This is a genomic window from Ferrigenium kumadai, assembly GCF_018324385.1.
Taxonomy (GTDB): domain Bacteria; phylum Pseudomonadota; class Gammaproteobacteria; order Burkholderiales; family Gallionellaceae; genus Gallionella; species Gallionella kumadai.
This window is the reverse complement of record NZ_AP019536.1, coordinates 229,126-343,120: the sequence shown is the minus strand read 5'-3', so window position 1 is coordinate 343,120 and position 113,995 is coordinate 229,126. Positions and strand designations below refer to the sequence as shown.

Below are 113,995 nucleotides of genomic sequence, written 5' to 3'. Positions count from 1 at the left end.
GTTACGACACCATCATCGGCGAGTTGCGTGCCGAGCTGGCCAAGGTCAAGGCGTAACATCATGCGCGCCCAGTCATCCGTGTTGCTGTTAGCCGCTATTACGCTGGTTGGTTGCGACCGGATCACTGGCGCCGCCGACCAGAAGATCTACGATGCCGAGGCGATCGGCTATGCCTGCCGCCTTTCGTACAAGCCGCCCGAGGACTGCATGAAGGAGAACGAGTCGCAAAGCCCGACTTCTATCCTGAGCGGTTGGAAGGCCGCGGACAAGGCCATCAAGGAAGGGATCGTCGACCCCGCCATGGGAAGGCACCAGGCTGCACCACAACCTGTTGCGCCGGCCGTTGCGGCGCAAAGCGAAGTCAAACCCGCCGAGCCCGCAGCCGCATCGAAGGTTGAATCAGCATCTGCGCCGAAAGCGGCCCCCGAGGCGAAAAAAACGGCAGTTGCACCCAACGGTACCAAGGCACCCCGCTAGAGCTCATGCCGCAACTCTTTCACCCGCCCCTGAGCGTGCGCGCCATCGTCATCGACCTCGACGGCACGTTGCTGCACACCGCACCCGAACTGGCCGAGGCAGCCAACCGCATGCTGCGCGACATGGGCCGTGCGCCCGTTTCGCAGGAACTGCTGATGAGCTACATTGGCAACGGCATATCCTGGCTGGTGAAGCGCGCGCTGACCGGCGACATGCACGCCGAACCGGAAACCGCACTGTTCGACAAGGCGCTGCCGATCTTCGAAAAGCACTACACCGAGCTGCTGCTGCAGAGCAAACCGTTCGGCGGCGTGCTGCAAGGCCTGGATGCGATGAAGGCCGCGGGTTTCAAACTCGGCTGTATCACCAACAAGATCGCGCGCTACACCGAACCGCTGCTGAAAGGCATCGGTCTGGCGAAGTATTTCGAGATCGTGCTGTCCGGCGACACACTGCCGGAGAAGAAGCCGCATCCGATGCCGCTGCTGCATGCCGCGCAGTTCTTCGGCGTGCCCATCGAGCAGCTGCTGCTGATCGGCGATTCGCTCAACGACACGGTCGCGGCGCGCGCCGCAGGTTGTCCTGTGTTCTGCGTCCCTTACGGTTACAATCACGGCGAACCGGTGGATGGACTGGACCTCGATGCGGTCATCGCAGACCTGCCCGCCGCCTTGCCATTGATAAAGCGCACGATGCAATGAAGAACGACTACCTCCCGCAAACGATCAGCTGGCGATGGTGAGCCCGGCCTCACCGGACGCCATGCGTCCACACATCGTCTGCAAAATCACCCGGAGGTTTTATGTTGCATCCCATCACTGAACAAGAATTCAACGCACTCGCCGAACAAGGCTATAACCGCATCCCGCTGGTCGCCGAGACCTTTGCCGATCTCGACACGCCGCTGTCGCTGTACATCAAGCTCGCCAACAAGCCCTTTTCCTATCTGCTGGAATCGGTGCAGGGCGGCGAACGCTTCGGGCGCTATTCCTTCATCGGCCTGCCCGCCGACACGCGCATCACGGTGCGCGGCAAGCAGGTGACGCTCAGCCACGGCGACAACGCCACCACGCACACCGTCGACAACCCGCTGGATTTCATCAGCGAATACCAGTCGCGCTTCAAGGTGGCGCCCCTGCCGAACCTGCCGCGCTTTACCGGCGGCCTCGCGGGCTATTTCGGCTACGACACGGTGCGCTACATCGAGCCGCGCCTGGCGAAGACGCAAAAGCCCGACACGCTGGGCACGCCCGACATCCTGCTGATGCTCACCGAGCAGCTCGCGGTGATCGACAACCTGTCCGGCAAGCTGACTTTCATCGTGTATGCCGACCCGGCACAAGATGACGCTTACCCGCTGGCACGCGAGCGCCTGCGCGAGCTCGTCGGCCTGCTGCGCCGTCCGATAGACATACCATTCGCATCGGCCGTCCCGCACCAGGAAGCGCAATCCGAGTTCGGCGAGGCCGCGTTCAAGGCCGCGGTGGAGAAGTCCAAGCAGTACATCTTCGACGGCGACATCATGCAGGTGGTGCTGTCGCAGCGCATGGCGCAGCCCTTCCCGGCGCAGCCCCTGTCGCTGTATCGCGCGCTGCGCAGCATCAACCCCTCGCCCTACATGTTCTATTACGACATGGGCGACCATCATGTGGTCGGCTCTTCGCCCGAGATCCTGGCGCGACTGGAAGGCAACACCGTCACCGTGCGCCCCATCGCCGGCACCCGTCCGCGCGGCAAGACGCCGCAGCAGGATGCCGAACTGGCGACAGAACTGCTGGCCGACCCGAAGGAACTGGCCGAACACCTGATGCTGATCGACCTGGGTCGCAACGACATCGGGCGCGTGGCGCAGAACGGCACGGTGAAGCTCACCGACAAGATGGTGATCGAACGTTATTCGCACGTGATGCACATCGTCTCCAACGTCGAGGCACAACTCAAACCGGGACTCACTGCGATGGACGTGCTCAAGGCTACTTTCCCTGCCGGCACGGTGTCAGGCGCGGCCAAGGTGCGAGCGATGGAGATCATCGACGAACTCGAGCCATCCAAGCGCGGCATCTATGCGGGCGCGGTGGGCTACCTTGGCTTCAACGGCGACATGGATGTCGCCATCGCGCTGCGCACCGCCGTGGTGAAGGACAACATGCTGTACGTGCAGGCGGGCGCGGGCATCGTCGCAGACTCGGTGCCGGACAGCGAATGGATGGAGACGCAGAACAAGGCGCGCGCCGTGCTGCGCGCCGCGGAGATGGTGCTGGACGGACTCGACGCGCAAGCGCATCGCTAGCATGTTGCGACTGACCGAAATCAAACTGCCCATCGAGCATCCCGAGGGCGAAATCAAAGCTGCCATCCTCGAGCGCCTGAACATCGCCGAGAGCGACCTGCTCCGCTATGAGGTGTTCAAGCGTGGCGTCGATGCGCGCAAGAAGAACAGCATCCTGTTCACCTACACGCTGGACGTTGAGCTGCGTAACGAGGCCGCCGTGCTCGCACGCTTCAGGAAAGACCCGCATGTCGGCATCACGCCCGACACCGGCTACCACTTCGTCGCGCAGGCACCTCGGAACCTCAACGAACGCCCGGTGGTGATCGGCATGGGACCTGCCGGCCTGTTCGCGGGACTTATCCTCGCGCAGATGGGCTTCCGCCCGATTATCCTCGAACGCGGCAAGGCCGTGCGAGAACGCACCAAGGACACTTGGGGGCTGTGGCGCCAGGGCAAACTCGATCCGGAATCCAACGTGCAGTTCGGCGAGGGCGGCGCGGGCACCTTCTCCGACGGCAAGCTGTACAGCCAGATCAAAGACCCGCGCTACCTCGGCCGCAAGGTGCTGGCCGAGTTCGTCAAGGCGGGCGCACCGGAAGAGATCATGTACGTGAGCCATCCGCACATCGGCACCTTCCGACTGGTCGGTATGGTCGAAAAGATGCGCGAGACCATACAGTCGCTGGGCGGCGAGATCCGTTTCCAGAGCCGCGTCGACGACGTCGAGATCGACAATGGCCAAGTGCGAGCGGTGGTGCTGAGCAGTGGCGAACGCATGGCGACGAACCACCTGGTGCTGGCGATAGGCCACAGCGCGCGCGACACCTTCGAGATGCTCTACCGCCGCGGCGTTTACATCGAGGCCAAGCCGTTCTCCATCGGCTTCCGCATCGAGCATCCTCAATCGCTGATCGACCGCGCGCGCTATGGCAGCAACGCGGGCAACCCGCTGCTGGGCGCGGCGGACTACAAGCTGGTGCATCATGCCGCCAACGGCCGCTCGGTGTACAGCTTCTGCATGTGCCCCGGCGGCACGGTGGTTGCCGCGACCTCGGAACCGGGTCGCGTGGTCACCAACGGCATGAGCCAGTATTCGCGCAACGAGCGCAACGCGAACAGCGGCATCGTCGTCGGCATCACGCCCGAGGATTACCCCCCCGTTCCGGACGATCCGAAGAGCCCGCTCGCCGGTGTTGAATTCCAGCGCCGCTGGGAGTCGCGCGCGTTCGAACTGGGCGGTGGCACCTACCAGGCACCCGGCCAGCTGGTCGGCGACTTCCTCGCGGGCAAGCCTTCCCGCAACTTTGGCGAGGTTCAGCCGTCTTATACACCGGGGGTGCATCTCACCGACCTGTCCACGGCGCTACCGGATTACGCCATCGCCGCGATCCGCGAAGCGCTTCCCGCCTTCGCAAAACAGATACGCGGGTTCGACCTCGCAGATGCGGTACTCACCGGCGTGGAGACGCGCACCTCGTCGCCCGTGCGCATCAAGCGCAACGACGATGACCTGCAGAGCCTTAACACGCGCGGCCTGTATCCGACCGGCGAAGGCGCGGGCTATGCGGGCGGCATCCTGTCCGCGGCAGTGGACGGCATCAAGGTTGCCGAAGCGGTGGCGTTGAGTATGATGCAGGCAAAGAATTGAGGATTGGAGCAAACATGCTTTTGATGATCGATAACTATGACTCCTTCACCTACAACCTGGTGCAGTATTTCGCCGAGCTCGGCGCGGACGTGGAAGTGCGCCGCAACGACGAGATCACGGTGGAGCAGATCGAAAAACTGAATCCGCAACAGATCGTCATCTCGCCCGGCCCCTGCACACCGAACGAGGCTGGCGTGTCGGTCGCCGCGATCAAGCACTTCGCCGGCAAGGTGCCGCTGCTGGGCGTCTGTCTCGGCCACCAGAGCATCGGCCAGGCCTTCGGCGGCAGGATCATCCACGCCAAGACGCTGATGCACGGCAAGACATCCCTGATCCACCACAACAGCAACAGCGTGTTCACCGGCCTGCCCAACCCGTTCACCGCAACGCGCTACCATTCTCTGGTGATCGAGCGCGAGACGCTGCCGGACTGCCTGGAGATCACCGCATGGACCGACGACGGCGAGATCATGGGTGTGCGCCACAAGACGTTGCCCATCCACGGCGTGCAGTTCCACCCCGAGTCCATCCTCACCGAGCACGGGCACGACATGCTGAAGAACTTCCTGGAAGGGGCAAAGTGATGAACTACGCCCAGACCCTGACCCGCCTACTCGAAGGCCGCGACCTGCCGTTTGCCGACATGCGCGAACTGATGCAGCAGATCATGGGGGGCCAGCTCACCCCGGCGCAGATCGCCGCGGTGCTGGTCATCCTGCGCGCAAAGGGCGAGACGGTAGATGAGATCGCCGCAGCGGCTGCGGTGATGCGCGAGCTGTCGACCAAGGTGAGCGTGCACAACACCGAACACCTGATCGACACTTGCGGTACCGGCGGCGACGGCGCGCAGACCTTCAACATCTCCACCGCGAGCGCGCTGGTCGCAGCCGCGGCAGGAGCCCGCGTCGCCAAGCACGGCGGGCGCTCGGTCTCCAGCACCTGCGGTAGCGCGGACGTGTTGGAGAAGCTCGGCGTGAACGTGAGCCTCAAGCCCGACCAGGTCGCGCATTGCGTGGACAGCATCGGCGTCGGCTTCATGTTCGCCCCCAACCACCACAGCGCGATGAAGCATGCCGCGCCCGTGCGCCGCGAACTCGGCGTGCGCACCCTGTTCAACCTGCTGGGACCGCTGACCAATCCAGCCGGCGCACAGAACCAGGTGCTCGGCGTGTTCCACCAGTCGCTCACCGCCAAGCTCGCGCAGGTGCTCGGCGAGCTCGGTAGCCGCCACGTGCTGGTGGTGCACGGCGCGGACGGCATGGACGAGATCTCGATCAGCGAAGGCACTTACGTCGCCGAACTGAAGGACGGCAAGGTGCGCGAATACACCGTGCACCCGAGCGACTTCGGCCTGCCCAGCGCTCCGGTCGACCTGCTGCGCGTCGCCAACATCGACGAGGCCTGCGAAAAACTGCTGGGCGTGCTGGACAACGAGGCCGGCGCGCCGCGCGACATCGTGCAGCTCAACGCAGGCGCGGCGATCTACGTGGCGGGACTCGCATCCTCGCTCAAGGAGGGTGTCGCGAAGGCCGACCATGCCATCGCCAGCGGCGCGGCCAGGGAAAAACTGGGCCAACTGATCCGTATCAGCAACGATTGACCTGCACAGCGAGCCCGCCATGAGTAACCCCTCCGGAAATTCGATCTCGCTCCCGGTGAAATGGTTGCTTGCGATCCTTGCGGCGCTGTTCCTCGCGGTCTGGCTGGCACCGCCGCAACACGCATTCGAAGGCATCTCGAAATACCAGAGCGTCCACCTGCCCGTCGAGACGCTCTCCATCGTTGTCTCCATGCTGGTATTCGGCGTGGCGTGGAACGCATACAGCAGCGAACGCGCCGCAAACATTATCATCCTCGCCTGCGCCTCGCTTGCCGTGGGACTCATCGATTTCGCCCACATGCTGTCGTTCGCCGGCATGCCGGACTGGGTCACGCCAGCCGGCCCGGAAAAGGCGATCAACTTCTGGCTCGCCGCGCGCTTCCTGTTTGCGGTAGCGCTGCTGGCTGTCGCGCTACGGCCATGGACGCCGCTGTCCCGCCCGAATACCCGTTATGGACTGATGGTCGCAGCGCTCGGCATCAGCGCGCTGGTGTACTGGATCGGCCTGTACCATCAGGACAGCCTGCCACGCACCTTCATCGCGGGCCAGGGGCTTACCCCACTCAAGGTTGGTGCCGAATACTTCATCGTTGGCATCCTCGCCATTGCCGCCCTGATCTTCTGGCGGCAGGCGCAACGCGGCGAATCTCGCGAGGCGGCCGGACTGTTCAGTGCCGCCGTCATCACCACGCTCAGCGAACTGAGCTTCACGCTCTATTCCGACGTGACCGATGTGTTCAACCTGCTCGGCCATGTCTACAAGATCGCCGCCTACATCCTCATCTATCGCACCATCTTCGTCGGCAGCGTGCATGAACCTTTCCGCCGCGTAGTGCAGGCGGAAGCCTCGCTGCGGCACGCGAACCGCGCGCTCAAAACGCTGAGCGCCTGCAACCACACGCTGGTGCATTCGGACAGCGAAGCGCAGCTGCTGCAGAACATGTGCCGCGTCATCGTGGAAGAGGGAGGCTATCCGCTGGCTTGGGTCGGCGAAGCGCAGCAGGATGAGGCGAAGACCGTGCGCCCGGTGGCGCAATTCCCTGCAGATAGCGATTACCTCAGGACGATCCATGTCAGCTGGTCGGAAGAAAAGGCGGAAGGCCGCGGGCCGACCGGAACGGCGATACGCACCGGCCAGACTCAGGTGATTCAGGACTTCGCCGGCGACGAGCGCATGACCCCGTGGCGCAAGCCCGCCCTGACCTACGGCTACCGCGCCAGCATCGCATTACCCCTGCAACACGACACTACCAGCCTCGGCGCCCTCACCATCTATGCGGACGAAGCGAATGCCTTCGACAGCGTGGAAATCGCGCTGCTGGAGGAGATGGCGATGGACATCGCTTTCGGCATCGTCAATCTACGGACACGAGGAGAGCTCGAACGGCAGCGCCTCAATCGCCAGCACGAGCTCGAGCTGACACGCGACAGCCTGCACGACACGGTGCAGGCGATCGCCGCCACGGTCGAGATGCGCGATCCCTACACCGCCGGCCACCAGCGGCGCGTAGCCGACCTCGCCGCCGGCATCGCCGGCGAGATGGAACTGACGCACGAACAGATCTACGCGATCCATCTCGCCGGCATCGTGCACGACCTCGGCAAGATATCCATCCCTGCGGAAATCCTGAGCAAACCGGGACAGTTGAGCGCCATCGAATACACGCTGGTCAAGCAGCACCCGCAGGCCGGCTACGACATCCTCAAGGGGATCGAATTCCCCTGGCCGCTCGCGCAATTCGTGCTGCAGCATCACGAACGCATGGACGGCTCGGGCTACCCGCAGGGACTGAAGGGTGACGAGATCCTGCTGGAGGCGCGCATCCTCGCGGTGGCCGACGTAATCGAGGCGATGGCCTCGCACCGCCCCTACCGTGCCGGCCTGGGCCTCCAGTCCGCATTCGAGGAAGTCAGCACGCACCGCGGCACGCGCTACGACCCCGCCGTGGTGGATGCCGCGCTCCGCCTGTTCCGGGAAAAGAACTACCAGCTCAAATCGTAAAGCGGTCTTGCAGCGAGGCTGCGCATACCGCCGGATAACGCAGCCTCACTTTCAGCTCCATCTTCATCCTCTCGTTGCCCAGCCGCCGCGATTCGTTCGTGAACGACAGCAGCGATTCCGGCAGCACCCGTTGGGCCTCGGCACGTCCGACGCGCGGCACGCGCGGCAAGCCATACGCATCCGCCACCGCATCGAAGTAGTCGCCCATCTTCATCCCGCTATCGTCGCTGGCGTGGCATACGCGGTTCGGCTTGGCGTATCGCAGGGCGCTCACCGCGATGCGCGCCAGGTCATCGGCGTGGATGTGGTTGGTGTAGCCGTCCTCTTCCGCCGCGATGGCCGGTGTCCCCTGCCGGATGCGCTCCAGCGGCAGGCGGTCCGCCGCATAGATGCCGGGCACGCGCAGGATGGCCGCACAGACAAGGTTGCGCTTCGCCCAGGCGCGGATCTGCCGCTCGGCATCCACGCGCCGTTGCGCGCGCGGAGACTGCGGCTTGGGCGGCCGCGTCTCGTTCACCCGCGCACCGCCGCAATCGCCGTACACGCCGCTGGTGCTGATGTAGACCAGCCGCTTTGGCTGCGTATCCTGCGACAAGGCGGCGAGCAGGTTGCGCGTGCGCGTGTCGCGTGCGCCTGTGGCTGGGGGCGGCGCGAAATGCAGCACGGCATGTGCGAGTCCGGCGATGCGCGAGAGGCTGGTGCGATCGTCCAGGTCGCCGACTATGGGCGTCACGCCGAGCGCGCGCAGCTTTTCGCGCTGCGCCGGATTGCGCACCAAGGCATATACGCGATAGCGCCGCACCAGCGAGGGGATGACGCGCAGCGCGATGTCGCCGCAGCCGATGATAAGCAGTCGTTTCACTTTTTCATTATGCGTTAAAATCCGTGCTTTTCCGAAATCCGATATTCGTATTGCCATGACTTTCAAGACGACCATCCTGCCGAGCAACCATTCCTTCCCCATCGAGGCCGACGAGACCATCTTGGACGCGGGGTTGAAGCACGGCTACACACTGCCCTACAGTTGCCGGAACGGCGCCTGCGGCGCGTGCAAAGGCAAGGTGCTGCAAGGCTCGGTAGATCACGGCAAGTCGCAGGCGCATGCGCTGACCGACGCGGAAAAGGCGCAAGGCATGACGCTGTTCTGCTGCGCCAAGCCGCTGTCCGATATCACCATCGAATGCCACGAGGTCAGCACGGTAAAGGACATCCAGGTCAAGACCATGCCGTGCCGCGTGGAGAAGATGGAAAAGGTCACCGATGACGTGATGGTGCTCAAGCTCCGTCTGCCCGCGAACGAGCGCCTGCAGTTCCTCGCCGGGCAGTACATCGACATCCTGCTGAAGGACCAGAAGCCGCGCAGCTTCTCGCTGGCCAACGCACCGCACGACGATGAACTGCTCGAACTGCACGTGCGCAACATCGCGGGCGGCGCGTTCACCACCCACGTGTTCAACGAGATGAAAGAACGCGACATCCTGCGCATCAAGGGGCCGCTCGGTACCTTCTTCCTGCGCGAAGATTCGGACAAGCCCATCATCTTCGTCGCCAGTGGTACCGGCTTCGCGCCGGTAAAGGCCATCATCGAACACGCGCTGCACATCGGCGTGAAACGCCCGATGCATTTCTACTGGGGCGTGCGCAAACAGGCCGACCTGTACATGCTGGACAAGATCAAAGAGTGGGAAGCTCTGGGCATCAAGTCCACGCCGGTGGTATCGGATGAGCCATGGTCGGGGCGCAGCGGCTTCGTGCACCAGGCGGTCATGGAGGACTTCAGCGACCTGTCAGGCTACGACGTCTATGCCTGCGGCGCACCGGTGGTGGTGGAAGCGGCGTTCCGTGAGTTCACCACGCAGCGCGGCCTGCCCAACGAATCGTTCTTCTCAGACGCATTCACCTTCGCGCCGAAGATCTAGGGCGCATTAACGCTGGTTCTGTAGCGATAGGCGCATCTCGCCACCGTCCTGCTCGATCCTGAATTTCTGCAGGACGTTCATGCCAAGCAGGGGTTGAGTCAGGTTCGGCGCGATCATCACCGGCACATCCCTGATCTGGAACGGCCCGAACCTGAGCTTCGCGGCGATGCTGGCGCAGCCGCTGGCAGAGCCGCCTGCCGTCTGCATCAGCACCTGGTCCTTGCAGTAAACGCCCGCCGCCAACGCCACCGACCTCGGCAAAACAACGCTCGACGCACCGGTATCGACGACGAAGTTTAGCGGTTTGTCGTTGATCGAACCGTTAACAGAATAGTGACCATTGCCTTGCGGGATGACGAGCTTGCAATTGGCAGCCGACGCTAAAGCACCATCGGCCGATTGTTGCTCTCCGGATGACGCGAAGGATGGCGCAGACCATGACTTGAGCGATTGGGCATCCTGCTTGCAGGGCGCTTCCTGGTAAACCAGGTCGCCCTGAGGATTCCGGCATTTGTAGACCGTGCCGGCCCATGCAACGTCGGCAAACAACGCGAGTACTGCAAATATGAAGAACTTGCTGGGCATAACCACCTCCATGCCGATCAGTCGCAATGACTACAAAAAATCACAACTCCCCAAGGTCGGTCGGTGCAGCAGTTCCAGCGCCAGGCTACTTCAACGCGGCCGCTCGCTGGAAATACTTCCCCGCCTCTTGCGGCTTGCCCAGGCGCTCCGCCAGCTGCCCCAGCGCGGTATACGCCGCGGGACTGGGTGCGACGCTGATGCTGGCGTCAAGGTAGCTCTGCGCCTTGCCCCACAGCCCCTGATGCAGGCACAGCTTGCCGAGCGCGAGCAGCAGGCCCGCATCATCGCGGTGCTGGTTGAGCCACTTCTCGGCCTGCTCGATCTGCCTCAGCACGTCTCCACTCGCGCCATCTGCGGGACGACAATCGCCATACAGCGCGACCAGTTCGCTGTCCCATTGCGCGTTCAGGCTGTCGGAAAGCAGTTGCTGCGCAAGAGGACTGCCGCCGTGCTGGATCAGCGCGCGAGCCGCGGTGGCCGCCACCTTGCTGCGCCGCTTGAAGTCGGCAGGAACCGCTTTCAGGCAGGCGGCCAGGCCATCCAGATCTTCCTGCTGGCGGATCTTTTCCAGCCAGGCCTGCTGGCGTATCTGCGCCGCCACCGTGACGTCGATGGCGGCACGCTTTTCCAGCTGGTCGAGCACGTTCAGCACTTCGTCCCAGTCGCCCGCCAGCTGCCTTGCTTTCAGCTCCAGTGACATCGCGCCTGTATGTCCCTTGACACCGCTGTCGCGCAATTCCTTCAGGGCATGCAGTGCGGCCTGCGGGTCGCGCTGGTCGAGCATGAACTTGGTGGTCGCCATCAGGCGCATGGTGGCGTCCCCCACCGACTTGCCCTCGGAGGCGGCAAGGTAGGCGTCGCGCTTCTCGAATTCGTGAAGTTCATGAGCGGCACGCGCCGCGATGATCGAATGAAGCGCGGAGGCGTCGCCCAGTTCCATCGCTTGCGCAGAAGCTTTTTCCGCCGCGGCATAGCGGCCTTCAAAGAAGGCGCCGAGCGATTCATCCATCAGCTTGCGCGCCTTGGCCTGCGAGCGCTCGATGCGGAACCTGCGCACATATTCCGGCAGACGCACCGCGGCGGACAGCAGGCGCACCAGGCCGTAACCGAAGATGAAGGCAAGCAGGAGCAGGACCACGAACAGGGTCAGCGACAGCTCGATGCGGTAGGGCGGGTAAACCAGCAGCACATAGGCCGGGTTATGCGCCGCGGTGACCAGCACGACCGCGGCGGCGAACAGCAGCAGCGTCCAGATCAGGTATTTCATCGCGCCGCCTTGTCGTGCGTCAGGCGGTAGTTGCGCACCGCCTGCAGACTGGCGCTGACATCAGGCAATTCGATGATGATGCTCGATGCCGACAGTTTTTTCAGGCCGGACAGCATACGCGCGCCCTCGTTCGACTTGGCGTCGAAATAGCGCGCAGTCCATGCCTGTGCGGTGTTCAACTCCTGCCTGAAACTTCCCTCGTCGCGCGTCAGCAGCGCCAGGCGCGCCGACAGCAGGCGCAGCTTGAGGTTCTCGCGCAGAAAGAACTCCTGCTGGGGCGGCAGCAGCGGGATCTCGGCCTTGCCGGTGTTCTCGATGCGCACCAGCTGCTTCGCCTCCTGCCATATCTCGCGCAGCAGCTTCTGCCAGCCTGTCTCGCCCTGCGGAGCCGCCGCCTGCGCGACCGCCGCCTGCGCGGCACGCTGCTGGTAGACCAGCGGCAGTGCATCCACCGCCGCCATGAGGTTGTCGAGCTGGAAATTGATGCCGGTGATATCCACGTCGGGCAGAGCGCGCAGCTTGTCCATATCCTGGCTGATCGCCTTGCGCAGCACATTGAACGCCGGACGGTTCATGCGCTGGAGGCGCGCATCCGCGCTCTGCATGGCGATCAGCGCGGCCTTCACGTTGGCCGACAGCTGCAGCTGCTGGCCGGCGATCAGCAGCATCTGCTCGACTTCCGCCAGAGCGGTCTCGTCGCGGCTGATCGACAGGTCGTTGTACAGCGCCTCCAGCGCGGCGCGCTGGTTCTGCGCCTCGGCATAGTGCGCCTCAAGTGCCGCCACCTTGTCCGACAGCTCGCGCACTTGGCCTTGGCTCTGCGCCAGCAGCATCTGGTTGGCCTTGCTGGTGCCGTCCATCTCGGCGATCTTCTCCGCCAGCTGCTGGCGCATCTCGCCGATGGCGCGGTGGCCGTCCAGCCACTGCCACAGGAAGATAACGACCAGCACCGCGAGTGTCATCTGCGTGATGCTGATGCGATCGAACAGGTCGGCGACCGAAATCTTGTGTGGCTTGGGCGCGGAAGCTTCCGCTGGGGCGTTTTCTTGTGTTGGGATTTGCTCGCTCATCTTGAACCTTTCGTTTCCGCCCATGCTACCAAACCGGCCAGCAGCCCGTCATCCCCGGATGCGGTCGGCAATACCTGCTGCCAGCCCTGCTGATGCGCCAGTTCGGCGATGCGCGCATGCGGCACGAACAGCGGCGTGTCGCGCAAGACCGAGCGCGCCTGTTCATCCAGCATCTGCCACAGGTAACCCAGCGCCTCGCTGCTGGTGACGGTGATCGCATCCGGTGCAGCCGCCAGCAATGCCGCGCCATCCTGCGCAGGCTTGCTCCGCCTGTAGCATTCGACGTATTCCACTTCCGCGCCGCGCGCCGCGAGCGTATCGCCCAACAGCTCGCGCCCGCCGTTGCCGCGGAAAATCATCACGCGCCGGCCGGCAACGTCCTGCAAGTCGGGCAAGGCCAGCAGCCCTTCGCTATCGAAACGTTCGGTCGGTGCGATGATGTCCGCGATACCCAGCTCGCGTAACGCCCTCGCGCTGCCTTGGCCGACGGTGGCGATCTTCAATGCTGATGGAAATGGGACGCCCGCGGCGCGCAGGGCCGCCATGCCGTACTGCACCGCATTCGGGCTGATGAAGATGGCGAGGTCGGACTGCGAGAGGCGGGAGAGCTGCTCGCTCAAAGTCGGGGTAATTTCCGCAGCCTCGATTTCCAGCAGGGGGAACAGCAGAGGTACGCCGCCGGACTGTTCGATATGTTGCGCCAACTGCACGGCCTGGTCGCTCGGCCGCGTGACGGCGATCTTCAGTCCGGCAAGCGGCCGATCAGCCATTCAAGGCGGCGAGAATCTCGCCTGCGCCTTGCGCCAGCAGCGCATCGGCGATCTTGTTGCCTAAGGCTTCCGGATCGGCGATGTCGCCGGTGAATTCCGCGCGCAGCATGCGCTTGCCGTCTGGCGTCGCGACGAAGCCGCGCATGCGCAGCTTGTCGCCCTGGACTTCGGCAAAGCCGCCCAGCGGAACCTGACAACTGCCGGCGAGCCTGCGGCTCATGGCGCGTTCCGCCAGCACGCAGGCTGCGGTCGGCGCATGGTGCAGCGGCTGCAGCGCGGCGATGACATCGGCACGGTCGGCGCGGCATTCGATGCCCAGCGCGCCTTGGCCCACGGCGGGCAGGCTGTCTTCGCTGGAGATGATGCCGCGGATGCGCTCGCCCAGGCCGAGGCGTTTCAGGCCTGCGGCGGCGAGGATGATGGCGGCGTACTGGCCTTCGTCCAGTTTGCGCAATCGGGTCTGCACGTTGCCGCGCAGCGGCTCGATCTTCAGGTGCGGGAAGCGCGCGCGCAGCTGGCTTTCGCGGCGCAGGCTGGAAGTGCCCACCACGCTGCCCGGCGGCAACTCGGACAAGTTCGCATACTGGTTCGAGACGAAGGCGTCGTGCGGGTCTTCGCGCTCGCCGATGGCGGCGAGGACGAAACCTTCCGGCAGCACCATCGGCACGTCCTTCAGGGAATGCACGGCGAGGTCGGCGCGACCGTCTTCCAGTGCGGTCTCCAGTTCCTTCACGAACAGGCCCTTGCCGCCGATCTTGGACAGCGTGACATTGAGGATCTGGTCGCCCTGGGTAGTCATGCCCAATATGCTGACCTCGGTTTGCGGGTATAATGCGCGCAGTCTGTCCCGGATGTGTTCCGCTTGCCACATGGCCAACGCGCTTTCGCGCGAAGCGATCACTAAACGAGAAGGGGAAGTTGGTGACGCCTGACTCATCGGATTTCCTAAATTTTTGAAGTTAATGCGCGGCGCATTCTAGCATAGGGTGCGCCGCGCTTTTGCGCCGACGTTGTTGAGATGAATGTGATGAACCTGATTTCCGCACCCGCCGATATTTCCAGTAAAGACCTCCCGCTGCGCGAAGACGTGCGTCTGCTCGGCCGCATCCTCGGCGACACCCTGCGCGAACAGGAGGGCGAGGAGACGTTCCAGCTGGTCGAGAGCGTGCGCCGCGCCGCGGTACGCTTCCGCAAGACCCAGGACGACCGCGACGGCGAAGCGCTGGAGCAGATGCTCGACGCGCTGTCGCCCAGCGAGACACTGTCCGTGGTGCGCGCCTTCAGCTACTTCTCGCAACTGTCCAACATCGCCGAAGACCTGCACCACAACCGCCGCCACCGCGCCCACCTCAAGGCGGGCAGCGCGCCCAAGGACGGCAGCCTGCTGCTGGCGCTTGACCGCATCGAGGGCAAGAAGGTCGACAAGAAGACCCTGCAAGCATTCCTGAACAGCGCGCTGGTCTCGCCGGTGCTGACCGCACACCCCACCGAGGTGCAGCGCAAGAGCATCCTCGACAACCAGCTCATCATCTCCAGCCTGCTGTCCAACCGCGACCGCGTGGACATGACGCCGGACGACCTGGCCGACAATGAAGAGGCCCTGCGCCGCTTCGTGCTGATCCTGTGGCAGACCCGCATGCTGCGCACCGCCAAGCTGACCGTGCGCGACGAGATCAAGAACGGCCTGGAGTACTACCGCTACACGTTCCTGAGCGAGATCCCCAAGCTCTACGCCAATCTGGAAAAGCAGCTTGAAGCGCGCTTCGACAAGGACATCAACGTGCCGCCGCTGCTGCGCGTCGGCAGCTGGATCGGCGGCGACCGCGACGGCAATCCCTTCGTCACCCATGACGTGATGATGGACGCCGTGCAGCAGCATTCCGCGCTGGCGCTCGAATACTACCTGAACGAGACCCACATCCTCGGCACGCGCCTGAGCCTGACCGACCGCCTCGTGGAAGTCACGCCCGAGTTGCGAGCCCTTTCCGACGCCTCGCCGGACAAGGCCACGCAGCGAGACGACGAACCCTACCGCCGTGCGCTGATTCTGGTCTACTCGCGTCTGTCGGCCACGGCCATCAAGCTCGGCCACGAGATCTCTCACCTGCCGCCGGTGGACAAGCATGCGCATCCTTACGCGAACCCGCAGGAGTTCATGGCGGACCTCGACGTGCTGATCGACTCGCTGTTCAAGCACGGTGCGGTGTATCTGGCCCGCGGCCGCCTGGCCAACCTACGCCGCGCCGTCGAGGTGTTCGGTTTCTATCTGGCGCCGCTGGACATGCGCCAGCACAGCGCGATCATCGAGCAGACCGTGGGCGAACTGTTCTCGCACAGCTCCGGCAAGGCCGGCTATGCCGACCTCGACGAAGCGACGAAACGAAGCGTGCTGCTCGAAGCCCTGCAGGCCGGCAAGCTCCTGCTCGCCGACATCAAGAAGTATTCCGACGTTCCGCAGAGCGAACTGCGCATCATGCAGGCCGCCGCGGAGATTCATAAGCGCTTCGGTCACGGCGCGCTGCCCAACCACATCATCTCCAAGACCGATGCGGTGAGCGACATGCTGGAAGTCGCGCTGATGCTGCAACAGGTCGGCCTGCTGGAAGGCAGCGACAAGCTGCACGTCAACATCATCCCGCTGTTCGAGACCATCGAAGACCTGCGCGGCGGCGGCAAGATCATGGACGAGCTGTTCTCCATCCCCTGGTACCGCAAGTTGCTGGAAAGCCGCGGCAACACTCAGGAAGTGATGCTGGGCTACTCCGACAGCAACAAGGACGGCGGCTACCTCACCGCGAACTGGGAACTGTACAAGGCCGAACTCGAACTGGTGCAGGTGTTCGAGAAGCACGGCATCGAGCTGCGCCTGTTCCACGGCCGCGGCGGCACCGTGGGCCGCGGCGGCGGCCCGAGCTACGACGCGATCCTGGCGCAACCGCCGGGCAGCGTGAACGGACAGATCCGCATCACCGAGCAAGGCGAAGTGATCGCCAGCAAGTATTCCAACCCGGAGATCGGCCGCCGCAACCTGGAAACGCTGATCGCCGCGACACTGGAAGCCACGCTGCTGCACCACCACGGCGCGGACAGCACCATGCCGGAATACCACCGCATCATGGAAGCGCTGAGCCTCGACGCCTTCGCCGCGTATCGCAAGCTGGTGTACGAAACACCGGGCTTCACCGAATATTTCTTCACCGCGACACCGATCCGCGAGATCGCCGAGCTGAACATCGGCAGCCGCCCGTCGTCACGCAAGGCGTCCGACAAGATCGAAGACCTGCGCGCCATCCCATGGGTATTCAGCTGGGGCTTGAACCGCGTGATGCTGCCGGGCTGGCTCGGCTTCGGCAGCGCGGTGAAGCAATTCATCGAACGCGAAGGCGAGGCCGGCCTCAAGCAACTGCAATCGATGTACAAGAACTGGGCATTCTTCCGCGGCCTGATGTCCAACATGGACATGGTGCTGTCCAAGACCGACATGGGCATCGCCTCGCGCTATGCCGAGCTGGTCGAGGACGTCGAACTGCGCGACCGCATCTTCGGCGCGATCAACAGCGAATGGGAGACCACGGTCGAGATGCTGTTCGCCGTCACCGGCAACAGCACCCTGCTGCAGGACAACCCCGCGTTCGCACGCAGCCTGCTGACCCGCTCGCCGTACATCGATCCGCTAAATCACCTGCAGGTCGCCCTGTTGCAGCGCCACCGCGCCGGGGACAACGACGAGCTGGTGAAACGCGCGATCCACCTGACCATCAACGGCATCGCGACGGGGCTGCGCAACAGCGGTTAGGAACTTCCGTGCGCATGGGGAGTCTTTGCTTCCTTTCGCCCCTTTCGGCAAGCCGCCCCGTGCGGCACCGGGTGGTTCAGGATGAACGGTTTCGGTTTTCGGCGTTGATTACGGCAACCATGCGCAAACTCGCACTCTCTCTACTCGCGATCCTGCTGCTCACCTCATGCAGCAGCCGGTCCACGCGCGGCATCGTTTCGGTCGCCACCAGCGGCACCGCGCGCACCGTCGCCCAGATCGCCACAAGCGGCAGCCCGGAAGCCGCCGCGCGCGCAATCATCCAGCGCAAGAAACTCACCTACATGCGCAACCCGCTGCAGCTCGCCAGCGACCTGAAGGGCGTCCAGCGCGACTTTCAGAAACTGATGGACATGCTGAGCGGCAACGCGGGCAAGAAGTGGGGCAAGAAGGACGCGCGCGTGCCCGACCGCACCCATTACGTGAAGTACACCCAGGGCTACCTCTCCCGCGCCATCGTCGACTTCGACCTCGGCGAGATCACCGTCGAGACGCTGGACGACAAGAATCCCGAGGGCAGCCTGTCCAACGCCATCGTCGCCACGCTGCTCACACCGGACGACCCGCGCGCCGTCGACCTGTTCTCGGACAAGGCCATCCGCCTCTCCAGCGAGCGCGATCCCTATCTGCTGGGGCTGGTGCTGGACGACGGTGGCCGCGCCATTTCCACGCCGCAACAGGCCGAACATTTCGCCAGTGGTTTGGTGGGCACCGCCCAGACCCGCAGCGTCGCCACCGACGCCGGGCGCAAGCAGGCGCGCTACGTGAAGTTCAATATGGTCAGCAACTTCGCCAACAAGCAGGCAGAGAAATACCGCCCGCTGGTCGAGCGTTACGCCAAGACCTACGGCATCAGCCCCAGCCTCGTGTTCGCCATCATGCGCACCGAGAGCAACTTCAACCCCTTCGCAGTCAGCTCCGCCCCCGCCTACGGCCTGATGCAGCTCGTCCCAACCAGCGGCGGACGCGACGCCTACAGGCGCGCCAAGGGCGCGAACCAGGTGCCGAGCAAGCAATACCTGTTCGACCCCGAGAACAACATCGAACTGGGCGCGGCCTACCTCAACGTACTCGCCTTCGACGAACTGGACGAAGTCGCCGACCTGGTCTCGCGCGAATACTGCGTCATCTCCGCCTACAACACCGGCCCCGGCAACGTCCTGCGCACCTTCGGCGGCTCCTCGAAGAACCGCGACCTCGCGCTCGACCAGATCAACAGCATGAGCGCCCCCGCCGTCTACGACAAACTGCGCTCCAACCTCCCCTACGCCGAAACGCGCCAGTACCTGCAAAAGGTCGTCGGCTTCCGCAAGCAGTTCATCGCTCTCAACTGAGCATTCCGGCCTCGCCGGAAATTATCTAGATAATTCGGCATATTGATTCTATAAGGGGGCTCGGGTAGGGTGCGCGACTGTCAAAATCGCCCATTTCGCATTGCATTGCGCCAATTGGGATGGCTACTTACGTTGGATATCACAAATAAGGAGGAGTATGGCAGCAAGAAAAAGCAAGAAGCTGGGGCGGCGCAGCTACAGAGATATATTTCTCGATAAGCTGCGAGAGCTAGTCGGCGATGAACAAAAGCTTATAAGCAATAACGCCGTTAAAGAAGCACTGGATTGGGATGACGAGCAATACAAGCGAATCAAAGGCCAGCTTCTAGATGAAAACCTAATCGTAGTTGGCCGCGGTTATGGCGGCAGTGTTGGCTTGGCAAACGCTCCTGGAGCAAAGGCCCTAACGTTGTTTATCTCGTACTCGCATGCCGACGAAGCATTAAAGAACGAGCTGCTAAAACATCTCGCTCCGCTTAAAAGATTGAAACTTATTGAAGCGTGGCATGACAGAAAACTGAAAGCAGGAGACGACCTAGATCATGAGATTTCGGCCAATTTGGAAAAGTCAGATATCGCGGTATTCCTGCTGAGCGTAGATTTCATCAACTCGCAGTACTGCTATGACGTAGAGTTGGAGAAAGCTCTGGAACTCCATGCAAAGGGACTTCTCGTTGTGGTTCCGGTGGTGCTTCGTAGCTGTCTTTGGCAACATACCCCATTGGCTAAATTGCTCGCTTTGCCACGAGACGGGAAGGCAGTAACTGCGTGGGCGGACAGGGACGAGGCACTTACTGATGTAGCAGAAGGCTTGCGGTTAAAGGCTCTCGATGTACTTGAGAACAAGTGATGTCTAACCTACAGATAAAAAAGTCAGCTTCGCATTTATCTTGCACACTCACGAAGAAGGAATGGTGGGCGCAGCCCGCCATGCGACTTTCCGGTTTTGGATTTTGATTTTTTCTCCCCTGTGCGCCGCCGAGTAGCGCAGGCTGGTCAGGGGAAGTCGGCGAGGACTGTTTGAGCACGTGGCCGCGCAGCGGATCGTGCGAGTTCCGCAGCCGCCTGACCAGTCGAGCAACGCAGGGTACCCACGAAGTGGGCGGCAAACCGGGGGCGACTTCTTTGGGTTACCTTTCTTGGCAAGACAAGAAAGGTAACTTGCTGCCGGGCAACCCCCGGCGGTTTTGTTTTTTCAGTCCTGCGGGCTTCGCCCATCCTTCGATACGGCTACGCCTACTCAGGACGAACGGCCTTTGATGTTGGGTATCGCCATGCTCAACCCATCCTACAAGCTCATCGTGCGTATGGGCGGGTTGGCGTTGCATAGCCAATCGACTAAGCCGCAAAGCGGCAAGTCGTTGGTTAAAACCCGCCCATACAACCTCAACCGAACTCCTTCACGATATGCTGCTGCCTCCGGCTGATCGCCAGCAACTCATCCAGCCCTTTCAGCTTCACCATCCACCCGCTGCCCTCACCCTCTTCCCCGCCCCCCTTCTCGAAACCCTCGATGGCATCCTTCGCCACCAGGCAATTGCGGTGGATGCGCACGAAGCGCGCGGCGAATTCCTTTTCCATCGCGGTGAGCGATTCTTCGAGCAGGTATTCGCGCTCGGCGGTACGCACCGTGACATATTTCAGTTCGGCGCGCAGGAACAACACCTGCTCGATGGGTACCAGATGGATCTTGCCGCGCTCGTGGATGGAGAGGTGCTTGCGCGGCTCGGGCAGGAGGTCGCGCAGCACCTCGGTCTGCACAGGCACGGCCTGGCGCGCGCGGGTGAGCGCCTCGAACAGGCGCCCCAATCGGATGGGCTTGAGCAGGTAGTCGATGGCGCGCAGCTCGAACGCATTGATCGCGTAGGAATCGTAGGCGGTGGTGAAAATGACCACCGGCGGCTTGGGCAGTTTTTGCAGGTGTTGCGCGAGTTCGATGCCGTCCATCTGCGGCATGCGGATGTCCAGCAGCACCACGTCGGCGGGCGTCTCCATCAGCTTGTCCAGCGCTTCCTGGCCGTTTCCTGCCTCGCCAACGACCTCCAGCGGCAACTGTTCGCTGCAGTCGTGAAGCAGATCGCGCAGGCGGTTGCGCGCGGGCGGTTCGTCGTCCACGATGAAGACGCGCAGGGCAAGTTCGATGGTGCTCATGCTGTTCCCTCCCTCACATAAGGCAGCGATATCTCGACGCGATAGAAGTCCTTGCCGTGCTCGACATGGTAGCGCGCCTCGACGTCGAACATCAGCTCCAGCCGCTCGCGGATATTCTGCAGCGCCATGCGGTTGCCGGTATGCAGCACGGCCTCGCGCACCGCGCAGGGGTTCTCCACCTTGATCAGCAGCTCATCGCCGCTGTGGCGCAGTTCGACACGGATGCTGCCGCCCTCCGGCAGCGACTCGATGCCGTGATAAACGGCGTTCTCCAGCAGGGGTTGCAGCAGCAGCGGCGGGATCAGCGCGTCGTCCTGTGCGTCGACCTGCCACTCCACCTGCAGGCGCTCGCCCATGCGCAATTGTTCGAGGGCGATGTATTGCCTGCCCAACAGGATCTCCTGCCGCAGCGGCACGAGGTCCTGCGGCTCGGCCATCGCCATGCGGAACAGGTCGGACATGTCCTCCAGCGCGGTCTCCGCCTGTTTGGGCTGTGCGCGCACGATGCTGAGCACAGCGTTGATGGTGTTGAACAGGAAATGCGGGCGGATGCGCGCGCGCAGCACATGCAGGCGCGCATCGTGCAGTGCATGCGACAGCACCTGGCTGCGCCAGCGGAAATACATCAGCAGGACGGCGCATACGACGATGCTGAGCAGCACGTAGCGAGCCGCATCGAAATAACTGCTATCGCGCCCGATCGGGTGGTACAGGTCGCCGCCGTAGTAGTAAGTGATCAGCGTTAGCATCACAGCGAGCGTATTCACTGCCAGCACACCCTTCAGGTAGGGTAAACGCGCCAGCCACGGTTGCGCCGCCCACAACATCAGCAGAGTGGTCAGCAGGACGGGGGAGAGCAGCGCGGCGATCTGTATCAGGTGCAGCGGCACCTCGCCCCAGGCATTGGCCAGCAGCAACGCCTCCAGCACCGCCAGTCCGTTGCAGATCAGCAGGATGCGCAGGGTCACGCCGAGGTTGCGGAAGTTGGGCAACGCGTCGGGCCGTGCGTTTTGTTTTATACTGCGCGCCTTATTCATGGCATGGAACTATCTGGTTTTATGCCGCAATTCTGGACGAGAGATGGCTAGCATACAAGATAAAGATACCTGGTCGGGACGTTTCAACGAGCCCGTGGCGGAACTAGTGAAGCGCTACACGGCGTCGGTGGACTTCGACCGCAAGCTGGCACTGTTCGACATCCGCGGCTCGCTGGCGCACGCGCAGATGTTGACCAGCTGCGGCATCATCGCCGCACAGGACCTGAGCGACATCCAGCGCGGCCTCGCGCAGATCGAGAACGAGATCATCGCCGGCGAATTCGAGTGGTCGCTGGACCTCGAGGACGTGCACCTCAATATCGAGAAGCGCCTCACCACGCTGGTGGGCGACGCGGGCAAGCGTTTGCACACCGGCCGTTCGCGCAACGACCAGGTGGCGACCGACGTGCGCCTGTACCTGCGCAGCGCCATCGACGACCTGCTCGAACTCATCAAGTCGCTGCAAAGCGCGCTGCTCGACCTCGCACAGCACCACACCCACACCATCATGCCCGGCTTCACCCACCTGCAGGTGGCGCAGCCGATCAGCTTCGCGCATCACCTGATGGCGTATTTCGAGATGCTCAAGCGCGACGCGGAACGCCTGCACGATGCCCGCCACCGAGTGAACCGCCTGCCCTTGGGCGCGGCAGCACTGGCCGGCACCAGCTATCCGATCAAGCGCGAGATGGTCGCCGAACTGCTGGGCTTCGAGGGGGTGTGCGAGAACTCGCTGGATGCGGTGTCAGACCGTGACTTCGCCATCGAATTCACCGCCTGCGCGTCGCTGATCATGACCCACCTGTCGCGCTTCTCCGAGGAACTGATCCTGTGGATGAGCCCGCGCGTGGGCTTCATCGACATCGCCGACCGCTTCTGCACCGGCTCTTCCATCATGCCGCAGAAGAAGAACCCGGACGTGCCGGAACTGGTGCGCGGCAAGACCGGGCGCGTGAACGGCCATCTGGTAGCACTCTTGACCCTGATGAAGGGGCAGCCGTTGGCCTACAACAAGGACAACCAGGAAGACAAGGAACCGCTGTTCGACACGGTGGAGACGCTGACCCAGACCCTGCGCATCTACGCCGACATGGTGGGCGGCATCAAGGTCAAGCCGGAAGCGATGCGTAGCGCCGCGTTGCAGGGCTACGCCACGGCGACCGACTTGGCCGATTACCTGGTGAAGAAAGGTGTGCCGTTCCGCGACGCGCACGAGGCGGTGGCATTGGCGGTGCGTTTTGCTGAACAGAAGGGCTGCGACCTCGCCGACATCGAACTGGCCGAGTTGCAGCAGTTCTCCGCGCACATCGCCGACGACGTGTATCAGGTGCTGTCGCTGGAAGGCTCGCTCGCCAGCCGTAACCACATCGGCGGCACAGCACCGAACCAGGTGGAAGCCGCCATCGCGCGGGCGCGCACTTATCTCGCATCGTAGGGGCGGGTTTCAAACCCGCCCTCCTCCAACAAGCAGGCAAAAAAACGGGCGACCTTGCGATCGCCCTAATAGGAGGAGAGTATGAAAAGTCGAGTTGTTGCCAACCACGAACCCTAACACTCGGAGCGGACTATATCTCCCTGCCTCCCAAATTCCTATATGCCAAAATACCTATATATTTCGGCCTAGTCACTTAGTGATTCCCCAGTAATTGCTTGAGTTCCCCGCTCTGGTACATCTCGGTCATGATGTCCGATCCGCCGATGAATTCGCCCTTGATATACAGCTGAGGGATAGTCGGCCAGTTGGCGTAGTCCTTGATGCCCTGGCGAATATCCGTATCCTGCAACACGTTCACGCTGAAGAAGTCTTTCACGCCGAGGGCGTGAAGGATGCGCACCGCGTTGGCTGAAAAGCCGCATTGCGGAAACGTCGGATTGCCTTTCATGTACAGCACCACGGGATGGGTGGTCACTTGCTCGTGGATGATCTTCTGGATGTCTGTGCTCATGGCGTCGTCATTACCCGAATCAAATAGTCGGGAATTCTAGGGGCGCGAATGCGCCGGCGTCAAGCACCCATTCAGCATCGCCGCATACGCGCCCAGGCACTCAAGCCGGAGCTCCACGAATTCTGCGAACACCCCGGCGAGGTGGTCCGCATCATATCTTCGACGGGCTTTTGTCCCCTCCCCGAGATTACTTCAACTTCTCGATACCCAGCATCTTCATGACGCTGCTTTCATAGAACGGATCGGAAGTACCCTTTTTCATTTTGCGGATGAAGTACTTCTCGAACGCGACCTTGGCGAGATGCACCCACTTGCCTTCGGAGAACCAGTTCACGTTGCGCGGGGGTATCTGCGGAATCGCCACAAAAGCCACACCGGTCTCGCCGAAATCGGCCAGGCACACCGCATTCCAGGTCGCCTCCTTGTCCGCCGTCTCGCCCACCAGGTCAGCATGGATGTTGTGCACCGTGGCGGTCACCATGGACTCGATCATGTAGCCGGTCTTGGGCGTGCCGACCGGAATGGGCGTGTGCTCTACCGGCGGGATGGCGACGCATACGCCGACCGCGAAGATGTTCTTGTACTTCTGGTTGCGCTGGTGCTTGTCCACGGTGATAAAGCCGCGCGGATTGGTCAGTCCTTCGATGCCAAACACCGCATCCACCCCCTTGAAAGCGGGCAGCATCATGCTGTAGCTGAACGGCAGCTCGTGCTTCTTCTTTTCCTCGCCCATGTCGTCGTGTTCGGTGACGTACATCTTGCCGTCTTCGATCTTAGTCACCTTGGCGTTGCAAATCCACTTGATGTGCTTGTCGCGCATGGCGGATTCGAGAATACCCTTGGAATCGCCCACACCGCCCAAGCCAAGGTGGCCGATGTAAGGCTCGGAGGTGACGAAGGTCATCGGCACCTTGTTGCGGATCTTGCGCTTGCGCAGGTCGGTTTCCATGATGAAGGCATACTCATAGGCAGGACCGAAGCAGGATGCACCCTGCACCGCGCCGACCACGATGGGGCCGGGGTGCTTGCAGAAGTCCTCCCACTCGTCATGCGACTTCATCGCATGGTCGATGTGGCACACCGAATAGGTGTGGCCGTGCGGCCCCAGCCCTTCGACTTCCTCGAAGGCCAGCTTCGGGCCGGTGGCGATCACGAGGTAATCGTAATTGACGGTCTGGCCATCGTTGAGCTCGAGCTGATTCTGGTCGGGATGCACACGCTTCACGCCGGTCGAGATGAACTCGATGCCCTTGCGCTCCAGATAGCTGCGCACCGGGAATTCGATATGCTTGCGATCGCGCCACTTCACACCCACCCAGGGGTTGGACGGCACGAAATGGAAGTTCTCGCCATTGTTGATAACGGTGACACGGTGCTGCTTGTCCAGCTTGTCGCGCATTTCGTATGCCGCCGGCATACCGCCGATCCCCGCGCCCATGATTACGATGTGTGCCATGTTCTCCCCCTCGCTGCCTGGTTGATAAACGTTGCCATGATTGTGCCACGAAAATACGACAGATAAGAGAACCTTCCTCCCGACACCCGCTTCGCTTACCATGTCGCGCGCGGTCACGGCATCGATAGGGAGCGCGACGGACTAAGGAACAACGAATCGAACAGGTTTCAATCAACGAGAAAGTTTTATGGATCAGAATCTGTACCAGGCTACCATCGGCGCCTTCGACAAGGCGAACGCGGAAGACCCGAACAAGGAGATGGCCGACGGCAAGGAATTTCCCAAGGAACTGCTCTACGCCCGGCGCATGACCGAGATGCAGGAACGCTACGCGCCCGAAGCCTCCGAGGCGGTGAAGCTCGCGGTGCGTGCGCAGCACATCCAGCGCTGGAAGATCCCTCGTAGCGACTACGCCATGGACAAGCCGGGCTACATGCTGTGGCGCACCACGCTGTACAAGTTCCATGCGGAAACCGCGGGCAACCTGATGAAGGAAGCAGGCTACGACGACGGGATGATCGCACGCGTAAAAAACATCGTCAGCAAGAAGGAACTCAAGACCGATCCGGAGACGCAACTGATGGAAGACATCGTCGATCTGGTGTTCATCGAGCACTACATGCTCGCCTTCGCCGGGCAACACGCCGACTACGACGAGGCCAAGTGGATCGTCATCATCAAGAAGACCTGGAACAAGATGTCCGCGCGCGCGCACGAGTTCGCACTCGCGGGCAAGATCAAGCTGCCGGAGGCGCTGGTGCCGCTGATCCTGAAGGCCGTCCAATAGCATGGATTTCCTGCCGGTCTTTCATAACGTCAAAGGCAAACTATGCCTCGTGGTGGGCGGCGGCCAGGTCGCCACGCGCAAGGCGGGCGTGCTGCTGGAGGCGGGCGCGAAGGTACGGGTGGTCGCGCCGGAGATCGAGAACGCACTTGCAGCAGAGGAAGGTATCGAGGTCGTCGTTGCGCACTTCGAACCGCAGCATCTCAACGGCGCGACGCTGGTCATCGCCGCGACCAATGACCACGATGTGAACAAAAAAGTCTCCGAGCTGGCACAGGCGCGCAACATCCCCGTGAACGTGGTGGATGATCCCGAGCTATGCAGCTTCATCATGCCCGCAATCCTCGACCGTTCACCGCTGATGGTCGCTTTTTCCAGCGGCGGCGCTTCGCCCGTGCTGACACGCATGATGCGCGGCAAGCTGGAGACCGTCATTCCGCAGAACTACAGCCGCCTCGCCGCTTTCGCCGAGCGCTTCCGCGAACAGGTCAAGCAGCGCGTCACCGATCCGGCCAAGCGCCGCATCTTCTGGGAGAACGTGTTCGAGGGCGTAGTCGCCGAGAAGGTGCTGACCGGCGACGAGGCCAGCGCCGAAGCGATGCTGCAGCAGATGCTGGCGAGCGAGGACAACGTCCGGCGCGGCGAGGTGTACCTCGTCGGCGCGGGCCCTGGCGACCCCGACCTGCTGACCTTCCGCGCGCTGCGCCTGATGCAGAAAGCCGACGTGGTGGTATACGACAACCTCGTGTCCAAGCCCATCGTCGAGATGACACGGCGCGACGCAGAGCGCATCTTCGTCGGCAAGAAGCGCGCCGACCACACGCTGCGTCAGGAAGAGATCAACGAGCTGCTGGTGCGCCTCGCCAAGGAAGGCAAGCGCGTGCTGCGCCTCAAGGGCGGCGACCCGTTCATCTTCGGGCGCGGCGGCGAGGAGATCGAGACACTGGCCGCCGAGGGCATTGCGTTCCAGGTCGTGCCCGGCATCACCGCGGCTTCCGGCGTGGCATCCTACGCGGGCATCCCGCTGACCCACCGCGACCACGCACAGTCCTGCATGTTCGTCACCGGCCACTTGAAGGACGGCACGATGAATCTCGACTGGGAGCAACTCGCGCGCCCGAAGCAAACCGTGGTGGTGTATATGGGACTGCACGGGCTCGATACCCTGTGCGCGAAGCTCATCGAACACGGCCTGCCCGATACGACACCCATCGCCATCGTGCAGCAGGGCACTACACCGAACCAGCGCGTCATCACCGGCACATTGTCGACGCTGCCTGCCATCGCCGAACGGGAGCAGCCGCAGCCGCCCACACTCATCATCGTCGGCGGCGTGGTCACGCTGCGCGACAAGCTCGCGTGGTTTCATCCGCAGCCGCTCGATGCAAAGCCGTAGAATGGGCGAGTGCACTCTGGTTTACAATTCGTCACAAACTATCACCCCAGGAGCAGATCATGAGTTTTAGCGAAGTCGACGTGCAGAGCGCGTTGAAGAATCTGGTCGACCCCAACACCAGGAAGGATTTTGTCAGCGGCAAGTCCGTGAAGAACGTCAAGGTTAGCGGCAATAACGTGACGCTCGACATCCTGCTGGGCTATCCGGCGAAGAGCGTGTGGGACGAGATCCGCGCGATGGTCGAGGCGCACCTGAAAAACGCATTGCCCGGCGCTGGCAGGATCGGCGTCAATGTCAGCAGCAAGGTCGTGCCGCACGCGGTGCAGCGCGGCGTAAAGCTGGTCGAGGGCGTGAAGAACATCATCGCGGTGGCGAGCGGCAAGGGCGGCGTGGGCAAGAGCACCACGGCGGTGAACCTCGCGCTGGCGCTGGCCGCCGAAGGCGCGCGCGTCGGCGTGCTGGATGCCGACATCTACGGTCCGTCGCAACCCACCATGCTGGGCATCTCCGGACAGCCGGAATCCGCCGACGGCAAGACCATGCAGCCGATGATGAGCCACGGCCTGCAGGCGATGTCCATCGGCTTCCTCATCGATGCGAACGACACGCCGATGATCTGGCGCGGCCCGATGGTGACGCAGGCGCTGGACCAGCTGTTGCACCAGACCAAGTGGGACAACCTCGACTACCTCGTCGTGGACCTGCCGCCCGGCACCGGCGACGTGCAGCTCACGCTGGCGCAGAAGGTGCCCGTGACCGGCGCGGTGATCGTCACCACGCCTCAGGACATCGCGCTGATGGACGCGCGCAAGGGGCTCAAGATGTTCGAGAAGGTCGGCATCAAGATTGTCGGCATCGTCGAGAACATGAGCACGCACATCTGCTCGAAGTGCGGCCATGAGGAACACATCTTCGGCGCGGGCGGGGGCGAGAAGATGTGCGCTGACTACAACGTGGAATTCCTCGGCGGCCTGCCGCTCGACATCCGCATCCGCGAACAGGCCGACTCCGGCGAACCGACCGTGGTGGCCGATCCCGACGGCAGCATCGCACGGGTGTACAAGCAGATCGCGCGCCGCATCGCGGTGAAGGTCGCAGAGATGGCGCAGGACCACAGCGCAGCGTTCCCGAAGATAGTCGTGCAAAATACCTGACAGGATGCCGATAAACTGCTGCGCACCGCCTCGCTGAAATTCATGCAGACCGCGATGTCGCGCCAGTATGCGGTATTTCCCTTATTGCACAGACCTGATTGGCGGTGCATATTCGGACTCAAACGCGCAGCAGTCGCCGCATTCCGCCCCGCGCATGCGCAACCGTAAAAACTGACCACCCATAAAAACATGAGCAATTTACCCGTCGACGAACTCGAACTGCTGGGTTCCGGTGTCGCCGCTTCCGACCGCATCTCCGCCATGCTGGAGAATGCGCACATGTTCCGCGATTTCGAGTGGGCACAGATCCAGACGCTGTCCAACTACATCCAGCTGTACCGTGCCCATCCGAACACCGTGCTGTTCCGCGAAGGTGAGAAGGGCGACTTCATGTGTGTCGTGCTGGAAGGCAAGCTGGATGTCGTCAAGGAGAGCCAGGAAGGCATCGAGAAGATCGTCGCCACGGTGACGCCGGGGCGTAGCCTGGGCGAGATGGCGATGGTGGATGGAGAACCGCGCTCGGCCACCGCAGTGGTCATGGCGCCGACGGTGCTGGCCGTGCTGACGCAGGAGAACTTCGCGACGATGCTGCGAGACAAGCCCGCGCTCGCCGCCAAGATGCTGCATAAGATCGCGCAACTGCTCAGCCAGCGGCTGCGCCAGACCAGCGGAATGTTGGTCGATTATCTCGAAAGCTAAGAGTTCCTATAGGGGAAGGCGCCCGCCGCTCACCCGCTCTATCCCCGCCAGATCACGCGCCGAGAACACCTCGGCGAATCCGGCTTCAATAAGCAGCCCGCGCACCCGTTCGGCCTGGTCGTAGCCGTGCTCGAACATCAGCCAGCCGCCTGCTGTGAGATGCTCCTTCGCGTCCGCGATGATGCGGCGGATATCGTCCAGCCCGTCCGCGCCGGAAGCCAGCGCGGTGTGCGGCTCGAAGCGCAGGTCGCCTTGTTCCAGATGCGCATCGGCGTCGGCGATGTAAGGCGGGTTGGAAACGATGAGGTCGAAACACTCGCCCGCCAGTGCGGAGAACCAGTCGCTCTGTGCGAAATGCGTGTTGCCGATGTTCAAGCGCAGCGCATTGTCGCGCGCAACTTCCAGTGCATCGTTGGAGAAGTCTGCCGCCGTCACCTCCGCATCGGGACGTGAGTGGGCGATGGAGAGCGCGATCGCGCCGCTGCCCGTACCGAGGTCCAGCACACGCCCGCCTTGCGGCATGCGCTGCAACGCCAGTTCCACCAGCAACTCGGTATCGGGACGCGGGATCAGCGTCGCGGGCGTGACCCTGAAATCCAGACCGAAGAATTCGCGCTCGCCGAGGATGTAGGCGAGCGGCTCGCCCGCCATGCGGCGATTCAACAGCGCACGGTACGCAGACGCCTGCGCCTCGTCCAGCACCTGCTCGGGATGCGCCAGCAGGTACGCGCGCGAAACGCCGAGGACATGCTGCAACAGCATCTGCACCTCGATGCGCGCCGTGCCGGGATCCAGAGACAGTGCGGATTCCAGCGCGGCTTTGTCTTGCGTCAGAAGGAATTGGATGGAGGGCGGCATGGCCCGTACAGCCCTTAGATGCTTTCTTCCGCCATCGCGGCGAGCTGTTCGGCCTGATGCTCGGCCATCAGCGCGCCGGTCAGTTCGCTGATGTCGCCGTCCATGATCTGGTCCATCTTGTACAGCGTGAGGTTGATGCGATGGTCGGTGACGCGGCCTTGAGGGTAGTTGTAGGTGCGGATGCGCTCGGAGCGGTCGCCGCTGCCGACCAGGCTCTTGCGCGTCGCGGCGATCTGGGCCTGCTGCTCGCGTACCTGCGCATCCATGATGCGCGCGGCCAGCACGCGCATCGCCTGCGCTTTGTTCTGGTGCTGGGAGCGACCGTCCTGGCACTCGACCACCACGCCGGTCGGCAGGTGGGTGATGCGCACCGCGGAGTCGGTCTTGTTGATGTGCTGGCCGCCCGCGCCGCTGGCGCGGAAGGTGTCGATGCGCAGGTCGGCGGGATTCAGCACCACGTCGCTCACCTCGTCCACTTCGGGCATCACCGCGACGGTGCAGGCGGAGGTATGCACGCGGCCCTGCGTCTCGGTGGCGGGCACGCGCTGCACGCGGTGCGCGCCTGATTCGAACTTCAGCACCGAGTAGGCGCCCTGTCCCGCGATCTTGGCGATGATCTCCTTGTAGCCGCCCATTTCACCGGGGCTCTCGGAGATGATCTCGACCTGCCAGCGGCGGCGCTCGGCGAAGCGCGAGTACATGCGAAACAGGTCGCCCGCGAACAGCGCAGCCTCGTCGCCGCCGGTGCCGGCGCGGACTTCGAGGAACACACCGCGCTCATCGTTGGGGTCCTTGGGCAGCAGCTGCACTTCCAGTTCGCGGTCGAGCTGCGCCAGGCGCTCCTCGCCCTGCTTGATCTCGGCCTCGGCGAACTCCTTCATGTCCGGATCGTCCGCCATCTCCTTCGCGGTCGCGATGTCGGCCTCGCAGGTCCTGTAGGCGTGGTACAGCGAAACCACCGGCTCCAGCTCGGCGCGCTCGCGGCTGAGCTTGCGGAACGTGTCCATGTCCCTGGTGGCTTCTTCGGTGCTCAGCAGCTGGTCGACTTCGAGCAGGCGCTCGCTCAGTTGAGCGAGCTTGGCGGCAATATTGGCTTTCATTCTTCCGACTGGAGGTGGTACAGGCGATGGATGACTTCGAGGAACGCCTCGCGGTCGTCGCCGTGAACCTGGTTCAGCGCGTGGGTGGGCGCGTGCAGGAATTTGTTGGTCAGGCCGCTGCTCATCGCGTCCAGCACCCGCTCGGGATCTTCGCCTTTCGCCAGTAGGCGCAAGGCCTTCTCCAACTCGTGGCGGCGGTTGCGCTCGGCCTGGTCGCGCAGTGCACGGATGGTCGGCACCACTTCGCGCGATTCCATCCAGTGGATGAAGTCGGATACGCCGGAATCGATGATGACCTCGGCTTCCTTCACCGCGCTCTGGCGCGCGTCGAGGCCGTCCTTCACCACCTCGGCGATGTCGTCCACGGTGTACAGGAACACATCGCTCAACTCGGACACTTCCGCCTCCACGTCGCGCGGCACGGCCAGGTCGACGATGAACAGCGGGCGGTGCTTGCGCGCCTTGAGCGCGCGCTCGACCATGCCCTTGCCGAGGATGGGCAATTGGCTGGCGGTACAGGTGACGATGATGTCGTGCTGCGCGAGCTGCTCCGGCAGGTCGGTCAGCGTGATCGCCGTACCGTTGATGCGCCGCGCCAGGGTCTGCGCGCGCTCCAGCGTGCGGTTGGCGACAGTGATGTGTTTGGGTGCGCGTGCGGCGAAGTGCACCGCGTTGAGTTCGATCATCTCGCCCGCGCCGATGAACAGCACGCTTTGCTCGGAGATGCTCGGGAAGATGCGTTCGGCCAGCTTGACCGCGGCCGCGGCCATGGACACCAGGTTCGCGCCGATCTCGGTCTGGGTGCGCACGTCCTTCGCCACCGAGAAGGTGCGCTGGAACAACTTGTGCAGCAGGAAGCCCAGCGTGCCGGCCTGCTCGGCCTGGCGCACCGCCTGCTTCATCTGGCCGAGGATCTGGGGCTCGCCCAGCACCATCGAGTCCAGCCCGCTGGCGACGCGGAACGAGTGCTTCACCGCCTGCTCGCGCGGCAGGGTGTAGAGATAGGGGTCGATGTCCTTGCGCGGCAGGTGGTGGTACTGCGCCAGCCAGTCGATGGCCTGCTCGGGCTTGGCGGCGTTGCAGTACAACTCGGTGCGGTTGCAGGTGGAGAGGATCGCCGCTTCCTTCGCCGCGCCGTTCTCCACGAGGTCGCGCAGCGCGTTCTCCATCCCTTCGACGTTAAACGCGACCTGTTCGCGCACGGAGAGCGGCGCGGTCTGATGGTTAATGCCAAAAGCGAACAGTTGCATCTTGGTAACGGCTGACGTCAAAGCTTAAAGGGAGGCGAATTATAGTCGCAACGGCGTGGCAATGCCATCCGCCGCGCCCATGGCTTAGAATGGCGCATGCGCACTAAATTCACTCCCTGCCCCTGCGGCTCCCCGGACTACGCCGCCTGCTGCGGCCGCTACCACGGCGGCACGCCAGCGCCGGACGCCGAAGCATTGATGCGCTCCCGCTACAGCGCCTACGTCCTGAAACTGGAGCCCTACCTGCTCGCCACCTGGCACCCAAGCACCCGCCCCGCCGCGCTCGACCTCGCAGCCGACGACGCCAAATGGCTGGGGCTGGAAGTGAATAACCACTCACCCCAGGACGCCGAGCACGCCACGGTCGAATTCGTGGCGCGCTACAAGATCGGCGGCCGCGCCCACCGCCTGCACGAGATCAGCCGTTTCGTGCGGGAGGTTGGGCGCTGGTACTACGTGGATGGAACATTTCCCTCATAACGCTAGCAGGCTGTTGAAAAACGTAGCGAGGATGACCTGCTGCAAGGCGCACGGAACGGAGCGACGAGACATACCCATTGGGTAGGCGAGGAAGCGAGTACCGCGCAACGCCGCAGATGATCACCGCATAACCAGCGACTTGGCCGTTGTATTTTAACGGCCTAGTCGAATGGCTAGTTATTTCACCAGTAGTTTTGCAACAGCCTGCTCCCACTGGTCACCCCAGCGGTGCAACCCCAGGCCGAGCAGGATGCTGGCCGTACCCAGCCACACCTGCGGCAACACCGCCTCGTCGTTCAGCCCATGCCCCAGCAATAGCGCCAGCACCGGGGTGATCAGCGTGATCAGCGCGATGCGTCCCGCCTCCATGTGCTTGATCATGTAGTAGTACAGCGCGAAACCGAGCACCGAGCCGACCGCCCCCAGATACACCGTCGCCGCCACAGCGCGCTCGGGCAGGTCTTCCGGCAGATGACCATCCGACAGCCACCACGAGGCGAAGAACAGGGGCAGCGCCACCACCAGGCTGCCCAGCGTCGTCGCCAGCGGCGGACTGTCGTCGCCGATGCGCTTCAGCCACACCAGCCCGAGCGACTGCAACAGCACTGCAAACAGCAGCGCCGCCAGCCCGAGTCCGGCCTCTGCTCCTATGTCGAGCCCTCCGCGAAACACCAGCAGCAGGCCGATCACGCCAAGCACCATCCCCGCCAGCTTGCTGTTCGTCAGCGACTCTTCCTTCAGCCACAGCGCCGCCCCCAGGCTGGTCATCAGCGGCGACAGTCCGAACAACACGGAGATCATGCCGGAGCTGACGAACTTCGATGACCAGTACGTCAGCGCCATCGCGCCGAACATGGAGATGCCGCTGACGAGATAAGCCTGCCGCGCCCTACGGTGCAGCGGGATGCGCACGCGCAGCAGCGCCAGCAACGCGACGCACAGCAGCGCGCCGATCGCCATACGCGAGAACACCGCGAAGCTGGGGCCGACGCCCAGCGCGCTCCATTTGATGGCGAGCGGCGTGGTGGACCAGATCAGGATCACCGAAACGAATGCAGCCGGAAGCGACATGATTTTCTCCAAGGCTCTACTCATGTCGCCGCTCGCCCCGAGCCTGTCGAAGGGGAACGGCCAAAAACGAAAAGGCCACAGAGGTTGTCTGTGGCCTTTTCGGGAAGCTGCTTGCTGCGAAAACTAAGTGCTAACTCTCCGGACCACCATGCGCGAACGGCCACATCGCGCGCAGATGCGCGACCGGCAGGGCTCGTACTTTGCAAATGATGGCTGTCAGGGAATTCATGGCGGGGATTATCAGGGGCGGATTCGGCGGTGTCAATCGGATGCGGGTGTAGAATGCGCGCCTTCAGCTTGAAGTTCAGTATCGCCAGAAATCGTCATGAGCGCTCCGAATGCAAGGAGCCGCGCAACGAAGGACGAGAAAATCGACGATTTCGGTGGAGACTAACCTTCAGGTTAGGTCGAAGCCACATACCGTAATGGTAGGCGAGGACTGAGCGACAACGAAGTTGCGGTGAAGACTAACCTTCAGGTTAGGTCGAAACCAACACGCGACGCCGCAGTCGGCGCGCGCAATAGATTTATGGTGATACGCATGGCAATTCAGTGGTTTCCGGGACACATGGTCGCGGCACGCAAGAAAGCGACCGAGACGATGGAACGCGCCGATGTGGTCATCGAGGTGCTGGATGCGCGCGTGCCCGAGGCGGGCAGCAACCCGATGATCAAGGAGCTGCGCGTGCATCGCCAGCGCCCCTGCCTGAAGATACTCAACAAGACCGACCTCGCCGATCCCGTCGTCACCAAGGCCTGGCTCGACTACTACAACAGCCAGAAGGGCGTGAAGGCCGTCGCGCTGTCGTGCAAGAAGCCGGGCGACGTCGCGAAGGTGCCGGGACTGTGCCTGCAGCTCGCGCCGCATCGCGGCACGCCGCTGAAGGCATTGCGGATGATGATCATGGGCATCCCCAACGTCGGCAAGTCCACACTGATGAACGCACTGCTGAAGCGCCGCGTCGCCAATGTCGGCGACGAGCCAGCGGTCACCAAGAGCCAGCAGAGTCTCGCGCTGAACGATCACATGACGCTGATCGATACGCCCGGCATGATGTGGCCTAAGATCGAGCACGACAGCGACGGCCTGATGCTCGCGGCCAGCCATGCGATCGGCCGCAACGCCGTGATCGACGAAGAGGTCGCGACCTTCCTCGGCGACCTGCTGCTGGAACGCTACCCGGCACTGATCGCCGCCCGCTACAAGTTCGACGTGACCGGCCTCGACGGGGCATCGCTGATCGAGGCCATCGCCAAGCGGCGCGGCTACCGCCTCAAGGGCGGCGACTACGATCTGGAGAAGGCCGCGCTGACGCTGCTGCAGGACTACCGAGACGGCACGCTGGGACGCATCAGCCTGGAAACCCCGGAAACCCGCGAAGAGATGCTGAAACAATCCAACCTGACGAAGGCCGAAGCAGAAACTGCGGAGCCTCAAGTGAACGAATGAATCCAATCACATTGAACGGCGGCGAACACGCGATCCTGTTGCTGCATGGCCTGCAAAGCAGCCCTGCCGAACTGCTACCCGTAGCCAAACGGCTCAATCAGGCAGGTTATACCGTGCATATGCCGCACATCCAGGGATACGGCTTCATGCACGGCGACACTCCGCGCTCGGTCACTCATTGGCAGGACTGGCATGCAAAAGCACTGGCCGAGTTCCGCGAGCTCAAACAGAAACACGCCAGCGTGGCGGTCGGCGGCCTGTGTATCGGAGCCACACTTTCCCTGAGCATCGCCGCCGAACTGGGCGACGAAGTGAGCGCACTGGTTTTGATGGCGACGACGCTGTGGTACGACGGATGGAGCATGCCCTGGTATCGCTTCATGCGCTATGTCGGCTATTACTCGCCATTCCGCTACATCTACAGCTACCGCGAACGCGAGCCTTTCGGGTTGAAAAACGAGCAACTGCGCAAATGGATCGCGCGCGAGATGAGTCACAAGGATTCGTCCATCGTCGGCGCCAGCAAATTGAATCTGCCCGCAATCCAGGAAGCCGAGCGGATGATCCAGGTAGTCAAGCCGTTGCTGCCCAGGGTTATTGCCCCGGCGATCATCATCCACGCCGAGGAGGATGATGTCTCGTCACCGCGCAATGCGCGCTACGTTGCCGAACATATCGGCTCCAAAGCGGCAGAAACCATCCTGCTGCATAACAGCTACCACATGATCACCGTGGACAATGACCGTGAACTGGTCGCCAGCGAATCCATACGTTTTCTCAATGCGCATCTCCGCAATTAGCCACCCCCTGTGTCAACCGGATGTTCGATGAGCGCGTTATTGGCACGACACTGTTGTGTCGCTCAATCAAACAAATAAGGAGATCGTCATGAACAAATTGCTGTCTGCACTGATCGCTGCAACATTCGCAACCGTTTCCTTCTCCGCCGTTGCGGCCGATGCCGCACCAGCCTCGGCCGCCCCTAAGGCGGAAGCCGCCGCGCCCGCAAAAGCGAAAGCCGCAGCACCTGCTGCCAAGAAGCAAAAGCACGCCAGGAAGTCCCGCGCAAAACACAAAGCTGCGACAAAGTAAGTCGGCAACAAGGGCAGTGCAGAAGCAGGGGATTCCCCCTGCTTTTTTTCGCCCGGCGCAGGCTGGCTCCACTTGGTATAATGCGCCGTCAAAATACCTTACCCCAAGGCAACATGAGCTCTCTTCCAACCATACAGCAAATGATGGTCAAGCAGTTCGACCTGCAGATCGAAAACCTCACACCGGACGCCACGCTGGAAAGCCTGGGACTGGACTCCCTGTCGGTGATCGAGTTCATGTTCAATCTTGAGGACGAACTCAAGATCAAGTTGCCGGATGAGCGCGTCGAGATCAAAACACTGCAGGACGTAGTCAATCTGGTGGACAAGTTGCTTGCCGAACAAAAAGGCCCCGCTCAGTAACTTTCATGACACGCCGCGTCGTCATCACAGGATTGGGGATCATCTCCCCGGTCGGGCATTCCCCCGAACAGTTCTTTGGCAACCTGCTGGCCGGATGCTCCGGCATCAAGCGCCTGCAGAACGACTTCGTCGACCAGCTCTCCATCCGCATAGGTGCGCCGGTGGAGGATTTCAACCCGTCGGATCACTTCAGCAAGATTCAGCTCACCGGCATCGAGCGGTTCAGCCAATTCGCGCTGGTAGCGGCGGAACAGGCCGTACAGGATGCCCAGTTGGCCCTGGACGAGTCCGAACAGCAGCGTGCCGGCGTGTATATGGGATCTTGCCTGGGCGGCGCAAGCACGCTGGAAGACGGCTACGTAGAGATCTTCAAGCGCGACAATCCGCGCATCAAACCGCTTAGCGTGCTGCTCAGCATGAACAATGCAGCGGCTTCCCACCTGTCCATCAAATACCGCCTGCAGGGCCCCAACATCACCTACGCGACCGCCTGCTCATCGTCCGCGATCGCGATCGGGGAAGCCTACCGCCAGATCAAGCACGGTTATGCCGACGTGATGCTGGCCGGGGGTTCGGAAGCCATGCTGACACTCGGCGCGATGAAGGCATGGGAGGCCTTGCGGACGCTGGCGCACGAGGATCCTGACGATGCCGCCGCATCCTGCAAGCCGTTCTCGAAAAACCGCAGCGGCCTGGTATTGGGAGAAGGCGCTGCCGTGCTGGTGCTGGAAAGCGCCGAGCGCGCCATCCGGCGCGGGGCGAAGATCTATGGGGAACTGGCGGGCTACGACTGCTCGTCCGACTCCAGCCACATCACCAAGCCGGATGCCGCCGGGCAGACCCGCACCATCCTGAATGCACTGCGCGATGCGCAATTGCGGCCGCAGGACATCCACTACGTCAATGCCCACGGCACCGCCACCCTGGCCGGCGACATCGAGGAAACCAAGGCGATCAAGCAAGTGTTCGGCGACCATGCGCACAGCATCCCGGTCAGCTCGACCAAATCCATGCACGGCCACCTGATGGGGGCGACCGGCGCTGTGGAATTCATGGCTGCGGTGCTGGCCCTGCAGCATCAAGCCATTCCGCCCACCATCAACCTGCTGCAACCCGATCCCGAATGCGACCTGGATTATGTGCCGAACCAGGGCAGGACCGGAGTGCATATCGATGCGGCGATGTCCAACTCGTTCGCCTTCGGCGGCAGCAATGCCGTATTGATCGCCAAGCGTTTTGTAGCGTAAACGCAACCGCCCGCCCCGGCCATGCACCCGAAGGAATTCAACCTTTCCGCCTGGGCACTCAAATACCAGGCCGTGGTTTTCTACGCGCTGTGCACCTTGCTGCTGGCCGGCATCTTTTCCTACACGCAGCTGGCACAAAAAGAAGATCCCGACTTCGCCTTCAGAATCATGACCATCCAGTTGCAGTGGCCGGGAGCCAGCGCGCGCGAGATCGAGCAGCAGGTCACCGACCGGGTCGAAAGGAAACTGCAGGAGACTCCGTGGCTGGATAACGTAAGCAGTTACTCCAGGGCGGGCGAAGCGGTGGTTTTCGTCACGCTCAAGGACGCCATGCCGCCTGCCGAGCTGGAGCATTCGTGGAACCTTGTGCGCAAAGAGCTTTCCGACCTGCGTAAATCCCTTCCCGAAGGCGTACCCGATCCAGTCATCAACGACAACTTCGGCGAGACATACGGTTCGATCTATGCGCTGACCTCCAATACGCTCAGCAATGCCGAGCTTGCACAACAGGCCGGCAATATCCGCGACGAGTTGCTCCAGATAAAGGACGTCAGCAAGGTCCACCTGATCGGCGTCCAGCGCGAGAAGATCTATATCGAGTTTTCGAGCAGCAAGATGGCTGCGCTCGGCATCGATCCCCTCCAGGTCGCCTCCGCACTGAAAGCGCAAAACGAGATGGAGCCCGCGGGCGAGATCGTTTCCCGTTACGACATCTCGCGCTTGCGCGTGAGCGGCGATTTCAAGTCGCTGCAAAGCATCCAGGACATCGGCATCAAGTCCCGCGGGAAGATATACCGCCTCGGCGACGTGTGCCATGTCTATCGCTCGTACGCCGATCCAGCCTCGTTCAAGATGCACACGATGGGCAAAGAGGCCATCGGGCTGGCCATTTCGATGTCCGACCAGGGCAATGTCACCAAGCTGGGCAAACTCCTCGACCGCGAATTTGCGCTCATCACACAGAAGCTTCCTGCCGGCGTCGAGATATACCGGGTCAGCAACCAGCCTGCGGTGGTGGAAAAATCCATCGGCGATTTCATGCAGGCGCTGCTGGAGGCCCTCGTCATCGTGCTCGCGGTCAGCTTCCTGAGCCTCGGCCTGCGCGCCGGGCTGGTCGTCGGCCTTTCCATTCCGCTGGTACTGGCGGGAACCTTCCTGTTGATGCATCTGTTCGGCATCGATCTGCAGCGCGTCTCGCTGGGTGCGCTGATCATCGCCCTCGGCCTGCTGGTGGATGACGCGATGATCGCGGTGGAAATGATGCAGGTGAAGCTGGAGCAAGGCTGGGGCAAGCTGCGCGCCGCCACCTTTGCCTATACCAGCACGGCCTTCCCGATGCTGACCGGCACGCTCATCACGGCAGCGGCTTTCCTGCCGGTCGGGCTGGCGAAATCGTCCGCCGGCGAATACACCTTCTCCATCTGCGCCGTCGTGACCATCGCCCTGCTGGTTTCCTGGCTGGTCGCCGTGATCTTCACCCCGTTCATCGGCTATCGCCTGCTGCATGACCGCCAACAGAAGACGCCAGACGTTGATCACTATCGCGAAGGATTCTATGCGCGCTTCCGCACAATCGTGGAGTGGTGCCTGGACCACAGGAAGAGCGTGATTGCCCTCACGGTCGTCGCGTTCGTATCCGCCCTACTGGGATTCAGCAAGGTCGAGCAGGAGTTCTTTCCGCCGTCGGAGCGCCCGGAATTATTGATGGACATCTGGTTGCCGGAGGGCATGACCTTTGCCGCGACCGAAGCTTTGACCGAAGAGCTGGAAGGAAAACTGAAAGCCGATCCCGGCATCGTCAACTACACCAGCTATATCGGCGGCAGCACGCCGAGATTCTATCTGCCGCTGGACCTGCAACTTCCCAGCATCAATTTCGCACAGATGGTCATCACCACACGCGACACCGAGGCGCGCGAAGCCGTGCTGAAGCGCGTCCGCAAGATGCTCGACAAGGACTACGCGGACGCGGGCATACGCATCGCTCGACTGGAGAACGGCCCACCCGTGGGTTATCCGGTGCAATTCAGGGTGCTGGGCGACGACCCGGAAAAACTGCGTTCGATCGCGGACGAGATCGCCGGCGCCGTCAGGAAGAACAAGAACACCAAGAACGTCAGCGTCGATTCGAATGAAAAGATCCGCATCGTCAACATCGAGGTCAACCAGGATCAGGCACGGCAGTTCGGCCTATCCTCCCAAGCCATCTCGCGGAACCTGCAGGCATTGCTCTCCGGCCTGAAGATCACCAACCTGCGTGAAGGCACCCATCATATCGAGGTCATCGCGCGCACCGAGCAGGAGGAGCGCGCCAATCCGGAATACCTGAGGCGGATGAACATCTATACCGAGGACGGCAAATTCGTCCCGCTCAGCCAGATCGCCAAGGTCGGCGAAGCCACTGAAGACGGCATCATCTGGCGCAAGAACCGCCTGCCCGTGGTTACCGTGCGCGCGGATGTGCCGGACGAGGTACGTGCGCCGGATGTGAGCATGGAGATTGACCGGCGACTCGCATCCATCCGCGCGAAACTGCCGCAGGGTTACCGCATCGAAGTGGGCGGCGCCATGGAAGACAGCGGCAATGCGCAGGATTCGATCATCGAGATATTGCCGCTGATGTGCCTCATCATCGTGACCCTGCTGATACTGCAATTGAAGCGCTTCAAGCCTGTCGTGCTGGCCCTGCTGACCGCGCCGCTGGGCATCATCGGCGTGGCTGCCGCATTGCTCGCGTTCCATGTGCCGTTCGGATTCGTGGCGATGCTGGGGACGATTTCCCTCGCGGGCATGATCATGCGCAACTCGGTCATTCTGCTGGATCAGATCGCCCAGGACACCGCGGCAGGGATGCATCGCTGGGATGCCATCGTCGAATCCACCGTGCGCCGCTTCCGCCCCATCATGCTGACGGCCGCCGCCGCCATACTGGCGATGATCCCGCTGACGCGCAGCGTGTTCTGGGGCCCGATGGCGATCGTCATCATGGGCGGCCTGCTGGTCGCGACCCTGCTTACCCTCTTCTACCTTCCGGCCCTGTATGCGATCTGGTTCAAGGTCGAGCGGCCGCAAGCGGTTGACCCAAACACTACCCGATGAGCAAACTACCCCTGCCCCGCATCCTCCAATCGCAAGGCTTCGGCACCCGCAAATGGTGCCAGGAGTTGATCGCCGACGGCGAAGTCGCGATCGGCGGCGAGACCGTCGCCGACCATCGCGCAGCGTTCGAAACCGACGGTCTTGAATTCACCGTGTACGGCGAGCCCTGGCGCTACCGCGAACACATCTACATCGCGCTGAACAAACCCGCGGACTACGAATGCTCGCGCAAGCCCAGCCATCACCCCGGCGTACTGACCCTGCTGCCGGAACAGTTCCGCTTGCGCGACGTGCAGCCCGTGGGCCGCCTCGACCACGACACCACCGGCCTGTTGCTGATGTCGGACGACGGCGCGTTCATCCATGCGCAGTCCTCGCCCAAGCGCCACGTGCCCAAACTCTATGTCGCCACCACCCACGACCCGGTGACGCCGGAACTGATCGCGCAGTTGCTCGCGGGCGTGAAGCTGCACGACGAGCCCGCGCCGCTCGCGGCGGTGACCTGCCGCATGATAGACACGCACCGGATCGAGATCGTGCTGGAACAGGGAAAGTACCATCAGGTGAAACGCATGCTGGCCGCCGCAGGCAACCACTGCACGGCACTGCGCCGAACACAGATCGGCGGACTGAAACTCGACTTGCTGGATCTGGCGGAAGGCGAATGGTGCTATCTGGATGAGGCGCAGCTGGCCTTGCTGACGCCCGACAGCGGATCGAATTAACTCGTTCGAGTGACGCGCGGCAGCGGCGCCAGCGCCGACTCGACAGCCATGGGCAGCGGCGAAAGTTGCCCGCAGGCCATCGCGGCGATCGCCTCTCCCGCCAGTCCTCCGGTGAGCAGACCGCGCGTGCCGTGCGCCAGACTGCAATACAGCCCGCGCTGCACCTCACCCACCAGCGGCATCGCACCGGGCGCGGAACAGCGCACCGAAGCCCTGCCTCCCAAGCTCCCGACATCGACCTCGCCCAGCGCCTCACGCAAGGCCGGCGCGAACGATTCCAGCTTCACCAGGTTGTCCGTGTGGTCCGCGGCTCGCAACTCGAGCGACTCGTCGTTGAAGGCGTGCGTCGCGCCGGTCACATGCACTCCCTCCACCGCCGGGGCGCAGTAACCGTCGCCGCACACCACCGCATGCAGCGAGCTGCTCGACGCCGTTTTCGGCAGCAGACTGACCTGCCCGCGCACAGGCGTCAGCGGAAAGTGCGCGAACTGATCCAACGCCAGCGCCGAGTGCGCGCAGCACACCACCACCGCCGCCGCCTCGACCGCCCAGCCGGCTCCCGCTACACGCCAGCCCGCATCGGTCTGTGCCAGCGTCTCCACTGCATGATCGAAACGGCGTTCGATGCGCGCATCGTCCGCCAGGTGCGAACACAGTGCGGGCGGCACGACCCAACCGGCCCCGGGGAACCACAGTCCGCCGTGCGCCATCTCGACACCCGCGAGTTGCGATGCCTCTGCGGCATTGACGAAGCGCAGCAGGTGCGCGGGCCACTCGAGTCCGGAAAGCTTTGCGATGCGCTTCTGTTCGGCCTCGTTGCACGCCAGTTGCAGCAGGCCGCACTCGGCGCGCAGTTCACCGTCCGCCGGCAGCGCCTCGTCGAACAGCGCGAGCGCATGGCCGTAGGAAGCCAGCACGAAGCGGTGCAACTCGCTCATGCCCGCGCCGAAGCGCGCATGCAGGATGCCGCGCGGATTACCCGAGGCCGCGCTGGCCAGTTGCGGCGCGCGCTCCAGCAGCGTCACCTGCACGCCGCGCTGCGCCAAAGCATGCGCCGCCGCGCAGCCCGCGATGCCGCCGCCGATGACGATGGCGCTCTGCGGTGCACGCCCTCTTGCCTCTTCGGAAGAAGAACATGCAATTCGGCCGCACACCATCTCGCGCTTGCGTCCGAAGCCCGGCACGCGTTCCACTTCGAACCCGGCCTGCTGCAGACCGCGACGCACCCAACCCGCGCTGGTGTAGGTCGCCAGCGTCGCGCCGGCACGCGACGCGCGCTCCAGTTGCGCCAGCACCGGCCCGCTCCACATCTCGGGGTTCTTCGCGGGGGAGAAACCGTCGAGGAACCACGCATCCACCTCGCCATCCTTCAGTTGCGGCAGCACCTCGGCGACATCGCCGATCGCCAGCGTCAGGCGCACACGCCCGAACGACCAGCGGTTCCAGCCCGGCACGCGCCGCCTCCAGCGCGCCAGCAGCGTGTCCGCGAACGGCTTCATTTGCGGCCACAGCCCCAATGCGGCGCGCAGCTCGTCATCGTCCAGCGGAAATTTTTCGAAGCTGAAGAAATCCAGGCTAGTACCCGACGGTGCGACCTGCTCGAACAACTGCCACGCGCACAGGAAATTCAGTCCGGTGCCGAAGCCCGTCTCGCCGATGGTGAAGCTTTCTCCATCGCGCAATGCGGCGAAACGCTCCGCCAAGTTGTTGCCTTGCAGAAACACGTGGTTCGTCTCCTCGAGGCCGGAGTCGGCGGAGAAGTACACATCGCCGAAGTGCGATGAGAAAGGCAGGCCGTCTTGCCAGGCTAGCGTCATGGGTTAATGCGGGAGTATCAAAAAATGAGCGGCGAAGTCTAGCAGACCGGCCGATATGAGGCACGACGAGCCATTTCCTGACACAATGCGAGCTGGCCGTTTCCGGCATGACGAGTAAAGCGCCGATGTGCGCGCCGTCATGCTTTCCGCATCCACTCTTACAACCGCCCTGACATGCAACCGTACGGCTACACCCTGACCATTTTTCCATTGGCGCGCTTGCAGCGATGAGCGACTACCCTGTCATTCACTGGAATGAAAAGGGCGAAGAAAAAACCGCCCGCTGGCGCTCGGAAAGCGGCACGCCGCCGCCCAAACGCGTAATGATCGCCGACGACCGTATGACCGCCGATGCCGCCTACCGCCTGGCTTGCGAGGGCACCGCGCTGCTGTGGCGCGGCGACTTCCACAACGCGCGCCAGTTGCTGCAGGCCATGGCGCGGCGCGCTGCCGAAAAGCCGCGCAAGCAAAAAGCCAAGAAGACTCCTGCCACGCCCGCCCAGGCCTTCCACCTGCACCGCATGGCGCAATCGCAACGGGCACGCACGCTGGGCATGTTGCTGCTGCCGTTCGATGCGGACCACAGCATTCCCTTGCGCCGCGCGCCCGATGTAAGCCAGGCATGCACCGACGCCTACGGAGGCGCAACGGAACCCTACGTGGCATCGCTGCGCGAACTGCAGGGACTGATAGGCGCCTACGAGTGGCGCAAGAACGGCGTGGAGATTCCCGCGCTGGGCGCGCGCATCCATCCACATTACGGCGTGTTCGCACCGACGCGTGGCGAGTATGTCGACCTGGTGAACGAGGCGCCCTTGCCCGCGCTGACCGCGACCCGCTCGATAGCCTTCGACATCGGCACGGGCACCGGCGTGCTATCCGCGGTGCTGGCGCGCCGCGGCATCCAGCGCATCATCGCCACCGACCAGGACCGACGCGCCCTGGACTGCGCGCGCGAGAACCTGGCGCGGCTGGGACTCACCGCTCAGGTCGAGGTGGTGCAGGCCGACCTCTTCCCTGAAGGGCGCGCCGCGCTGGTCGTATGCAATCCGCCGTGGGTCCCCGCGCGCCCAAGTTCGCCGCTCGAACACGCCGTGTTCGATCCGGACAGCCGCATGCTGCTGGGATTCCTGAACGGGCTGGCCGCGCACCTGGAGCCGGGGGGCGAAGGCTGGCTGATCATCTCCGACCTGGCCGAGCATCTGGGGCTGCGCACGCGCGCCGAGTTGCTTGCCGCCATCGATGCGGCGGGACTGGAGGTCGCGGGCAGGCTGGACGTGAAACCGCACCATCCCCGCGTCTCCGACACCAGCGACCCGCTGCACGCAGCCCGTGCGGCGGAGATCACCTCGTTGTGGCGACTGACGGCAAAACGGGACTGATTCGGAGACCGCGTCTCAACTCTTGAAGCTAACCACTCGATTGCGGCCATTCTCCTTCGCGGCATAGAGCGCGGCGTCCGCCTCCATGATGAGGTCTTTCAGATCCTTCACGCTATGAGCCGGGCAATGCGCGACCCCGATGCTTACCGTGACCTGAAGCTCCCCGTGTTCGATGGCGACCGGCCTGTAAGCGACGACTTCCCGCAAGGACTCGGCCAGCGTCAGCGCGCCCTCGGTGTCGGAATCCAGCGCAATCACGCAGAATTCCTCGCCGCCGTAACGCCCCAGCATGTCGCAATGACGCAACCGCCCCGCCAGCAGCCGGGCCACCTGGCGCAGTACCGTGTCGCCCGCCATGTGTCCATGGGTATCGTTGATGAGCTTGAAGTGATCCACGTCGATCATCAGCAACGCCAGGGGCGAACCGTCGCGCCGGGCCACCACGTGCTCAGCCATTTCCATCAACGCGCGCCGGTTGGGCACGCCGGTGAGGCTATCGGTCATCGCCAGCTGCATGATTTCGCGATCCGTGCGCTCCTTGACCATCAGCACGAAACCGATGGAGCCCAGCAGCGCCGTCGCCATGATGGCGATGTAGGAAACGATCTGCACCGGATGCGGCGCAATGGCATTCTGCGGCTGCGCGAACTCTCCCCAGCCCGACAGCGCGGCCGCAGCGCGCAGCCCCAGCACCAGGAGGATGGCGGCGATGCCGCCGAACAACAGCCGCCAGGCCCGCCCTGTGCGGGTCTCGGCATCCGTCAGCAGGATGCGGGCGATCAGCACGACCTGGAAGCCGAAGATCAGGCCGCCCCAAATGAAGCGGCTGCGTATGTCGTCCGCGAACACCGCCGCCATCAGCAGTGCCAGCGCGACCGGCACGACATACTGCCAACGCGGCACCGAGCGCCGCTGGAATTCGCAGACGGCCGCCAGGATCAACGCATGCGCGCCGGCCTTGAGCCCGTTGGCGGCGATGAGGGAAAGCGCATCGGGGATAAGTCCGCGTCCCGCGACAAGCAGCCAGGTCAGGGTCTCGAGCACCATCGCCAGCGCCCAGAGCCCCAAGCCGTCCCGCCGCTTGCCGTTGCCGCTGGCAGCGACGAACAGGCACAACACCGTCAGGGCGTTGGCCAGGATCAGGGAAAACAGTAGGGTACGAGGGTCAAGGTTCATGGCGTCACGGGATATGCGGGGGGCCGTCACGGGACGGCATCAAAAAGCTCGATGGGAGCGTAGCTCCATGCGCCATTGTCACCCGACAGGCGGCGATGCCCGCCGGGCGCAACAGACAGGGTTACTTGACGGCCGTGGCGTCAGCTTCGCATTTCTTCACGAAGCTGTTCTTCGCCGCGCCGGCGAGCTTCTTCTCGGCGGCCTTGGCATCGCACGATGCGGAGCCTGCCGCAGCCTTGGCATCTGCTTCACACTTCTTCAGGAAGCTGTTCTTCGCGGCGCCCGCGAGCTTCTTCTCTGCCGCCTTGGCATCGCAGGAAGGCGCTTCCGCAGCCGGAGCAGCAGCCTTGGCATCCGCCTCGCATTTCTTTACGAAGCTGTTTTTCGCAGCCCCCGCCAGTTTCTTCTCGGCAGCCTTGGCTTCGCAGCCAGCCTCGGCAAATGCCACGTTGGCTGAAAAAAGCGCAATGAGAGCGGCGATGATCAGTTTATGCACAGAAGTTCTCCTTAATTTGGTGGTTAAAAAAACAAACTACTGCTTCTTCAAGTCGTGCCTCAGTGTTCCCGCCGCCATATCAGCGCACCGTCTTTCCACACTTCCTTGACGCGGTGGTAAGGCACGCTGTGCACTATACCTTCTTCGTCCGTCACCTCGAAGCAGGAATGGCTGCCCGCTTCCGGGCGCATCTCATGGAGCGACACATACACCAGCCCGTCGCGCAGGTGGTCGAGGTAACCGATCCTGAATTCGCCGCGTCCGAACTCCGGGTCCCAGTAGATGCGGCTCAGCAACTCGTGCAGTGGAATCATGGGGACTCCTCGCATTCGACAGACGCATCATGCGTCGGAGCGAAGCGAACAATCAATACAGCCGAAACCGGAGGCGCCTCAACCGATCCCGCGCCCCCCAATCACGGCTCTAAACTTTTGCGAGCTCCTGCAACACCGCCTTGAGCAACTGCCAGCAGCGCGCGACCGACTCGATCTCCACCTTCTCGCCGGGCGCATGCGCGCCGCGGATGTCGGGGCCGAAGGAGATCATGTCCAGATGCGGATGGCTCGCGGCGAGCAGGCCGCATTCCAGCCCCGCGTGGATCACCTGCAATCCAGCAGGCTGGCCGAACTGCGCCGTGTACACGCGCTGGCACAGCGCCAGTAACCGGGAAGAAGGGTTCGGCGTCCAGCCCGGATATGCCCCGTCCTTCCATGCCTGTAATCCATAGGATGCAGCATGCGCGGCCAGCTTATCGGCCAGCGCATCGGCGCGCGCATCGTGCAGCGAGCGCACCTTGAACGTCGCTTTGAATGCACCCTTTTCAAAGGCGACCACGCCGAGGTTGCTGGAGGTGTCCGTCACGCCCGGGAAGTCCTCACTGACGCGCGAGACACCGCTCGCGGCAGTGTCGAGAAAGGCGAGCAGGCGTTCCTGCTCTGTGGGCGAAACGGACATGCCGGGCGGCGTGTCGTCATGCCGGCAGACGAACGACACGTTCGCGTCGGACCCCGCATAGCGTTGCTTCCATGACTCATGCCGATGCTGCACCCACTCATCGAGGCTCGCAGCAATGACGGCAGGCAGCGCGCACACCGCATACGCCTCGCGCGGGATCGCATTGCGCGCCGTCCCGCCCTTCATTTCGACCAGGCGCAGGTCGGTGTGCGAGGACAGGTCGTGCAGTGCCTCCGCCAGCAGCTTGATCGCATTGCCGCGCACGAGATGGATGTCGATGCCGGAGTGGCCGCCGCGCAGACCGGAGACTTCGAAGCGCACCAGCGCATAGTCCGCCGGCACGTTATCCCGTGCGCAATCGTGGCGCACCTCCACATCCACGCCGCCCGCGCAGCCCAGATAGAAATGACCCCATTCCTCGGTGTCGAGGTTGATCAGCGTCTTGCCCTGCAAGGTGCCGGGGGCCAGGCCGCGCGCGCCGTCCATGCCGGACTCCTCGTTGACGGTGAGCAGCACCTCCAGCGGCGGATGGGCCAGGCCAGGCTCTTCCAGCACGGCCAGCGCGAGCGCGACGCCGATGCCATTGTCCGCGCCCAGCGTGGTGCCCTCCGCCACCACCCAGCCGTCTCGCACCACCGCATCGATAGCGTCGCGCTCGAAGTCATGCACGGTTCCCGCGTTGGCCTGGCACACCATGTCGAGATGTCCCTGCAGGACCACGCCTGGCATGGACTCGCCGCCCGGGCTGGCCGGCTTCTTCAGGATCAGGTTGCCCGCGCCGTCGATGAATGACTCGATGCCGTGAGCATTGGCCCAGGCGATCAGGTGTTCGATCAGCGCGGCCTCGTGATACGAAGGACGCGGGATAGCGCACAGCGTGGCGAAATGCGCCCAGACGGAGGATGGTTGGAGATTGTTCAGATCAGTGTTTGTTGTCATCGAAGTGTTCTTGCAGTGATAGCGCTCGGCGCGATTCTATCCCACCGTCAGGAATGCAACTCCATCAGGTGTTCCCTGTATTTCTCCCGACCATTGCCGCCGGTATGATGAGCCTTGCAGTTTGGTATTGCTCCTCCCATCACACACCAAGGAGAGACATTGTGAACCCAGGCTCTTACCGCATGCATATCCTCGCCGCAGTGGCTTTCGGCACCTTCCTCTCGTGCTTTGCCGGCCTGGCCGCCGCCGCGACTCCCGAAGAGAAGAGAGCAGACATACAGAGGATGCGCAGCGACACGCTGACGAAGCTGTACGAGATACACCCGCTGGCCAAGAGTGCCATCCAGCAGTCGGTCGGTTATGCCGTATTCAGCAACGTCGGCGTCAACGTGCTCTTCATTTCGGTGGCGGGCGGCTCCGGAATCGCGCATGACAACCACACCGGCAAGGACACTTACATGAACATGATCTCGGGCGGATTGGGGCTCGGGCTGGGCGTGAAGGACTTCCGCGGCGTCTTCGTGTTCACGACCGAGAAAGCCTTCCGGCAATTCGTCGAGAGCGGATGGGATGCCGATGTGCAGGCGGATGCCGCCGCCAAGGCGGGCACCAAGGGCGGGGCCTTTGCGGGCGCGATCACCGTCGCACCCGGCGTGGAGCTCTATCAGCTCACCGAGACCGGGCTCGCGCTGCAGGCCACGATCCAGGGCACCAAGTATTTCAAGGACAAAGAGCTGAATACCAAGTGATGCCGGTCATCAGCCAAGGCCGGACTTGATCTTCCGAATACACATCGGGCCAGCCCCTTCAACTGCCCCCGGAATCTCATCAAAGGAGGATGCCGTGAAACACAACAGTGCATTACCGGGCATGTCCTTAAGCAGCATCGATCAGAATGCGGTCCCGGTGCTCAAGACGGTGGGCTGGACCATTGCTCTCTGGTTCACCGCCGCGTTCACCGGCGGCTTGATGGATGCTTTCAACCAACCCGACGTGCCGCCTGCCCCCTTGGGATTTTTTCTGCTCGTTCCGACCGGAGGTTTCATCATCGCCTATGCGGTGAGCCCGCGTCTGCGGCAAGCCCTCGGTCAGATCCCGCTCTGGCTGATCACCATCGCCCACGTATGGCGCCTTGTCGGTCTTGGCTTCGTGATGGGAACGATCATGCACATCTTGCCGCCCCAGTTCGGCTATCCGGAAGGCCTGGGCGATTTCATCGCCGCGGTTCTCTGTGTACCGTTGGCATTGGCGCTGCGCAGGAACCGTCACTCGCCCAGACTGCGCGCGGCATTCGTGGCATGGAACGTGTTCGGACTCATCGATCTGGTGTCGGCAATCACGATGGGCATCCTGTACTCCAACGGCCCCCTTGGCGTATTGAGGAGCGATATTTCCACCGCACCGATGGTCACGTTTCCAGTACACCTCATCCCCACGTTCTTCGTGCCGCTCTTCATCCTGTTGCACCTGCTGTCATTAAAGAGGAGCAGGGAGCTGACGAACGCATGAGCTGAAGCGCCCCGAAAAAGGAAAGGCGTCGGTCCGATTGTTCTGCTAGATGCTTGGCGATGCCCTGTCGCTGTTATCAATCAGGCGGGCGATCTTCCAGGCGCCATGCTCACGCCTGACGATGAAGACAGCCTTCCCCTCTTCCTCTCGCGGCGCTCCTCCGGCCTTCGGCGTCGCAGTCTGCGCGTAGGTACACCAGAAATATCCCAGGTCGCCGGATACCTCGACATCCATCACCGTGGGTTCGCTCTTGATGGCGTATTCCTTGAACATCGACTGATAAAGCGGGCGAATGGCGTCCTTGCCAAACACCGTCGGCTGGCCCCAGGGCATCAGCACCGGCTCATCCGCATACAGGGCAAGGAGAGCGTCGGCATCCCCCGCAATCCATCCGGAACGCCAATCTTCCGCGAGCTGCTTGATCTCATCTATGTCCCCGTTTTGCCCGCTCATAGTGAAATCCAATGTATCTAGCTCCATCGACTCCACCCCTTCGGTTATTTCCGATGCGCATCGGTGAAGGTGATCACGAACTTCCACTGCGTCAGCGGCGATGTCCGGTATATCGCCTTCTTCGTGGCATTGTCGAACTCGTAGGTCGTCTCTCCCTCCGGATTCGACAGCATCTCGTTCGCAGCCTTCTTGAGCGTCTCGCTTCCCAGCTCGCGGGGATCCACAAAGCGGCGATCAGTCTGCTTATGCAGGGTGCTCCGGCCGTTCGGGGCCAGCGAGAAAAAGGCCGCATCCGGGCGGAGAGCAAGGGCGCTGTCGACCTGTTCGGAGAGCTTATCCAGGAAAAGCGATGCGCCGATCGCGCCGATTATCTTCCCGTTCTTCTCCATGGGAATCGCGATCACCGCGGAACGCTGGCCAGTGCTCTTGCTGATGACCAGAGCCCCCATGATCTTCTGGCCCGACATGAGGGCCGGGAAATAGTCCCGGTCGCTCAGTGTCACGTCCATGGGTCCCTTGTCCACGGTGGAATAGGTTCCGTCGGGGCGGACGAACCAGACGATGAGTCCGGCATCCGATCTCTGATAGCTGCTCAGCAGCGGCTTCATGTTCTCCCACTTCGCCGATCTCGCCTCGGTGGTGGAGGCCAGGGTCTCGAGGCTCTGCTGCACGCCCTTCATGCGCAGGTCCGTGTAGGAGACGAAGGCGGAGAGCAGGCTTTGCGCATCCGCCTCGTGTTGGGACTGTGCAACGGAAGAACTGGCGACAGGAGATTTGGCGATGGAGGATGGGGAAATAGGCGCCTGTGCAAGACCGTATCCGGTAACAAACATCATGACCAATGCGAAAAATCTCAAGAAAGATCTCTCAAACATTTCTCTCTCCTTTCCCGAAGTGAGCTCGAGTGCCGGCCAACATGCCGGCCCACAAGGCGACATACTGCTCGCCGACTCAGGAGTACGCTATTCGGTCAAGAACGTAGTGGCGGCTACGGTGGCCCATGGCCGCAAGGAAGCCGGGCAAAAAAATCGCCCTTGCGGGCGACGTTGAAAACTATTGCGATGCAGCCCCTTTAATTCTGGGGCCGCTCGCCATCGACCTGCTTCAACAATTGCGACATGTCCTGCGATGCGCCCGCCTTGGGTTGCGGTCCCTGAAGCCAGTCCACAACCGCCCCGGAACCCAACGACACCATAGAGGCCAGCACGAGAACCAGCAGGCTGCGCGTCATGCCCTTGGGTATGCCTTGCTCGTCGAGCAGCCGTCTGAAGTACCACACAGCGACAAAGAATACGACGGTGGATACGACGATGTTCCACATGGATGGGATTTCAAACATGTCAGCCGAGTGCCGGAAACAGGCCCCGCATTCCACCGGCGATGAACTCCACAGCGATAGCGGCGAGTATCAGCCCCATCAGGCGGGTGAACACATTGATGCCGATCTTGCCCAGCCGTTGCGCCACCCAGGGCGCGATCAGGAAGGTCAGCCAGACGGTGATGCTGAGCAGGATGATCTCCAGACCCATAATCAGGTAATGCTGGATGCCGTCTGCCTTGTGAGCCTCCACGATCACCGCGCTGATCGAGCCGGGCCCCGCCAACAATGGCGTGGACAAAGGCACAATCGCATTCGCCGAAACCGCCTCGCGGTCGATATGGGCATTCCTGCTGGAGCCGTTTCCGTAAAAACTGCCGAGCAGCATCTTGATCGCCATCAGCAGCAGCAAGATGCCGCCAGCCACACGGAACGAACTGATGCTGATACCGAAGAACGCCAGCAGCGGCTGCCCGATCAGCAATGCCGCCAGCAGGATGGCGCACACCGCCAGCGACGCGAGACGTCCGACCTGGGCGCGCTTGGGTACCGTCATCTCCGCGGTGAACAGGATGATGATGGGAATGATCCCGATCGGATCGAGGATCGCGAACAGGCTGATGAAGATCTTGGTGTATTCGGTGAAGTCCAGCATGGCGCTCAAATGGGAACATCAGAAAATGGTGAGGCAAGGTACACCGTTAGATGGCACGAGGCAATTCCGGAAAACCAGAGATTCTCTTATATCCCCTTGAGACAAGTGACTATTGTGATGCCCCCCCTAGGTTCGTGTAACATTACCGGGACAGCATAACCATCGCATCGAATCATGGATAACCTGATCGAGGTCAACGACCTTCATTTTTCTTATGGCCCGCACAAGGTGCTGAAGGGCATCAACCTCACGATTCCGCGCGGCAAGATCGTCGGGATCATGGGGGCCAGCGGATGCGGCAAATCCACGTTACTGAGCCACTTCGGCGGCCAGTTGCGCCCGTCGCGTGGCAGCGTGAACTTCATGGGGCAAGTGATCCACGAACTCAGCAACGACGAGTTGTACAAGGTACGTCTGAAAATGGGCATGATGTTCCAGATGAGCGGCCTGTTCACCGACATGACGGTTTACGACAATATGGCCTTCCCGCTGCGGGAACACACAGATTTGCCGGAAGAGCTCATCCATGACCTGGTGTTGATGAAGTTGCATGCCGTCGGTTTGCGTAATGCCAGGGACCTGATGCCGGGCGATCTGTCGGGCGGCATGGAGCGCCGCGTGGCGCTGGCACGGGCGACCGTCACCGATCCCGCGCTGATCATCTACGACGAACCTTTCGCCGGACTCGACCCGATCTCGCTCAACACCATCGCCAATCTGATCCGGAAGTTGAACGATGCCCTCGGCGTGTCCTCCGTCGTGGTGACCTACGATCTGGCGGAGTCGCTCAAGATCGTCGATTACATCTATTTCATCCACGACGGCATCGTGGTTGCACAAGGCGACGTGAGCGAAATGGTCAACTCGCAAGACTCATTCGTCAGGCAGTTCCTCCACGCCGAGCCTGACGGCCCGATCGCCTTTCAATATCCCAGCCAACCCTACCCGAATGATTTGAACATCAAAGCCTGACGTGCTGTTGTGGTGTGGTGTGGTGTGGTGTGGTCAGAATTGCGAAGCTGCCCCCACTAACTCTCACGCCGCCTTCACCTGGTCGCGCCCCGATTCCTTGGCGGCGTACAGCGCCGCGTCGGCCTCGACCAGCAAGCGCTCCTCCTCGAAACCGCTAGCGACGCCCGCGCTGATGGTGATGTTCAGCGTTTCGCCGTCGAGCTGGAGCGGCGCATTACGCACGGCATCGCAGATCTTCCCGGCGATCTGCAAGCCTTGTTCGCGGCTGCAATCCTTGATCACCATCAGGAATTCCTCGCCGCCCCAGCGGCACACGATGTCCGACTGGCGCAGCGTGGAACGGATGATGGTGGCGACATGCTGGATGACCTTGTCGCCCACCAGGTGGCCGTAACGGTCGTTGCATTGCTTGAAGTGGTCGATGTCCATCAGCAAGGCAGCTACCGGCTTCTTGCTGCGCTCCGCCTCCGGCAGCATCTGCCCGATCAGTATCTCGAACGCCTGCCGGTTGGCCAGGCCGGTGAGCTTGTCCGTGGTCGCCATCACCTCGAGGCGGCCCTGGTAGCGGCTGATGGTCAGGCTGGTCAGCAGCAGGACGATCAACGTGACGATGAAAGCGAGCGCGAGGTTGGTGTACAGGGTGTGGCGTATGCCGGCCAGCATCGCATCTTCGTTCTTCTCGGCGAACAGGTACCAGTTAAGCTCCGGGATGTAGCGGACGTTCAGCAAGTGGCTGCTTCCTTCGGCCTCATACTGGAACGAGCCGCCCTCCTTCTGCAGCATGCGGCCGGCCAGCGCCCCGATGCCGGGCAGCGAACGGATGTCCTTGCCCTGCAAGCCGGAGCTGCTCCCCGTCATCACCACCTTGCCCTGCGGGTCGACGAAATAGATGGTGCGCGCGTAGCGCTGCTGGTACTTGTTGAGCAGGATGTTCACGGCATCCACCGTCAGCCCGACGCCCGCCGCGCCGATGAATTTCCCCTGGTAATCCAGCACGCGGTAATTGATGAAGATGGTCAGCGCATCCTTGTTCGCCAGGTCCGGATCGACGTTGATCTCGTAGGGCGTGTCCATGCCGCGCACCCGGTAATACCACTTGTCGCGCGGCTCGTCCCGGCTCACCGTCTTCAGCACGCCGTCGGCATGGTAGTAAGCCGAAGTGCGGTCGGACACGAAGAAACCGGTGAAGGTGTGATAGCGCTCCATGACCTCGTGCAGGTACTTGGTCATGCGCCCCACATCCTTTTCGCCCGAGATCACCCAGTCGCGCAGGAAAGTGTCGCTGGCCATCATGGAAGAAATGAACACGGGCCGGATGAGGTCCTTCTGCAACTCCGAGTAGATGTTGTCGGAGGTCAGCGGCAACTCGTTCGCGACGATGGATTCGCGGATGGCCGCCTTGGACACGTGGTAATTGACCAGCGCGATGACTGCAAAGCCCACGCTCAACAACAACGACAGGATGACGATGAGCTTGCGCTTGTCGCCGGCAAGCGGCCTCGCCTTGCCGGCGTCGGGAGCAGTATTCATTTCGCTTTCTTTCTCCATCTCAGGTTCAGTTCATTCGCGCATCAAGCGCATCCGGCATCGCCGGAGTCTTGTGGACTGCGGCTAGGCCACCGCGCGATTCCGCCCGTTCTCTTTCGCCCGGTACAGCGCCTGATCGGCGCGCAGCAACCAGTGGTCCGCATCTTCACCCTGTTCGAGCTGGGCGACACCGAAGGAGGCGGTCACAGTGATCTCTTCGGGCTGGAACACCAGGGGACTGCCGGCCATGGCGCTGCGGATGCGCTCGGCGAGATGCAGCGCCGCATTCAGGTCGGTCATCGGCAGCACCAGCACGAACTCCTCGCCGCCGTAGCGACCGAGCGCATCTCCCTGCCGCAACAGCGTCTCGACGCGGCGGCTGAAAGCCACAAGGACGTCGTCGCCCACCGCATGGCCGTAGCGGTCGTTAATCTGCTTGAAGTGGTCGATATCGAACAGCACGATGCTGCAGATGTTGCCGTGGCGCGCGAACAGCTCGCGCTGCCGCTCGATCTGGTCCACCATGAAATGGCGGTTGTACAGCCCGGTGAGCTGGTCGTGGATGGCGATGACGCGGAGCTTCTGGTTGAGCTCGCCGAGTTCGATGTTGCGCAGTTCCAGCTGCTTGCGAATCTTCTGGTTCAGCACCAGTTGATGCACGCCACCGGCGAACTGGCGGTAAGCGTCCCAGCCGAACTGCAACTCGACCAGCAGCAGCAGGCCCAGGGCGACCGCGATCTTGATGTGGATCACATCGCCCAGCCAGACGGAATAGAGGATGGGGACGAGCAGCGTGGATATGCAGAAGCCCGCCACGGTGCGGAACGAGGGTGCCATGCTGACCACGTTGGTCGCGGTGACTGCAGCCAGCACGGCGAGAATGGCTATGTCGTTGAACGCGGTGGGATCGTCCGGGATGTGGAAGACCACCACCGCGGAGCCCCAGCACAATCCCTGCAGGATGCGCAGGACGACCTGCCAGTTGTGCCAGTAGGCAATGCGCCCGGCCGGCGGAGGGTTTCTCAGCAGGCGCGAGGTCAGCACGAACGTAAGCGCATCCGGCAGTGTGTTGACGATCATCCAGCCGAGCGCGAGTGGCAGGCCGGCCGTGGCATACACGACCCAGAAGATGAACAGGGTTCCCAGCGGTGCGAGCTGCGTCGCCTGACGCGCACGCTCGAACAGGGTCCTCACGCAATGCGCATCTACTTCGCCCCTGTTTTCGGGAATGATCTGGTCATACAACTCTGCGGACATCGCTTGAACACGGAAAAAAAGAATGGTTGGAATCGTCGCTGCGCCGGAGGCATCGGAACACCGCCGCCCGCCATTTTACCCGCTGAGCGTGCAGGGCCACACACCCTTTAGTGGACAGATGAATTCACCGATGGGGCAGTTGCGGAACCTCGCTCCATCCTGCCGCCCTGGCTCCTGTCGTCCGGTGGCTTGGCCCGGGGACGGAAACATCGCTAAATCGTTTCATTGAACGAAAGGGGCAGGCATTCGAACTCCTGCTGTGGCATTGGCCTTCCATAAAGATATCCCTGTGCGATCTCGCAACCATGCGTTTTCAGGAATGCCGCCTGTTCCTCCGTCTCCACCCCTTCGGCCACCACCTGGTATTCCAGGCAATGCGCGATGGTCACGATCGCCTTCACCAGTTCGGCACTGTAGCGATCGGTAGTGACGTTGCGTATGAATGATTGATCGATCTTCAGCGTATCGATCGGGAACCGGGCCAGGTAGCTCAGGGCGGAATAACCGGTACCGAAATCATCGATGGCGATCGAGATGCCCAGCGACCTGAACGCCTTGAGCATTTCCAGCACTTCGCTTTCTTCATCCAGCAGCAGGCTCTCGGTGATTTCCAGTTCGATCCATTCCGGATAACAGCCTGTCGCCTCCAGCACCCCGCGCAGGGTTCTGACCAGATCGCCCGTCTGGAACTGCCGTGCCGACAGGTTGATCGCCACTTTATGCAATGGCTTGCCTGCGCCATTCCATGCGCAAGCGACCCGGCAAGCCTCATGCAACACCCATTCGCCGATCTCGACGATCAGGCCGCTATCCTCGGCGATGCCGATGAATTTGTCCGGCGACACCACGCCGCGCTGCCGATGCTTCCAGCGAAGCAACGCTTCTGAACCGATGAGCGCGCCGTCCTCCAGCCGCACTTTGGGCTGGTAATACAGCTCCAGTTCCTTGCGCTCGATGGCGCGGCGCAATTCGGATTCCAGCATCAGGCGTTCGTTGGCGCTCTCAGTCAATTGCCTAGAATAGAAACAGAACTTGTTGCGACCGGAACGCTTGGCGGAATACAGCGCCGAATCTGCGAATTTCAGCAGGTCATCGGACTCGGTGCTGTCGGCCGGATACAGTGTGATGCCGATGCTGCACGAAACGAACACCTCCTTGTCGCCCAGCACGAAAGGTCGGTTGATCGCATCAAGCATCTTCGCGGCCAGCCGCCCCAGGTCATCGCCGGAACGGATCTCCGGCAACAGGATGGCGAATTCGTCCCCGCCCAACCGCGCCACCGTATCATATGAACGAACGCAGCTGCTCAACCGTGAAGCGGTTTCGCGCAGCAACTCATCGCCGGCCGGATGACCCATCGTATCGTTCACCGTCTTGAAACGGTCCAGGTCGAGCATCATCACGCCGGCCAGTTGTCCGTGCCAGGAAGCCTCGGCGAGTATCTGGCGCAGCCGGTCGCCGAATAGCGCGCGGTTCGGCAGCGAGGTCAGCGCATCGTAGAACGCCATCTGGTGTATCTTCAGGCGCGAGGCACTCAGTTCCGTGATGTCGCGCCCCACCGCCAGAACGCTCGCCACCTCGCCGTCCTTGCCGAACTCGGGGGTCAGGCGGAGCAGGATGCAAACCTCCTGACCATCCCTGTTCGCCCATTTCAGCTCGAACTCGGTCTCGTTCCCGCTGGCGAACACCTCGTCGATCCTGGCTTCGTATTCGGCGGCATTGGCGTATACCGGGCATTCGGTCGGCATTTTGCCCAGCAGGACGTCGGCGGAGCTATCGACCTGCGCGGCATAAGCCGGATTGACATACAGGCGACGGTGGTCACGTCCATAACGCGCAATGGTGTCCGGCGAATTCTCCGCCAGGGTGCGGAACTCGCGCTCGCGGGCGGCGAGCTTGTCTTCCATGCGCTTGCGCTCGGTGATGTCGCGCGCCATAGTCAGGGCGAATCTTCTGCTGTCCTGTTCAAAGATGACGGCTGTCAACTCGACTGGAAAGATGCGGCCATCCTTGGCGCGATGCCTGCTTTCAAAACGTCCGGGCTCGGCCGTCGCCGCATGCAGCATGTCCAGGCACGCTTCGAGAGTGATGTCGGGATCGATATCCGGCGGGGTCTTCCCCAGCAGTTCTTCCCGGCTGAAGCCGAGCGAACGGCAGGCCGCCTCGTTGACGTAGACGAAACGCACATTCTCGTCCATCAGGAAGACGCCGTCCGACGTCAGATTGACGGCATGCTCCAGCAGTTCCAGTTGGCTCTTCTGCCGCCTGCGCCCGGTGATATCGCGCACGAAAGCCACGTTCACCATCTGCCCCTGGTATTCGAACAGAGTCCCCTGCATTTCCACCGGGAACGTGCTTCCGTCGTGCCGCCGGTGGCGGGTCTCGATCGTTACGCTGCCCCGCTCCGCCAACTGCGCGCGAATCCAGCGGCCAAGTTCCGGAGTGATGTCGGGGTCGATATCCTCGGGCGTTTTTCCAAGCAATTCTTCCCGCGCGTACCCCAAGGAATGGCAAGCCTCGTCGTTGACGTAGACGAAACGCCGATCGGAACCGATCAGATAGACCGCTTCGCGGGCGTTGTCGAGTATGAATTCCTTCAGGTGGAGTTCGTGCATGGGCGAGCCGCGCCGGATTGCGCCGACTTCGGCTGACATCTCGGCAACCTCCCCTTGCTTCTCCGCAGCCGGTTTGACTGCTGCAATCCCGGATTCTTCCGGATAACACTCGCTGCTCATGCCATCACCATGACTACATCATGGGCATGAAGTGTAATACAGACGACCACTCACGTCATGGCTCCGTTTGCTGATCGGCCATGACCGACGCAGGTGCCAACAACAGGTTTATCCCCGTCGAACGAGGATGGGCTCGGTCAATTCCGACAGCGAGACCCGTTGCATTCCTGCGTTATCGAAATTGTCCGGGGATAGCCATTTCTGAAATGCCTCATCCAGGGCGGGCCATTCGCCGTCTATTGCCGCATACCATGCCGTGTCGCGGTTGCGTCCCTTGTTGACCGCAGCCTGGCGGAAGACGCCTTCGAACGACAGGCCGAGGCGTTGCGCCGCGGAACGCGACGGCTGGTTCAGCGCGTTGCATTTCCACTCGTAGCGCCGGTATCCCAGCAAGAACGCCTCCCGCATCATGAGCCACATAGCCTCGGTCGCGATGGGTGTCTTCTGCATCAACGGCGAGAAATTGAGATGGCCGACCTCGATGGAGCCGTTCGCCGGGTCGATGCGCAGATAGCTGGCGACACCGACCGTCTTCCCCGTCTCATTGCTGATAATGGCAAAGAACAGCGGATCGGAAGTGGAAGAGGACTGCTCCACCCAACTGCGATAGGATGGAAGCGAATCGAAGGGGCCGTAAGGGAGATAGGTCCAGTTCCTGCCCTCGACATCCAGCGCGTTGGCCGCGAAGAGGTCCGAGGCGTGGGCCGCGGCATCGAGCGGCTCAAGGCGGCAGAACCGCCCCGTCAATACTTTATGTGCCGGGCGTACCGCCGGCTTCCAGTCCGCAACGTCGAAGCCAATGGGCTGACCTAACGAATTCTTGTCGCTGCGCATCATCCCCTCGTTCATTATGTCTTCATTAACTTTTGGGGTATCTCACTTCCGCTTGTCCTTCTTCAGCACCGTCTTCACCATCTTGCCGAAAGCCTTGTCCTTCTTGCGCTTGTCCACGTACGACATCTCGTTGAAATCGGATTCGGCCTTGAGCTTCAGGTAGCTCTGGTAATGCTCCGGGTTCAGCTCGCCGCTTTCGATCGCCTTGCGGATTGCGCAGCCCGGCTCGTTGTTGTGGCTGCAATCGGCGAAGCGGCATCTTGCAACAAGCGACTTGATGTCGGCGAAGCTGTCGTCCAGTCCTTCTCCCGCACTCAGGATTCCCAGCTCGCGCATCCCCGGCATGTCGATCAGCAGCGCGCCGTTGTCGAGCACGACCAGGTGGCGGCGCGTGGTGGTGTGCCGGCCCTCGCCGGTGCCACTGACAGCCGCGGTCTCCAGCGCGTCACGACCAAGCAGCTGATTGATCAGCGTCGTCTTGCCCACCCCCGAAGAGCCGAGCAGGCAATAGGTCTTGCCCGGCACCATGAGCCCCTTCACCTGATCGACGCCTTCGCCCGTCACGTTGCTGAGCGTGACGATCCTGGCCGTGATGCCTGCCGCGCGAATGCTGTCGAGCATGCGCTCCAGCTCCGCAGCACTGACCAGGTCCGTCTTGGTCAGCAGCAGCACCGGCTCGATCTGTCCCTCGTTGACCATCACCAGGTAGCGCTCCAGCCTGCGCACGTTGAAATCAAAATGGCACGACTGCACGATGAATGCCACATCGATGTTCGCCGCGATCATCTGGAAATCGATGTTCTTGCCGGGAGACTTGCGCCGCAGGAAAGACCTTCTGGGCACCACATCGTGGATGCTCGCATGCGACGATACATCGTGATACTGCACGCACACCCAATCGCCCACGCAAGGCATATCCACCGAAGAGGCGGCGGCGTGAAGGAACTTGCCCGTCGGCTCGGCAGGCACCTCGCCCTGTTCATCGCGGACGACGTACCGCCCGCGGTCGACGGCAGTCACCCGCGCCAGGCGCTGGCCCGATCCGCACGTTGCCTGCTCCGCCAGCGCGCGATCCAGACCCAGTTCGGTCAATTCCATGGCAAGACTCTCAATCCGCTGGCCACTCGCTGAACGGGAAGGGAACTTCCTCGGTGGCGAACGTGAGGAACAGCACGATCTGCCTGAAATAGCTGCCCAGATTGCGGCCGAACACGACCAGCCGGTCGTTGGGACCTCCGTTCACCAGCGCGATCACGAACTGGATGACGGCGATGATCAAGAGCACCGTCCCGCACACATGGAGCACCAGCAGCATCAACAGCATGAACAGGCCGCGCAGCCAGATGTTGCGCTTGTCGCCTGACGTTTGAGAGACCTCGTTCATCGTTCGCCTCCTGAGTAAACAGTGCTCAAAAAGTCCGTTCGCCCTGAGCTTGTCGAAGGGTGAGCATTGCAAGTCGCTGATTTAATACCGTCCTCCGCTCATGGTTCGACAAGCTCACCGCGAACGGAGGACTTGTTATACAGGGGGATGGTAACAGACCCGGAACCCGTATACGCGCTGGACCTGCTCCCCATGAATCAGTATTTGCGACACAATGGCGCATGCCGAAATTTCCGCTCCGGTACCTCCTGCTAATCGCCGCCCTCGCCATGCTGGTGGTAAGCCTGCAGCTGGGCGCGCTGACCATCGCGTTCGAGAAGCTTGGCCTTTCCCCCGACTCCGCCCTGCTGCTGTTCCTCACCATATTGGGCGGCAGCCTGATCAACCTGCCCCTGTTCAGCATGAAAAGCGAACCGCCCAAGCTGGAAGACCTGCCGCCGCCGTTGCGCGATCTCTACAGCCAGATGCCGCATACCGGCCGGACAATCGTGCTGGTCAACGTCGGCGGCTGCGTGGTTCCCGCCGCATTCAGCATCTACCTGCTGACGCAGCATCCCCTGAATATCTTCTACGTCATTCTCGCGGTCGCGGCCGTCGCCCTGCTGTGCTTCAAGACCACCCGCGCCCTGCCCGGCGTCGGCCTGGGCGCGCCGATGCTGCTCGCGCCCCTGATGGCGGCGCTGGTCTCCATCGCGCTCGATCCGGCCGATGCCGCACCGCTGGCCTTCATCAGCGGCACCCTAGGCGTGCTGATCGGCGCCGACCTGCTGCACCTTCGGGACATCCAGCGCCTGGGCGCGCCGTTCGCCTCGATCGGTGGCGCAGGCAGTTTCGACGGGATATTCATCAGCGGCCTCGTGGCGGTGCTGCTGGCTTAGTGGGGGCAGAAAAGAACATCGCCCTTGCGGGCGATGTGTGAGGCAATGCGATGCTGAGCCCATTAACTTATGTCGCCTCATCCTTTCCTGAGTGGCTCGATGGCGATGCTGACCCTATTGGCTAAAGGCATTCAAGGCCGCTCCACCTTCACTCCGTACGCAGGATCGAGGGTTCCCATCAGCCTGTCCCAGAACAGGAAATAAAAGCCGTAGTTGTAACGTCCATGGGAATGGTGCATCGCATGCGCCGTCGATGTATTGATCCAGCGCCCCAGCCAGTGCGTGGCCGTCCCCGCCGGATAGAACTCGCGCCCGCAGTGCCCGTACACGTTATACGCGGTCGAGATCGTCTGGAATATCAGGAACGCCAGCGGATGCACCGGGATGATATAGATGATGGCAACGACAATGAGCGCCTCGCCGACGGCCTCGCTCGGATGAAAACTGTAGGCGGCAAAGGCGGTGGGATGCACGGACTGGTGGTGAACGCGGTGCATCACACCGTACAACCAGCGCGCATGCATGACGCGATGCAGCCAGTAGAAGAGCGTGTCATGCAGCAACAGCATCGCCGGAATGCTGAGCCAGAACCACCACTCGGGATAGTCGGCTTCGTCAAAATACATCAGGCAGTTGTCAAACCACTCCCATCCGAACAATGCCGCATTGACCAGGCCGAAAACAATCACCGTCAGGAACGAATACCACAATTCGCGGCGGACATTGCGCCAGGTGTCGAATACCGCCGGCGCATCCGCATGCACCCGCCCCCATCCCCAGCCTGCCACCGGGCGTGCAATCAGGAATGCCACCGCCGCCATCACCAGGTAGCGCACGCCATACAGCTCCGCTGCATAAACGAAGAACTCCATGAACGGGCCGGTGGGGGCAAGTGAATCAAGAATGGACATGGTGAGGGGCGCTACACTCTAATCCTGAACCGACATCGCCTCGCCCGTGGCGTAGAACTGGCCGCCCGCCACGTAATGCAGGCTGCGCAATCCGGGATCGGCATCCTCGAAATGCCAGCGCCCGTCGCCGAACACGCGGCTGTCGGCCCACGCGCCGACCACCTCGCCGATGAAGAGATCGTAGGCCTGCTGGTTGTGCGGCTCGGGGATAAGCCGGCAGGCGAGCCAGCCGGCACAGCCCGCGACGAGCGGCAGGTCGAAACCCTCGATGTCGAACAGCTCCACGCCGCAGCGCGCCAGCTTGTCCGGCGCGTCGTTCATGCTGAGGTTGCCCACCGCGTGCGTGAGCTTCAACTGCGCCGCCGTGGGCACCTGGATGACGAAGCGGCCGCTCTGCTCCACCAGCGCGCGCGTCCGGGAGGACTTGTCCAGCACCACCGTCAGCTTGGGCGGCGCGAAATCCAGCGCACAGCACCATGCCGCCGCCATCACGTTGTCCACGCCGCCGTGGCGCGCCGACACCAGCACCGTGGGGCCGTGGTTGATGAGGCGGTAGGATTTTTCGAGGGGGACGGAAGTGATGTGATTATTCATGCGAAAAATAATATGAAGCTGACCCCATGAGTTCGATCTCGTAGGTTGGGTGGAGCGTAGCGATACCCATCCTACACGGGCTAACGGTCAATAACGGTAATTCACGCCCAAACCGAGGTAACTCAACTTCTGCCTGAACGAATAGGTGGCGATCACCCCGTCGCTGTAGGCGATGGTGACGTTCTGCCTGCCGAAATCCATGTAGTTGAATTCGACAAAGCCGGACAGGTCGCTGCCGATCTTGCGCTCCAGGCCGACGCCGACCAGCCACCCGTTGCGGGTGGCTGTCTTGTTGCCGGTATAAGGCACGCCGAAAAGCGGCGCCGGATCGGAGTCGTTGTGATTCGTACGGGTCATCGCGCCGCCGACTTTCAGATAGGCCAGCGTCTGCGGCTGGAACACATAACCGATCCGCCCCGCAAGGGAAGCCAGATAATCGACATTGTAGGTAACTCGGTTAAAAGGGCCGCTGCCGAGGTGGTACTGGTGGCTGCCGCTCAGGAACCCTTTGCTTGCGGAGAGCTGCCCGCCCATCACCCAGTTCGCCGACTGGCGATCGCACCCCGCCTGCCCGCCGATCACTCCGCCATCGGCCGTGGCCGAACCGATCGCATTGTTGACGAGGAGGTCGACGCCCCCGATGCTCGCCGAACCATATCCGCCGTGAACTCCCGCATAACAGCCATCCCAGCCATCGGCAGGTGCGGCCTGCGCACACTGGGCAACGCCGGCAGCCAGCAGGCAGAGCAGGCCGGAAATCATCTGGTGTCTGTTCATTTTCGTTCCCCTGGAAATCAATTGACGTTGCCGAGGCAGAGAAAACAATTCGAAGCTGCCCCTTTGATTCTCATGATTCATCCGCATCAGGGTGCAGCCGAGAGGCTTGATGCGAAGCATGTCCCCATGCGTCGATCGGCTCCGGTTTATTTCGCTGCGGGTACCGGTTTGGGTTGCGGCTTCTTGCCCTTGGATTCTTTCCTCTTGTCTTTGCTTCCCATGATGATCTCTCCTTGGTTGCTGATTGAGGGTGATGCACTGCAAGCGATTCTACTCCGGTAACGCTGCTAATTCTGAAAGCGTAGTCTGTCCCCGATTATTTCTGCAAGAAGAGATTCAAGAACTGGGACAAGCCGAAAAGCGCGCAGACCCAGCGTTAAAGCAGATGACGAGGTGTGCCGGAGCCTTCATCGGCGGCATCGTCGCGGTGCTGCTGGCCTAGGTTGTGGGAGCAGAAAAGAACATCGCCCCTGCGGGCGATGAGAATGCCGAAAAAGAGCCCCCCTGATTTGCATCAACCCTGCTTAGCAAACTCTCTATAGGTGAATGAAAGCGCAATGATGCCAACAGCAAGCCCGATGTAAGCAAAAATAGCCAGAAGCACCCATTCCACGGTAGATGCATCCTGACGTAGCAGAAGCCCGATCGCACTCTCGATAAGCCAAGGGAACAAACCCACCACGAGAAATATCCTCCACCCGTTCCCCTTGGTGCGTTGCCATGCCCATCTCATCGTTACACTGTTATCGATCGCTGCCGCGGGGAAAATCAGGCTGAACCGGGCCAAAACATACAAAGCCGGGATCGAGGCAATCTCCTTCACCCATCCCACGATCTCTCCCTGCCCCGTTACCGCGGTTTCACCCAGGATAGTTCCCGCAGCGACTACGAATGGAGCTTTCAAGATCGTCACTATGAAATAGATCGCCACCACCCATCCCAGAAACATCAGCTCACGATAGCCCGGTCTATCTTTGAAGAATCGATAGCGGTCCCTGCTTTCCACCAATATCAATCTGTGACAAGTCACCGCAAAGAACGAAAACCCAAAACCAAATGCCAGCACGACCACCCAAATGCCCCCGCCGGCCAGCTTATCCAGGAACACATTTGCCACAGCCCAGATAACCACCAGCACCAAAGTCGGCAGGGCAATCGCCCTCAACAATTCCGCCTTGTTAGTCCAGGAAAAATAGAGAGAAGAGATGATGACTTTCAGAAAGGGCAGCTTATAGTTCATGAAAAGTCGCAGGCAGAAGAATGTCGGAAGGGGAAGAGCTACCGGAAGGAACTAAAGGGGACAGCTTCGATTTATGTTTCCGGTCCGCCCTACGCAAATTCCATCAATAAAAAGTATTCATTGAACGCCCCTACGGGCGATGTGAAAAAACTATTGCGATACTGACCCCGTTGATTCGCTACTTAGGGAATCGGTATTCGTTACGGCCCTATTTATATCTATTGCAGCCTTGGCAGAGGCCATCTGAAAGACTATTACTATCATCCAAATAAGCACCCCCACGCCGAATAGAATGCCAAATAGCCTTTGCGTCTTAACGGTATCAGAGACAAGTTGTTTGAGAGTATCGTCCTTCAATGCTTCGCAAATCGTCATCGTCTCACTTTCTGTGAATCCTTTGGCTCTGATGTTCTTTATATCCGCTGAACACTGAGTTTTCTCTATAACCCAATCGTCCGTTAAACCTTTTACGATTTTGGTGTCGGCTAAAAACCAAGTCTTTGATTTTTTCATTTGGAGTAAAGCTGATTGAGAGGTTGAAACCTCTGCAAATACCATCGCAACAAACATGCAACCTAACAGGTTAATCATCTTGAAAAGCTGATAGTGCTTAGGTGGGGAGGAAATGAGTCCTGATGATTTCGCATCAATCCATCGTCTGGCTCTTTGGGCTGAGCTGATACTGATAGAGTTCCTCTTTAGCCATTCAAGTAACTTGTGTAACTCCTCTATTGTTTCAACCCTTAATCCATACATGAACCTGAATTTTTCAATATCCCGAGAGTCCTGAATGAACGCCTTCAAGGTCGCATCCGATACCTCTGCTTTTCCAGCGATGAGCCTCCATACTCGCTCTAGCAAGGAATAAATTGATCCAGATCGCATCCAGAAGAGTGCGACAAGAGAGAAAACTAGAATCGGTCCCGACAGTGCTAATAGGGGGCTTCGCAACAGAGTAGAAACAGGTTCCATGCCTAAATCATTATCCGGTGTTTATATGGGAAAACTCACAAAGGGGGCAGTTTCGAACGCGGCCCGAGCACCCGCACCATGGGTGCCGTAGTTGATGAGGCGATAGAACTTTTCGAGTTCGACGGGAGCAATATGGTTACCCATACAGTGTGAAAGATTCGAGTCTGACGTTTTCATTATGTGTCAGCACCGCCACCCTTACGGAATCTTCCTCTAATAGCTAACAACATTAAAGTTAGTGTTGCGAGAGCCCCGAAACTTTGAATAAGTGAGGCCACGTAGATCGCAATGCTATTTACGCTGGCTAGTTGTTTCTCCGAAAAAAGGGCGAGCGGATTAAAAATATTTTGAAGTGTAAGCATTAATGCCGGGTAATTATCTAAAGCTTCATTTTTAACCGTAACAAGTTTTTGGCTAGAACCAACTACTGCCAAATAGAAAAATAGAAAGAAATTAATATTCCAAAAAATAAAAAATTTTGCGCTTCGGTCTACGGAAGACCCATATTCTGAAATTTCGTCATATAGCCATGAAATGGTAGAAACAATTGGTCCGTTTTTAGCACTCTTTCTCTCGGCCCTTTGTTCAAGTGCATAAAACATTAACTCATGTTTTGAGTCCCTCATTTTTCCGAAGTGTGCTTTGAGAACCCTGAATGATGCGATATTGGCAATTTCGCTATTAGATGAATCAAAAGAACAGTCTTGAAAAATCGTATCTTGATGTAGCTCAGCACCGTGGAAATCGGGGGCCAATGCAAATGAGCAATTTGAAAATAGAGCTCCGCCTTTAAACTTTGAATTAATAAAGTTTGTGATGCCTTCATAATCAACTTTGTGAACCCTAACCTTTTTGCCAAAAGAGGCGCCGAGACATTTTGCGTCTTTAATTTTTAAAAAGGCAAAAATAACTCTTTCATGGAATGAACCGTGTTCGAGTTTAATTGATACAAATGCGGGAAGTTGTTTCCGCGATGGGGTGTACGCTTCGATACCAAACTCACCATCACAAACAATTTTGTCAGCTCTTACTTCTACGTGAGTGCCATGATCGACACGAATAAAGAATGGGCACTCGCAGTGAGTGTGTAATAGGTCAAGGATGCTAAATTTAGTTACAACTTGAAGCTCAATTGGTAAATGGAATTTTGAGTAAGCAAAGTTGATAGAACTTCTTGCCACAAGTGTATTGAGGTGATCATTTAAAGGATGATCTACATCATCATGAATCTCGAGAAACCTAAGATCTGCTATTGGATTTGGTACGCCAGAATCTGACGGCACCTCCTTTACGAAGCGCTCTACTATATGTCCAACTTCGTCCAAATATTTTTGGACACTTTCCACATCGACTTTGTAAACGTTGTGTTGCTTATTGCTATTACTGTCTTCGCAAACTCTGACGGGTTCATCAGCATGTGCAATATATAAGGTGGGTTTTCCTGATAAAAAATTCGCTAGCGCAAGGCGCTCCAACTCACGCAATCTTTTTACAATTGATTCCAAAGATTCGGAATTGGGCACCTCGCTCATTTCTTCCTCGTTGCCAAAAACAATAAAGGTCAGGCGAAATGGATTTGCCTAGCGGCTGATCGGCTTATACCGAATCCGCTTCGGCTTCGCACCTTCCTCGCCCAGGCGCTTCTTCTTGTCCGCTTCGTATTCCTGGTAGTTGCCGTCGAAGAACACCCACTTCGAATCGCCTTCGCAGGCGAGGATGTGGGTGGCGATGCGGTCGAGGAACCAGCGGTCGTGGGAGATGACGGCGACGCAGCCGGCGAATTCGAGCAGCGCGTCTTCGAGCGCGCGCAACGTCTCGACGTCGAGGTCGTTGGACGGTTCGTCGAGCAGCAGCACGTTGCCGCCGGAGATCAGCGTCTGCGCCAGATGCAGGCGGCCGCGTTCGCCGCCTGACAGCTGACCGACGATCTTGCCCTGGTCCGCGCCCTTGAAGTTGAAGCGGCCGATGTACGCGCGCGCCGGGGTCTCGTATTTGCCGACGGTCAGGATCTCGTTGCCGCCGGAGATGGCGTCGAACACGGTCTTGCCATTGTCCAGCGAATCGCGCGCCTGATCGACGTGCGCGATCTTCACGGTCTGGCCGATCTTCACGCTGCCGGAATCGGGAGTTTCTTTCCCGGTGATCATGCGGAACAGCGTGGACTTACCCGCGCCGTTCGGGCCGATGATGCCGACGATCGCGCCCGCGGGAATCTTGAAGCTGAGGTTGTCGATCAGCAGACGGTCGCCGTAGGCCTTGGAGACGTTCTCGAACTCGATGACTTCGTTGCCGAGTCGCTCGCCAACGGGAATGAAGATCTCCTGCGTCTCGTTGCGCTTCTGGTATTCGACATTCGACAGTTCCTCGAAGCGGGCCAGACGCGCCTTGGACTTGGCTTGGCGTGCCTTCGGATTCTGGCGCACCCATTCCAGTTCCTGCTTCATCGCTTTCATGTGCGCGTCGATCTGCTTGTTCTCCTGCTCGAGGCGGGCTTCCTTCTGCTCCAGCCAGCTGGAGTAGTTGCCCTTCCACGGGATGCCGTGGCCGCGGTCGAGTTCGAGGATCCATTCGGCGGCGTTGTCGAGGAAGTAGCGGTCGTGGGTGACGGCGACCACGGTGCCGGGGAAGCGCACCAGGAACTGTTCCAGCCATTCGACGGACTCGGCGTCGAGGTGGTTGGTCGGCTCGTCCAGCAGCAGCATGTCGGGCTTTTCCAGCAGCAGCTTGCACAGCGCCACGCGGCGCTTCTCGCCGCCGGAGAGGTTCTTGATCACGGCATTCCACGCGGGCAGGCGCAGCGCGTCGGCGGCGATCTCCATCTGGTGTTCGGAATCAGAGCCGGAGGTGGCGATGATGGCCTCGAGGCGCGCCTGCTCGGCGGCGAGCGCATCGAAGTCGGCGTTCTCGTCGGCGTAGGCGGCGTACACCTCGTCCAGTTTCTTCTGCGCCTGCATCACTTCGCCCAAAGCAGACTCCACTTCCTGGCGCACGGTCCATTCCGGATCGAGCACCGGCTCCTGCGGCAGGTAGCCGATGCGGATGTTGGGCTCGCGCTGCACCTCGCCGTCGAACTCGTTATCCACGCCCGCCATGATCTTCAGGACGGTGGACTTGCCCGAGCCGTTCAGGCCCAGCAGGCCGATCTTCGCGCCGGGGAAGAAGCTGAGGGAGATGTCCTTGATGATCTGACGCTTGGGGGGAACGATCTTGCTCACGCGGAGCATCGACATTACGTATTGAGCCATTTGGAATTCACATGCGTTTTTGGAAAGCGCGTAGCTTACCGCAAAGCGGGGGGGACTTGAATCCGAAAGCCATCAATCATGCGCCATTTCTCTCTCCCGTTCGTGGTGAGCCTGTCGAACCATGAACGGGATCGGAGCGCCGTCCATTCCTTCGACAGGCTCAGGACGAACGGACTTTGGAGTTGGCGTGTGCAAGCCGGGACACCTCCGGCCAGTCGCCGCGCATCATGGCTTCCTTCTTCCTGCGACTCCAGCCCTTGATCTGCATCTCTGCAGACAAGGCTTCTTCGCGAGTGGTGCATTCCTGCGACCACGCAAGCTGGACCGGCAGACGCTTTGAGGTATAGCCATCGCATTCTCCGGACTGATGCAGACCGATGCGTGCTTCGAGGTTATCGGTGTGTCCCGTGTAGTAGCTGCCGTCGGCACAGCGAAGGATGTAAACCCAGAACATAGCCTTCCTTTCCTAACGAAACCGTTCGCCCTGATAACCAGCGACTTGGCTGGCGTCTTTTGACAGCCTAGTCGAATGGCTAGTAGTTCCATCAGCTTGTCGAAGGGTGAATGCCCTAGCTCTGCTCGCCGTTCTGTCCTTCGACAGGCCTGTCCTGAGTTTATCGAAGGGCTCAGGACGAACGGGATTCTATTGCAGGCTGTGCCATCCTGCGCATCACCGCTTTGTGCCCCTCCACTAGCAGGGCCTAGCCCGAGAACAGCACACCTCGGCCGCGAGCAGCGCTCAAAACCTTGTGGTCGTGAACCCATAAATACGGGAAATCCTTTATTTATACGATCATCTGGGTCAGCTAGATTGGCCGCTCGGGTTAATTCGACACCCCATGGCAGCCGAGTCTTTGGAGGGCAAATCATGAAACAACTCAATGCGACTCTTTGTGCGCTGGCAGTCCTGGTTACCTCAACTTCCCCCGCCGTAGCCGACGAACACGAACGCTCTCGCGAACGCGACGTGAAGCACCCAGGCTGGCATGGCGAGATCGAGCGCTTTCACGAACATGATGTCGAAATCTGGCGCGGAGGGCGTTGGTACCATGGCCGGCATGATGGGCGAACGGGATGGTGGTGGCTGGTTGGGAGCCTGTGGTATTTCTACCCCTATCCGGTCTATCCCTATCCCGATCCCTATCAGCCTCCTGCAGTCCTAGTGCCGGGCACGCAACCGCAGTACTGGTATTACTGTGCCGATCCTGCCGGCTACTATCCGTACGTGGCAGCGTGCCGTGTCAATTGGCAACTGATACCGGCATCGCCACCTCCTGGACCGTATCCTCCTCCAAGGTAAAGACACGCGTACCGCGGTGCAACCTATCGGGCAACGCTTTCCGCAGCGTTGCGCCGCACCATGCCGCGCACCAACGCCTTGCGTCCTTCCTCCAGCAACAGCAATCCGATCCCGAACGGAACGAGGAACAGCCATACTTCGGCGGCAAGCGGCGCAGTACCGAACAGTGCGTTTCCCCATGGGGTGTAGACGATCAGCGATATCAGCACCAGCTCGAAGACGATGCCGTAGACGATCATGCGATTGAAACGGTGGCCGCGGCTGAATGCGGACAGGGAGGGATGACGGCACAGGAAGATGTTGACCATCTGCATCACGACAATGGCCGACAGGCAGGCCGTGGTGCCTTGCAAATACAGGTTGTCGTGCGCACCGAGCGCGCTGCCGAACTGCCAGCCGCCGCTGTGCAGCACGAAGAAGAATGCGGCCATGCCCGCGACCGCCTCCAGTAGCCCGAGGAAGAGATAGACGCGCAGCAGCAAACCCCAGCTGAGCAGGCGTTCGCTGGGCAGTCGCGGCGGTCTGAGCATGATGTCCCGGTCGGGTTTCTCCGCGCCGAGTGCCAGCGCGGGCAAAGTGTCGGTGCCCAGGTCGATGGCGAGGATCTGGATCACCGTGAGCGGCAGCGGGACCTTGAACAGTGCGAAGGCGAGATAAGGAACCAGTTCTGCGACGTTGTGGGTGAGGATGTAAGTGAGGAACTTGCGCAGGTTGTCGTACACCGCCCGCCCTTCTTCGATGGCGGTGACGATGGTGGCGAAGTGGTCGTCGAGCAGGATGATGTCGGCTGCTTCCTTGGCGACATCGGTGCCCGCGATGCCCATGGCGATGCCGATGTCGGCACACCTCAGCGCAGGTGCGTCGTTCACGCCGTCGCCTGTCACCGCGACGATATCGCCCCTGCGCTGCAGGGCCTGCACGATGCGCATCTTCTGGTCGGCGCTGGTGCGCGCGAAGATCAGGCCGGGCTCGTCGAGCAGCAGTTGCAGATCGGCATCCGACATCACGCGCAGCTTGTCGCCGGTAACGGCAACGGGGTTCTGCGCCAGCCCGACCTCGCGCGCCAGCGCACCGGCGGTGTGCGGATGGTCGCCGGTGATCATGATCACGCGGATACCGGCCGCATGGCAGGTGCCGATCGCCTCGGTCACGCCTGGGCGCGGCGGATCGACCAGCCCGATCAGTCCGGCGAAGACCAGCTCGGTCTCGCGATGTGCGTCGTGTTGCGGCAGGGCGCGATAAGCGAGGGCGATCACGCGCAATCCCTGGGCCGCCATCTGATCCTGAGTGCCCGACAGATGGCCGCGCCCGGCTTCGTCGAGCGGGATGACATTCCCGTCTTGCAGCATCGCGTCGCACAGCGGCAGCACACTCTCCGGCGCGCCCTTGCAATACAGCGTGTGCCCCTGCGGCGTATCGCAGATGACAGACATGCGCTTGCGTTCGGTATCGAAGGGTATCTCGTCCAGGCGCGGAAATGATGCAACACCCGGCGGAACGCTTTCCAGCAGCGCGACTTCCATCGGGTCGCCCTGCCACACTGATTGTCCGTTCTGTTCGACGCGACGCAGATCGAGGCAATTGCGCATGACGGCGAAGAGGGGGTCGGCTGCGATCAGTTCGTTTGGTGTCAGCAGCGCGCCTGAATAGAACACCTGCCGGATGCTCATGCGGTTCTGAGTCAGCGTGCCGGTCTTGTCGCTGCAGATCACCGTTGCCGCGCCCAGTGTCTCCACGGCGGGCAGATGACGCACCAGCGCGTTCTTCTTCGCCATGCGCTGCGTCGCCAGCGCGAGTGACAGCGTGACCGTGGGCAGCAGGCCCTCCGGTACGTTGGCAACGATGATGCCGATGGCGAACAGCAGGTTCGCCCAGAACGACAGGCCGACCAACTGCCCGATCAGGAAGAACAGGACACCGAGCAGGATGGAGAACATCGCGACCAGCCGCGACATGCGCGCGATCTCTATTTGCAGCGGCGACAGCGGCTCGTGCAGGGTTTGCGTGAGGCGCGCGATGTTGCCGAACTCGGTGTGCATGCCGGTGGCGTACACCATGGCTTTTGCCTCTCCCGAGATCAGCGAGGTACCCGCATGCAGGATATCGCGCCGTAGTGCTGCCAATTCTTCCGCCGTTGCAGTCACATCGCGCGCCATCGGTTTGGATTCGCCGGTAAGGGTCGCGGTGTTGACGCGCACCCCGAACGCCTCGATCAGGCGGCTATCGGCGGGTACATCATCGCCTGCCGTGAACAGCACCACATCGCCCGGCACCAACTCGGCAGCGGGAACGGAGACGGCCTTGCCGTCGCGCAGCACGGTAGCGTGCTGCGGCAGCAGGTTGCGCAGCGCAGCCAGCGCCTTTTCCGCGCGGTATTCCTGCCAGAACGAGAACAGGCCGTTGATCAGGATCACGCCGAGCACGGCGTAGCCCAGCGTGGCCATGCCCTGCCCCGGCTCGCGCCATTCGGCGAAGAACGCGAGGCCCGCCGCCAGCCACAGGATCAGCGCGAAGAAGTGGGTAAACTCCTTGAGCAACCTGATCACCAGCGGCTGCTCGGCGATCTTCTCGATCCGGTTGGGGCCGTACCGCGCAAGCCGCCGCTTCGCTTCGGCTTGCGTCAACCCGTCTGCACCGCTGCGCAGATGAGCATAGAGCCGCTCGATGTCGCGCTGGTGCGGATTCATGATGCTCAATACGGAAACAGCAACAGGTACATGCCCAGCCCCACCATCACCAGGCCGCTGAGCAGCTTGAGCCAGCGGCCCTCCCTTTCCTGCAGGCGGTGCTGGCTGAGCGTGACGACACCGATGGCCAGCACGATCATGTCGTCGAGCATGTAGGCCAGATCGTAGAGCAGCAGGTAGGCGTAATAGCTCAGGCTGTCCAGCCGCTCGAGCGTCAGGATGCGCGTGAACAGCGCGGGGAAACCCGAGGTGCACATGAGTTCGACGATCTGCACAAGCACACCCAGCAGCACGGTGCCGAGCAGCGCTGCAGTGAGGTTATCGGCCTGCATGACGCGCCGCATGCGGGCGTAGATGCCGGGCTTGGCGGCCGCGGGGATGGACAGCGAGATGCCCTGCCCGAAACGCCAGAAGTCCTTGAGGTTGATCGCACCCGCCAGCAGCGCCAATGCGGCGATGATGATCTCGGAGGTGCGCGAGAGCCCGACCAGCAGGAACAGGTTGAGCCACGCCGCCAGGAACACGAAATAGGCGACGCCTTGTACGGCGACGAAGGTGCCGGCGATGGCGAACATGCGCGGCCGGTTGTTCAGCGGTGCGAGCAGCGAGATCATCAGGATCAGCACCCACATCGAGCAGGGGTTGAAACCGTCCAGCAGGCCCAGCGCCACTGTGAACAGCGGCAGGCCGACTTGTTCGAGCGACACCTTGAGGCCAAGAAATTCGACGGCGAAGGTCTCCGGCTTCGACGGCCCGGCTCCGCAGGACGGGGTCACTTCCGCGCCGCAACTCAACGCCGCATCTCCGCCTTGTGTGGCCAGGCGCGCTCGCGCCAGACTGTCTCGTATGAGCTGGCTGGTGTTTGCCTTTTCGGAGTAGCCGACGATCAGCTGTCCGCCCACCTCGAACGCGGGCACGCGCACCGCCTTCTCACCGTGGATTTCGGCGAGCTGCTTCAATCTCTGCATGGCAGCGGGTTCGCGGCTCACATCGCGGATCGTGATGCGCAATTCCGGTTGCTCCTTCTGCAGTCCGGCAAGGAATTCCCTGGCCTTGGCGCAGTGCGGGCAGCCCTTGCGCACGAAGACTTCGATGTCGGCCGGTTGCTCCGTCTGAATAGTTTCTTGTGAGACTGATGCCGCGAACGCTGCCCCGGGCCAGCCTGTGGCCAGCACCAGCAGCAATAAGAAACCGGCGACGAACCGGATCGAGGCTTGCAGATGCGTGGCTGGCCTCATCGCGCGAATCTCCACATGGCGGCAGCGGCCAGCCCGTAGATCAGCACAGACAGCAGGATCACCGCGGCAAAACCCAGATGGATCGCAAGCAGCGTGGCGAGGACCGCGCCCACCACCGAGGCGAAGCCGTTGATCGCCCATGCCCAGGGAATCGCTCCTTCGCGCACGCCGGCCAGCCACGTCATGCCGGTAGGAAAGGGCACGCCCATGCACATCGCCAGCGGCGCGATCAGCAGCACGGAGATGATGATCTTTGCCGAGTCGGGAAGATGGATCAGCTGCTGGAACAGGTCAGGCAGGATGGCGAGGTAGAACACCGCGATGGCGCCCAATCCCGTCACTGCGAACGTGACCTTGTTAGCGGCCTGCGAGCGTCCGGCGAGCCAGCTTCCCACGGCGGCGAACGCCAGGAAGGCGCACAGCACGACCGCCACGGCGTACAGCGGATGGGAAAGGAACAGCACGAACTTCTGGATGAAGGCGATTTCCATGAACATGAAGGCGAATCCGATGGCGAGAAAATACAGGGCTACCGGCGCAGTCGGCAAGTTGCGCCTGCAACGAGAGAAGGCCAGCGGCGCCAGGATCAGCAGCACGCTTGCCGCGATCGCCTGCAGCAGCGTCGCCACCAGCAGCGGGTAGCTCCAGTCGAACAGCGCCATGCCGCCTTGCTCGCGCAGGGAGAATATCTCTTCGGCGGCATCCCATTTGAAGAAACGGAAGAAATGCGGCCTGTCGTCGGTCGCCGGTTCGATGTAGAACTTGTACTTGTCGATGAACTCCTGCCGCTGCAACCCCAGCAACGCAACCGCCCCCTCGTAGAAATAGGGCTGCGCCAGCCGGTTGTAGCGATTCGCATCGATCGCCCGCATGCCGGGGTACCAGGCCGTGTCGAAAGAGCGCGCGCGGCAGAACCTTCTGATCGCCCCGATCTCGTGTGCGGTGAAATCGCCGTTCTTCACCAGCAGCGTGACGGTCTTCCAGCCGCGGATCATCACCAACCGCCTGGCAGGATCGGACACGCCGCTCTTCTCCAGCGCGGACACCGCCGTGGCGAACAGTTTCAGCGCATCGCGCGGCGGCAGCGTGAGCCAGCGCGTGACGGCGAGCATGCCGCCCGGCGTGAGGCGGTTCATATAGGCCTGCATCCCCTCGACCGTGTAGAGATAGTTTTCGGAGAGGCCATACAGCCCGGCCGATGCGGTGCCGAACGAATCCATCAGCGCGAGCTGGATCAGGTCGTAGCGTTCGCGGCTGGCGTTGACAAAGCCGCGCGCCTCGGCCTCGTACACGTGGACGCCTGGCCGGCTGTAAAGGTTGCCGGCATAGTCGCTGAAACGCTCGCGGACCAGATCGGTGACGTTGCGGTCCAGCTCCACGGCATCGATCGCCGAGCTGCCGTGATACAGCGCCTGCAGCACGTCACTGCCGGCACCGGCTCCCAGCACCAGCACGCGCCGCCCTTTAGATCCATGATCGGGAATCACATGGTAGGGAAGCGCCGAGGTGAGCTGGTCGAGATAGGCCAGCGGCGCGAGCTTGCCGTCGAATTTCGTCAATGCGGACGGGCCGTTGCCGTCCACGAACACGCCTAGCTGCGGCGGCGGCTCACTGGTGGCGTTGAGGCTCATGCCCGGCGCATCGCGCAACGGTACGCGGGTGTTTTCCACCACCGCGATCTGGCCCAGCGGACTGCTGCGCTCCTCGACCATTCGTGCGCCGACGATATCCATGGCCTGGCTCAGGTCCTTGTAGGGAGAGGGGCGCACCGGTATGGCGGGCAAAGTCAACGCCAGCACCGCCAAGCCGAGAAACAATCCCATCAGCCATCGCGGCCGCATCTTCAGTTCGACGATGGCAATGGCGGAAGCCAGCATGGCCACTGCCGTGAGGATGCTCAACACCTTGGACGGCGGCGCGAGGAACAGCAGGCCGATGACGCCCAGACTGCCCGCGCCTGCACCAAGGATGTCGAAAGCATAGATGCGCGACGACTGCTTGCCGAAGTGTGAGAACACGAGGCCGATGCCCAGCCCGCCGCAGAAGAACGGCAGCATCATCAGCAGGTAGACGGCGAGCAGTTTCACAGGCTGGGTCTGGTCCCACAGCAGTTCGAGCGGATTGAACGGAACCTGTTGCGCAAGCCAGAACGCCGATGGCATCAGCACGGCCAGCGCCGCCGCAGCCGCGACGTATAGCGCGCCGAAGTGCGGGGCGGTCTTTTCCTTCAGCAGGGTCAGCACCGTGCCGCTCGCGCCGTAGCCCAGCATCGCCGCACTGATGATCATGTAGGCGAAGTGGTGCCACAGCACGATGCTGAACAAGCGCGTGAGCAGCACCTCGTAGGCCAGCACACAAGCTGCAAGCAGGCCGATGGCGATGAACGGGGGACGATTCATGTCAGTGCCCGCCGGTCAGCGGGACGAAACGCACCGGCAATATCTGGCGGGTGGCGACCGAACCGTCCGGCTTCTTCTCCACCAGCATCAGCGACTGGGTCATGAACTGCGTGCCGAGCGGGATCACCATGCGCCCGCCCGGTTTCAGCTGCTTGAGCAGCGGCGGCGGCACGTGGCTGGCCGCGGCGGTCACCATGATGGCGTCGAACGGTGCCGCTTCCGGCCAGCCGTAGTAGCCGTCGCCCACCCTCGTTTTCACGTTGCGGTAGCCGAGCGTTTTCAGCCGCTCGCCCGCCTCGTTGCCCAGCGGTTCGATGATCTCGATGCTGTAGACCGAACCCGCGAGCTCGCCGAGTATCGCCGCCTGATAACCGGAGCCGGTGCCGATCTCGAGCACCCTGTCACCGGCCTTGACCTTCATCAGCTCGGTCATCAGTGCGACGATGAATGGCTGCGAGATGGTCTGCCCGTGGCCGATCGGAAGGGGTCGGTTGAGGTAGGCGAGCGAGCTCAGCCAGCCGGGTACGAAACGGTCGCGCTCCACTTTTCGCATCGCCGCGACGACTTGCGGGCTGAGTGCGGAGGTGCCGCTGGATGATGCGGTGGCGGCGGCATCGGCCATCACTTCATTCACCATCTGGTTGCGCTCGACATCGTATTCACCACCATGAGAAGGGGATGCGAAGCAGAAAAAAATGGGGAAACCCAATGCGAGGAAGCGTTTCATCATTCCGCCCCGGAGAAGTGTCATCCCTGTCTTCCGCCGATGGCGCGCAGCCGCTCGTACAGCTCGCGCTCTTCACTCGTCAGCTGTTCAGGCACATGCACCGCGATGCGCAGATACATCTCGCCGTGGTGCCCGTTGCCGAATTCCGGCAGGCCTTTTCCCTTGAGGCGCAACACCGCGTCGGGCTGCATGCCGGGAGGGATGGTCACCGTGGCCGAACCATCCAGCGTCGGTACTTGGAGGGTGGTGCCAAGCACGGCATCGGTCAGGCTGATGGTCTCCTGGCGCAGCAGGTCGGCCCCGGCGCGCTCGAAGCGAGGGTCTGACTTTGAACGCACCACCACGAAAAGGTCTCCGGCGGCGCCACCCGCTTCGGGGCTGGGCATCCCCTTGCCGGAAATGCGCAACACCATGCCCTCGTCCACCCCCTGCGGGATCTTCACGGTCAGGGTCTCTTCTTTTTCCTCCCTGCCGCTGCCGTGGCATACCGGACAGGGACGCTCGATGATGCTGCCGCGCCCGTGGCACACCGGGCAGGTGCTGATCTGCTGGATCAGGACATGCCCCTTTTCCTGGCGGCTGCTGTGGGTGATGCGCCCCGTGCCCTTGCATGTCTCGCACTTCTTCGGCGCCGCGCCGCCCTCGGTGCCGGTGCCGTGGCAGGCACGGCAGGTAGCCGGGCGCCCAAGCCGGACTTTCTCCTCGCCGCCACTCGCCACTTTTTCCAGCGGGATGAACAGTTCCGCTTCGATGTTCGCCCCGGGCTCAGGCCCCTTGCGACGGCGGTGAAAGAACCCCTCGAACGGGCCGCCGCCGGAATCGAAATTGAGTCCGCCGAAAATATCGTCGAAGTTGATGCCGCTGAACAGGTCCTCCTGGCTGAACCCCTCCACACCGGCAAAGCCGCGGGCATCGTATTCGCCGCGTTTCTTCGGATCGGACAGGATGGCATAGGCCTCGGCGATCTCCTTGAAGCGCTCTTCGGCGCCCGTCTCCTTGTTGCGGTCCGGGTGATATTTCAGGGCGAGGTTGCGGAAGGCGTCCTTGATCGCCTTCTGGTCGGCATCCTTGGCGACGCCGAGCACCTCGTAGTAATCACGTTGGGCAGTAATGATCGCTCACCTTGGGTTCACAGGTCACTGGGGCTTGTCATTCGCATCGGTCTTCTTGCCTGCTTCGCTTTCCTTGTCCTGCTTGCGTGCGAACGATTGCCTGATCCTGGTCAGCTCGGCCAGCCGTTCCACGACTCTGCGATTGATACTGCCTTCCGGATAGTTGCCGCCGGCATCGGCCTCTCCGGCAGGCAGACCGGTCAGGATGGAGATGGCCTGATCGACATTCTCCACGGCGTAGATGCTGAACTTCCCCGCCTCGGCCGCCGCCACCACATCGCGGCGCAGCATCAGGTGCTTGATGTTCGAAACGGGAATCAACACGCCCTGATCGCCGGTCAGTCCGCGTGCTTTGCAGATGTCGAAGAAGCCCTCGATCTTCTCGTTGACCGCGCCGATCGCCTGCGCCTGGCCGAACTGGTTCACCGAGCCGGTGATCGCCAGCGACTGCCTGATCGGCACATCCGCAAGGTTGGAGATCAGCGCGCACAATTCGGCCATCGAAGCGCTGTCGCCTTCGATCATGCCGTAGGATTGTTCAAACACCAGGCTGGCGGAAAGCGCCAGCGGCTGGTTCTTCGCATAGCGCGCGGCAAGGAAGGACGAGAGGATCAGCACACCCTTGGAGTGGATCGCGCCGGAAAGCTTTGCTTCGCGCTCGATGTTGATCAGCTCGCCTTCGCCCAGACGGACCGTGGCAGTGATCCGGGTCGGCTGGGCAAACGCGAACTCGCCCAGCTGGATCACGGAAAGACCGTTGATCTGCCCCATTACCGCCCCATCGGTGGCGATCATCAGGGTGTCGCGCAGGATCGCCTCGTGCAGCCTGTCCCTGATCCTGTCCTGCCGCCGTATCTGGGCATCGATGGCGTTCTGCACATCGACGACCTCCACCGCAGCCCTGCCCGCCTCATGCGCCCAGTAATCGGCTTCATGCAGCAGGTCCACGACACTGCGCATGTGGGTGGAAAGTCTTTCCGCATCCTCGACCAGGCGCGCGCTGTGTTCGATCACACGAGCCACTGCGCCACGGTCGAACGGCAATAACTTTTCCCTGCGGCCCAGCGTGGCGATCAGCCGTGCATAGAGCTGGTGGGTGTCGGCATTGCGCTCGATGCGCTCCTCGAAGTCCGCCGCCACCTTGAATAGTTCGCCGAACTCCGGATCGTATTGCTGCAGCAGGTAATAGAACAGGCGGTCGCCGAACAGGATCACCTTGGCATCCAGCGGGATGGGCTCGGGCTCCAGCGATACGGTGCTGACCAGGCTGTACATCTGGCCCAGCGATTCGATGCGGATCTCGCGCGTCTGCAGCGCGCGTTTCAGTCCTTCCCACGCGAACGGCTGCACCAGCACCTTGCGGATATCCAGCAGCAGATAGCCGCCGTTCGCACGATGCAGCGCACCGGACTTGATCAGGGTGAAGTCCGTGACCAGCGCGCCGAGTTGCGCGAGGTGCTCGACCCGTCCGACCAGGTTGCTGTAGGTCGGGTTGTCCTCGCTGACGATGGGAGCGCCGTCCTCCTTGCCGTTGGTCACCATCGCGTTCACCTCATAGCGGTGGAAGCTCTGGCGGGTGACCATGGTCAAACCGCCGAACGTGGCAGTCTCCTCCTGTTTGCGGAAATCGTCCGCGTTGTCGATCATGTCCTGCTGCACCAGATCGAGGTACTTCAACACCTCGGGCAGGTCGGCGTAGGACTCCTTGATCTCGTTCACCGAATGGTCCACCACCGACAGTGTGGTCTCGCGGTCGAGCTGCTTGATCTTCTCGTGCCGCTCCCTGCGCCATTGCGGCATCTGGTGCATGACCTTTTCCAGCTTCTCCTGCAGCCCGGCGATCGCCGCCTCCACCCGTTTTTTCTCCTCATCCGGCAGCTTCTCGTACTCGTCCGGTGGGATCACCTCATGGTCGCGGGTCGGCGCGAAGGCGAATCCTTCGGGCGTGCGCAACAGGACGATCTGCTTCTGCTCGGCCTCTTCGCCCAATTCCTTGAACACCTGCTCTTGCCGCTTGCTGAACTCCTCCTGGATCGCTCCCGCCTTGGCCCGGTATTCATCGCTCTCGAACAGTGTGGGGATCGCGCTACGCAGATACTCCACCAACTTCTCCATACGCTGGCGCAGCTCCTCCCCCCTGCCGGAGGGAAGCTTGAGCATCTTCGGTTTGTGTGGCTGTGCGAAGTTGTTGATGTAGCACCAATCGGCCTGCTTGGGCTCTCCGCCTGCCTTTTTCTTGAGGAACTGCTGCACGAGGCTATGCTTGCCCGTGCCCGACGGCCCGAGCACGAAGAGGTTGTAGCCATCGTGACGGATGCCGGCGCCGAAGCGGATCGCATCCATGGCCCGCGTCTGACCGATGACCTCCGTCAGGTCCTCGAGGTCGGCCGTCGTCTGGAACCCGAGTTGTCCCGGATCGCAGGGCTGGTAGAGCTGTTGCGGTTGCAGTGGCAGAGGATCGTTCATGTCATTCCCCTCTATGGAGTTGCTGTCTGCTTACAGGTGGCGCCACATGTTCGAAGTTCACTGGTTCTCCTTATACTCGGCATCCACCACCTTGCCACGCGGGCCTGCTCCGCTCGGACGCGGTTCGCCCGTCGAAGCGCCGACGTTGGGCGCAGGTTCCGGCCCTTCCCAGCGCGTCTCCGCGTAGGGAGCGCCTTTCGGTGCCTGACCCGTCTGCGCATATAGCACCGCCCCGGCCTCCTGCAGCACCTTCTTCAGCGCTTCCGCACGCTCGGTGGCAAGCGGCGCATCCTTCTTCATCAGCGCCTCCTTGGTCTCGCGCAAGGCAGTCTCGATGCGCTTTTTCAATTCGTCGGTAAGCTTGTCGGCGAAATTGGCGAGCAGTTTCTCGGCCTCGTAACAGCCGGCATCGGCGGCATTGAGTTTCTCCGCGTCGTCGCGCCGTTTCTTGTCCGCATCGGCATACTTCTCGGCATCTTCCACCATGCGTTTCTTGTCGTCTTCAGAAAGCCGGGTGGAGCCGGTGATGCTGATGGACTGCGACTTGCCGCTGGCGGTGTCCTTCGCCGACACGCTGAGGATGCCGTTGGAGTCGATGTCGAAGGTCACTTCGATCTTGGGGATGCCGCGCGGCGCGGGCGGCAGGCCGTCGAGGTTGAATTCGCCCAGGCTGGTGTTGTCCCCCGACATCGGCCGCTCGCCCTGGAACACATGGATGGTGACGCTGGTCTGCATGTCGGCGGCGGTAGTGAAGGTCTCGCTGCGCTTGACCGGGATAGGTGTGTTGCGCGCGATCAGCGCCGTGGCGATGCCGCCCAGCGTCTCGACGCCCAACGTGAGCGGCGTCACGTCCACCAGCACGATGCCCCCAACCTCGCCCGCCAGCACGCCGGCCTGGATCGCGGCGCCGGCTGCCACGCATTCCATCGGATCCACGCCCATCTCGGCCTTGCGTCCGAACAATTCCTCGAAAAAGGCGCGCACCACCGGCATGCGCGTCGGGCCGCCGACGAACACCACGCGGTCCACGTCCTTCGGCGTGATGCCCGCGTCGTGCAGCGCCTGCTCCACAGGGCCTTTGCAGCGCTCGACCACCGGGCGCACCAAGCGTTCCAGTTCGGTGCGGTTGAGGTCCAGTTCCAGGTGGCGCGGTTCGCCGTTGACGGCAGCGAGATAAGGCAGGCTGAGATGAGTGGTGACGCTGGCGGTGAGTTCGATCTTGGCGTTCTCGGCCGCCTCCATCAGCCGCGCGGCGGCCTTCGGGTCATTGCGCACATCCACGCCGGTGGACATCTGGAAACGTTCGGCGAGGTGCTCGTAGATGCGCTGGTTCATGTCGGTGCCGCCGAGCTGTGTGTCGCCGCTGGTGGCTTTGACCTCGAACACGCCCTTGCCGAACTCCATGATGGTCACGTCGAGCGTACCGCCGCCGAGGTCGATCACCGCGATGCGCAGTTCCTGCGCCAGGCGGTCAAGGCCGTAGGCCAGCGAAGCGGCGGTAGGCTCGTTGACCAGACGCACCACTTCCAGCCCGGCGATGCGGCAGGCATCCTTGGTCGCGGCGCGCTGGTTGTCGTCGAAATAGGCCGGAACCGTCACCACGGCTTTTTCCACCGGCTCGCCAAGGAAGGCTTCGGCATCGCGCTTGATCTTTTGCAGCAGGAAAGCCGACAGCTGCTCGGGAGAATAATCCTTGTCCCGCAGGCGGTAGTTCTCGCGCTTGCCCATCCTGCGCTTGAACGCGCTGGCCGTCCCCTCCGGATTGGAGGTCGCCTGGCGCCGCGCCGGTTCGCCCACCAGCATCTGGCCGTCGGCGGTGAGTGCGACGTAACTGGGGAATGCCTTGCCGCCGAGGCTGATGCCTTCGGCGCTGGGGATGATGACGGGACGCCCGCCGCGCAGCACCGCGGCGGCCGAGTTGGAAGTGCCCAGATCAATACCGATGATGGCCATGATGTTCTCCCTTTACTGAAAGCGGCAGATGCCGCACAGCTTCAAAAACAGCGTTATTGATGTTCATTTCAACTTGATCTCCGTCCATATCCGCGACAGCACGCGGCGCTGGTGGCGGTCGAGGTCGCGCAGCATCTCCAGCCTTGCACGCTGTCCCGGGCCGGGAAACACCGCGGGGTTCTGTGCAATCTCGGGCTGGATGTATTGCAACGCGTCGCGGTTGGGATTGCCGGAACCGAGCAGGTTGGTAAGCTCGGACGAGTTGCGCCCCTCGAGCATGAAATTGATGAAGCGGTGCGCGAGGTCGGGACGCGGACCGCTCTTGTGCAGCACCATCGAGTCCAGCGCGAGCACCGCGCCCTCCTTCGGAATGCTGGGCAGGATGCGGAACCCGCGTTCCGCTTTCTGCGCGTCCAGGTCGGCCTGGAAGATGTCGCCGGAATATCCGTGCACCAGCCAGATGTTGCCGACGGTGAGCTCCTTGATGTAGCTCGATGCGTTGAACGCGGCCCAATAGGGCTTGGCGCGGATGATCAGGTCGCGCGCCTGTTTCCAGTGGACCTCGTCGGTGTCGTTGACCGAGTAGCCGAGATATTTCAGCGCCGCCGCCAGCAGCTCACGCTGGCTGTCGAGCACGGTGACGCGCCCCTTCAGTTTCTCGAGATAGCGCGGCTCGAAGATCACCGCCCAGCTGTCGAGGGGGATATCCAGTCCGCGCACCTTCTCGCTGTTGTAGCCGATCAGCGTGATCGTGTAGGCATAAGGCACCGAGTACTTGTTGCCGGGATCGAACGCGGTGTTGAGCCAGGCCGGGTCGATGTTCTTCAGGTTCGGCAACAGGCTCTTGTCCAGCAGGCGCAGGGCCTGCTCGCGGATCAGCGTTTCCATCGCGTTGCCTGTGGGCACAATGATGTCGTAGCCGGTCGCGCCCGCGGCGAGCTTGGCGAGCATCTCCTCGTTGTCGGAGTAATAGTCCTGCACCACGCGGCAGCCGCACTGTTCCTCGAAACGCGCGATGGTGACGTCCGAGATGTAGTTGTTCCAGTTGTACAGGTGCAGCACGTCATCGGCATGCGCACTGCCGACAATCAGCATGAATATCAGTCCGCGCCAGATCATGTCTTTCCCCTCAGCACATCGGGCGCAAATCTTGAGGCGAGTACGGTCAGAGTCAGCGTGAGCATCATCAGCAGCGTGGATACGGCATTCACCTCCGGCGTCACAGCGATCTTGATCATCGAATAGATGCGCAGCGGCAGCGTCTGCACTCCGACCCCGGCCGTGAAGAAGGTGATGACGAAATCGTCGATCGACAGGGTGAACGCCATCAGCCCCCCCGCGATCACCGCAGGGCGGATCAGCGGGAAAGTGACATGGCGGAAGGTCTGCCAGGGCGACGCGCCGAGGTCGCGTGCAGCCTCGAACAGGCTCTCGTCCATGGCGGCCAGCCGCGCCTGCACGATCACCGCGACGAAGCCGATGGAGAAAGTGATGTGAGCAAGCACGACGGAAAGCACCCCGAGGGTGAGGTTCAGCACCTGGATGAAGAACAACAACAGCGACACACCGATCAATATCTCAGGCATCGCCACCGGCGCCAGCACCATAAAGGTGAGCACCCGGACCTTGTAGCGCTGCATGGCGATACCCGCCATGGTGCCGAGCACCGTGGCCGCCAAGCTGGCGATCAGCGCAATGAACAGCGAGTTGCCCGCAGCGACCAGCATGTCCTGGTCTCCAAAGAGCAGCCGGTACCAATGCCAGGTGAAGCCCACCCATTCGGCATTCAGGCGAGAATCGTTGAACGAGTAGGCGACGACGATAGTGAGCGGCAGGTAAAGGAAGGCATACGCCGCCAGCCCGGCGGCCCACGCCCAAGGCCCGCGGCGCTCGGTCAGCCTGTGTCCGGCGCTACGCATAACCAGCGACTTGGTTGTCGTTTTCTGACGACCTAGTCGAATGGCTATTTGCTTAAGCATAACGGCCTCCGCGTTCGGCCAGCTTGGCGGCGAGCCAGACGATCAGCAGCACGGTGACGGTCAGCAGGATCGACAGCGTGGAGCCGAACGGCCAGTCGCGCGTGCCGAGGAACTGATCCTTGATGAGGTTGCCGACCAGCATATCGCCGGTGCCGCCGAGCAGTTCCGGAATCGCGAACATGCCGAGCACCGGGATGAACACCAGCGCAGAGCCGGCGAAGATGCCGGGCTGCGACAGCGGAAAAGTCACACGCCAGAATCGTTGCCAGGCATTCGCGCCCAGGTCCTGCGCCGCATCGAGCAAAGCCGGCTCTTGTTTTTCCAGGTTGGTGTACAGCGGCAGCGTCATGAATGGCAGATGCACATAGACCAGCGCGACCAGCACCGCGAACGGCGAGAACAGCAGGTGCACCGGCGCGAATCCGAATGCGCCGAGCACACCATTGAGCATCTGGCTCAGCGCCGATTGCGGGCCGAGAATGATCATCCACGCATAGATTCCGATCAGGAAGTTGCTGGTGAACGGCAACACCACCAGCAGCACCATCAGATTGCGGTTCTTCTTCGGACTGTGTGCGATCAGCATGGCGAGCGGGTAGGCCATCACCAGACAGATCAGCGTCGTGGCGAGCGCCATGAACAACGACTTGATGAACACCTCGGTGTAGATGAAGTCGCTGAAGAAGAACTGGTATGTCTCCAGCGTCATGCCCTGCAGGGTCTGCGGGTCTGCGGCGACCAGCGGGGCCAGCCCGCCGAATTCGCCGGGATAACGGAACGAGGCGAGCATGGTGATCACACCGGGTGCTGCCACGAGCAGCAACAGGAACAATAGCGGAGGGCCGCTCACCAGCCATTTGGTGAGGCGGGTGCCGGGCGCAGGCGGGGCGCGCATGTCAGTCATTGAGGAACATCCCCGCATCGTGACGCCAGCCCACCTTGACCGCATCGCCGGCCTCGAACAGCTCGGCGCGTCCCGGCGCGGAATTGGGGAGCAGCGCCTCGATCATCGCACCGTTCGCGAGCCTGACGCGATACACGCTGACGTCGCCCTGATACAGCAGGCTGTGCACCTCGCCCTCGAAGTGGTTCTTCAGTTCGGTCAGTTCACCGTGCACGCCGATGCGCACCTGTTCCGGGCGGATGGCGTACACGCCCTTGTCTCCGGTCGATGCACCTGCCAGCGGCGGTGCGATGATCTCGCCCAGGCCGGCGGCAAGGCGCAAATGGCCGTGGCCGGCTTCCTCCACCCGCGCCTCGATCATGTTGATGTTCCCGATGAAGTCGGCGACGAAGCGGTTCTTTGGAAAGCCGTACAGCCGCGACGGTTCGTCCACCTGCTCCACTCTGCCGTGGTTCATCACCGCGATGCGGTGCGACAGTGCAAGCGCCTCGACCTGCGCGTGGGTGACGAACACGAAGGTGATGCCGACTTCGCGCTGGAGGTTGATCAGCTCGACCTGCATCTCCTCGCGCAGCTTGGCATCCAGCGCCCCCAGCGATTCGTCGAGCAACAGCAGGCGCGGTCGGTTGACCAGTGCGCGCGCCAGCGCGACGCGCTGCTTCTCACCGCCGGAGATTTCGTGCGGGTAGGCGTGCGCCTTGCCGGACAGGCGCACCTGTTCCAGCTCGCCGGCCACGCGCCGGCTGATCTCCGCGGTATCGTGGTGTGCCATCTTGAGCGGGAATGCGATGTTGTCTGCGACCGTCATGTGCGGAAACAACGCATAGCTCTGGAATACGGTATGGATGGGGCGCTTCTCCGCCGGGGTGGCAACAAGATCCCTGCCGTCGAGCAGGATCTGCCCCGCGTCGGGCAGGTCGAAACCGGCGATCATGCGCAGGATGGTGGTCTTGCCGCTGCCGGAGGGACCAAGCAGGGTGAAGAATTCCCCCGCCTCTATGCTCAGGCTGACGTCGTCAACCGCGACGAAATCGCCGAAGCGGCGAGTGACGTTCCTGAGTTCGAGTAGTGCCATGGCGGATTACCCGTGATTGCCTGGGCAGACAATACCTAATCAGCGGTGGCGCGGGAATAAGGGGTTTCCCCTAGTAAAAAAGGCTTGCCGCCATGGCAAGCCTTTCAGGGTAGGTGAATACCTTACCCAAGTCCGGCTGTTGGAAAACGTAGCGAGGATGGCCAGATGCAAGGCGCACGGAGCTTTGCATGGCCATTCGACTAAGCTGACAAACAACGCCAGCCAAGTCGCTGGTCAACGCAGCGACCGAGACATACCTCTTAGGTAGGCGAGAAAGCGAGTACCGCGCAACGCCGCAGATGGCCACCGCAGTAGTTTTACAACAGCCGGTTAGCCGAGTTGCTGGCCGTGCTCACGCGTCGCGTGGAACTGCACCTTGGGCCAGCGCTCCTGCGCAAGGCGCAGGTTCACGCCGGTGTCTGCGAGATATGCGTAGTTGCCGTCCACGTCCTTGGCCAGGCGACCCTGGTTCGCCTTGACGAACTCGTTGAGGTGGTTCGCATCGGGGCAGGTCACCCAGCGCGCGGTGTGGATGCCGGCGCGTTCGAACACCGCGTCCACGCCGTACTCGTCCTTCAGGCGATGTTCGACCACTTCGAACTGCAGCTGGCCGACGGCGCCAATCAGCGGCGTGTTGTCCACCAGCGGCAAGAACACCTGCACCGCGCCTTCTTCGCCGAGCTGGCGCAGCCCCTTCTCCAGCTGCTTGGCCTTCATCGGGTCGCGCAGACGTGCGCGGCTGAACAGCTCCGGCGCAAAGTACGGGATGCCCTTGAAGGTCAGCGCTTCGCCTTCGGTCAGCACGTCGCCGATCTGCAGCTGGCCGTGGTTGTGCACGCCGATGATGTCGCCGGCGTAAGCCTCGTCCATGCGGGTGCGTTCGTTGGCCATGAAGGTGACCGCGTTGGCCAGCTTCATCTCCTTGCCGGTGCGGCGGTGCTTGACCTTCATGCCCGGGCTGTAGCGGCCGGAACACACGCGCATGAACGCGATGCGGTCGCGGTGGTTCGGGTCCATGTTGGCCTGGATCTTGAACACAAAGCCGGTGAACGCGGGCTCGTCCGGACGCACCATGCGCTTGTCGGTCTCGCGCGGAAGCGGCGAGGGCGCCCAGTCGACCAGCGCGCGCAGCACTTCGCGCACGCCGAAGTTGTTGATACCGGAACCGAAGAACACCGGGGTCTGCTTGCCCTTGAGGAATTCCTCCAAGTCGAACGAAGCGCCCGCGCCCATGACCAGTTCGGTTTCGTCGCGCATGGTCTGCATCTCGCTCGGGCATTGCTCGGTCAGCTTGTCGATCTGCGCGCCCTTCAGCACTTCGACTTCCTGATCGGCTTTCTCTTCGCCGGGGGTGAAACGCATCACTTCGTCGTTCAGCAGGTGATACACGCCCTGGAAACGCTTGCCCATACCGATGGGCCAGGTCACCGGCGCGCAGTGGATCTTCAGCACCGACTCGATCTCGTCCAGCACCTCCAGCGGCTCGCGCACCTCGCGGTCCATCTTGTTGATGAAGGTGATGATGGGCGTGTTGCGCAGACGGCACACCTCGAGCAGCTTGATGGTCTGCGCTTCCACGCCCTTGGCCGCGTCCACCACCATCACCGCCGCGTCCACCGCGGTCAGCACGCGGTAGGTATCCTCGGAGAAGTCCTGGTGGCCGGGGGTGTCGAGCAGGTTGATGACGCAATCGTCGTAGGCGAACTGCATCACCGAGCTGGCCACCGAGATGCCGCGCTGCTTTTCGATCTCCAGCCAGTCGGAAGTCGCGTGGCGACCGCTCTTGCGCGCCTTCACCGTACCCGCCATCTGGATCGCACCGCCGAACAGCAGCAGCTTTTCGGTCAGCGTGGTCTTACCCGCGTCGGGGTGGGAGATGATCGCGAAGGTGCGGCGGCGTTTGACCTCGCGCGCGACGCCACCATCCGCTGCGGGAGCGGACGTATCTGGAGCTGTGTTGTCGTTCACTTGATCGGTCATATGCAATGGGCAACCCGAAAAAAACAAATGCCCGAACGAGTCGGGCATCTTTATCTGGTGGCTCGGGGCGGAATCGAACCACCGACACGCGGATTTTCAATCCGCTGCTCTACCAACTGAGCTACCGAGCCATTTTTCTTCTTGATCCGGATCAGTCATGTTCTGCGACGATCCGAAGAGCCGCGCATTATACCGATATCCAGAAAAATAACAAACCCCGCCGAAGCGGGGTTTGTTTTTGCAGCAGTAGAACCGGTAGGTTCTATTACATCATGCCGCCCATGCCACCCATACCGCCCATTTCACCGCCCATGCCTGCAGCCGGCTTGTCTTCCGGCAGCTCGGCAACCATGCATGCGGTGGTCAGCATCAGGCCTGCGATCGAAGCTGCATTTTGCAGTGCCACGCGAGTCACCTTAGTCGGATCGACTACGCCCATCGCCAGCATGTCGCCATACTCGCTGGTGGCTGCGTTGTAACCGTAGCTGCCCTTGCCTTCCAGCACCTTGTTCACGACCACGCTGGACTCATCGCCTGCGTTCATGGTGATAGCACGGATAGGCGCTTCCATCGCGCGCAGCACGATGGTAATACCGGCGTCCTGGTCATGGTTCACACCCTTGAGGCCGGAAACTGCTGCCTTGGCACGCAGCAATGCCACGCCACCGCCGGGAACGATGCCTTCTTCAACGGCTGCACGGGTCGCGTGCAATGCGTCTTCCACGCGTGCCTTCTTCTCCTTCATCTCGACTTCGGTCGCAGCACCCACCTTGATCACGGCCACGCCGCCGGACAGCTTGGCCAGACGCTCCTGCAGCTTCTCCTTGTCATAGTCGCTAGTGGATTCTTCGGCCAGCTTCTTAATTTCAGCAACTCGAGCCAAGATTGCTTCATGCTTGCCTGCACCATCGATGATGGTAGTGGTTTCTTTGCCTACCTCAATGCGCTTGGCCTGACCCAAGTCGTTCAGGGTAGCCTTTTCCAGCGTCAAGTTGACTTCTTCGGAGACCACAGTGCCGCCGGTCAGGATGGCGATGTCTTCCAGCATGGCCTTGCGGCGGTCGCCGAAGCCCGGTGCCTTGACCGCAACGGTCTTCAGGATGCCGCGGATGTTGTTCACCACCAGAGTGGCCAGTGCTTCGCCGTCCACGTCTTCGGCGATGATCAGCAGCGGACGGCCAGCCTTGGCGACTTGTTCCAGCAAGGGCAGCAGGTCGCGGATGTTGGAGATCTTCTTGTCGTGCAGCAGGATGAAGGGGTTCTCCATCGCCGCGATTTGCTTGTCGGCGTTGTTGATGAAGTACGGAGACAGGTAGCCACGATCGAATAGCATACCTTCGACCACATCCAGTTCGTCTTCCAATCCGGTACCGTCTTCGATGGTGATGACGCCTTCCTTGCCAACCTTCTCCATCGCCGCTGCGATCTTCTCGCCAATCACGGCATCGGAGTTAGCGGAGATAGAACCGACCTGGGCGATCTCCTTGCTGGTGGTGCAAGGCTTGGAGATCTTCTTCAATTCTGCAACAGCGGCGATGACAGCTTGGTCGATACCGCGCTTCAGGTCCATCGGGTTCATGCCGGCGGCGACGAACTTCATGCCTTCCTGCACGATGGACTGCGCCAGCACGGTCGCGGTGGTGGTGCCGTCACCGGCCACGTCGGAAGTCTTGGAAGCCACTTCCTTCACCATCTGCGCGCCCATGTTCTCGAACTTGTCCTTCAGTTCGATCTCCTTGGCGACGGATACGCCGTCCTTGGTGATGGTCGGTGCGCCGTAGGAACGGTCCAGCACCACGTTGCGGCCCTTGGGACCCAGAGTCACCTTGACCGCATCGGCCAGGATGTTCACGCCGACGACCATCTTGCTGCGCGCGGCGTCGTGGAATTTTACGTCTTTAGCTGCCATGTTTATTTCTCCTGAATCTTCGTGTTGGGTAAGTTTGTTGTCGGGTTACGGCCTTCAGACCTAACCCGACCTACGCGTCTTAGGCTTCGATCACGCCAATGATGTCTTCTTCGCGCATCTGCAGAAGTTCGACCCCGTCCATCTTGAAGTCCTGACCATATACTTTAGCGAACATCACTCTGTCACCGACCTTCACGTTCATCGGACGCACCTTGCCGTCATCACCGATCTTGCCGTTGCCCACCGCAACAACTACGCCTTGATCGGGCTTCTCGGTAGCCGCATCGGGAATAATGATTCCAGATGCAGTCTTGGTTTCTGCTTCCATACGCTTGACGATGACGCGATCGTGCAAAGGACGAATTTTCATTCTTAGTTCTCCTGAATCAGTGGGTTAATCAAATGCGGAAGCGGGATATTCAGTGCAGACATTTCTTAGCGCTGCATGGCCATTCGACTAAGCTGGCCAACTACGCCAGCCAAGTCGCTGGTTAGCACTCCCCGCTAGCGACTGCTAATGATAGGGGCAGCCTCCTCCCTTTTCAAGTACGGCGTACTGCTTATTTTTGCAGGGAGGCGATCAAGCAAGGCAGGGAAATCGCAGCTGAAGCGCACCCAGCCCCCTCCTGCCGGGGCCGGGCCAATAGCCTAAACTGGATAGTTTTTGCGATTGCGGCACCGAGCCCGGCACCGCAATAGAGAAGGAAAGCGTTATGCCTTTTCGGGCAGTGCGATCTTGTTGTCGGTGCTGAACTGGTAGTCGCGGAAGATGTGCTCCGCGGACAGCACCTGATAGCTGCCGTCGGCCAGCTTATTCGTGGTGTCCTTCAGCTTGTAGGTGTAGTGGCCGCAGGTCCACAGCTTGAAGTTGCGCATGTGGGTGCACAGACAGGTCTTGTCGAAGACCTGGATCTTCTTCTCGTCCGGATGGGCCGCCACTTCGCGGTTGTAGGAATCGACATAGGCACAGCGACCGTTGGCATCCAGGATGTAGCCGTAGGCCTCACATCCGGGACGGATGCCGGAACCGATGGCCGGGCTGTTCTTCAGCATGCGCATCGGGTAGCCGGTCGGCGACACGCCGTTGACTTCGATGTCGCTCTCGCTGGCCTTGAAGTATTCCTGCTGTACGTCCTTGGGCAGGCCGCATTCGTCCGCCACGGTGAAGCGCGTCGCCACCTGGACCGCGGCAGCCCCCATCTCCAGGAAGTTGGTCGCGTCGGTGCCGGTGAAGATTCCGCCTGCGGGGATCACCGGGATGTCGAGTTGCTCGGCCTTGAGGAAGTCCAGCACCTCCTGAGTGATGGTGCGCAGGTCGTACTTCATCCAGTCGTCCAGACCGAAGCCCAAATGGCCGCCCGCGAGCGGGCCTTCCACCACGACGTAGTCTGGCAGGCGGTTGGTGCGCGCGTTCTTGCGCAGGAACAGCTGCAGCGCGCGCAGACTGGAGACGATGATGCCCAGCTTGGCGTCGCGGAAGCGCGGATGGTCTTCGATCATGGCGAAAGAACCGAGGTGCAGGCCGGCCGCGAGCGTGATGCCGTCGATGCCCGCATCCAGCGCGCTGCGCAGGCGCACCGTCAGGGTCTCGCGCGGTGCGTTCATGGTGAGCTTTTCCATGCAGTTGATGAACACCATGCCTTCGCCGCGCTTGGCTTCCATGGTCTTGCTCACGTGCAGGCGTGTGGACTCGGCGATATGGCCGAGGTCGAACTTCACCGCCGCCTTGTCGGCGTTCTCGATGTTGTACTTGTACTGCTGGAGTTTGGTCTTGACGAAGTCGGTGTCGTAGAGGCGGTCGGTGACGGTCGGCAACATCGCGTCGGAGATATGGCCGATGCCGCCCAGGCGCGCGGCCTCCAGGGCCAGTTCCGCAGTGGAGATGTCCACGCCCATCCCGCCGATCATGATCGGCACCAGCTCACGCTTGCCGAAGCGCAGACGGAAATCATCCACTCGTTTCATTGCCACTTCCTCCAACTGCCCCCCTTGATTCAGGGAGTCTCTAATAATCAATCCACTGCGCGGCACGAACCGCTTTCCATGACTATCAAGGACTTCCTTCAATATATTAACAAAAGGGGTCAGAAATAATCACTCAGGCCATGACCGCCCGGGTCAAGGCAAGATGCGAAGAATGCCACAGATGAGGTAATACTGAAAGCCACGCCCGTTTCGGGCCGCAGCATGCAATCGCGTCAATCGGACAGCAAATCGTGCAAAGCGTTCATCAGATCGGGGTGGGCGAAATGATATTGTGCGGCCTGCATCCTTTTCGGCAACACCCGCTGCCCCTCCAGCAGCAGACTGGCGCGTTCGCCCATGCCCAGCCGGAGCAATGCCGCCGGCGCGACGAAGGGAGCCGGACGCCCCAGCTCCGCCGCCAGCGTGGAGGTGAATTCCGAATTGGTGACAGGATGCGGCGCAGTCATGTTGTATGCCCCGCTGGCTTGCGGGTCGCGCAACAACGTGAGCACCATCGCCACGTAATCGTCGATATGCACCCAGCTCAACCACTGCTCGCCGTCGCCTATCTTTGCCCCCAGGCCGAGCCGGAACGGCAGCAGCATGCTCCCCAGCAGGCCGCCTTCCTTGCTCAATATCAGGCCGGTGCGCAGCAGACATACCCGCACCCCTGCGCGCTCGGCGCCGCGCGCGGCATCTTCCCAGGCCTTGCACAACTGCGCAGGGAAATTCATCCCTGGGGGCACCGTCTCGTCCAGCGTGGCACTACCGCGATCGCCGTAATAGCCGACCGCCGAGCCGCTCAGCAACACCGCCGGCTTCTGCTCCGCAGCGGCGATATGGCGCACCAGTTCACCGGTCAGGGTGATACGGCTCTGCCACAGCACCTGCTTGCGCAGCTGCGTCCAGGGTGCATCGACGATAGATTCGCCCGCCAGGTTGATCACCGCATCGAAAGCCCGCTCGGGCAGCCACTCGTCCAGCGACCCAATGGCATGCACCCCGGCACCGCACTTGAGCGGAATGGTCTCGGGCTTGCGGCTGAATACCGTGAGTTCGTGGCCCTCTGCCAGCAATGCCTTGCACAGATGCCGGCCGATCAGCCCGGTTCCGCCCGTGATGAGAATGCGCATATCCGCTCCCGCCTGAGGTTTATCAGGGAGCAGGCTATCCAAACATCGGGCTGCTGGCAATAAGCAAAACCCGTTATGATTCCGCGCATGTCAGACTCAACTCAAAACAACGCCGATCTTCTTGCGCGCAGCCTCGCCGCCGTGTGGCACCCCTGCTCGCAGATGAAGCACTACGAAAACTATCCGCTGGTGCCGATCGCACGCGGCCAGGGCGTGTGGCTGTACGACTTCGACGGCAGACGTTACCTCGACACGGTGAGCTCCTGGTGGGTGAACCTGTTCGGGCATTGCAATCCGCGCATCAACGCCGCCATCACCGACCAGCTCGGAAAACTGGAACATGTGATGCTGGCGGGCTTCACCCACGAACCGGTGGTACAACTCTCCGAGCGCTTGCGCGAACTCGCGCCCGCCGGACTGGGGCATTGCTTCTACGGTTCGGACGGCGCATCGGCCACCGAGATCGCGCTGAAGATGAGCGCACATTACTGGCGCAACAGCGGCAAGCCGCAAAAGACCCAGTTCATCAGCCTGCAGCACAGCTACCACGGCGAGACGCTGGGCGCGCTGTCGGTGACCGACGTGGCGCTGTTCCGCGACGCCTACGGCGCACTCATCACCCAGCAGGCCACCGTGCCCAGCCCGGACTGGCGCGCGGCGGGAATCGGCGAGAGCGCGGAAGATTTTGCGCTGCGCTGCGCTGCACAACTCGAAGCGCATCTTCAACGGCATCACGAACATCTCGCCGCCTTCATCGTCGAGCCGCTGGTGCAGGGCGCGGCGGGCATGGCGATGTACCACCCGTCCTATCTTCGCCGCGCGCGCGAACTCTGTTCGCAATATGACGTGCACCTGATCGCCGACGAGATCGCGGTGGGCATGGGCCGGACGGGAACGCTATTCGCCTGCGAACAGGCCGGCATCGCGCCGGATTTCCTGCTGCTGTCGAAAGGCATCACCGGTGGCTACCTGCCGCTGTCGCTGGCGATGACGACGGACGACATCTACCATGCGTTCTACGCCGACGAGACCGCACGCGGTTTCCTGCACTCTCACTCCTACACCGGCAACCCGCTGGCCTGCCGCGCCGCGCTCGCCACTCTGGACATCTTCGCCGAGGACGACGTGCTGAACGCCAACCGCGGCAAGGCGTCGCATTTCAACCGCATCGCCGCACCGCTGCGCGACCATCCTGCCGTCAGGAACTTCCGCAACACGGGAATGATCTGGGCATTCGAGGTGGAGAGCCGCCATGCCGATTTCGCGCGCCGCTGTTTCGCGCTCGGCCTGCAGAACGAACTCCTGCTGCGCCCCATCGGCAACACGGTCTACTTCATGCCGCCCTATGCGATCGGCGAAGATGAGATGTCCATGCTGGCGGACCGCACACTTAACATCGTCGAACAACTGCAATGAGACGCCTTGCCCTGCTGACATTCGTTTTCTGCTTCGCCTGCGAGGCAGCAGCCGCCGTTCTGCCCATGCCGGTGCGCACTGCATTGAAGCAAGCCGGCATCCCGTTGTCCGCCGTCGGCATCGTGGCACAGCAGACGGGCGCCCGTTCGCCGCTCATCAGCGTGAATGCGAAGCAGGCGATGAACCCCGCTTCCACCATGAAGCTGCTCACCGCCTATGCGGGACTGGAACTGCTCGGCCCTGCCTACGCCTGGAAAACTGAGGCGTATCTCGACGGCGAGTTGAAGGATGGTGTGCTGCAAGGCAACCTGGTACTGAAAGGCTACGGCGACCCAAAGCTTACCCTCGAGCAGTTCTGGCTTTGGCTGCGGGAACTGCGAGCGCGCGGCCTGCGCGAGATACGCGGCGACCTGGTGCTGGACCGCAGCTTCTTCGAACTGCCGCCGCACGATCCCGCCGCCTTCGACAACGATCCGGTGCGCGCCTACAACGTCGGCCCGGACGCGCTGCTGCTCAACTTCAACACCCTGCGCCTGCGCTATCTGCCGAACGGCAACGGCATGAAGATCATCAGCGAACCCGCGCTGGAAGGCATCAGGCTGGACAACCTGCTCGCGCCGCAACCCGCCCCCAACTGCGACAACTGGGACGACACCATCCGCGTGCAGCCCGAAGGCGACAGCGTCGTCCTGCAAGGCGGCTACCCGGGAGAATGCGGCGAGCGTGAACACAATCTCAGCGTGATACCGCACACGCGCTATGTGGAGGCGCTGTTCCGCACGTTGTGGCATGAACTCGGCGGCACGCTGCAAGGCAAGGCGCGCGACGGCAGCGCAAGCGCCAACGCCCAGCTGCTCTCGACGCACCACTCGGCACCGCTCGCCGAGGTCATCCGAGACATCAACAAATTCAGTAACAACGTTATGGCACGACAACTGTTCCTGACGCTAGGCACAGCAGGAGGAACGGGGCCGGCGAACCTCGAACGAAGCACTCGGGCCGTGCAAGCCTGGCTGTCCGGCAAACACCTGGATTTCCCCGAACTGGCGCTGGAAAACGGCGCAGGGCTGTCGCGCATGGAACGCATCAGCGCACTTCATCTCGCGCAGCTGCTGCAGAGCGCGGCGCAAAGCCCGCTGGGGCCGGAACTGGCCGCCTCGCTGCCCATCCTCGGGGTGGACGGCTCGGTGAAAAAGCGCCTCAAGGGAAGCCCGGCCGCCGGCCACGCCCACCTCAAGACCGGCACACTGGAAGGGGTGAAGACCCTCGCTGGCTATGTCAGGTCGCGCAGCGGCCGCGAATGGGTCGTGGTGTTTCTCATCAACCATCCAAACGCGAAATTCGGCCAAGGCGCACAGGACACGCTGATCGAGTGGCTGCAACAACAGCACTAGCGCCGCATCCGGTTAAGGCATCCGCCATTCCGGATTGAGCAATTCACTTTATTGCCTCAAGGCCCCTCAGCACATAGGATGGCCTCACCGCGACACCCCTTAGCGCCGCTGGCTAAAGGATTGCCGTTCCAGTCAACGTTCATGGGAGGGCTAGACCATGAAAAAGATCGCCGCCATTGCCCTGCTGAGTGCCATCGTCCCTGTGCCTGTTTACGCTGTCGACGACAACGCCTATGTGTCTATCAAAGCAGACGATGAAGCGCTGAACACGCCAGCGTACGAAACCAGACGACTTATTGTCGAGAGGCTTGAAAAGCTCAGCAAGTTCAGCCTGGTGGAAGTGAGCGACAATTTCTCGCTATACGGCAAGCTATCTTTCCCCCGCATCAAGAGCAGTGACGCCGATAACGTAATACAGCGCGATGCCCCCACTTATGGACTACACGCCCAATTCAACAGCCCGCTGCGGATAGGTATCCGTTTCGGGTGGGACCGCTATATCGCCGGGCAAAATGCCAACGGAAACCTCTACTCACTGACCGCCGCAGTGAAGTTTTGAGCCCGCCGCAAAAACTCCATGTCCAATTTGGCCTGGACTTCCATCTCAATGGCTTGCCACTCTTGCTCCAACTGCATTTGGATACATCATTTCGCCTTCAAGACTACGTAATCCCCCTTATTGCCCTGCCCTGACCGGGTGCCTACGATGCCTCACGCTACAAAAACCACTGTAGGCCGCAGGGAATCAACTGCTGTTTTCGATTAACTATCGCCAAGAGGATCAACCATGAAAAAGATCGTTGCCGTTGCATTGCTGTCTGCAGCCGCCTCCTTGCCCGCCTACGCGGCCGGCGGCGCATACGCCGGAATCAAGGTAGGCAGCACCCATGTGGGGTTCAATGCGTTGAGCAAGTCCTCCGACACCGCATTCGGCGCGCTGCTCGGATACCAGTACAACCCGAACTTCGCCGTCGAGGGCGAGTACACCGACCTCGGGCGCTTTACCACTGCCACTGCCGTCAATGGCAAATCCAATGTTTGGGGACTGAGCGCAGTAGGCGCACTGCCGCTGGAAAACAACTTCTCGGTGTATGGCAAGCTTGGCCTCGCCCGCTCCAATACCACCACCTCCGCCGCCACCGGCACAAAACGCACCGCCGCCACTTACGGCCTGGGGGGGCAGTACGACGCCACGCCGATGATCGGCCTCCGCCTCAGCTGGGAGCGCTATGGCGTTGGGATGACAGGCCAGAACGCCAGTGACGACCTCTACTCGCTGGCCGCCTTATTCAAGTTCTGATGCTTATCAAACACCACAAAAAGCCGGGGATTTCCCCGGCTTTTTATTTGTTATCAAGATCAAAAAATATCTGAGTGAAGTTACTCAAAATAGGCCGTTTGGCATATTGATTAATTACAAATAGCACGCGTAGGATGCACCCGAACTGCACAGTCACGCTACTTTGTAGTTTTCTGGATATATTTACAGCTAACAAGGAAATCAAAAAATGAAGAAAATCGCTGCCGCCCTACTGTTGTCCACGGCTGTTGCCGCGCCTGCTTTCGCAGCAGACTCCGCTTTCTATGCAGCCTTTGATATTGGCCAGTCCAACGCCAAGGACGCATGTAACGGTATTCCGGCAGGTGTATCTTGCAAAAAAACCGACACAGCTGTCCGTCTTGCAGGCGGCTACCAGTTCACTCCAATCTGGGGCGCTGAAATCAGTTACGCCGATCTTGGCAAAGCCCGAGCAAGTGGCTTGATTTTGGGCATCCCGGTAAGCGTCGATTCAAAGTCTAACAGCGTCCAATTGGCGGCAACTGGGACTTTCCCGATTAGCGGTGGATTTTCAATCCTTGGAAAACTGGGCATCGCCCGGACTGAGGTTAAGACGTCAGGTAGCGTCTTAGGTATTGTTGTTGCTTCAGCCAAAGCCACCAGCACCAAAGCTGCTTACGGCATCGGCGCCCAATACGACTTCACCAAGAATGTTTCCGTGCGTGCCCAATACGAGGACTTAGGCACAGTTGGCGATGCCAATACAACCGGCGCATCGAAGCTTACCCTTGTTTCCGCTGGCTTAGTCTTTAAGTTTTAAGCCCCCGCCAACAAAGCGCCGGGGGGTTCCCCGGCTCTTTGTTGTTGCTGCTGCCGCTCGACCTACAAACCCAATTCTGCCCACATCGCATCCACCTTCGCCTTCACCGCCGCATCCATCGCGATGGGCGTACCCCATTCGCGCTGCGTTTCGCCCGGCCATTTGTTGGTGGCATCCAGGCCCATCTTGCCGCCCAATCCTGACACCGGGCTGGCGAAATCGAGGTAGTCGATCGGCGTGTTCTCCACCAGCAACGTGTCGCGCACCGGATCCATGCGTGTGGTGATCGCCCAGATCACATCTTTCCAGTCGCGCACGTCGATGTCGTCGTCCACCACCACGATGAACTTGGTGTACATGAACTGGCGCAAAAAGCTCCAGATGCCGAACATCACGCGCTTCGCGTGCCCGGCGTATTGCTTTTTGATGCTCACCACCGCCATGCGGTAGCTGCACCCCTCCGGCGGCAGGTAGAAATCAGCGATCTCGGGGAATTGCTTCTGCAGCAGGGGCACGAACACCTCATTCAGCGCCACGCCCAACATCGCCGGTTCGTCGGGTGGCTTGCCGGTGTAGGTGGAGTGGTAGATGGCATCGCGCCGCATGGTGATGCGCTCGATGGTGAACACCGGAAACTTGTCCTGCTCGTTATAGTAGCCGGTGTGGTCGCCGTACGGTCCTTCCAGCGCGGTCTCGTCCGGATGGATCACGCCTTCCAGTACGATCTCGGCGGAAGCGGGCACTTGCAGGTCGCTGCCGATGCACTTCACCAGCTCGGTCTTCGAGCCGCGCAGCAATCCGGCGAACTGGTATTCGGACAACGAATCGGGCACTGGCGTCACCGCGCCGAGGATGGTCGCCGGATCGGCGCCGATCACCACCGCGACCGGGAATGGCTGCCCCGGGTTCTTCTGGCAGTGATCGCGAAAGTCCAGCGCGCCGCCGCGATGCGCCAGCCAGCGCATGATGACCTTGTTCGTGCCAAGCACCTGTTGGCGATAGATACCCAAGTTCTGGCGCGACTTGTTCGGCCCGCGCGTGACCACCAGACCCCACGTGATGAGCGGCGCGACATCGCCCGGCCAGCAGTGCTGGACGGGCAGTTTCGACAGATCGACATCCTTGCCTTCCCACACCACTTCCTGACATGGCGCGGAAGAAACCACCTTGGGTGACATGGTGAGCACCTGCTTCAGCATGGGCCATTTCTCCCAGGCGTCCTTCAGGCCCTTGGGCGGCTCGGGTTCCTTCAGGTAGGCGAGCAGCTTGCCGACTTCGCGCAGCGCCTGAATATTTTCCTCGCCCATACCCAGCGCCACACGGCGCGGCGTACCGAACAGATTGGCGAGAACGGGCATGTTGTGCCCGGCCACGTTCTCGAACAGCACCGCCGGACCTTGCGCGCGCAGCACGCGATCGCAGATCTCTGTCATTTCCAGGTGCGTGGAGACGGGCGCGGAAACCCGTTTGAGTTCGCCCATCTTTTCCAGTTGTGCGATGAAATCGCGCAGGTCGTGGTATTTCATAACAGCTCCTTAGCCTGTAGCTCGTAGCCTGTAGCTGGTAGCCAACCCTGGTTTTGCTACCTGCTACGGGCTACCGGCTACAAGCTCAATAAAACTTCTCTTCGCCCTCGGGCCGAGTCTTGAATCGCTTGTGCAGCCAGAAATATTGTTCCGGCATTTCGCGCACGCGGTCTTCGATGAAGGCGTTCATGCGCCGCGTGTCGACGACTGCGTCACCGGTCGGATAGTTCTCCCAGGCCGGGTAGAACCGCACCTCGTAACCCTGGCCGCCGGGCAGCAGCTTGCTGATGCAGGGCACGACCTGCGCGCCCGTCATCTCGGCCAGCCGCGGCACGGTGGTCAGCGTCGCGGCTGGCACGCCGAAGAAAGGCACGAACACGCCATCCTTGATCGCCAGATCCTGGTCCGGCAGGTAATAGAACGGCCGTTGCTCGCGCATCGCCTTGATGACCGGGCGCAACCCCTGCTGGCGCGCATAAAGTTTCTGGTTGCCGAAACGCGAACGGCCGTGCAGCAGCATGGAGTGGAACAGCGGGTTCTTCTGGTTGGAATAGACACTGACCAGGTCGACATTCTGGATCAGCCAGGAACCGCCGACATCCAGCGCAACGAAGTGTGGCGCCAGCAGGATCACCGGCCCTAGCTCCTGCGCCCTGGTGTAGTGTTCCAGCCCCTCCACACGGATATAACTTTGAATGCGCTCGGACGAAGCCCACCACAAGAGGCTGCGCTCGATGAAGCTGCGCGCGAACGACTGAAAGGTACGCTTCACCAGCACGCGGCGCTCGGCCTCCGGCAACTCGGGGAAGCACAGGCGCAGATTGGTGTCGGCGACGGAACGCCGCTCGCCCGCCACGGCGTAAAGCAACAGGCCGAGCGCGTTGCCGATCCTGGCGAGGACGGAAAGTGGCAGGAAATGCAGCAGCCACAGGATGAAGATACCCAGCCGGGTCATCATGGCAGTACCTCCGGCAAGGCCACGCCGCGCGGGACCTTGTAGCGGTTATAACTCCACAGGTATTGCGCCGGGCAGGCGCGTATGGCCTGCTCCAATGCGGCATTGATCTGTTGCGGCACCGGCCGCGCGAAATCCAGCGTCAGCGGTTCGACGTGAATGACGTAGCCCTGCCCCTGCGGCAGCCGCTCGGAATAGGCGATCAGCACCGTCGCGCCACTGCTCTGCGCCAGGCGGCCCACCAGCGTCATGGTGTAGGCAGGCTTGCCGAAGAATTCCGCCCACTCGCCCTCGCCGCGGCTCGGCACCTGGTCCGGCAACAGGCCGATGGCCTCTCCGCGCTTGAGTGCCTTGTACAGCAGGCGCACGCCGCTGACATCGGCCTTGGCCAGTTTCGCCTGGCCGCGTTCGCGCCCGGCACGCATCACTCCTTCCAGGAAACCCAGCTTCGGTGGACGATACAGCACGGTGATCGGCATGCGCTGCGCCGCATACAGTGCGGAGATTTCGAAACAGCCCAGATGCGGAGTGAGGAAGATGATGCCCTGGCCGCTCGCTTGTGCCGTCTCGATGTGCTCGATGCCGACGCATTCCTTCACCTTGTCGAGTACCTCGCCATAAGGCCGCCCCCAGATCCAGGGCAACTCGGCGATGCTCCTGCCCGTCTCGGCGATGACCGCAGGCAAGATATCCGACGATATGCCGGCCTGGCGCAGATTTTCGCGGGTACGCGCGGCATATCGAGCGGAAGCCGCATAGGTCAGCCGGCCAAGCAACGCGCCCAGCCTATGCAGCACGCCCAGCGGCAACAGTGAAAAGAAGCGAAAAAAGGATTTGAACAGGAAAGCGGACATATAGTTGGGTTTGCTATAATGCGCGCCCTATTAAATTAACGTAGTGATCGAACGGAGAGCCATGAGCGAGTACTTCTTTACATCCGAATCCGTGTCCGAGGGCCATCCGGACAAGGTAGCCGACCAGATTTCCGATGCAATTCTGGACGCGATTCTAGCGCAAGACCCCTATGCGCGGGTAGCTGCCGAGACGTTGTGCAACACCGGCCTCGTGGTATTGGCCGGCGAGATCACTACTTCCGCCAATGTCGACTACATCCACGTCGCGCGCGACACCATCAAGCGCATCGGCTACGACAACACCGAATACGGCATCGACTACAAGGGCTGCGCAGTGCTGGTGGCCTATGACAAGCAGAGCCCGGACATCGCCCAGGGCGTGGACCGCGCTTCCGACGACTTCCTGAACCAGGGCGCGGGCGACCAGGGCCTGATGTTCGGCTACGCCTGCCGCGAGACCGACACGCTGATGCCGCTGCCCATCTACCTGTCGCACCGCATCGTCGAGCGCCAGGCGCAACTGCGCCACGACGGCCGCCTGCCCTGGCTGCGTCCGGACGCGAAGTCGCAAGTCACCGTCAAGTACGTCGATGGCAAGCCGTACGCCATCGACACCGTGGTGCTCTCCACCCAGCACGCCCCGGAAATGACACTGGAGCAGATCCGCGAAGCCGCGATCGAAGAGATCATCAAGCCGGTGCTGCCGAAGGAACTGATCAAGGGCGACATCAAGTATCTGGTGAACCCGACCGGACGTTTCGTCATCGGCGGCCCGCAGGGCGACTGCGGCCTGACCGGGCGCAAGATCATCGTCGACACCTACGGTGGCGCAGCCCCGCACGGCGGCGGCGCGTTCTCCGGCAAGGATCCGTCCAAGGTCGACCGCTCGGCTGCCTACGCCGGCCGCTATGTGGCGAAAAACATCGTTGCCGCCGGCCTGGCAGACAAGTGCCTGGTGCAAGTCTCCTACGCCATCGGCGTGGCACAACCGACCAGCATCATGGTCACCACCTACGGCACCGGCAAGATCTCCGACGAGAAGATCACCGAACTGGTGAAGAAGCACTTCGACCTGCGCCCGAAGGGCATCGTGCAGATGCTCGACCTGCTGCGTCCAATCTACCAGAACACCGCAGCTTACGGCCACTTTGGCCGCGAAGAGCCGGGGTTCACTTGGGAGAATACAGACAAGGCGGCAGCCCTGCGGGCTGACGCTGGCCTGTAAGGCCACGCCAACGGCGCTTGTCTTTATTCGGGCGAAGGCTAGCCTGTGCTTGCACAGGTTAAGCCGCGTAGCGGCGGCCGTAGCCAAAACACCGACAAAGCACCAAATGAAAACAGCCGCCTCGTGCGGCTGTTTTTTTTCAGTATAGAATCCGCCCAAGCCAACCACACCAGCTTTCCCGATGCTGAAACGTATCGCCGTCAAACAGTTGCGCCTGGGCATGCACATACATGAATTCTGCGGCTCGTGGATGGATCACCCGTTCTGGCGGAGCGCTTTCCTGCTGGACAGCGACAAAGACCTGCAGACCATCCAGACCACCGGCATCAAGGAGGTGTGGATCGACACGTCCAAAGGGCTGGACGTCGAAGGCGGCCAAACCAAAGAAACGGTCGCGGCCGAAGTCGAAGCCGCCCTCGTCCAAGTGGCCACACCCGGCAAGCCGCCCCTGCGCATCGACGTCGCACAGGAGGCCGCCCGCGCCGTCAGGATATGTGCCAAATCCAAGGAGGCCGTCACCTCGATGTTCCATGAAGCACGTATGGGCAAGGCACTGAACGCCGACAATGCGCTGCCCATCGTCGAGGAGATCACCACTTCGGTCGCGCGCAACCCCGGCGCGCTGATCGGCCTGGCGCGCCTGAAGAACAAGGACGATTACACCTACATGCATTCGGTGGCCGTATGCGCACTGATGGTCTCGCTGGCCCGGCAACTGGAACTGGATGACGAACATGTCCGCCAGGCGGGCTTGGCCGGCCTGTTGCACGACATCGGCAAGATGATGATTCCGCCGGAGATCCTCAACAAGCCGGGCAAGCTGACTGACGCCGAGTTCGAGACCGTGAAGAGCCACCCCGCCGAGGGCCACAAGCTGCTGCTGGAGGGCAGCGGGATCAGCGACATCGCGCTGGACGTCTGCCTGCACCACCACGAAAAGGTCGACGGCAGCGGGTATCCCGAGCGCCTCAGCGAAGAACAGATCAGCCTTTACGCCAAAATGGGGGCAGTGTGCGATGTGTATGACGCGATCACGTCCAACCGCCCCTACAAGAACGGCTGGGAGCCTGCGGAGTCGATCCGCAAGATGGCTGAATGGAGCAAGGGGCATTTCGACCAGCGCATCTTCGAAGCCTTCGTCCGCAGTATCGGCATCTATCCGGTCGGCTCGCTGATCAAACTCAAATCCGAGCGCCTGGGCGTAGTCATCGAGCAGACCGAGAAATCCCTGCTCACCCCCAAGGTGAAGGTGTTCTTCTCCATCAAGTCCGATGCGCGAATCACGCCGGAAATCCTGGACCTGTCGAAACCCGCCTGTGCGGACAAGATCGTTTCCCACGAAGATCCCGCCAAGTGGGCCATCCACGACATGCACACCCTGTGGAGCGGGGTGGCTGGCGCGCCCTGGTAGCCGCCTCTGCAACAAATCGCTTTTACGTTTATAATCCGCGCCCTCCGAGGGGTGCTGCAGCGGGTTTGATCACCATTCCCCCGTCAGGCTCGGAGCCTCAAACGTTTCAACGGCACCCATTCATTAACTTTCATGAATGGAGTCTGTTATGAACGCAGCTTTCACCGATTACAAGATCGCCGATATCTCCCTCGCCTCCTGGGGCCGCAAGGAGATCGCCATCGCCGAGACCGAGATGCCCGGCCTGATGGCCATCCGCGAAGAATTCGCCAAGACCCAGCCGCTGAAGGGCGCACGCATCACCGGTTCGCTGCACATGACCATCCAGACCGCCGTGCTGATCGAGACGCTGAAGGCGCTCGGCGCGGAAGTACGCTGGGCCTCGTGCAACATCTTTTCGACGCAGGACCACGCTGCCGCTGCTATCGCCGCGGGCGGCACACCGGTGTTCGCCGTCAAGGGCGAGACGCTGACCGAATACTGGGACTACACCCACCGCATCTTCGAATGGGCGGACGGTGGCCTGTCCAACATGATCCTGGATGACGGCGGCGACGCAACGCTGTTGCTGCATCTGGGCGCGCGCGCCGAAAGCGATGCATCGCTGATTTCCAAGCCAACTTCGGAAGAAGAGACCTGCCTGTTCGCATCGATCAAGGCCAAGCTGGCAACTGACAAGACCTGGTACTCCACCCGTCTCGCCGCAATCAAGGGCGTGACCGAAGAGACCACCACCGGCGTGCACCGCCTTTACCAGATGCATGCACGCGGCGAACTGAAGTTCCCTGGCATCAACGTCAACGATTCCGTGACCAAGTCCAAGTTCGACAACCTGTATGGCTGCCGCGAATCGCTGGTGGACGGCATCAAGCGCGCGACCGACGTGATGGTCGCGGGCAAGATCGCGGTGATCTGCGGCTACGGCGATGTGGGCAAGGGTTCCGCGCAAGCCATGCGCGCACTGTCCGCACAAGTCTGGGTCACCGAGATCGACCCGATCTGCGCACTGCAGGCCGCGATGGAAGGCTACCGCGTCGTAACCATGGAGTACGCTGCCGACAAGGCCGACATCTTCGTCACCACCACCGGCAACTTCCACGTCATCACCCATGACCACATGGCGAAGATGAAGAACAACGCCATCGTGTGCAACATCGGCCACTTCGACAACGAGATCGACGTCGCTTCGCTGGAAAAATACCAGTGGGAAGAGATCAAGCCGCAAGTCGACCACGTCATTTTCCCGGACGGCAAGCGCATTATCCTGCTGGCCAAGGGCCGCCTGGTGAACCTGGGTTGCGGTACCGGCCATCCGTCCTACGTGATGTCGTCCTCCTTCGCCAACCAGACCATCGCTCAGATCGAACTGTGGACTGAAGCGGTGAAGGGCAGCAACAAGTACCCGGTGGGCGTGTACACGCTTCCGAAGCATCTGGACGAGAAGGTCGCGCGCCTGCAACTGAAGACGCTGAACGCACAGCTGACTGAACTGACCGACCAGCAGGCTGCCTACATCAGCGTGCCGAAGGAAGGCCCGTACAAGGCGGATCACTACCGCTACTAAGAGCATGTCCGCCGCCCGCAACGAGTTCGCCGAATACGTCGTGGAACTCATGGCGGGCTGGGCCGCAGTGTCGGCGCGCAGGATGTTCGGCGGTTTCGGCCTGTACCGGGAAGGGTTGATGTTCGCCCTGATCGCGGAGGACCAGTTGTACTTCAAGACCGATGCGCACAACGTGGCGCAGTTCGAACGGGCGGGCAGCCGCCCGTTCGTCTACGAGAGCAAAGTACGCACCGTGCAGATGTCCTACTGGTCGGCGCCCGAGGCTTGCCTCGAGTCGCCCGCGGAGATGCGCGAGTGGTGCCAGTCGGCTTATGCCGCGGCACTGCGAGCGCACGCCGCGAAACCCGTTAAACGCACCGGAAGGAAGGCAACATGAGACTACTGCTGATCTGGGTATTGAACGCGCTGGCCCTGCTGGCCGTGGCGAACTTCGTGCCGGGCATCCATCTCGACAGTTTCGTCGATGCGATGATCGCCGCTTTCTTCCTTGGTCTGGTCAACACATTGATCCGCCCGCTGCTGTTGTTGCTGACCCTGCCGGTCACGCTGCTGACGCTGGGCCTGTTCATCTTCGTCATCAACGGACTGCTGTTCTGGTTCGTTGGTTCGGTGCTCAAGGGCTTCGTAGTGGACGGCTTCTGGTACGGCGTATTCGGCGCTGTTTTGTACAGCATCTTTTCGTGGGCGATGTCTGCCGCCGCCTCTCAACTTCTGAGGAAGTCATGAATAAACCACTTATCAGTTTTGAATTTTTCCCGCCGCAGACGCCGGAAGGCATGGCGAAACTCACCGCCACCCGCCAGCAACTGGCGCTGCTCAAGCCGGAATTCTTTTCCGTTACCTTCGGCGCAGGTGGCTCCACACAGGAGCGCACGCTGGAGACCGTGCTGCTGACCAAGAAGGAAGGGCACTGCGCCGCTCCTCACCTCTCCTGCGTCGGCTCCACGCGCGAAAACATCCGCGCCTTGCTGCACACCTACAAGGATGCGGGCATCAACCGCATCGTGGCGCTCAGGGGCGACCTGCCGTCCGGCATGGGCAGCATCGGCGAGTTCCAGTACGCGAACGAGCTGGTGTCCTTCATCCGCGCCGAGACCGGCGAGCACTTCCACATCGAAGTGGCCGCTTATCCCGAGTTCCACCCGCAGGCGAATTCCGCGCGCGATGACATGCTCAACTTCAAGCGCAAGGCCGCGGCAGGCGCCGACTCCGCCATCACACAGTATTTCTACAACACCGACGCCTATTTCCGCTTCGTCGAGGAGACGCGCAAACTCGGCGTCACCATCCCCATCGTGCCGGGCATCATGCCGATCATGAAATTCTCGCAGCTGGCGCGCTTCTCCGATGCCTGTGGCGCCGAGATCCCGCGCTGGATGCGCAAGACGCTGGAAGGATACGGCGACGACGTTGAGTCGGTACAGAACTTCGGCCTCGACGTGGTCACCCAGCTGTGCGAGAAACTCATCGCGGGCGGCGCGCCCGGGCTGCACTTCTACACGCTGAACCAGGCGAACGCCTCGATGGAAATTCTGAATCGTCTGGGTTACCGATGAGCAAGTTGCGCGCACCCGAACTGCTGCTGCCCGCCGGCACGCTGGAAAAGATGCGTACCGCTTACGCCTACGGGGCGGACGCGGTATACGCCGGTCAGCCGCGCTACAGCCTGCGTGCGCGCAACAATGAATTCAAGCTGGAAGAGCTGCGCATCGGCATCCAGGAAGCGCACGCATTGGGCAAGAAGCTGTTCGTCGCCAGCAACCTGATGCCGCACAACGCCAAGGTGAAGACCTACATGGCGGACATGCAGCCGGTCATCGAGATGCAGCCGGACGCGCTGATCATGGCCGATCCCGGCCTCATTGCCATGGTACGCGAGCGCTGGCCAGAGATGCAGGTGCATCTGTCGGTGCAAGCCAACACCGTCAACTATGCGGCAGTGAAGTTCTGGAAATCACTGGGGCTCACCCGCGTTATCCTGTCGCGCGAACTGTCGCTGGACGAGATCGAAGAGATCCGCCAGCAGTGCCCGGACATCGAACTCGAAGTGTTCATCCACGGCGCGCTATGCATCGCCTATTCCGGACGCTGCCTGCTCTCCGGCTACTTCAACCACCGCGACGCGAACCAGGGCACCTGCACCAACTCCTGCCGCTGGGACTACAAGGTGGACAACGCGGAAGAGACCGGCACGGGCGACATCCAGAAGATCGACTTCGATTTCGACAAGGCATTGAGCGAGAGCGCGCTGTCCGACTGCGGTTCGCAGCCGCGCCACCCGCTGGCCGATCGTGTGTATGTCATCTCGCGCCAGGACCACCCGGGTGAACTGATGCCGGTACTGGAAGACGAGCACGGCACCTACATCATGAACTCCAAGGACCTGCGCGCGGTAGAGCACGTCGAGCGACTGGTGAGGATCGGCGTGGATTCGCTGAAGGTGGAAGGCCGCACCAAGTCCATCTACTACGTGGCGCGCACCGCGCAGGTGTACCGCCAGGCCATCGACGACGCCGTCAAAGGCCGCCCCTTCGACCTGAAGCTGCTGGGGGCGCTGGATGCCTTGGCGAACCGCGGCTACACCGACGGCTTCTACGAGCGCCACCACACCCACGAACAGCAGAACTACATGCGCGGCCACTCCGAGAGCTTCCGCCAGCAGTACGTCGGCGACATCGTGGCTTGCGCGAACGGCATGGCCGAGATCGACGTGAAGAACCGGTTCTCGGTTGGTGACAAACTGGAGATCATCCACCCCTCAGGCAACTCCATCATCGAAGTGAAAGAGATGAAGAGCCTCGAAGGCGAAGCGCTCACCGTCGCGCCGGGCAGCGGGCACCGCGTGCAGATACCGTTGCAGGGAGAGTTGGCCAAGGGGATGGTGGCTAGGTTCTTGTAGGTATGCCAATTTCTTCTTTGTCGGTGTAGAGTCCGCAACGAAGTATGGCGCTATCCCGCACAGCCGCATGCCGTACACCACCTTTAAAGGAGAGGAACGATGAACTGGAAGAACACCACAATCCGTTACGGCTCGCTTACCATCAGTATCCACTGGCTGATGCTGCTGTTGTTCATCGCGGTATATGCCAGCATCAACCTCCGTGAGTTGTACCCCAAGGGGAGTGACCTCCGCGAGGCATTGAAGGCCTGGCACTTCATGCTCGGCATGCTGGTGTTCGTGCTGGTCTGGCTGCGGCTGGCCGCGCGCCTATCCGGCCCCACGCCAGGCATCCAGCCGGAACCGCCACATTGGCAACAACTGTCGGCCAACCTGTTGCATCTGGCGCTCTACCTGCTGATGATAGTCATGCCGTTGACCGGTTGGCTGCTGCTCAGCGCATCCGGGAAACCCATCCCGTTCTTCGGACTGGAACTCCCGGCGCTGGTCGGCGAAAACAAGGGACTCGCTGAACAGCTCAAAGAGATACATGAGACTGTCGGCACGGCGGGGTATTACCTCATCGGCCTGCATGCCGCAGCAGCCCTGTATCACCACTACATCGTGCGCGACAACACACTGACCCGAATGCTTCCTGAACGGAAATAGAGACTCATGATCTTCGCCAGCCTTTCGCAAGCCGACCGCTATGCCGCACTGCATCCGCTGTTTCCGCGCGCATTCGAATACATCCGCAACACAAACCTGATGTTGCTCGCGCCGGGGCGATATCCCGTCGTCGGGGACGATCTGTTCGCCATCGTGGAGCATGTTCCGGGACGCACACGCGAAGCGGCAAAGCTGGAATGCCACCGCAAGTACATCGATATCCAGCTGGTGCTGGAAGGCACGGATGAGATGGGCTGGATGCCGCTGGCGGATTGCCACGAGCCGGTGAGCGATTACAGTCCCGAGAAGGACATCCAATTTTTCCGCGATGCGCCCGCGTCGTGGGTCGCCACGCCACCCGGCGCGTTCTGCATCTTCTTCCCGGAGGATGCGCACGCGCCGCTGGTCGCCAGCGGCGACATTCGCAAGGTGATCTTCAAGATCGCGACTGCTCGCGGCTGAGTTCGCGCATCAGCGCGATGGCTTCCTGCGGCGTCAGCTCCTTCTCCTTCTTATCCCGGAACAACAGCCATAGCACCGCGCCGTTGAACAGAACGAACATCACTTCGATATAAAGTATCGGCGTGACGATGGCAAGCATCGGCCCGGCGGAAAAAATGAAGTAGAACCCCTGGAAGGTCGGCAGCACCGCATTGGTGAGAGCGTAGAAATATTCGAACGGCGGGAACAGCAGAATTACCGTGAGATTGGCCGCAACCATCAGCAGGATGGCATTCTGATAATTGAGACGATGCCGGGTAACAAGAATGTGCTTGGCGTCGCGCAACAGCAACCAGGCGATGCCGACATTCACCAGCACCACCACGATCTCGAGGAACAGCACGTCACGGTTGATGACTTCGTTACTTTCGCTGCCGAAAGCGAACTGAAAACCCGAGAAGATAAGTGCGCCGGGATCGGTGAACGGGAAGGAATCAAAGGGCGGGAAAAGCAAGATCAGCGCGAGATTGGCCAGCCCCACCCACAATGCGACCTTCTGTTTGCGGTTCATGATGCGCATCCCCAAGCAACATTCGTCCGATCATGCTACCGCCAATCCATCAACCGGACAATCGCTGGGGATTATTCTCCGAGATCGAAAGCGATATCCCCTTCTGCCACGGCATCGCCGACCCTGATGCCCTTGAAATCGAAAAGGCTGCCATCGAGCAGGTGCGACGGCTTGACGTTCTGCATCGCGGTGAAGATGGTCTGGGTCCGCCCCGGATACTGGCTCTCCCACTGATGCAGCATCTCCTTGATGTTCTGGCGCTGCAGGTTCTCCTGCGAGCCGCACAGGTTGCACGGGATGATGGGAAACTCCATGCCGCGCGCGTAGCGGGCGATGTCCTTCTCGGCGCAATAGGCCAGCGGACGGATCACCACATGGTCGCCCTTGTCGGTGACCAGCTTGGGCGGCATCGCCTTCAGCTTGCCACCGAAGAACATGTTCAGGAACAATGTCTCCACCATGTCGTCACGGTGGTGCCCCAGCGCGATCTTGTTCGCGCCCAGCTCGCCCGCAACCTTGTAGATGATGCCGCGGCGCAGGCGCGAGCACAGCGAGCAGGTGGTCTTGCCCTCGGGGATCTTCTCCTTGACGATGGAGTAGGTGTCCTGCGTCTCGATGTGGAAATCGACACCGATGGATTTCAGGTAGTTCGGCAATACGTCGGCGGGAAAGCCGGGCTGCTTCTGGTCAAGGTTCATCGCCACGACCTTGAAGTCGATCGGCGCGCGCTTGCGCAACGTCAGCAGGATATCGAGCAGGGTATAGGAGTCCTTGCCGCCGCTCAGACACACCATCACCGTGTCGCCCTCCTCGATCATGTTGAAGTCGCCGATGGCCTTGCCCACCATGTGCTCCAACCGGCCCTTCAGGCGGTTGAAGTTGGTGGAGTGATGCTCGAAATGGATGGGTTGTACGATATCGTTCATGTGATCTCAGATGTTGACGGTGCGGCCGCCGTCGACCGCGATGACCTGCCCGGTGATGTAGGGCGAGTCGTTCAATAAAAAACGCACGGTGCGCGCGATGTCGTCCGGCTCGCCTTCGCGTTTGAGCAGCGTGTGCGCCACGATCTTGCGGCGGCGATCCTCGTCGCCCCAGTCCGAGTCCTCCGGCCAGATGATGACCCCGGGCGCGACGGCATTGACGCGCACCTGCGGCGCCATCTCCTGCGCCAAGCCCTTGGTCAAGGCCACCAGCCCCGCCTTGGCGACGCTGTACAGCAGATGCCCCTGCATCGGCCGTTCCGCATGGATGTCCGCGATGTTCACGATCGCACCGTGACGGCGGCGCAATTCGTCCGCCGCCGCCTGCGCGAGGAACAGCGGCGCCTTGAGGTTGGTGCCGAGCAGGTCTTGCCATTGCCCCTCGTCGATCCCGGCAAGCGGCGTGGCGTAGAAGCTGGAAGCGTTGTTGACCAGCCCGTCCAGCCGCCCGAACTTTTCGATGACCTCGTGCACCAGTTGTGGCAATGTCGCCACGTCGAGCAAGTCGGCCTGGAACACGGCGACACTGTCCGGACGTAGCGCGTTCAGTTCGTCCCGCAAGTCCAGCGCCTGCTGCATGGAGCTGCGGTAATGCACGGCAAGCGTTGCACCGGCAGCATGCAGACGGCGGCAGACCGCCGCGCCGACGCGCTTTGCCCCTCCGGTCACCAGCACTACTTTGCCTTGCATCGCACTCTCCACTAAACTCCCGCAACTTCGAATTATACCCGACCATGCCCACACCTTTACCCGCCCCCGGCCCGGAAGCCGCCCGCCATAGCGCACAACTGTCCGAATACATCCGCCGCGACATCGCCGCACAGGGCGGCTGGATCCCGTTCTCCCGCTACATGGAGCTGGCGCTGTATGCGCCGGGACTGGGCTATTACACGGCGGGCTCCTCCAAGTTCGGTGAGGCAGGCGACTTCGTCACCGCTCCTGAGCTCTCGCCGCTGTTCGGTCGCACCATCGCGCGCCAGGTCGCCGAGATCATGGTGCAGAGCGCGTCGCATGTCATGGAACTGGGCGCGGGCAGCGGCAA

The 113,995-nt window shown here is 61.6% G+C and carries 104 protein-coding genes, 1 tRNA gene, 1 pseudogene and 1 riboswitch (2 of these 107 running past the window's edge); of the genes and pseudogenes, 46 read left to right on the top strand and 60 right to left on the bottom strand.

Translation table 11 applies throughout. The features are described from left to right. From rpe to FGKAn22_RS01495, 8 genes are all read left to right on the top strand, one after another. A protein-coding gene (rpe, locus tag FGKAn22_RS01530) for a ribulose-phosphate 3-epimerase (RefSeq protein ID WP_212786237.1) crosses the window boundary here: on the top strand, positions 1–56 show its end. 631 nt of this gene lie to the left of the window's left edge; 56 of the gene's 687 nt are visible here — the last part of the coding sequence; the start codon falls outside the window, past its left edge; its stop codon occupies positions 54–56. A 4-nt stretch (positions 57–60) separates the two neighbouring features. Continuing rightward, entirely contained in the window at positions 61–477 is a 417-nt protein-coding gene (locus tag FGKAn22_RS01525) for a hypothetical protein (RefSeq protein WP_212786236.1), read from the top strand. 5 nt (positions 478–482) lie between these two features. Then, positions 483–1,178, top strand: a complete 696-nt coding sequence (locus FGKAn22_RS01520; RefSeq protein ID WP_212786235.1) for a phosphoglycolate phosphatase — start codon at positions 483–485, stop codon at positions 1,176–1,178. Positions 1,179–1,279: 101 nt separating this feature from the next. Further along, the gene (trpE, locus tag FGKAn22_RS01515) at positions 1,280–2,767 is read left to right on the top strand and encodes an anthranilate synthase component I (RefSeq protein ID WP_212786234.1); all 1,488 of its coding nucleotides are present in this window, start codon (positions 1,280–1,282) and stop codon (positions 2,765–2,767) included. A 1-nt stretch (position 2,768) separates the two neighbouring features. Beyond that, on the top strand, positions 2,769–4,397 hold the full coding sequence (locus tag FGKAn22_RS01510) for an NAD(P)/FAD-dependent oxidoreductase (protein ID WP_212786233.1): 1,629 nt from the start codon (positions 2,769–2,771) through the stop codon (positions 4,395–4,397). Positions 4,398–4,411: 14 nt separating this feature from the next. Next, complete coding sequence (gene pabA, locus FGKAn22_RS01505) at positions 4,412–4,981, top strand: aminodeoxychorismate/anthranilate synthase component II (protein WP_212786232.1); 570 nt, start codon at positions 4,412–4,414, stop codon at positions 4,979–4,981. Continuing rightward, positions 4,981–5,997 (top strand): anthranilate phosphoribosyltransferase, encoded by a 1,017-nt coding sequence (gene trpD, locus FGKAn22_RS01500; protein ID WP_212787119.1) that lies wholly within the window; start codon positions 4,981–4,983, stop codon positions 5,995–5,997. The genes pabA and trpD overlap by 1 nt, the downstream gene beginning before the upstream one ends. Before the next feature lie 19 nt (positions 5,998–6,016). Beyond that, complete coding sequence (locus FGKAn22_RS01495) at positions 6,017–7,999, top strand: MASE3 domain-containing protein (RefSeq protein WP_212786231.1); 1,983 nt, start codon at positions 6,017–6,019, stop codon at positions 7,997–7,999. On the opposite strand, the gene FGKAn22_RS01490 is transcribed toward FGKAn22_RS01495, so the two are convergent. Next, entirely contained in the window at positions 7,989–8,861 is an 873-nt protein-coding gene (locus FGKAn22_RS01490; RefSeq protein WP_212786230.1) for an SDR family oxidoreductase, read from the bottom strand. The genes FGKAn22_RS01495 and FGKAn22_RS01490 overlap by 11 nt on opposite strands. A 55-nt stretch (positions 8,862–8,916) precedes the next feature. Between FGKAn22_RS01490 and FGKAn22_RS01485 the strand changes: the two genes are divergently transcribed. After that, positions 8,917–9,918, top strand: coding sequence for a CDP-6-deoxy-delta-3,4-glucoseen reductase (locus FGKAn22_RS01485; protein ID WP_212786229.1), 1,002 nt, complete (start codon positions 8,917–8,919; stop codon positions 9,916–9,918). Positions 9,919–9,924: 6 nt separating this feature from the next. On the opposite strand, the gene FGKAn22_RS01480 is transcribed toward FGKAn22_RS01485, so the two are convergent. From FGKAn22_RS01480 to hemC, 5 genes are all read right to left on the bottom strand, one after another. After that, positions 9,925–10,503 (bottom strand): TIGR02281 family clan AA aspartic protease, encoded by a 579-nt coding sequence (locus tag FGKAn22_RS01480; protein WP_212786228.1) that lies wholly within the window; start codon positions 10,501–10,503, stop codon positions 9,925–9,927. 85 nt (positions 10,504–10,588) lie between these two features. Further along, on the bottom strand, positions 10,589–11,770 hold the full coding sequence (locus FGKAn22_RS01475) for a heme biosynthesis HemY N-terminal domain-containing protein (RefSeq protein ID WP_212786227.1): 1,182 nt from the start codon (positions 11,768–11,770) through the stop codon (positions 10,589–10,591). Next, a complete protein-coding gene (locus FGKAn22_RS01470; RefSeq protein WP_212786226.1) occupies positions 11,767–12,840 on the bottom strand; it encodes a uroporphyrinogen-III C-methyltransferase in 1,074 nt (357 codons plus the stop codon). The genes FGKAn22_RS01475 and FGKAn22_RS01470 overlap by 4 nt, the downstream gene beginning before the upstream one ends. Next, on the bottom strand, positions 12,837–13,610 hold the full coding sequence (locus FGKAn22_RS01465; protein WP_212786225.1) for a uroporphyrinogen-III synthase: 774 nt from the start codon (positions 13,608–13,610) through the stop codon (positions 12,837–12,839). The genes FGKAn22_RS01470 and FGKAn22_RS01465 overlap by 4 nt, the downstream gene beginning before the upstream one ends. Beyond that, positions 13,603–14,547 carry a hydroxymethylbilane synthase gene (gene hemC, locus FGKAn22_RS01460; protein WP_212786224.1) on the bottom strand — a complete coding sequence of 315 codons (945 nt, stop codon included), beginning with the start codon at positions 14,545–14,547 and terminating at the stop codon, positions 13,603–13,605. Before hemC ends, FGKAn22_RS01465 begins: the two co-directional genes overlap by 8 nt. A 90-nt stretch (positions 14,548–14,637) precedes the next feature. Here hemC and ppc point away from each other — a divergent pair, with 90 nt between their 5' ends. From ppc to FGKAn22_RS01445, 3 genes are all read left to right on the top strand, one after another. After that, positions 14,638–17,406, top strand: coding sequence for a phosphoenolpyruvate carboxylase (gene ppc / locus FGKAn22_RS01455; RefSeq protein WP_212786223.1), 2,769 nt, complete (start codon positions 14,638–14,640; stop codon positions 17,404–17,406). A gap of 119 nt (positions 17,407–17,525) precedes the next feature. Then, positions 17,526–18,758: a murein transglycosylase domain-containing protein gene (locus tag FGKAn22_RS01450; RefSeq protein WP_212786222.1), complete on the top strand. Its 1,233-nt coding sequence runs from the start codon at positions 17,526–17,528 to the stop codon at positions 18,756–18,758. A 157-nt stretch (positions 18,759–18,915) separates the two neighbouring features. Beyond that, positions 18,916–19,608 carry a TIR domain-containing protein gene (locus FGKAn22_RS01445; RefSeq protein WP_212786221.1) on the top strand — a complete coding sequence of 231 codons (693 nt, stop codon included), beginning with the start codon at positions 18,916–18,918 and terminating at the stop codon, positions 19,606–19,608. A 536-nt stretch (positions 19,609–20,144) separates the two neighbouring features. On the opposite strand, the gene FGKAn22_RS01440 is transcribed toward FGKAn22_RS01445, so the two are convergent. Then, positions 20,145–20,909 (bottom strand): LytR/AlgR family response regulator transcription factor, encoded by a 765-nt coding sequence (locus FGKAn22_RS01440; protein WP_212786220.1) that lies wholly within the window; start codon positions 20,907–20,909, stop codon positions 20,145–20,147. Continuing rightward, complete coding sequence (locus tag FGKAn22_RS01435; protein ID WP_212786219.1) at positions 20,906–21,946, bottom strand: sensor histidine kinase; 1,041 nt, start codon at positions 21,944–21,946, stop codon at positions 20,906–20,908. The genes FGKAn22_RS01440 and FGKAn22_RS01435 overlap by 4 nt, the downstream gene beginning before the upstream one ends. A gap of 43 nt (positions 21,947–21,989) precedes the next feature. Here FGKAn22_RS01435 and argH point away from each other — a divergent pair, with 43 nt between their 5' ends. After that, positions 21,990–23,381, top strand: a complete 1,392-nt coding sequence (gene argH / locus FGKAn22_RS01430; RefSeq protein WP_212786218.1) for an argininosuccinate lyase — start codon at positions 21,990–21,992, stop codon at positions 23,379–23,381. A gap of 193 nt (positions 23,382–23,574) precedes the next feature. Here argH and grxD read toward each other — a convergent pair whose 3' ends face one another. Together grxD and FGKAn22_RS01420 are read right to left on the bottom strand one after the other, a co-directional pair. Next, entirely contained in the window at positions 23,575–23,892 is a 318-nt protein-coding gene (gene grxD / locus FGKAn22_RS01425) for a Grx4 family monothiol glutaredoxin (protein WP_212786217.1), read from the bottom strand. A gap of 187 nt (positions 23,893–24,079) precedes the next feature. Next, positions 24,080–25,348, bottom strand: a complete 1,269-nt coding sequence (locus FGKAn22_RS01420; protein WP_212786216.1) for an NAD(P)/FAD-dependent oxidoreductase — start codon at positions 25,346–25,348, stop codon at positions 24,080–24,082. 187 nt (positions 25,349–25,535) lie between these two features. Here FGKAn22_RS01420 and FGKAn22_RS01415 point away from each other — a divergent pair, with 187 nt between their 5' ends. The 4 genes from FGKAn22_RS01415 to FGKAn22_RS01400 all read left to right on the top strand — a co-directional run bounded on the left by FGKAn22_RS01415 (position 25,536) and on the right by FGKAn22_RS01400 (position 29,381). Next, the gene (locus FGKAn22_RS01415; RefSeq protein WP_212786215.1) at positions 25,536–26,135 is read left to right on the top strand and encodes a DUF4202 domain-containing protein; all 600 of its coding nucleotides are present in this window, start codon (positions 25,536–25,538) and stop codon (positions 26,133–26,135) included. 1 nt (position 26,136) lies between these two features. Then, positions 26,137–27,528, top strand: coding sequence for a siroheme synthase CysG (gene cysG, locus FGKAn22_RS01410; RefSeq protein WP_212786214.1), 1,392 nt, complete (start codon positions 26,137–26,139; stop codon positions 27,526–27,528). A 59-nt stretch (positions 27,529–27,587) separates the two neighbouring features. Beyond that, positions 27,588–28,682 (top strand): iron-sulfur cluster carrier protein ApbC, encoded by a 1,095-nt coding sequence (gene apbC / locus FGKAn22_RS01405; protein WP_212786213.1) that lies wholly within the window; start codon positions 27,588–27,590, stop codon positions 28,680–28,682. Between the two features lie 189 nt (positions 28,683–28,871). Next, complete coding sequence (locus FGKAn22_RS01400) at positions 28,872–29,381, top strand: cyclic nucleotide-binding domain-containing protein (RefSeq protein ID WP_212786212.1); 510 nt, start codon at positions 28,872–28,874, stop codon at positions 29,379–29,381. Between the two features lie 6 nt (positions 29,382–29,387). Here FGKAn22_RS01400 and prmC read toward each other — a convergent pair whose 3' ends face one another. From prmC to hemA, 3 genes are read right to left on the bottom strand one after another with little or no spacing between them, the layout of a single operon-like run. Continuing rightward, positions 29,388–30,239, bottom strand: a complete 852-nt coding sequence (gene prmC, locus FGKAn22_RS01395) for a peptide chain release factor N(5)-glutamine methyltransferase (RefSeq protein WP_212786211.1) — start codon at positions 30,237–30,239, stop codon at positions 29,388–29,390. A gap of 14 nt (positions 30,240–30,253) precedes the next feature. Then, positions 30,254–31,339 carry a peptide chain release factor 1 gene (gene prfA, locus FGKAn22_RS01390; RefSeq protein WP_212786210.1) on the bottom strand — a complete coding sequence of 362 codons (1,086 nt, stop codon included), beginning with the start codon at positions 31,337–31,339 and terminating at the stop codon, positions 30,254–30,256. Then, positions 31,336–32,589, bottom strand: coding sequence for a glutamyl-tRNA reductase (gene hemA, locus FGKAn22_RS01385; protein WP_212786209.1), 1,254 nt, complete (start codon positions 32,587–32,589; stop codon positions 31,336–31,338). Before hemA ends, prfA begins: the two co-directional genes overlap by 4 nt. Before the next feature lie 96 nt (positions 32,590–32,685). Here hemA and FGKAn22_RS01380 point away from each other — a divergent pair, with 96 nt between their 5' ends. Beyond that, positions 32,686–33,069 carry a YchJ family protein gene (locus FGKAn22_RS01380; protein ID WP_212786208.1) on the top strand — a complete coding sequence of 128 codons (384 nt, stop codon included), beginning with the start codon at positions 32,686–32,688 and terminating at the stop codon, positions 33,067–33,069. Between the two features lie 177 nt (positions 33,070–33,246). Here FGKAn22_RS01380 and FGKAn22_RS01375 read toward each other — a convergent pair whose 3' ends face one another. After that, positions 33,247–34,140, bottom strand: coding sequence for a DMT family transporter (locus tag FGKAn22_RS01375; protein WP_212786207.1), 894 nt, complete (start codon positions 34,138–34,140; stop codon positions 33,247–33,249). A gap of 541 nt (positions 34,141–34,681) precedes the next feature. On the opposite strand from FGKAn22_RS01375, the gene ylqF reads away from it, so the two are divergent. From ylqF to FGKAn22_RS01340, 7 genes are all read left to right on the top strand, one after another. Then, positions 34,682–35,590 (top strand): ribosome biogenesis GTPase YlqF, encoded by a 909-nt coding sequence (gene ylqF / locus FGKAn22_RS01370; protein ID WP_212786206.1) that lies wholly within the window; start codon positions 34,682–34,684, stop codon positions 35,588–35,590. Beyond that, positions 35,587–36,390: an alpha/beta hydrolase gene (locus tag FGKAn22_RS01365; protein WP_212786205.1), complete on the top strand. Its 804-nt coding sequence runs from the start codon at positions 35,587–35,589 to the stop codon at positions 36,388–36,390. Before ylqF ends, FGKAn22_RS01365 begins: the two co-directional genes overlap by 4 nt. Before the next feature lie 55 nt (positions 36,391–36,445). Continuing rightward, on the top strand, positions 36,446–36,682 hold the full coding sequence (locus FGKAn22_RS01360) for a hypothetical protein (protein WP_246487431.1): 237 nt from the start codon (positions 36,446–36,448) through the stop codon (positions 36,680–36,682). A 113-nt stretch (positions 36,683–36,795) separates the two neighbouring features. Continuing rightward, positions 36,796–37,044, top strand: a complete 249-nt coding sequence (locus FGKAn22_RS01355; RefSeq protein WP_212786204.1) for an acyl carrier protein — start codon at positions 36,796–36,798, stop codon at positions 37,042–37,044. 5 nt (positions 37,045–37,049) lie between these two features. Continuing rightward, the gene (locus FGKAn22_RS01350) at positions 37,050–38,291 is read left to right on the top strand and encodes a beta-ketoacyl-[acyl-carrier-protein] synthase family protein (RefSeq protein WP_212786203.1); all 1,242 of its coding nucleotides are present in this window, start codon (positions 37,050–37,052) and stop codon (positions 38,289–38,291) included. A 21-nt stretch (positions 38,292–38,312) separates the two neighbouring features. Next, positions 38,313–41,390, top strand: coding sequence for an efflux RND transporter permease subunit (locus FGKAn22_RS01345; RefSeq protein WP_212786202.1), 3,078 nt, complete (start codon positions 38,313–38,315; stop codon positions 41,388–41,390). Further along, complete coding sequence (locus tag FGKAn22_RS01340) at positions 41,387–42,115, top strand: pseudouridine synthase (RefSeq protein WP_212786201.1); 729 nt, start codon at positions 41,387–41,389, stop codon at positions 42,113–42,115. Before FGKAn22_RS01345 ends, FGKAn22_RS01340 begins: the two co-directional genes overlap by 4 nt. Here FGKAn22_RS01340 and mnmC read toward each other — a convergent pair. Beyond that, positions 42,112–43,932 (bottom strand): bifunctional tRNA (5-methylaminomethyl-2-thiouridine)(34)-methyltransferase MnmC2/FAD-dependent 5-carboxymethylaminomethyl-2-thiouridine(34) oxidoreductase MnmC1, encoded by a 1,821-nt coding sequence (gene mnmC, locus FGKAn22_RS01335; protein ID WP_212786200.1) that lies wholly within the window; start codon positions 43,930–43,932, stop codon positions 42,112–42,114. The two genes, FGKAn22_RS01340 and mnmC, sit on opposite strands and share 4 nt — an antisense overlap. A gap of 227 nt (positions 43,933–44,159) precedes the next feature. Here mnmC and FGKAn22_RS01330 point away from each other — a divergent pair, with 227 nt between their 5' ends. Next, complete coding sequence (locus FGKAn22_RS01330; protein ID WP_212786199.1) at positions 44,160–45,314, top strand: methyltransferase; 1,155 nt, start codon at positions 44,160–44,162, stop codon at positions 45,312–45,314. Positions 45,315–45,329: 15 nt separating this feature from the next. Here the strand turns inward: FGKAn22_RS01330 and FGKAn22_RS01325 are convergent, their stop codons facing one another. The 4 genes from FGKAn22_RS01325 to FGKAn22_RS01310 all read right to left on the bottom strand — a co-directional run bounded on the left by FGKAn22_RS01325 (position 45,330) and on the right by FGKAn22_RS01310 (position 48,879). Then, positions 45,330–46,490: a GGDEF domain-containing protein gene (locus tag FGKAn22_RS01325; RefSeq protein WP_212786198.1), complete on the bottom strand. Its 1,161-nt coding sequence runs from the start codon at positions 46,488–46,490 to the stop codon at positions 45,330–45,332. Between the two features lie 121 nt (positions 46,491–46,611). Continuing rightward, positions 46,612–46,986 carry a hypothetical protein gene (locus tag FGKAn22_RS01320; protein WP_212786197.1) on the bottom strand — a complete coding sequence of 125 codons (375 nt, stop codon included), beginning with the start codon at positions 46,984–46,986 and terminating at the stop codon, positions 46,612–46,614. A 59-nt stretch (positions 46,987–47,045) separates the two neighbouring features. After that, a complete protein-coding gene (locus FGKAn22_RS01315; protein ID WP_212786196.1) occupies positions 47,046–47,300 on the bottom strand; it encodes a DUF504 domain-containing protein in 255 nt (84 codons plus the stop codon). Between the two features lie 109 nt (positions 47,301–47,409). Then, positions 47,410–48,879: an aminoacyl-histidine dipeptidase gene (locus FGKAn22_RS01310; RefSeq protein ID WP_212786195.1), complete on the bottom strand. Its 1,470-nt coding sequence runs from the start codon at positions 48,877–48,879 to the stop codon at positions 47,410–47,412. A 161-nt stretch (positions 48,880–49,040) separates the two neighbouring features. On the opposite strand from FGKAn22_RS01310, the gene FGKAn22_RS01305 reads away from it, so the two are divergent. Together FGKAn22_RS01305 and FGKAn22_RS01300 are read left to right on the top strand one after the other, a co-directional pair. After that, positions 49,041–49,628: a lipid-binding SYLF domain-containing protein gene (locus FGKAn22_RS01305; RefSeq protein ID WP_212786194.1), complete on the top strand. Its 588-nt coding sequence runs from the start codon at positions 49,041–49,043 to the stop codon at positions 49,626–49,628. 94 nt (positions 49,629–49,722) lie between these two features. After that, positions 49,723–50,388 carry a hypothetical protein gene (locus FGKAn22_RS01300; protein WP_212786193.1) on the top strand — a complete coding sequence of 222 codons (666 nt, stop codon included), beginning with the start codon at positions 49,723–49,725 and terminating at the stop codon, positions 50,386–50,388. A 45-nt stretch (positions 50,389–50,433) separates the two neighbouring features. Here the strand turns inward: FGKAn22_RS01300 and FGKAn22_RS01295 are convergent, their stop codons facing one another. Together FGKAn22_RS01295 and FGKAn22_RS01290 are read right to left on the bottom strand one after the other, a co-directional pair. Beyond that, positions 50,434–50,841 carry a YybH family protein gene (locus tag FGKAn22_RS01295; RefSeq protein WP_212786192.1) on the bottom strand — a complete coding sequence of 136 codons (408 nt, stop codon included), beginning with the start codon at positions 50,839–50,841 and terminating at the stop codon, positions 50,434–50,436. Positions 50,842–50,885: 44 nt separating this feature from the next. Next, a complete protein-coding gene (locus tag FGKAn22_RS01290; protein ID WP_212786191.1) occupies positions 50,886–51,677 on the bottom strand; it encodes a PDC sensor domain-containing protein in 792 nt (263 codons plus the stop codon). Here FGKAn22_RS01290 and FGKAn22_RS01285 point away from each other — a divergent pair. Then, positions 51,676–51,891, top strand: a complete 216-nt coding sequence (locus FGKAn22_RS01285; protein ID WP_212786190.1) for a hypothetical protein — start codon at positions 51,676–51,678, stop codon at positions 51,889–51,891. The genes FGKAn22_RS01290 and FGKAn22_RS01285 overlap by 2 nt on opposite strands. Before the next feature lie 22 nt (positions 51,892–51,913). Here the strand turns inward: FGKAn22_RS01285 and FGKAn22_RS01280 are convergent, their stop codons facing one another. Then, positions 51,914–52,162: a hypothetical protein gene (locus FGKAn22_RS01280; protein ID WP_246487430.1), complete on the bottom strand. Its 249-nt coding sequence runs from the start codon at positions 52,160–52,162 to the stop codon at positions 51,914–51,916. 19 nt (positions 52,163–52,181) lie between these two features. Then, complete coding sequence (locus FGKAn22_RS01275) at positions 52,182–52,814, bottom strand: NAAT family transporter (protein ID WP_212787117.1); 633 nt, start codon at positions 52,812–52,814, stop codon at positions 52,182–52,184. Positions 52,815–52,988: 174 nt separating this feature from the next. Here FGKAn22_RS01275 and FGKAn22_RS01270 point away from each other — a divergent pair, with 174 nt between their 5' ends. After that, entirely contained in the window at positions 52,989–53,786 is a 798-nt protein-coding gene (locus FGKAn22_RS01270; protein WP_212786188.1) for an ABC transporter ATP-binding protein, read from the top strand. A 63-nt stretch (positions 53,787–53,849) separates the two neighbouring features. Here FGKAn22_RS01270 and FGKAn22_RS01265 read toward each other — a convergent pair whose 3' ends face one another. The 6 genes from FGKAn22_RS01265 to FGKAn22_RS01240 form a co-directional block, all read right to left on the bottom strand. Next, positions 53,850–55,316 (bottom strand): sensor domain-containing diguanylate cyclase, encoded by a 1,467-nt coding sequence (locus FGKAn22_RS01265; protein WP_212786187.1) that lies wholly within the window; start codon positions 55,314–55,316, stop codon positions 53,850–53,852. A gap of 81 nt (positions 55,317–55,397) precedes the next feature. Then, on the bottom strand, positions 55,398–56,570 hold the full coding sequence (locus FGKAn22_RS01260; RefSeq protein WP_212786186.1) for a GGDEF domain-containing protein: 1,173 nt from the start codon (positions 56,568–56,570) through the stop codon (positions 55,398–55,400). Positions 56,571–56,782: 212 nt separating this feature from the next. Continuing rightward, positions 56,783–59,305: a sensor domain-containing protein gene (locus tag FGKAn22_RS01255; RefSeq protein WP_212786185.1), complete on the bottom strand. Its 2,523-nt coding sequence runs from the start codon at positions 59,303–59,305 to the stop codon at positions 56,783–56,785. Positions 59,306–59,413: 108 nt separating this feature from the next. Further along, a complete protein-coding gene (locus tag FGKAn22_RS01250; protein ID WP_246487429.1) occupies positions 59,414–60,154 on the bottom strand; it encodes a GNAT family N-acetyltransferase in 741 nt (246 codons plus the stop codon). A gap of 27 nt (positions 60,155–60,181) precedes the next feature. After that, a complete protein-coding gene (gene rsgA / locus FGKAn22_RS01245) occupies positions 60,182–61,237 on the bottom strand; it encodes a ribosome small subunit-dependent GTPase A (protein ID WP_212786184.1) in 1,056 nt (351 codons plus the stop codon). A 10-nt stretch (positions 61,238–61,247) separates the two neighbouring features. Continuing rightward, positions 61,248–61,523, bottom strand: a complete 276-nt coding sequence (locus FGKAn22_RS01240; protein ID WP_212786183.1) for a DUF4389 domain-containing protein — start codon at positions 61,521–61,523, stop codon at positions 61,248–61,250. Positions 61,524–61,744: 221 nt separating this feature from the next. Here FGKAn22_RS01240 and FGKAn22_RS01235 point away from each other — a divergent pair, with 221 nt between their 5' ends. Beyond that, positions 61,745–62,401, top strand: coding sequence for a DUF1614 domain-containing protein (locus tag FGKAn22_RS01235; RefSeq protein ID WP_212786182.1), 657 nt, complete (start codon positions 61,745–61,747; stop codon positions 62,399–62,401). A gap of 131 nt (positions 62,402–62,532) precedes the next feature. Here the strand turns inward: FGKAn22_RS01235 and FGKAn22_RS01230 are convergent, their stop codons facing one another. From FGKAn22_RS01230 to FGKAn22_RS01110, 25 genes are all read right to left on the bottom strand, one after another. Continuing rightward, complete coding sequence (locus FGKAn22_RS01230) at positions 62,533–63,312, bottom strand: sterol desaturase family protein (RefSeq protein ID WP_212786181.1); 780 nt, start codon at positions 63,310–63,312, stop codon at positions 62,533–62,535. A gap of 18 nt (positions 63,313–63,330) precedes the next feature. After that, entirely contained in the window at positions 63,331–63,906 is a 576-nt protein-coding gene (locus FGKAn22_RS01225; protein WP_212786180.1) for a flavin reductase family protein, read from the bottom strand. Positions 63,907–63,993: 87 nt separating this feature from the next. After that, positions 63,994–64,683 (bottom strand): outer membrane protein, encoded by a 690-nt coding sequence (locus FGKAn22_RS01220; RefSeq protein WP_212786179.1) that lies wholly within the window; start codon positions 64,681–64,683, stop codon positions 63,994–63,996. Positions 64,684–65,197: 514 nt separating this feature from the next. After that, positions 65,198–65,923 (bottom strand): hypothetical protein, encoded by a 726-nt coding sequence (locus tag FGKAn22_RS01215; RefSeq protein ID WP_212786178.1) that lies wholly within the window; start codon positions 65,921–65,923, stop codon positions 65,198–65,200. A 150-nt stretch (positions 65,924–66,073) separates the two neighbouring features. Next, positions 66,074–66,895, bottom strand: coding sequence for a DUF6216 family protein (locus FGKAn22_RS01210; RefSeq protein WP_212786177.1), 822 nt, complete (start codon positions 66,893–66,895; stop codon positions 66,074–66,076). Positions 66,896–67,071: 176 nt separating this feature from the next. Further along, positions 67,072–68,427 (bottom strand): pentapeptide repeat-containing protein, encoded by a 1,356-nt coding sequence (locus tag FGKAn22_RS01205; protein ID WP_212786176.1) that lies wholly within the window; start codon positions 68,425–68,427, stop codon positions 67,072–67,074. Positions 68,428–68,475: 48 nt separating this feature from the next. Then, on the bottom strand, positions 68,476–70,140 hold the full coding sequence (ettA, locus tag FGKAn22_RS01200; RefSeq protein WP_212786175.1) for an energy-dependent translational throttle protein EttA: 1,665 nt from the start codon (positions 70,138–70,140) through the stop codon (positions 68,476–68,478). Between the two features lie 160 nt (positions 70,141–70,300). Beyond that, on the bottom strand, positions 70,301–70,594 hold the full coding sequence (locus tag FGKAn22_RS01195; protein WP_212786174.1) for a GIY-YIG nuclease family protein: 294 nt from the start codon (positions 70,592–70,594) through the stop codon (positions 70,301–70,303). 869 nt (positions 70,595–71,463) lie between these two features. Continuing rightward, positions 71,464–74,127: a cation-translocating P-type ATPase gene (locus FGKAn22_RS01190; protein ID WP_212786173.1), complete on the bottom strand. Its 2,664-nt coding sequence runs from the start codon at positions 74,125–74,127 to the stop codon at positions 71,464–71,466. 5 nt (positions 74,128–74,132) lie between these two features. Then, positions 74,133–75,365 carry a glutaredoxin family protein gene (locus tag FGKAn22_RS01185; protein ID WP_212786172.1) on the bottom strand — a complete coding sequence of 411 codons (1,233 nt, stop codon included), beginning with the start codon at positions 75,363–75,365 and terminating at the stop codon, positions 74,133–74,135. After that, complete coding sequence (locus tag FGKAn22_RS01180) at positions 75,362–77,764, bottom strand: spermine/spermidine synthase domain-containing protein (protein WP_212786171.1); 2,403 nt, start codon at positions 77,762–77,764, stop codon at positions 75,362–75,364. The genes FGKAn22_RS01185 and FGKAn22_RS01180 overlap by 4 nt, the downstream gene beginning before the upstream one ends. A gap of 1 nt (position 77,765) precedes the next feature. Next, positions 77,766–78,515 carry a protein-L-isoaspartate(D-aspartate) O-methyltransferase gene (locus tag FGKAn22_RS01175; RefSeq protein WP_246487428.1) on the bottom strand — a complete coding sequence of 250 codons (750 nt, stop codon included), beginning with the start codon at positions 78,513–78,515 and terminating at the stop codon, positions 77,766–77,768. Further along, positions 78,512–79,603, bottom strand: coding sequence for a molecular chaperone DnaJ (gene dnaJ, locus FGKAn22_RS01170; RefSeq protein ID WP_281411906.1), 1,092 nt, complete (start codon positions 79,601–79,603; stop codon positions 78,512–78,514). Before dnaJ ends, FGKAn22_RS01175 begins: the two co-directional genes overlap by 4 nt. A 24-nt stretch (positions 79,604–79,627) precedes the next feature. Then, entirely contained in the window at positions 79,628–82,069 is a 2,442-nt protein-coding gene (locus FGKAn22_RS01165) for a Lon protease family protein (RefSeq protein WP_212786169.1), read from the bottom strand. 57 nt (positions 82,070–82,126) lie between these two features. Continuing rightward, positions 82,127–84,022, bottom strand: a complete 1,896-nt coding sequence (dnaK, locus tag FGKAn22_RS01160) for a molecular chaperone DnaK (RefSeq protein WP_212786168.1) — start codon at positions 84,020–84,022, stop codon at positions 82,127–82,129. Positions 84,023–84,085: 63 nt separating this feature from the next. Next, complete coding sequence (locus FGKAn22_RS01155) at positions 84,086–85,141, bottom strand: ABC transporter substrate-binding protein (protein WP_212786167.1); 1,056 nt, start codon at positions 85,139–85,141, stop codon at positions 84,086–84,088. Next, positions 85,138–86,001, bottom strand: coding sequence for an ABC transporter permease (locus tag FGKAn22_RS01150; RefSeq protein ID WP_246487427.1), 864 nt, complete (start codon positions 85,999–86,001; stop codon positions 85,138–85,140). The genes FGKAn22_RS01155 and FGKAn22_RS01150 overlap by 4 nt, the downstream gene beginning before the upstream one ends. Then, the gene (locus FGKAn22_RS01145; protein ID WP_246487426.1) at positions 85,994–86,905 is read right to left on the bottom strand and encodes an ABC transporter permease; all 912 of its coding nucleotides are present in this window, start codon (positions 86,903–86,905) and stop codon (positions 85,994–85,996) included. The genes FGKAn22_RS01150 and FGKAn22_RS01145 overlap by 8 nt, the downstream gene beginning before the upstream one ends. Continuing rightward, on the bottom strand, positions 86,898–87,980 hold the full coding sequence (locus tag FGKAn22_RS01140) for an ABC transporter ATP-binding protein (RefSeq protein ID WP_212786166.1): 1,083 nt from the start codon (positions 87,978–87,980) through the stop codon (positions 86,898–86,900). Before FGKAn22_RS01140 ends, FGKAn22_RS01145 begins: the two co-directional genes overlap by 8 nt. A gap of 330 nt (positions 87,981–88,310) precedes the next feature. Then, the gene (locus FGKAn22_RS01135; RefSeq protein WP_246487425.1) at positions 88,311–89,960 is read right to left on the bottom strand and encodes a peptide chain release factor 3; all 1,650 of its coding nucleotides are present in this window, start codon (positions 89,958–89,960) and stop codon (positions 88,311–88,313) included. 55 nt (positions 89,961–90,015) lie between these two features. Further along, positions 90,016–90,091 (bottom strand) — tRNA-Phe (locus FGKAn22_RS01130). Positions 90,092–90,225: 134 nt separating this feature from the next. Continuing rightward, positions 90,226–91,869: a chaperonin GroEL gene (gene groL, locus FGKAn22_RS01125; RefSeq protein WP_212786165.1), complete on the bottom strand. Its 1,644-nt coding sequence runs from the start codon at positions 91,867–91,869 to the stop codon at positions 90,226–90,228. A 79-nt stretch (positions 91,870–91,948) separates the two neighbouring features. Beyond that, positions 91,949–92,239: a co-chaperone GroES gene (locus FGKAn22_RS01120; RefSeq protein ID WP_212786164.1), complete on the bottom strand. Its 291-nt coding sequence runs from the start codon at positions 92,237–92,239 to the stop codon at positions 91,949–91,951. A 341-nt stretch (positions 92,240–92,580) separates the two neighbouring features. Beyond that, on the bottom strand, positions 92,581–93,834 hold the full coding sequence (locus FGKAn22_RS01115; RefSeq protein ID WP_212786163.1) for a nitronate monooxygenase: 1,254 nt from the start codon (positions 93,832–93,834) through the stop codon (positions 92,581–92,583). Positions 93,835–94,067: 233 nt separating this feature from the next. Next, entirely contained in the window at positions 94,068–94,967 is a 900-nt protein-coding gene (locus FGKAn22_RS01110) for a TIGR01777 family oxidoreductase (protein ID WP_212786162.1), read from the bottom strand. Positions 94,968–95,054: 87 nt separating this feature from the next. Between FGKAn22_RS01110 and bioA the strand changes: the two genes are divergently transcribed. The 5 genes from bioA to FGKAn22_RS01085 all read left to right on the top strand — a co-directional run bounded on the left by bioA (position 95,055) and on the right by FGKAn22_RS01085 (position 99,876). Next, positions 95,055–96,383 carry an adenosylmethionine--8-amino-7-oxononanoate transaminase gene (gene bioA / locus FGKAn22_RS01105; RefSeq protein WP_212786161.1) on the top strand — a complete coding sequence of 443 codons (1,329 nt, stop codon included), beginning with the start codon at positions 95,055–95,057 and terminating at the stop codon, positions 96,381–96,383. Then, a complete protein-coding gene (gene dacB, locus FGKAn22_RS01100) occupies positions 96,380–97,777 on the top strand; it encodes a D-alanyl-D-alanine carboxypeptidase/D-alanyl-D-alanine endopeptidase (protein WP_212786160.1) in 1,398 nt (465 codons plus the stop codon). Before bioA ends, dacB begins: the two co-directional genes overlap by 4 nt. Before the next feature lie 157 nt (positions 97,778–97,934). Next, positions 97,935–98,336, top strand: a complete 402-nt coding sequence (locus FGKAn22_RS01095) for a hypothetical protein (RefSeq protein ID WP_212786159.1) — start codon at positions 97,935–97,937, stop codon at positions 98,334–98,336. Positions 98,337–98,564: 228 nt separating this feature from the next. Then, positions 98,565–99,077, top strand: a complete 513-nt coding sequence (locus FGKAn22_RS01090; protein ID WP_212786158.1) for a porin family protein — start codon at positions 98,565–98,567, stop codon at positions 99,075–99,077. Positions 99,078–99,285: 208 nt separating this feature from the next. Further along, entirely contained in the window at positions 99,286–99,876 is a 591-nt protein-coding gene (locus tag FGKAn22_RS01085) for an outer membrane beta-barrel protein (RefSeq protein WP_212786157.1), read from the top strand. Positions 99,877–99,938: 62 nt separating this feature from the next. Here the strand turns inward: FGKAn22_RS01085 and ubiD are convergent, their stop codons facing one another. From ubiD to FGKAn22_RS01070, 3 genes and pseudogenes are all read right to left on the bottom strand, one after another. Beyond that, positions 99,939–101,402 carry a 4-hydroxy-3-polyprenylbenzoate decarboxylase gene (gene ubiD, locus FGKAn22_RS01080; RefSeq protein WP_212786156.1) on the bottom strand — a complete coding sequence of 488 codons (1,464 nt, stop codon included), beginning with the start codon at positions 101,400–101,402 and terminating at the stop codon, positions 99,939–99,941. A gap of 85 nt (positions 101,403–101,487) precedes the next feature. Next, complete coding sequence (locus FGKAn22_RS01075; RefSeq protein ID WP_246487424.1) at positions 101,488–102,360, bottom strand: lysophospholipid acyltransferase family protein; 873 nt, start codon at positions 102,358–102,360, stop codon at positions 101,488–101,490. After that, positions 102,357–103,220 (bottom strand): annotated as a pseudogene (locus tag FGKAn22_RS01070) (lysophospholipid acyltransferase family protein); the annotation flags it as partial. The pseudogene FGKAn22_RS01070 and the gene FGKAn22_RS01075, both read right to left, overlap by 4 nt. Before the next feature lie 52 nt (positions 103,221–103,272). Between FGKAn22_RS01070 and metK the strand changes: the two are divergent. The 9 genes from metK to FGKAn22_RS01025 all read left to right on the top strand — a co-directional run bounded on the left by metK (position 103,273) and on the right by FGKAn22_RS01025 (position 111,420). Further along, a complete protein-coding gene (metK, locus tag FGKAn22_RS01065; RefSeq protein ID WP_212786154.1) occupies positions 103,273–104,436 on the top strand; it encodes a methionine adenosyltransferase in 1,164 nt (387 codons plus the stop codon). Positions 104,437–104,617: 181 nt separating this feature from the next. Further along, entirely contained in the window at positions 104,618–105,847 is a 1,230-nt protein-coding gene (locus FGKAn22_RS01060; protein ID WP_212786153.1) for an HD-GYP domain-containing protein, read from the top strand. A gap of 40 nt (positions 105,848–105,887) precedes the next feature. After that, positions 105,888–105,972, top strand: a riboswitch (S-adenosyl-L-homocysteine riboswitch). 23 nt (positions 105,973–105,995) lie between these two features. Then, positions 105,996–107,411, top strand: a complete 1,416-nt coding sequence (gene ahcY / locus FGKAn22_RS01055; RefSeq protein WP_212786152.1) for an adenosylhomocysteinase — start codon at positions 105,996–105,998, stop codon at positions 107,409–107,411. A 4-nt stretch (positions 107,412–107,415) separates the two neighbouring features. Next, a complete protein-coding gene (locus tag FGKAn22_RS01050; protein WP_212786151.1) occupies positions 107,416–107,787 on the top strand; it encodes a TfoX/Sxy family protein in 372 nt (123 codons plus the stop codon). Beyond that, positions 107,784–108,137, top strand: coding sequence for a phage holin family protein (locus FGKAn22_RS01045; RefSeq protein ID WP_212786150.1), 354 nt, complete (start codon positions 107,784–107,786; stop codon positions 108,135–108,137). Before FGKAn22_RS01050 ends, FGKAn22_RS01045 begins: the two co-directional genes overlap by 4 nt. Next, complete coding sequence (gene metF, locus FGKAn22_RS01040; protein WP_212786149.1) at positions 108,134–108,967, top strand: methylenetetrahydrofolate reductase [NAD(P)H]; 834 nt, start codon at positions 108,134–108,136, stop codon at positions 108,965–108,967. Before FGKAn22_RS01045 ends, metF begins: the two co-directional genes overlap by 4 nt. Continuing rightward, positions 108,964–110,310, top strand: coding sequence for a prephenate-dependent tRNA uridine(34) hydroxylase TrhP (gene trhP / locus FGKAn22_RS01035; protein WP_343214992.1), 1,347 nt, complete (start codon positions 108,964–108,966; stop codon positions 110,308–110,310). The genes metF and trhP overlap by 4 nt, the downstream gene beginning before the upstream one ends. Positions 110,311–110,409: 99 nt before the next feature. Continuing rightward, positions 110,410–110,958: a cytochrome b gene (locus tag FGKAn22_RS01030; protein WP_212786148.1), complete on the top strand. Its 549-nt coding sequence runs from the start codon at positions 110,410–110,412 to the stop codon at positions 110,956–110,958. A gap of 6 nt (positions 110,959–110,964) precedes the next feature. After that, entirely contained in the window at positions 110,965–111,420 is a 456-nt protein-coding gene (locus FGKAn22_RS01025; protein ID WP_212786147.1) for a NanQ anomerase/TabA/YiaL family protein, read from the top strand. Here the strand turns inward: FGKAn22_RS01025 and FGKAn22_RS01020 are convergent. From FGKAn22_RS01020 to FGKAn22_RS01010, 3 genes are all read right to left on the bottom strand, one after another. After that, positions 111,395–111,970: a hypothetical protein gene (locus tag FGKAn22_RS01020; RefSeq protein ID WP_212786146.1), complete on the bottom strand. Its 576-nt coding sequence runs from the start codon at positions 111,968–111,970 to the stop codon at positions 111,395–111,397. The two genes, FGKAn22_RS01025 and FGKAn22_RS01020, sit on opposite strands and share 26 nt — an antisense overlap. Before the next feature lie 71 nt (positions 111,971–112,041). After that, on the bottom strand, positions 112,042–112,896 hold the full coding sequence (gene ttcA / locus FGKAn22_RS01015; protein WP_212786145.1) for a tRNA 2-thiocytidine(32) synthetase TtcA: 855 nt from the start codon (positions 112,894–112,896) through the stop codon (positions 112,042–112,044). Between the two features lie 6 nt (positions 112,897–112,902). Further along, positions 112,903–113,643: a pteridine reductase gene (locus tag FGKAn22_RS01010; RefSeq protein WP_212786144.1), complete on the bottom strand. Its 741-nt coding sequence runs from the start codon at positions 113,641–113,643 to the stop codon at positions 112,903–112,905. A 44-nt stretch (positions 113,644–113,687) separates the two neighbouring features. On the opposite strand from FGKAn22_RS01010, the gene FGKAn22_RS01005 reads away from it, so the two are divergent. Continuing rightward, positions 113,688–113,995, top strand: the 5' portion of a protein-coding gene (locus tag FGKAn22_RS01005; protein WP_212786143.1) for a class I SAM-dependent methyltransferase. 847 nt of this gene lie beyond the right edge of the window; the window shows 308 of its 1,155 coding nt (coding positions 1–308); its start codon is at positions 113,688–113,690; its stop codon lies off the right edge, out of view.

Bases quoted from the DNA above. Each gene is read 5' to 3' on its own strand.
- FGKAn22_RS01525 (WP_212786236.1), top strand. From the start codon at position 61: ATGCGCGCCCAGTCATCCGTGTTGCTGTTAGCCGCTATTACGCTGGTT.
- FGKAn22_RS01520 (WP_212786235.1), top strand. From the start codon at position 483: ATGCCGCAACTCTTTCACCCGCCCCTGAGCGTGCGCGCCATCGTCATC.
- trpE (WP_212786234.1), top strand. From the start codon at position 1,280: ATGTTGCATCCCATCACTGAACAAGAATTCAACGCACTCGCCGAACAA.
- FGKAn22_RS01510 (WP_212786233.1), top strand. From the start codon at position 2,769: ATGTTGCGACTGACCGAAATCAAACTGCCCATCGAGCATCCCGAGGGC.
- pabA (WP_212786232.1), top strand. From the start codon at position 4,412: ATGCTTTTGATGATCGATAACTATGACTCCTTCACCTACAACCTGGTG.
- trpD (WP_212787119.1), top strand. From the start codon at position 4,981: ATGAACTACGCCCAGACCCTGACCCGCCTACTCGAAGGCCGCGACCTG.
- FGKAn22_RS01495 (WP_212786231.1), top strand. From the start codon at position 6,017: ATGAGTAACCCCTCCGGAAATTCGATCTCGCTCCCGGTGAAATGGTTG.
- FGKAn22_RS01485 (WP_212786229.1), top strand. From the start codon at position 8,917: ATGACTTTCAAGACGACCATCCTGCCGAGCAACCATTCCTTCCCCATC.
- FGKAn22_RS01480 (WP_212786228.1), bottom strand. From the start codon at position 10,503: ATGCCCAGCAAGTTCTTCATATTTGCAGTACTCGCGTTGTTTGCCGAC.
- FGKAn22_RS01475 (WP_212786227.1), bottom strand. From the start codon at position 11,770: ATGAAATACCTGATCTGGACGCTGCTGCTGTTCGCCGCCGCGGTCGTG.
- FGKAn22_RS01470 (WP_212786226.1), bottom strand. From the start codon at position 12,840: ATGAGCGAGCAAATCCCAACACAAGAAAACGCCCCAGCGGAAGCTTCC.
- FGKAn22_RS01465 (WP_212786225.1), bottom strand. From the start codon at position 13,610: ATGGCTGATCGGCCGCTTGCCGGACTGAAGATCGCCGTCACGCGGCCG.
- hemC (WP_212786224.1), bottom strand. From the start codon at position 14,547: ATGAGTCAGGCGTCACCAACTTCCCCTTCTCGTTTAGTGATCGCTTCG.
- ppc (WP_212786223.1), top strand. From the start codon at position 14,638: ATGAACCTGATTTCCGCACCCGCCGATATTTCCAGTAAAGACCTCCCG.
- FGKAn22_RS01450 (WP_212786222.1), top strand. From the start codon at position 17,526: ATGCGCAAACTCGCACTCTCTCTACTCGCGATCCTGCTGCTCACCTCA.
- FGKAn22_RS01445 (WP_212786221.1), top strand. From the start codon at position 18,916: ATGGCAGCAAGAAAAAGCAAGAAGCTGGGGCGGCGCAGCTACAGAGAT.
- FGKAn22_RS01440 (WP_212786220.1), bottom strand. From the start codon at position 20,909: ATGAGCACCATCGAACTTGCCCTGCGCGTCTTCATCGTGGACGACGAA.
- FGKAn22_RS01435 (WP_212786219.1), bottom strand. From the start codon at position 21,946: ATGAATAAGGCGCGCAGTATAAAACAAAACGCACGGCCCGACGCGTTG.
- argH (WP_212786218.1), top strand. From the start codon at position 21,990: ATGGCTAGCATACAAGATAAAGATACCTGGTCGGGACGTTTCAACGAG.
- grxD (WP_212786217.1), bottom strand. From the start codon at position 23,892: ATGAGCACAGACATCCAGAAGATCATCCACGAGCAAGTGACCACCCAT.
- FGKAn22_RS01420 (WP_212786216.1), bottom strand. From the start codon at position 25,348: ATGGCACACATCGTAATCATGGGCGCGGGGATCGGCGGTATGCCGGCG.
- FGKAn22_RS01415 (WP_212786215.1), top strand. From the start codon at position 25,536: ATGGATCAGAATCTGTACCAGGCTACCATCGGCGCCTTCGACAAGGCG.
- cysG (WP_212786214.1), top strand. From the start codon at position 26,137: ATGGATTTCCTGCCGGTCTTTCATAACGTCAAAGGCAAACTATGCCTC.
- apbC (WP_212786213.1), top strand. From the start codon at position 27,588: ATGAGTTTTAGCGAAGTCGACGTGCAGAGCGCGTTGAAGAATCTGGTC.
- FGKAn22_RS01400 (WP_212786212.1), top strand. From the start codon at position 28,872: ATGAGCAATTTACCCGTCGACGAACTCGAACTGCTGGGTTCCGGTGTC.
- prmC (WP_212786211.1), bottom strand. From the start codon at position 30,239: ATGCCGCCCTCCATCCAATTCCTTCTGACGCAAGACAAAGCCGCGCTG.
- prfA (WP_212786210.1), bottom strand. From the start codon at position 31,339: ATGAAAGCCAATATTGCCGCCAAGCTCGCTCAACTGAGCGAGCGCCTG.
- hemA (WP_212786209.1), bottom strand. From the start codon at position 32,589: ATGCAACTGTTCGCTTTTGGCATTAACCATCAGACCGCGCCGCTCTCC.
- FGKAn22_RS01380 (WP_212786208.1), top strand. From the start codon at position 32,686: ATGCGCACTAAATTCACTCCCTGCCCCTGCGGCTCCCCGGACTACGCC.
- FGKAn22_RS01375 (WP_212786207.1), bottom strand. From the start codon at position 34,140: ATGTCGCTTCCGGCTGCATTCGTTTCGGTGATCCTGATCTGGTCCACC.
- ylqF (WP_212786206.1), top strand. From the start codon at position 34,682: ATGGCAATTCAGTGGTTTCCGGGACACATGGTCGCGGCACGCAAGAAA.
- FGKAn22_RS01365 (WP_212786205.1), top strand. From the start codon at position 35,587: ATGAATCCAATCACATTGAACGGCGGCGAACACGCGATCCTGTTGCTG.
- FGKAn22_RS01355 (WP_212786204.1), top strand. From the start codon at position 36,796: ATGAGCTCTCTTCCAACCATACAGCAAATGATGGTCAAGCAGTTCGAC.
- FGKAn22_RS01350 (WP_212786203.1), top strand. From the start codon at position 37,050: ATGACACGCCGCGTCGTCATCACAGGATTGGGGATCATCTCCCCGGTC.
- FGKAn22_RS01345 (WP_212786202.1), top strand. From the start codon at position 38,313: ATGCACCCGAAGGAATTCAACCTTTCCGCCTGGGCACTCAAATACCAG.
- FGKAn22_RS01340 (WP_212786201.1), top strand. From the start codon at position 41,387: ATGAGCAAACTACCCCTGCCCCGCATCCTCCAATCGCAAGGCTTCGGC.
- mnmC (WP_212786200.1), bottom strand. From the start codon at position 43,932: ATGACGCTAGCCTGGCAAGACGGCCTGCCTTTCTCATCGCACTTCGGC.
- FGKAn22_RS01330 (WP_212786199.1), top strand. From the start codon at position 44,160: ATGAGCGACTACCCTGTCATTCACTGGAATGAAAAGGGCGAAGAAAAA.
- FGKAn22_RS01325 (WP_212786198.1), bottom strand. From the start codon at position 46,490: ATGAACCTTGACCCTCGTACCCTACTGTTTTCCCTGATCCTGGCCAAC.
- FGKAn22_RS01315 (WP_212786196.1), bottom strand. From the start codon at position 47,300: ATGATTCCACTGCACGAGTTGCTGAGCCGCATCTACTGGGACCCGGAG.
- FGKAn22_RS01310 (WP_212786195.1), bottom strand. From the start codon at position 48,879: ATGACAACAAACACTGATCTGAACAATCTCCAACCATCCTCCGTCTGG.
- FGKAn22_RS01295 (WP_212786192.1), bottom strand. From the start codon at position 50,841: ATGAGCGGGCAAAACGGGGACATAGATGAGATCAAGCAGCTCGCGGAA.
- FGKAn22_RS01285 (WP_212786190.1), top strand. From the start codon at position 51,676: ATGACCAATGCGAAAAATCTCAAGAAAGATCTCTCAAACATTTCTCTC.
- FGKAn22_RS01290 (WP_212786191.1), bottom strand. From the start codon at position 51,677: ATGATGTTTGTTACCGGATACGGTCTTGCACAGGCGCCTATTTCCCCA.
- FGKAn22_RS01280 (WP_246487430.1), bottom strand. From the start codon at position 52,162: ATGTGGAACATCGTCGTATCCACCGTCGTATTCTTTGTCGCTGTGTGG.
- FGKAn22_RS01275 (WP_212787117.1), bottom strand. From the start codon at position 52,814: ATGCTGGACTTCACCGAATACACCAAGATCTTCATCAGCCTGTTCGCG.
- FGKAn22_RS01270 (WP_212786188.1), top strand. From the start codon at position 52,989: ATGGATAACCTGATCGAGGTCAACGACCTTCATTTTTCTTATGGCCCG.
- FGKAn22_RS01265 (WP_212786187.1), bottom strand. From the start codon at position 55,316: ATGAATACTGCTCCCGACGCCGGCAAGGCGAGGCCGCTTGCCGGCGAC.
- FGKAn22_RS01260 (WP_212786186.1), bottom strand. From the start codon at position 56,570: ATGTCCGCAGAGTTGTATGACCAGATCATTCCCGAAAACAGGGGCGAA.
- FGKAn22_RS01255 (WP_212786185.1), bottom strand. From the start codon at position 59,305: ATGAGCAGCGAGTGTTATCCGGAAGAATCCGGGATTGCAGCAGTCAAA.
- FGKAn22_RS01250 (WP_246487429.1), bottom strand. From the start codon at position 60,154: ATGAACGAGGGGATGATGCGCAGCGACAAGAATTCGTTAGGTCAGCCC.
- rsgA (WP_212786184.1), bottom strand. From the start codon at position 61,237: ATGGAATTGACCGAACTGGGTCTGGATCGCGCGCTGGCGGAGCAGGCA.
- FGKAn22_RS01240 (WP_212786183.1), bottom strand. From the start codon at position 61,523: ATGAACGAGGTCTCTCAAACGTCAGGCGACAAGCGCAACATCTGGCTG.
- FGKAn22_RS01235 (WP_212786182.1), top strand. From the start codon at position 61,745: ATGCCGAAATTTCCGCTCCGGTACCTCCTGCTAATCGCCGCCCTCGCC.
- FGKAn22_RS01230 (WP_212786181.1), bottom strand. From the start codon at position 63,312: ATGTCCATTCTTGATTCACTTGCCCCCACCGGCCCGTTCATGGAGTTC.
- FGKAn22_RS01225 (WP_212786180.1), bottom strand. From the start codon at position 63,906: ATGAATAATCACATCACTTCCGTCCCCCTCGAAAAATCCTACCGCCTC.
- FGKAn22_RS01220 (WP_212786179.1), bottom strand. From the start codon at position 64,683: ATGAACAGACACCAGATGATTTCCGGCCTGCTCTGCCTGCTGGCTGCC.
- FGKAn22_RS01215 (WP_212786178.1), bottom strand. From the start codon at position 65,923: ATGAACTATAAGCTGCCCTTTCTGAAAGTCATCATCTCTTCTCTCTAT.
- FGKAn22_RS01210 (WP_212786177.1), bottom strand. From the start codon at position 66,895: ATGGAACCTGTTTCTACTCTGTTGCGAAGCCCCCTATTAGCACTGTCG.
- FGKAn22_RS01205 (WP_212786176.1), bottom strand. From the start codon at position 68,427: ATGAGCGAGGTGCCCAATTCCGAATCTTTGGAATCAATTGTAAAAAGA.
- ettA (WP_212786175.1), bottom strand. From the start codon at position 70,140: ATGGCTCAATACGTAATGTCGATGCTCCGCGTGAGCAAGATCGTTCCC.
- FGKAn22_RS01195 (WP_212786174.1), bottom strand. From the start codon at position 70,594: ATGTTCTGGGTTTACATCCTTCGCTGTGCCGACGGCAGCTACTACACG.
- FGKAn22_RS01190 (WP_212786173.1), bottom strand. From the start codon at position 74,127: ATGAATCCGCACCAGCGCGACATCGAGCGGCTCTATGCTCATCTGCGC.
- FGKAn22_RS01185 (WP_212786172.1), bottom strand. From the start codon at position 75,365: ATGAGGCCAGCCACGCATCTGCAAGCCTCGATCCGGTTCGTCGCCGGT.
- FGKAn22_RS01180 (WP_212786171.1), bottom strand. From the start codon at position 77,764: ATGAATCGTCCCCCGTTCATCGCCATCGGCCTGCTTGCAGCTTGTGTG.
- FGKAn22_RS01175 (WP_246487428.1), bottom strand. From the start codon at position 78,515: ATGACACTTCTCCGGGGCGGAATGATGAAACGCTTCCTCGCATTGGGT.
- FGKAn22_RS01165 (WP_212786169.1), bottom strand. From the start codon at position 82,069: ATGAACGATCCTCTGCCACTGCAACCGCAACAGCTCTACCAGCCCTGC.
- dnaK (WP_212786168.1), bottom strand. From the start codon at position 84,022: ATGGCCATCATCGGTATTGATCTGGGCACTTCCAACTCGGCCGCCGCG.
- FGKAn22_RS01155 (WP_212786167.1), bottom strand. From the start codon at position 85,141: ATGATCTGGCGCGGACTGATATTCATGCTGATTGTCGGCAGTGCGCAT.
- FGKAn22_RS01150 (WP_246487427.1), bottom strand. From the start codon at position 86,001: ATGCTTAAGCAAATAGCCATTCGACTAGGTCGTCAGAAAACGACAACC.
- FGKAn22_RS01145 (WP_246487426.1), bottom strand. From the start codon at position 86,905: ATGACTGACATGCGCGCCCCGCCTGCGCCCGGCACCCGCCTCACCAAA.
- FGKAn22_RS01140 (WP_212786166.1), bottom strand. From the start codon at position 87,980: ATGGCACTACTCGAACTCAGGAACGTCACTCGCCGCTTCGGCGATTTC.
- FGKAn22_RS01135 (WP_246487425.1), bottom strand. From the start codon at position 89,960: ATGACCGATCAAGTGAACGACAACACAGCTCCAGATACGTCCGCTCCC.
- groL (WP_212786165.1), bottom strand. From the start codon at position 91,869: ATGGCAGCTAAAGACGTAAAATTCCACGACGCCGCGCGCAGCAAGATG.
- FGKAn22_RS01120 (WP_212786164.1), bottom strand. From the start codon at position 92,239: ATGAAAATTCGTCCTTTGCACGATCGCGTCATCGTCAAGCGTATGGAA.
- FGKAn22_RS01115 (WP_212786163.1), bottom strand. From the start codon at position 93,834: ATGAAACGAGTGGATGATTTCCGTCTGCGCTTCGGCAAGCGTGAGCTG.
- FGKAn22_RS01110 (WP_212786162.1), bottom strand. From the start codon at position 94,967: ATGCGCATTCTCATCACGGGCGGAACCGGGCTGATCGGCCGGCATCTG.
- bioA (WP_212786161.1), top strand. From the start codon at position 95,055: ATGTCAGACTCAACTCAAAACAACGCCGATCTTCTTGCGCGCAGCCTC.
- dacB (WP_212786160.1), top strand. From the start codon at position 96,380: ATGAGACGCCTTGCCCTGCTGACATTCGTTTTCTGCTTCGCCTGCGAG.
- FGKAn22_RS01095 (WP_212786159.1), top strand. From the start codon at position 97,935: ATGAAAAAGATCGCCGCCATTGCCCTGCTGAGTGCCATCGTCCCTGTG.
- FGKAn22_RS01090 (WP_212786158.1), top strand. From the start codon at position 98,565: ATGAAAAAGATCGTTGCCGTTGCATTGCTGTCTGCAGCCGCCTCCTTG.
- FGKAn22_RS01085 (WP_212786157.1), top strand. From the start codon at position 99,286: ATGAAGAAAATCGCTGCCGCCCTACTGTTGTCCACGGCTGTTGCCGCG.
- ubiD (WP_212786156.1), bottom strand. From the start codon at position 101,402: ATGAAATACCACGACCTGCGCGATTTCATCGCACAACTGGAAAAGATG.
- FGKAn22_RS01075 (WP_246487424.1), bottom strand. From the start codon at position 102,360: ATGATGACCCGGCTGGGTATCTTCATCCTGTGGCTGCTGCATTTCCTG.
- metK (WP_212786154.1), top strand. From the start codon at position 103,273: ATGAGCGAGTACTTCTTTACATCCGAATCCGTGTCCGAGGGCCATCCG.
- FGKAn22_RS01060 (WP_212786153.1), top strand. From the start codon at position 104,618: ATGCTGAAACGTATCGCCGTCAAACAGTTGCGCCTGGGCATGCACATA.
- ahcY (WP_212786152.1), top strand. From the start codon at position 105,996: ATGAACGCAGCTTTCACCGATTACAAGATCGCCGATATCTCCCTCGCC.
- FGKAn22_RS01050 (WP_212786151.1), top strand. From the start codon at position 107,416: ATGTCCGCCGCCCGCAACGAGTTCGCCGAATACGTCGTGGAACTCATG.
- FGKAn22_RS01045 (WP_212786150.1), top strand. From the start codon at position 107,784: ATGAGACTACTGCTGATCTGGGTATTGAACGCGCTGGCCCTGCTGGCC.
- metF (WP_212786149.1), top strand. From the start codon at position 108,134: ATGAATAAACCACTTATCAGTTTTGAATTTTTCCCGCCGCAGACGCCG.
- trhP (WP_343214992.1), top strand. From the start codon at position 108,964: ATGAGCAAGTTGCGCGCACCCGAACTGCTGCTGCCCGCCGGCACGCTG.
- FGKAn22_RS01030 (WP_212786148.1), top strand. From the start codon at position 110,410: ATGAACTGGAAGAACACCACAATCCGTTACGGCTCGCTTACCATCAGT.
- FGKAn22_RS01025 (WP_212786147.1), top strand. From the start codon at position 110,965: ATGATCTTCGCCAGCCTTTCGCAAGCCGACCGCTATGCCGCACTGCAT.
- FGKAn22_RS01020 (WP_212786146.1), bottom strand. From the start codon at position 111,970: ATGAACCGCAAACAGAAGGTCGCATTGTGGGTGGGGCTGGCCAATCTC.
- ttcA (WP_212786145.1), bottom strand. From the start codon at position 112,896: ATGAACGATATCGTACAACCCATCCATTTCGAGCATCACTCCACCAAC.
- FGKAn22_RS01010 (WP_212786144.1), bottom strand. From the start codon at position 113,643: ATGCAAGGCAAAGTAGTGCTGGTGACCGGAGGGGCAAAGCGCGTCGGC.